113 protein-coding genes, 2 tRNA genes and 2 rRNA genes (2 of these 117 running past the window's edge) are annotated in these 111,499 nt (G+C 54.3%); 53 read left to right on the top strand and 64 right to left on the bottom strand.

Annotated features, from left to right (window positions below; genetic code table 11):
- Together E3E23_RS05680 and gcvT are read right to left on the bottom strand one after the other, a co-directional pair.
- A protein-coding gene (locus tag E3E23_RS05680) for a DMT family transporter (protein WP_167907062.1) crosses the window boundary here: on the bottom strand, nt 1-586 show its 5' portion. 242 nt of this gene lie to the left of the window's left edge; the window shows 586 of its 828 coding nt (coding positions 1-586); it begins with the start codon at nt 584-586; the stop codon falls past the left edge of the window.
- A gap of 33 nt (nt 587-619) precedes the next feature.
- A complete protein-coding gene (gcvT, locus tag E3E23_RS05675; RefSeq protein WP_167907491.1) occupies nt 620-1,816 on the bottom strand; it encodes a glycine cleavage system aminomethyltransferase GcvT in 1,197 nt (398 codons plus the stop codon).
- 73 nt (nt 1,817-1,889) lie between these two features.
- On the opposite strand from gcvT, the gene E3E23_RS05670 reads away from it, so the two are divergent.
- Nucleotides 1,890-2,756 carry a universal stress protein gene (locus tag E3E23_RS05670; RefSeq protein ID WP_240920749.1) on the top strand — a complete coding sequence of 289 codons (867 nt, stop codon included), beginning with the start codon at nt 1,890-1,892 and terminating at the stop codon, nt 2,754-2,756.
- 90 nt (nt 2,757-2,846) lie between these two features.
- On the opposite strand, the gene E3E23_RS05665 is transcribed toward E3E23_RS05670, so the two are convergent.
- Complete coding sequence (locus tag E3E23_RS05665; RefSeq protein ID WP_167907060.1) at nt 2,847-3,434, bottom strand: DUF99 family protein; 588 nt, start codon at nt 3,432-3,434, stop codon at nt 2,847-2,849.
- Nucleotides 3,431-3,742 carry a divalent-cation tolerance protein CutA gene (gene cutA, locus E3E23_RS05660; protein WP_167907058.1) on the bottom strand — a complete coding sequence of 104 codons (312 nt, stop codon included), beginning with the start codon at nt 3,740-3,742 and terminating at the stop codon, nt 3,431-3,433. Before cutA ends, E3E23_RS05665 begins: the two co-directional genes overlap by 4 nt.
- Nucleotides 3,743-3,815: 73 nt before the next feature.
- Between cutA and E3E23_RS05655 the strand changes: the two genes are divergently transcribed.
- Nucleotides 3,816-4,091 (top strand): acylphosphatase, encoded by a 276-nt coding sequence (locus E3E23_RS05655; RefSeq protein ID WP_167907056.1) that lies wholly within the window; start codon nt 3,816-3,818, stop codon nt 4,089-4,091.
- 1 nt (nt 4,092) lies between these two features.
- Here the strand turns inward: E3E23_RS05655 and E3E23_RS05650 are convergent, their stop codons facing one another.
- Nucleotides 4,093-4,674, bottom strand: coding sequence for a regulator of amino acid metabolism, contains ACT domain protein (locus E3E23_RS05650; protein WP_167907054.1), 582 nt, complete (start codon nt 4,672-4,674; stop codon nt 4,093-4,095).
- 232 nt (nt 4,675-4,906) lie between these two features.
- On the opposite strand from E3E23_RS05650, the gene E3E23_RS05645 reads away from it, so the two are divergent.
- The 4 genes from E3E23_RS05645 to E3E23_RS05630 all read left to right on the top strand — a co-directional run bounded on the left by E3E23_RS05645 (nt 4,907) and on the right by E3E23_RS05630 (nt 7,678).
- Nucleotides 4,907-5,797, top strand: a complete 891-nt coding sequence (locus tag E3E23_RS05645; protein ID WP_167907052.1) for an ADP-dependent ribose-1-phosphate kinase — start codon at nt 4,907-4,909, stop codon at nt 5,795-5,797.
- 139 nt (nt 5,798-5,936) lie between these two features.
- Entirely contained in the window at nt 5,937-6,221 is a 285-nt protein-coding gene (locus tag E3E23_RS05640) for a hypothetical protein (protein WP_167907051.1), read from the top strand.
- A gap of 142 nt (nt 6,222-6,363) precedes the next feature.
- The gene (tfe, locus tag E3E23_RS05635) at nt 6,364-6,909 is read left to right on the top strand and encodes a transcription factor E (RefSeq protein ID WP_167907050.1); all 546 of its coding nucleotides are present in this window, start codon (nt 6,364-6,366) and stop codon (nt 6,907-6,909) included.
- A 34-nt stretch (nt 6,910-6,943) separates the two neighbouring features.
- Complete coding sequence (locus E3E23_RS05630) at nt 6,944-7,678, top strand: DUF2110 family protein (RefSeq protein ID WP_167907049.1); 735 nt, start codon at nt 6,944-6,946, stop codon at nt 7,676-7,678.
- On the opposite strand, the gene E3E23_RS05625 is transcribed toward E3E23_RS05630, so the two are convergent.
- From E3E23_RS05625 to E3E23_RS05580, 10 genes are all read right to left on the bottom strand, one after another.
- Complete coding sequence (locus tag E3E23_RS05625) at nt 7,662-9,026, bottom strand: hypothetical protein (RefSeq protein WP_167907048.1); 1,365 nt, start codon at nt 9,024-9,026, stop codon at nt 7,662-7,664. The two genes, E3E23_RS05630 and E3E23_RS05625, sit on opposite strands and share 17 nt — an antisense overlap.
- 130 nt (nt 9,027-9,156) lie before the next feature.
- Nucleotides 9,157-10,068, bottom strand: coding sequence for an Mrp/NBP35 family ATP-binding protein (locus E3E23_RS05620; RefSeq protein WP_167907047.1), 912 nt, complete (start codon nt 10,066-10,068; stop codon nt 9,157-9,159).
- 331 nt (nt 10,069-10,399) lie between these two features.
- Nucleotides 10,400-12,340: an acetate--CoA ligase gene (gene acs, locus E3E23_RS05615; RefSeq protein WP_167907046.1), complete on the bottom strand. Its 1,941-nt coding sequence runs from the start codon at nt 12,338-12,340 to the stop codon at nt 10,400-10,402.
- Nucleotides 12,341-12,822: 482 nt separating this feature from the next.
- Entirely contained in the window at nt 12,823-13,818 is a 996-nt protein-coding gene (porB, locus tag E3E23_RS05610) for a pyruvate synthase subunit PorB (RefSeq protein ID WP_167907487.1), read from the bottom strand.
- Between the two features lie 10 nt (nt 13,819-13,828).
- Nucleotides 13,829-15,013, bottom strand: coding sequence for a pyruvate synthase subunit PorA (porA, locus tag E3E23_RS05605; protein WP_167907045.1), 1,185 nt, complete (start codon nt 15,011-15,013; stop codon nt 13,829-13,831).
- A 10-nt stretch (nt 15,014-15,023) separates the two neighbouring features.
- Nucleotides 15,024-15,341 (bottom strand): pyruvate synthase subunit PorD, encoded by a 318-nt coding sequence (gene porD, locus E3E23_RS05600; RefSeq protein ID WP_167907044.1) that lies wholly within the window; start codon nt 15,339-15,341, stop codon nt 15,024-15,026.
- 62 nt (nt 15,342-15,403) lie between these two features.
- Nucleotides 15,404-16,339 (bottom strand): 3-methyl-2-oxobutanoate dehydrogenase subunit beta, encoded by a 936-nt coding sequence (locus E3E23_RS05595; RefSeq protein WP_167907043.1) that lies wholly within the window; start codon nt 16,337-16,339, stop codon nt 15,404-15,406.
- Nucleotides 16,340-16,344: 5 nt separating this feature from the next.
- A complete protein-coding gene (porA, locus tag E3E23_RS05590; RefSeq protein ID WP_167907042.1) occupies nt 16,345-17,532 on the bottom strand; it encodes a pyruvate ferredoxin oxidoreductase in 1,188 nt (395 codons plus the stop codon).
- A gap of 10 nt (nt 17,533-17,542) precedes the next feature.
- Nucleotides 17,543-17,860 (bottom strand): 3-methyl-2-oxobutanoate dehydrogenase subunit delta, encoded by a 318-nt coding sequence (locus E3E23_RS05585; protein ID WP_167907041.1) that lies wholly within the window; start codon nt 17,858-17,860, stop codon nt 17,543-17,545.
- A 38-nt stretch (nt 17,861-17,898) separates the two neighbouring features.
- Complete coding sequence (locus E3E23_RS05580) at nt 17,899-18,456, bottom strand: pyruvate/ketoisovalerate ferredoxin oxidoreductase subunit gamma (RefSeq protein WP_048055181.1); 558 nt, start codon at nt 18,454-18,456, stop codon at nt 17,899-17,901.
- Nucleotides 18,457-18,668: 212 nt separating this feature from the next.
- Here E3E23_RS05580 and E3E23_RS05575 point away from each other — a divergent pair, with 212 nt between their 5' ends.
- Nucleotides 18,669-19,631: an inorganic phosphate transporter gene (locus tag E3E23_RS05575; protein WP_167907040.1), complete on the top strand. Its 963-nt coding sequence runs from the start codon at nt 18,669-18,671 to the stop codon at nt 19,629-19,631.
- On the opposite strand, the gene hflX is transcribed toward E3E23_RS05575, so the two are convergent.
- Nucleotides 19,569-20,897, bottom strand: a complete 1,329-nt coding sequence (gene hflX / locus E3E23_RS05570; RefSeq protein WP_167907039.1) for a GTPase HflX — start codon at nt 20,895-20,897, stop codon at nt 19,569-19,571. The genes E3E23_RS05575 and hflX overlap by 63 nt on opposite strands.
- A gap of 109 nt (nt 20,898-21,006) precedes the next feature.
- On the opposite strand from hflX, the gene E3E23_RS05565 reads away from it, so the two are divergent.
- A complete protein-coding gene (locus E3E23_RS05565; protein WP_167907485.1) occupies nt 21,007-21,366 on the top strand; it encodes a carboxymuconolactone decarboxylase family protein in 360 nt (119 codons plus the stop codon).
- A gap of 39 nt (nt 21,367-21,405) precedes the next feature.
- Here the strand turns inward: E3E23_RS05565 and E3E23_RS05560 are convergent, their stop codons facing one another.
- Genes E3E23_RS05560 through E3E23_RS05535 form a run of 6 tightly spaced genes read right to left on the bottom strand, consistent with a single transcriptional unit; the run spans nt 21,406 to nt 25,717 of the window.
- Complete coding sequence (locus tag E3E23_RS05560) at nt 21,406-21,738, bottom strand: nascent polypeptide-associated complex protein (RefSeq protein ID WP_206205666.1); 333 nt, start codon at nt 21,736-21,738, stop codon at nt 21,406-21,408.
- Between the two features lie 45 nt (nt 21,739-21,783).
- Entirely contained in the window at nt 21,784-22,959 is a 1,176-nt protein-coding gene (locus E3E23_RS05555; RefSeq protein WP_167907038.1) for a cation:proton antiporter, read from the bottom strand.
- Between the two features lie 6 nt (nt 22,960-22,965).
- On the bottom strand, nt 22,966-23,445 hold the full coding sequence (locus E3E23_RS05550; RefSeq protein WP_167907037.1) for an HPP family protein: 480 nt from the start codon (nt 23,443-23,445) through the stop codon (nt 22,966-22,968).
- Between the two features lie 34 nt (nt 23,446-23,479).
- Nucleotides 23,480-24,502, bottom strand: a complete 1,023-nt coding sequence (locus tag E3E23_RS05545) for a tetratricopeptide repeat protein (protein WP_167907036.1) — start codon at nt 24,500-24,502, stop codon at nt 23,480-23,482.
- Nucleotides 24,478-25,017: a methylated-DNA--protein-cysteine methyltransferase gene (otg, locus tag E3E23_RS05540; protein ID WP_167907035.1), complete on the bottom strand. Its 540-nt coding sequence runs from the start codon at nt 25,015-25,017 to the stop codon at nt 24,478-24,480. The genes E3E23_RS05545 and otg overlap by 25 nt, the downstream gene beginning before the upstream one ends.
- Nucleotides 25,004-25,717, bottom strand: coding sequence for an RNA methyltransferase (locus E3E23_RS05535; protein WP_167907034.1), 714 nt, complete (start codon nt 25,715-25,717; stop codon nt 25,004-25,006). The genes otg and E3E23_RS05535 overlap by 14 nt, the downstream gene beginning before the upstream one ends.
- A gap of 45 nt (nt 25,718-25,762) precedes the next feature.
- Between E3E23_RS05535 and E3E23_RS05530 the strand changes: the two genes are divergently transcribed.
- The 5 genes from E3E23_RS05530 (at nt 25,763) to E3E23_RS05510 (ending at nt 29,688) form a co-directional block, all read left to right on the top strand.
- The gene (locus E3E23_RS05530) at nt 25,763-26,662 is read left to right on the top strand and encodes a 2-dehydropantoate 2-reductase (protein ID WP_167907033.1); all 900 of its coding nucleotides are present in this window, start codon (nt 25,763-25,765) and stop codon (nt 26,660-26,662) included.
- A gap of 34 nt (nt 26,663-26,696) precedes the next feature.
- Nucleotides 26,697-27,344 carry a TIGR00153 family protein gene (locus E3E23_RS05525; RefSeq protein ID WP_167907032.1) on the top strand — a complete coding sequence of 216 codons (648 nt, stop codon included), beginning with the start codon at nt 26,697-26,699 and terminating at the stop codon, nt 27,342-27,344.
- A 1-nt stretch (nt 27,345) separates the two neighbouring features.
- Nucleotides 27,346-28,260 carry a hydroxyacid dehydrogenase gene (locus E3E23_RS05520; protein WP_167907031.1) on the top strand — a complete coding sequence of 305 codons (915 nt, stop codon included), beginning with the start codon at nt 27,346-27,348 and terminating at the stop codon, nt 28,258-28,260.
- Between the two features lie 65 nt (nt 28,261-28,325).
- Nucleotides 28,326-29,177: a fumarate hydratase gene (locus tag E3E23_RS05515; protein WP_167907030.1), complete on the top strand. Its 852-nt coding sequence runs from the start codon at nt 28,326-28,328 to the stop codon at nt 29,175-29,177.
- Nucleotides 29,152-29,688, top strand: coding sequence for a FumA C-terminus/TtdB family hydratase beta subunit (locus E3E23_RS05510; RefSeq protein WP_167907029.1), 537 nt, complete (start codon nt 29,152-29,154; stop codon nt 29,686-29,688). The genes E3E23_RS05515 and E3E23_RS05510 overlap by 26 nt, the downstream gene beginning before the upstream one ends.
- On the opposite strand, the gene E3E23_RS05505 is transcribed toward E3E23_RS05510, so the two are convergent.
- Together E3E23_RS05505 and E3E23_RS05500 are read right to left on the bottom strand one after the other, a co-directional pair.
- Complete coding sequence (locus E3E23_RS05505) at nt 29,679-30,974, bottom strand: NADP-dependent malic enzyme (RefSeq protein ID WP_167907482.1); 1,296 nt, start codon at nt 30,972-30,974, stop codon at nt 29,679-29,681. The genes E3E23_RS05510 and E3E23_RS05505 overlap by 10 nt on opposite strands.
- A 342-nt stretch (nt 30,975-31,316) precedes the next feature.
- Nucleotides 31,317-31,394 (bottom strand) — tRNA-Ala (locus E3E23_RS05500).
- Between the two features lie 108 nt (nt 31,395-31,502).
- Between E3E23_RS05500 and E3E23_RS05495 the strand changes: the two genes are divergently transcribed.
- Nucleotides 31,503-32,609: a M20 family metallopeptidase gene (locus tag E3E23_RS05495; protein WP_167907480.1), complete on the top strand. Its 1,107-nt coding sequence runs from the start codon at nt 31,503-31,505 to the stop codon at nt 32,607-32,609.
- A 90-nt stretch (nt 32,610-32,699) separates the two neighbouring features.
- Nucleotides 32,700-33,977 (top strand): phosphoadenosine phosphosulfate reductase family protein, encoded by a 1,278-nt coding sequence (locus E3E23_RS05490; RefSeq protein WP_167907028.1) that lies wholly within the window; start codon nt 32,700-32,702, stop codon nt 33,975-33,977.
- Here the strand turns inward: E3E23_RS05490 and E3E23_RS05485 are convergent.
- Nucleotides 33,972-35,894 (bottom strand): S16 family serine protease, encoded by a 1,923-nt coding sequence (locus tag E3E23_RS05485; RefSeq protein ID WP_167907027.1) that lies wholly within the window; start codon nt 35,892-35,894, stop codon nt 33,972-33,974. The genes E3E23_RS05490 and E3E23_RS05485 overlap by 6 nt on opposite strands.
- A 119-nt stretch (nt 35,895-36,013) precedes the next feature.
- On the opposite strand from E3E23_RS05485, the gene E3E23_RS05480 reads away from it, so the two are divergent.
- The 3 genes from E3E23_RS05480 to E3E23_RS05470 are packed head-to-tail and all read left to right on the top strand — an operon-like array spanning nt 36,014 to nt 38,300.
- The gene (locus tag E3E23_RS05480) at nt 36,014-36,559 is read left to right on the top strand and encodes a universal stress protein (RefSeq protein WP_167907026.1); all 546 of its coding nucleotides are present in this window, start codon (nt 36,014-36,016) and stop codon (nt 36,557-36,559) included.
- A 9-nt stretch (nt 36,560-36,568) separates the two neighbouring features.
- Nucleotides 36,569-37,846 carry an SLC13 family permease gene (locus E3E23_RS05475; protein ID WP_167907025.1) on the top strand — a complete coding sequence of 426 codons (1,278 nt, stop codon included), beginning with the start codon at nt 36,569-36,571 and terminating at the stop codon, nt 37,844-37,846.
- A gap of 4 nt (nt 37,847-37,850) precedes the next feature.
- Entirely contained in the window at nt 37,851-38,300 is a 450-nt protein-coding gene (locus E3E23_RS05470) for a universal stress protein (RefSeq protein ID WP_167907024.1), read from the top strand.
- Here E3E23_RS05470 and E3E23_RS05465 read toward each other — a convergent pair.
- Both E3E23_RS05465 and E3E23_RS05460 read right to left on the bottom strand, forming a co-directional pair.
- Nucleotides 38,297-38,551, bottom strand: a complete 255-nt coding sequence (locus E3E23_RS05465) for a hypothetical protein (RefSeq protein ID WP_167907023.1) — start codon at nt 38,549-38,551, stop codon at nt 38,297-38,299. The genes E3E23_RS05470 and E3E23_RS05465 overlap by 4 nt on opposite strands.
- Nucleotides 38,544-39,056, bottom strand: coding sequence for a metalloregulator ArsR/SmtB family transcription factor (locus tag E3E23_RS05460; RefSeq protein ID WP_167907022.1), 513 nt, complete (start codon nt 39,054-39,056; stop codon nt 38,544-38,546). Before E3E23_RS05460 ends, E3E23_RS05465 begins: the two co-directional genes overlap by 8 nt.
- 81 nt (nt 39,057-39,137) lie before the next feature.
- On the opposite strand from E3E23_RS05460, the gene E3E23_RS05455 reads away from it, so the two are divergent.
- The 4 genes from E3E23_RS05455 to E3E23_RS05440 all read left to right on the top strand — a co-directional run bounded on the left by E3E23_RS05455 (nt 39,138) and on the right by E3E23_RS05440 (nt 44,720).
- Nucleotides 39,138-40,499, top strand: a complete 1,362-nt coding sequence (locus tag E3E23_RS05455) for a TldD/PmbA family protein (RefSeq protein ID WP_167907021.1) — start codon at nt 39,138-39,140, stop codon at nt 40,497-40,499.
- The gene (locus E3E23_RS05450) at nt 40,496-41,791 is read left to right on the top strand and encodes a TldD/PmbA family protein (RefSeq protein ID WP_167907020.1); all 1,296 of its coding nucleotides are present in this window, start codon (nt 40,496-40,498) and stop codon (nt 41,789-41,791) included. The genes E3E23_RS05455 and E3E23_RS05450 overlap by 4 nt, the downstream gene beginning before the upstream one ends.
- Before the next feature lie 64 nt (nt 41,792-41,855).
- Nucleotides 41,856-42,518 (top strand): DUF257 family protein, encoded by a 663-nt coding sequence (locus E3E23_RS05445; protein ID WP_167907019.1) that lies wholly within the window; start codon nt 41,856-41,858, stop codon nt 42,516-42,518.
- A 42-nt stretch (nt 42,519-42,560) separates the two neighbouring features.
- On the top strand, nt 42,561-44,720 hold the full coding sequence (locus E3E23_RS05440; RefSeq protein ID WP_167907478.1) for an alpha-amylase family glycosyl hydrolase: 2,160 nt from the start codon (nt 42,561-42,563) through the stop codon (nt 44,718-44,720).
- Between the two features lie 50 nt (nt 44,721-44,770).
- Here the strand turns inward: E3E23_RS05440 and E3E23_RS05435 are convergent, their stop codons facing one another.
- From E3E23_RS05435 to E3E23_RS05410, 6 genes are read right to left on the bottom strand one after another with little or no spacing between them, the layout of a single operon-like run.
- A complete protein-coding gene (locus E3E23_RS05435; RefSeq protein ID WP_167907477.1) occupies nt 44,771-45,334 on the bottom strand; it encodes a PH domain-containing protein in 564 nt (187 codons plus the stop codon).
- Nucleotides 45,335-45,369: 35 nt separating this feature from the next.
- The gene (locus E3E23_RS05430; protein WP_167907018.1) at nt 45,370-46,221 is read right to left on the bottom strand and encodes a hypothetical protein; all 852 of its coding nucleotides are present in this window, start codon (nt 46,219-46,221) and stop codon (nt 45,370-45,372) included.
- Entirely contained in the window at nt 46,218-47,471 is a 1,254-nt protein-coding gene (locus E3E23_RS05425) for a DUF58 domain-containing protein (protein ID WP_167907017.1), read from the bottom strand. The genes E3E23_RS05430 and E3E23_RS05425 overlap by 4 nt, the downstream gene beginning before the upstream one ends.
- 1 nt (nt 47,472) lies before the next feature.
- Complete coding sequence (locus E3E23_RS05420; protein WP_167907016.1) at nt 47,473-48,447, bottom strand: MoxR family ATPase; 975 nt, start codon at nt 48,445-48,447, stop codon at nt 47,473-47,475.
- Nucleotides 48,448-48,450: 3 nt separating this feature from the next.
- On the bottom strand, nt 48,451-49,443 hold the full coding sequence (locus E3E23_RS05415; RefSeq protein ID WP_167907015.1) for a hypothetical protein: 993 nt from the start codon (nt 49,441-49,443) through the stop codon (nt 48,451-48,453).
- Nucleotides 49,436-52,648: a transglutaminase domain-containing protein gene (locus E3E23_RS05410; protein WP_167907014.1), complete on the bottom strand. Its 3,213-nt coding sequence runs from the start codon at nt 52,646-52,648 to the stop codon at nt 49,436-49,438. The genes E3E23_RS05415 and E3E23_RS05410 overlap by 8 nt, the downstream gene beginning before the upstream one ends.
- A 148-nt stretch (nt 52,649-52,796) precedes the next feature.
- Here E3E23_RS05410 and E3E23_RS05405 point away from each other — a divergent pair, with 148 nt between their 5' ends.
- The 5 genes from E3E23_RS05405 to glmM all read left to right on the top strand — a co-directional run bounded on the left by E3E23_RS05405 (nt 52,797) and on the right by glmM (nt 55,999).
- Complete coding sequence (locus E3E23_RS05405) at nt 52,797-53,582, top strand: BtpA/SgcQ family protein (protein WP_167907013.1); 786 nt, start codon at nt 52,797-52,799, stop codon at nt 53,580-53,582.
- Nucleotides 53,583-53,751: 169 nt separating this feature from the next.
- Nucleotides 53,752-53,919: a hypothetical protein gene (locus E3E23_RS05400; protein WP_167907012.1), complete on the top strand. Its 168-nt coding sequence runs from the start codon at nt 53,752-53,754 to the stop codon at nt 53,917-53,919.
- Between the two features lie 3 nt (nt 53,920-53,922).
- Complete coding sequence (locus E3E23_RS05395; RefSeq protein WP_167907011.1) at nt 53,923-54,162, top strand: hypothetical protein; 240 nt, start codon at nt 53,923-53,925, stop codon at nt 54,160-54,162.
- A 13-nt stretch (nt 54,163-54,175) separates the two neighbouring features.
- Entirely contained in the window at nt 54,176-54,556 is a 381-nt protein-coding gene (locus tag E3E23_RS05390; RefSeq protein ID WP_240920748.1) for a hypothetical protein, read from the top strand.
- 93 nt (nt 54,557-54,649) lie between these two features.
- A complete protein-coding gene (glmM, locus tag E3E23_RS05385; protein ID WP_167907476.1) occupies nt 54,650-55,999 on the top strand; it encodes a phosphoglucosamine mutase in 1,350 nt (449 codons plus the stop codon).
- Here glmM and E3E23_RS05380 read toward each other — a convergent pair.
- From E3E23_RS05380 to E3E23_RS05365, 4 genes are read right to left on the bottom strand one after another with little or no spacing between them, the layout of a single operon-like run.
- Nucleotides 55,996-56,571 (bottom strand): hypothetical protein, encoded by a 576-nt coding sequence (locus tag E3E23_RS05380; protein WP_167907010.1) that lies wholly within the window; start codon nt 56,569-56,571, stop codon nt 55,996-55,998. The two genes, glmM and E3E23_RS05380, sit on opposite strands and share 4 nt — an antisense overlap.
- Nucleotides 56,568-57,140 carry an AAA family ATPase gene (locus E3E23_RS05375; protein WP_167907475.1) on the bottom strand — a complete coding sequence of 191 codons (573 nt, stop codon included), beginning with the start codon at nt 57,138-57,140 and terminating at the stop codon, nt 56,568-56,570. The genes E3E23_RS05380 and E3E23_RS05375 overlap by 4 nt, the downstream gene beginning before the upstream one ends.
- Nucleotides 57,137-57,937 (bottom strand): hypothetical protein, encoded by an 801-nt coding sequence (locus E3E23_RS05370; protein ID WP_167907009.1) that lies wholly within the window; start codon nt 57,935-57,937, stop codon nt 57,137-57,139. The genes E3E23_RS05375 and E3E23_RS05370 overlap by 4 nt, the downstream gene beginning before the upstream one ends.
- Nucleotides 57,938-58,219, bottom strand: coding sequence for a hypothetical protein (locus E3E23_RS05365; protein WP_371807523.1), 282 nt, complete (start codon nt 58,217-58,219; stop codon nt 57,938-57,940). It lies immediately after the preceding gene.
- Between the two features lie 116 nt (nt 58,220-58,335).
- Here E3E23_RS05365 and E3E23_RS05360 point away from each other — a divergent pair, with 116 nt between their 5' ends.
- Nucleotides 58,336-58,929: a hypothetical protein gene (locus E3E23_RS05360; RefSeq protein WP_167907007.1), complete on the top strand. Its 594-nt coding sequence runs from the start codon at nt 58,336-58,338 to the stop codon at nt 58,927-58,929.
- Here the strand turns inward: E3E23_RS05360 and E3E23_RS05355 are convergent.
- From E3E23_RS05355 to pyrB, 4 genes are read right to left on the bottom strand one after another with little or no spacing between them, the layout of a single operon-like run.
- Entirely contained in the window at nt 58,906-60,468 is a 1,563-nt protein-coding gene (locus E3E23_RS05355; RefSeq protein ID WP_240920762.1) for a D-glucuronyl C5-epimerase family protein, read from the bottom strand. The two genes, E3E23_RS05360 and E3E23_RS05355, sit on opposite strands and share 24 nt — an antisense overlap.
- Nucleotides 60,469-60,515: 47 nt before the next feature.
- On the bottom strand, nt 60,516-60,971 hold the full coding sequence (pyrI, locus tag E3E23_RS05350; RefSeq protein ID WP_167907003.1) for an aspartate carbamoyltransferase regulatory subunit: 456 nt from the start codon (nt 60,969-60,971) through the stop codon (nt 60,516-60,518).
- Entirely contained in the window at nt 60,972-61,106 is a 135-nt protein-coding gene (locus tag E3E23_RS10070) for a hypothetical protein (protein ID WP_256366232.1), read from the bottom strand.
- Complete coding sequence (gene pyrB / locus E3E23_RS05345) at nt 61,107-62,033, bottom strand: aspartate carbamoyltransferase (protein ID WP_167907001.1); 927 nt, start codon at nt 62,031-62,033, stop codon at nt 61,107-61,109.
- A gap of 120 nt (nt 62,034-62,153) precedes the next feature.
- Between pyrB and E3E23_RS05340 the strand changes: the two genes are divergently transcribed.
- From E3E23_RS05340 to E3E23_RS05330, 3 genes are all read left to right on the top strand, one after another.
- The gene (locus tag E3E23_RS05340; protein WP_167906999.1) at nt 62,154-63,044 is read left to right on the top strand and encodes a thiamine-phosphate synthase family protein; all 891 of its coding nucleotides are present in this window, start codon (nt 62,154-62,156) and stop codon (nt 63,042-63,044) included.
- 92 nt (nt 63,045-63,136) lie between these two features.
- A complete protein-coding gene (locus tag E3E23_RS10065; protein ID WP_371807522.1) occupies nt 63,137-63,370 on the top strand; it encodes a VanZ family protein in 234 nt (77 codons plus the stop codon).
- Nucleotides 63,321-63,734: a secondary thiamine-phosphate synthase enzyme YjbQ gene (locus E3E23_RS05330; RefSeq protein WP_167906995.1), complete on the top strand. Its 414-nt coding sequence runs from the start codon at nt 63,321-63,323 to the stop codon at nt 63,732-63,734. The genes E3E23_RS10065 and E3E23_RS05330 overlap by 50 nt, the downstream gene beginning before the upstream one ends.
- A 166-nt stretch (nt 63,735-63,900) precedes the next feature.
- Here the strand turns inward: E3E23_RS05330 and E3E23_RS05325 are convergent, their stop codons facing one another.
- The 7 genes from E3E23_RS05325 to E3E23_RS05295 all read right to left on the bottom strand — a co-directional run bounded on the left by E3E23_RS05325 (nt 63,901) and on the right by E3E23_RS05295 (nt 70,621).
- Complete coding sequence (locus E3E23_RS05325) at nt 63,901-64,155, bottom strand: PLDc N-terminal domain-containing protein (RefSeq protein WP_167906993.1); 255 nt, start codon at nt 64,153-64,155, stop codon at nt 63,901-63,903.
- Nucleotides 64,156-64,217: 62 nt separating this feature from the next.
- Entirely contained in the window at nt 64,218-65,564 is a 1,347-nt protein-coding gene (locus E3E23_RS05320; protein WP_167906992.1) for a cyclic 2,3-diphosphoglycerate synthase, read from the bottom strand.
- A 400-nt stretch (nt 65,565-65,964) separates the two neighbouring features.
- Entirely contained in the window at nt 65,965-67,110 is a 1,146-nt protein-coding gene (gene thrC / locus E3E23_RS05315) for a threonine synthase (RefSeq protein WP_167906991.1), read from the bottom strand.
- Nucleotides 67,107-68,201, bottom strand: coding sequence for a hypothetical protein (locus tag E3E23_RS05310; protein ID WP_167906990.1), 1,095 nt, complete (start codon nt 68,199-68,201; stop codon nt 67,107-67,109). Before E3E23_RS05310 ends, thrC begins: the two co-directional genes overlap by 4 nt.
- A gap of 38 nt (nt 68,202-68,239) precedes the next feature.
- Nucleotides 68,240-68,842 carry an archaeal proteasome endopeptidase complex subunit beta gene (gene psmB, locus E3E23_RS05305; RefSeq protein WP_167906989.1) on the bottom strand — a complete coding sequence of 201 codons (603 nt, stop codon included), beginning with the start codon at nt 68,840-68,842 and terminating at the stop codon, nt 68,240-68,242.
- Between the two features lie 46 nt (nt 68,843-68,888).
- Nucleotides 68,889-69,608, bottom strand: a complete 720-nt coding sequence (locus E3E23_RS05300; RefSeq protein WP_167906987.1) for an ABC transporter ATP-binding protein — start codon at nt 69,606-69,608, stop codon at nt 68,889-68,891.
- Nucleotides 69,605-70,621: an iron ABC transporter permease gene (locus E3E23_RS05295; protein ID WP_167906985.1), complete on the bottom strand. Its 1,017-nt coding sequence runs from the start codon at nt 70,619-70,621 to the stop codon at nt 69,605-69,607. Before E3E23_RS05295 ends, E3E23_RS05300 begins: the two co-directional genes overlap by 4 nt.
- Before the next feature lie 86 nt (nt 70,622-70,707).
- Between E3E23_RS05295 and E3E23_RS05290 the strand changes: the two genes are divergently transcribed.
- Complete coding sequence (locus E3E23_RS05290; RefSeq protein ID WP_240920747.1) at nt 70,708-72,657, top strand: hypothetical protein; 1,950 nt, start codon at nt 70,708-70,710, stop codon at nt 72,655-72,657.
- Between the two features lie 16 nt (nt 72,658-72,673).
- Here the strand turns inward: E3E23_RS05290 and nurA are convergent, their stop codons facing one another.
- Genes nurA through herA form a run of 4 tightly spaced genes read right to left on the bottom strand, consistent with a single transcriptional unit; the run spans nt 72,674 to nt 79,802 of the window.
- A complete protein-coding gene (gene nurA / locus E3E23_RS05285) occupies nt 72,674-74,008 on the bottom strand; it encodes a DNA double-strand break repair nuclease NurA (protein ID WP_167906983.1) in 1,335 nt (444 codons plus the stop codon).
- 2 nt (nt 74,009-74,010) lie between these two features.
- Nucleotides 74,011-76,665 carry a DNA double-strand break repair ATPase Rad50 gene (gene rad50, locus E3E23_RS05280; protein ID WP_167906981.1) on the bottom strand — a complete coding sequence of 885 codons (2,655 nt, stop codon included), beginning with the start codon at nt 76,663-76,665 and terminating at the stop codon, nt 74,011-74,013.
- Entirely contained in the window at nt 76,662-78,032 is a 1,371-nt protein-coding gene (gene mre11 / locus E3E23_RS05275; RefSeq protein ID WP_206205641.1) for a DNA double-strand break repair protein Mre11, read from the bottom strand. The genes rad50 and mre11 overlap by 4 nt, the downstream gene beginning before the upstream one ends.
- A 9-nt stretch (nt 78,033-78,041) precedes the next feature.
- Complete coding sequence (gene herA / locus E3E23_RS05270) at nt 78,042-79,802, bottom strand: DNA double-strand break repair helicase HerA (protein WP_167906979.1); 1,761 nt, start codon at nt 79,800-79,802, stop codon at nt 78,042-78,044.
- A 200-nt stretch (nt 79,803-80,002) separates the two neighbouring features.
- On the opposite strand from herA, the gene rimI reads away from it, so the two are divergent.
- Together rimI and endA are read left to right on the top strand one after the other, a co-directional pair.
- Nucleotides 80,003-80,506, top strand: coding sequence for a ribosomal protein S18-alanine N-acetyltransferase (rimI, locus tag E3E23_RS05265; protein WP_167906977.1), 504 nt, complete (start codon nt 80,003-80,005; stop codon nt 80,504-80,506).
- Nucleotides 80,503-81,018 (top strand): tRNA-intron lyase, encoded by a 516-nt coding sequence (endA, locus tag E3E23_RS05260; RefSeq protein WP_167906976.1) that lies wholly within the window; start codon nt 80,503-80,505, stop codon nt 81,016-81,018. Before rimI ends, endA begins: the two co-directional genes overlap by 4 nt.
- A gap of 238 nt (nt 81,019-81,256) precedes the next feature.
- Here the strand turns inward: endA and E3E23_RS05255 are convergent, their stop codons facing one another.
- Nucleotides 81,257-82,444, bottom strand: coding sequence for a glycine C-acetyltransferase (locus E3E23_RS05255; RefSeq protein WP_167907472.1), 1,188 nt, complete (start codon nt 82,442-82,444; stop codon nt 81,257-81,259).
- Between E3E23_RS05255 and E3E23_RS05250 the strand changes: the two genes are divergently transcribed.
- Complete coding sequence (locus E3E23_RS05250) at nt 82,443-83,618, top strand: replication factor C small subunit (RefSeq protein WP_371807521.1); 1,176 nt, start codon at nt 82,443-82,445, stop codon at nt 83,616-83,618. The genes E3E23_RS05255 and E3E23_RS05250 overlap by 2 nt on opposite strands.
- A 6-nt stretch (nt 83,619-83,624) precedes the next feature.
- The gene (locus tag E3E23_RS05245) at nt 83,625-85,121 is read left to right on the top strand and encodes a replication factor C large subunit (RefSeq protein WP_167906974.1); all 1,497 of its coding nucleotides are present in this window, start codon (nt 83,625-83,627) and stop codon (nt 85,119-85,121) included.
- A 5-nt stretch (nt 85,122-85,126) separates the two neighbouring features.
- Here E3E23_RS05245 and E3E23_RS05240 read toward each other — a convergent pair whose 3' ends face one another.
- From E3E23_RS05240 to moaA, 3 genes are read right to left on the bottom strand one after another with little or no spacing between them, the layout of a single operon-like run.
- Entirely contained in the window at nt 85,127-86,146 is a 1,020-nt protein-coding gene (locus E3E23_RS05240) for a class I SAM-dependent methyltransferase family protein (protein ID WP_167907471.1), read from the bottom strand.
- Complete coding sequence (locus tag E3E23_RS05235) at nt 86,103-87,041, bottom strand: DUF835 domain-containing protein (RefSeq protein ID WP_167906973.1); 939 nt, start codon at nt 87,039-87,041, stop codon at nt 86,103-86,105. The genes E3E23_RS05240 and E3E23_RS05235 overlap by 44 nt, the downstream gene beginning before the upstream one ends.
- Before the next feature lie 38 nt (nt 87,042-87,079).
- Nucleotides 87,080-88,003: a GTP 3',8-cyclase MoaA gene (gene moaA / locus E3E23_RS05230; protein WP_371807527.1), complete on the bottom strand. Its 924-nt coding sequence runs from the start codon at nt 88,001-88,003 to the stop codon at nt 87,080-87,082.
- 132 nt (nt 88,004-88,135) lie between these two features.
- Here moaA and E3E23_RS05225 point away from each other — a divergent pair, with 132 nt between their 5' ends.
- Together E3E23_RS05225 and E3E23_RS05220 are read left to right on the top strand one after the other, a co-directional pair.
- On the top strand, nt 88,136-88,882 hold the full coding sequence (locus tag E3E23_RS05225; protein WP_167906969.1) for a hypothetical protein: 747 nt from the start codon (nt 88,136-88,138) through the stop codon (nt 88,880-88,882).
- On the top strand, nt 88,848-90,263 hold the full coding sequence (locus E3E23_RS05220) for a ribonuclease E/G (RefSeq protein WP_167907470.1): 1,416 nt from the start codon (nt 88,848-88,850) through the stop codon (nt 90,261-90,263). The genes E3E23_RS05225 and E3E23_RS05220 overlap by 35 nt, the downstream gene beginning before the upstream one ends.
- Nucleotides 90,264-90,349: 86 nt before the next feature.
- On the opposite strand, the gene radB is transcribed toward E3E23_RS05220, so the two are convergent.
- The gene (radB, locus tag E3E23_RS05215; protein WP_167906967.1) at nt 90,350-91,054 is read right to left on the bottom strand and encodes a DNA repair and recombination protein RadB; all 705 of its coding nucleotides are present in this window, start codon (nt 91,052-91,054) and stop codon (nt 90,350-90,352) included.
- Nucleotides 91,055-91,065: 11 nt separating this feature from the next.
- Nucleotides 91,066-91,701, bottom strand: a complete 636-nt coding sequence (locus E3E23_RS05210) for an MBL fold metallo-hydrolase (protein WP_167906965.1) — start codon at nt 91,699-91,701, stop codon at nt 91,066-91,068.
- Nucleotides 91,702-91,824: 123 nt separating this feature from the next.
- On the opposite strand from E3E23_RS05210, the gene E3E23_RS05205 reads away from it, so the two are divergent.
- The 3 genes from E3E23_RS05205 to E3E23_RS05195 all read left to right on the top strand — a co-directional run bounded on the left by E3E23_RS05205 (nt 91,825) and on the right by E3E23_RS05195 (nt 93,809).
- Entirely contained in the window at nt 91,825-92,205 is a 381-nt protein-coding gene (locus tag E3E23_RS05205; protein ID WP_240920746.1) for an ASCH domain-containing protein, read from the top strand.
- Nucleotides 92,198-92,902 carry a DUF1614 domain-containing protein gene (locus tag E3E23_RS05200; RefSeq protein ID WP_167906964.1) on the top strand — a complete coding sequence of 235 codons (705 nt, stop codon included), beginning with the start codon at nt 92,198-92,200 and terminating at the stop codon, nt 92,900-92,902. Before E3E23_RS05205 ends, E3E23_RS05200 begins: the two co-directional genes overlap by 8 nt.
- Before the next feature lie 67 nt (nt 92,903-92,969).
- Nucleotides 92,970-93,809, top strand: a complete 840-nt coding sequence (locus E3E23_RS05195) for a ribose-phosphate diphosphokinase (RefSeq protein ID WP_167906963.1) — start codon at nt 92,970-92,972, stop codon at nt 93,807-93,809.
- An 84-nt stretch (nt 93,810-93,893) separates the two neighbouring features.
- On the opposite strand, the gene E3E23_RS05190 is transcribed toward E3E23_RS05195, so the two are convergent.
- Nucleotides 93,894-94,052, bottom strand: coding sequence for a hypothetical protein (locus E3E23_RS05190; protein WP_167906961.1), 159 nt, complete (start codon nt 94,050-94,052; stop codon nt 93,894-93,896).
- Nucleotides 94,053-94,500: 448 nt separating this feature from the next.
- Between E3E23_RS05190 and E3E23_RS05185 the strand changes: the two genes are divergently transcribed.
- The 5 genes from E3E23_RS05185 (at nt 94,501) to E3E23_RS05165 (ending at nt 100,345) form a co-directional block, all read left to right on the top strand.
- Nucleotides 94,501-95,987, top strand: a 16S ribosomal RNA gene (locus E3E23_RS05185).
- Between the two features lie 52 nt (nt 95,988-96,039).
- A tRNA-Ala gene (locus E3E23_RS05180) sits at nt 96,040-96,116 on the top strand.
- 120 nt (nt 96,117-96,236) lie between these two features.
- Nucleotides 96,237-99,265, top strand: a 23S ribosomal RNA gene (locus tag E3E23_RS05175).
- Together the 16S and 23S rRNA genes with 1 tRNA gene alongside form the textbook arrangement of a ribosomal RNA operon.
- Before the next feature lie 244 nt (nt 99,266-99,509).
- Nucleotides 99,510-99,779, top strand: coding sequence for a hypothetical protein (locus E3E23_RS05170; RefSeq protein WP_240920745.1), 270 nt, complete (start codon nt 99,510-99,512; stop codon nt 99,777-99,779).
- Nucleotides 99,779-100,345 carry a DUF366 family protein gene (locus tag E3E23_RS05165; protein WP_167906959.1) on the top strand — a complete coding sequence of 189 codons (567 nt, stop codon included), beginning with the start codon at nt 99,779-99,781 and terminating at the stop codon, nt 100,343-100,345. Before E3E23_RS05170 ends, E3E23_RS05165 begins: the two co-directional genes overlap by 1 nt.
- Here E3E23_RS05165 and E3E23_RS05160 read toward each other — a convergent pair.
- Entirely contained in the window at nt 100,342-100,950 is a 609-nt protein-coding gene (locus E3E23_RS05160) for a hypothetical protein (protein ID WP_167906958.1), read from the bottom strand. The two genes, E3E23_RS05165 and E3E23_RS05160, sit on opposite strands and share 4 nt — an antisense overlap.
- A 70-nt stretch (nt 100,951-101,020) precedes the next feature.
- Complete coding sequence (locus E3E23_RS05155) at nt 101,021-101,896, bottom strand: PhoI (protein ID WP_167906957.1); 876 nt, start codon at nt 101,894-101,896, stop codon at nt 101,021-101,023.
- A 137-nt stretch (nt 101,897-102,033) separates the two neighbouring features.
- Here E3E23_RS05155 and lysS point away from each other — a divergent pair, with 137 nt between their 5' ends.
- The gene (gene lysS / locus E3E23_RS05150) at nt 102,034-103,614 is read left to right on the top strand and encodes a lysine--tRNA ligase (protein ID WP_167906956.1); all 1,581 of its coding nucleotides are present in this window, start codon (nt 102,034-102,036) and stop codon (nt 103,612-103,614) included.
- Nucleotides 103,615-103,742: 128 nt separating this feature from the next.
- A complete protein-coding gene (locus tag E3E23_RS05145; protein WP_167907468.1) occupies nt 103,743-104,324 on the top strand; it encodes an indolepyruvate oxidoreductase subunit beta in 582 nt (193 codons plus the stop codon).
- Between the two features lie 5 nt (nt 104,325-104,329).
- Here E3E23_RS05145 and E3E23_RS05140 read toward each other — a convergent pair whose 3' ends face one another.
- Complete coding sequence (locus E3E23_RS05140; RefSeq protein ID WP_167906954.1) at nt 104,330-105,499, bottom strand: MFS transporter; 1,170 nt, start codon at nt 105,497-105,499, stop codon at nt 104,330-104,332.
- A gap of 90 nt (nt 105,500-105,589) precedes the next feature.
- Here E3E23_RS05140 and E3E23_RS05135 point away from each other — a divergent pair, with 90 nt between their 5' ends.
- The 4 genes from E3E23_RS05135 to E3E23_RS05120 all read left to right on the top strand — a co-directional run bounded on the left by E3E23_RS05135 (nt 105,590) and on the right by E3E23_RS05120 (nt 109,626).
- A complete protein-coding gene (locus E3E23_RS05135; RefSeq protein WP_167906952.1) occupies nt 105,590-106,504 on the top strand; it encodes a phosphate uptake regulator PhoU in 915 nt (304 codons plus the stop codon).
- Nucleotides 106,505-106,570: 66 nt separating this feature from the next.
- Nucleotides 106,571-107,491, top strand: a complete 921-nt coding sequence (locus E3E23_RS05130) for an isoaspartyl peptidase/L-asparaginase family protein (RefSeq protein ID WP_167907466.1) — start codon at nt 106,571-106,573, stop codon at nt 107,489-107,491.
- Nucleotides 107,492-108,676, top strand: coding sequence for an MFS transporter (locus tag E3E23_RS05125; protein WP_167906950.1), 1,185 nt, complete (start codon nt 107,492-107,494; stop codon nt 108,674-108,676).
- Nucleotides 108,677-108,678: 2 nt separating this feature from the next.
- The gene (locus E3E23_RS05120; RefSeq protein ID WP_167907464.1) at nt 108,679-109,626 is read left to right on the top strand and encodes a radical SAM protein; all 948 of its coding nucleotides are present in this window, start codon (nt 108,679-108,681) and stop codon (nt 109,624-109,626) included.
- On the opposite strand, the gene E3E23_RS05115 is transcribed toward E3E23_RS05120, so the two are convergent.
- Nucleotides 109,616-110,107: a hypothetical protein gene (locus E3E23_RS05115; RefSeq protein WP_167906948.1), complete on the bottom strand. Its 492-nt coding sequence runs from the start codon at nt 110,105-110,107 to the stop codon at nt 109,616-109,618. The two genes, E3E23_RS05120 and E3E23_RS05115, sit on opposite strands and share 11 nt — an antisense overlap.
- Nucleotides 110,097-111,029, bottom strand: a complete 933-nt coding sequence (locus E3E23_RS05110; RefSeq protein ID WP_167906946.1) for a serine/threonine-protein kinase RIO2 — start codon at nt 111,027-111,029, stop codon at nt 110,097-110,099. Before E3E23_RS05110 ends, E3E23_RS05115 begins: the two co-directional genes overlap by 11 nt.
- 116 nt (nt 111,030-111,145) lie before the next feature.
- Here E3E23_RS05110 and E3E23_RS05105 point away from each other — a divergent pair, with 116 nt between their 5' ends.
- On the top strand, nt 111,146-111,499 hold the 5' portion of the coding sequence (locus tag E3E23_RS05105; RefSeq protein WP_167906944.1) for an MFS transporter. Its footprint extends 780 nt past the window's final position; only the first 354 of its 1,134 coding nucleotides appear in the window; the start codon lies at nt 111,146-111,148; the stop codon falls past the right edge of the window.

Here is a 111,499-nt window from a genome sequence, read left to right as displayed (position 1 = left end):
CAATGCTCCCGCTGAGAAAAACTATAACTGAAATGTAGGCAAATCCGAAGAGGAAGTTCCAGAACATCTTCTCCACCAAAGGTCTCTCGTCGCGGAGGTTGAGAATCCAGTAGAGAGCCCATATTATCGCGCTCCCGAAGCCGAGGAGAACGCCGAGAGGATCGGTAAAGTCCAAGTCGGCCAAGTTTCCTTTCGTAGCTACCACGAGAGCACCGAGGAAGCCGAGGAGCAGGCCGACCAGTGCCCTAAAGCTCGGCTTCTTTCCTAGGAGGGGAACCGAGAGGAGGACGAGCATTAGGGGCCAGGTGTAGTTTAAAGCCTGCGCTTCCTGAGCTGGTAGGCGTTCATATGCTGAGAAGAGGACGGTGTAGTAGAGGAACGGGTTTATCAGGCCAAGGTAAGCTGAGCGGAGGTTCTCTATCCTAAGCGAGAAATCCTTGGCGTAGAGAACCCCGAAGAGAATTAGCGACGTTAGGGAAGCGTAGAATAGCAGCTGGAGGGGGGTGAGGTATCTAAGCGAGAGCTTGAATGCAGAGGCAACCGTTGACCACAGCAGAATCGCTCCAACCGCGTGCTTCTTGGACATGGCGAGAAATGGGAAAGGGGAAATAAAAAGCTTTCACTCCTCCCTGAAGGCGCCGTACTTCTTGGGGTCATAGAACGGGGGAGCAACGGTCACAGCCTTCTTGGGCTTGCCTCTTATCTCGATCTCCAGCTCAACGCCCGGCTTGGCATATTCCGTCTTGACAAAGGCGATGCCTATTCCGATGCCGAGGAGCGGTGAGCTGGTTCCGCTGGTGACCTCTCCGATGAGCTCCCCGTCCTTGTAGACCTTGTAGCCCTCCCTGGGTATGCCCTTGTCGACCATCTTGAAGTGGACGAGCTTCCTTGGTATTCCGCGCTCTCTCTGCTTGAGGAGGGCCTCTTTTCCTATGAATTCCTTGTCCCAGAATATCGCGAAGTCGAGGTTGGCCTGGAGCGGGGTGACCTCGTCTATGTCCGTGCTGAGGAGCTGGAGCTCCTTGGTCTCGTTGCCGTAGAGGGTGTATCCTGCCTCAAGCCTGAGCGTGTCACGAGCGCCGAGGCCAGCTGGCCTTATGCCGTACTGCTCGCCGGCCTCCAGAATCGTCTTCCAGACGTGGAGGGCCTTCTCGGGCTCGCCCCTCTTTGCTGGGTCGGGGTGGTAGGGGTTGGCGTCCTCGAAGTAGAGCTCGAAGCCGTTTTCACCAGTGTAGCCGCTCCTCGAGAGGAGCATCTTTATGCCATCGAGCTCTACCTCCTTGGCCTGGAACCACCAGAGGTCGTTGATGTCTATTCCGAAGAGGTCCTTTGCCAAGTCCCTCGCCTTCGGCCCCTGGATGGAGAACATCGCCATGTCGTATGTCTTGTTCTCTATCTCGAGGTCGAGCTCGCCGAACTTCTCGATTCCCTTCTTTATCGCGTTGAACCAGGCCTCGAGCTTCTCGAAGGCGTCGCTGTCGCAGACCATCATGTAGGTGTCGTTCCCCATGTTGAAGACGAGCGTCTCGTCCTTTACAGCGCCCCTCTCGTTCAGAACGAGGGTGTAGGTTCCGCTTATGGCAGGCGGCTTGGCTATGTCGTTGGTGGTAACGTATTGGAGGAACTCCAGGGCGTCCTTGCCCCTGAATATGAACTCACCCATGTGGGAAACGTCGAAGATGCCCACGCCGTTTCTAACGGCCAGGTGCTCCTCCTTTATGCTGGAGTACCAGATGGGCATCTCCCAGCCAGCAAACTCCTCAACCTTCTTGGCGTTTTCCTTGTGCCAGTCAAAGATGTGCACCCTCTTCACCATAATCATCACCGCTCAAAATTGGCTCTGAGTGTTATAATCCTTTCCAATAGCAGGGCAACAGTAATAAACATTGATGGACAAAACAATGCTGGGGTGGTCAAGGACGTTTGAGAAGATTTTGTATCCGACCGACTTTTCCGAGATATCGCTTCACGCGCTCAGGAACTGCATTCCGAAGTTGCTCTCTTTGGGTGTGAAGGAACTTCACCTCATCCACGTCATCGATATCACCGTTGCCGAGTTCGAGGCCTTTGAACTGGAGGATATCTACAGAGAGAGGTTAGAAGAGCTCTCCAAGGAGCTGAAGACGACGGGCGTGCGGGTGAATCCCATAGTGAGAATCGGCATCCCCTCGATAGAGATTTCTGAGGCAGCTGAGGAGCACGACATTGACCTTGTGGTGATCCCGAGTGTGGGCGAAAACGTCTGGAGGGTAATGTTCGTGGGCAGCACGGCTTCGAACCTCGCGAGAGCCACCAAGAAGCCCGTCCTTCTTCTCAAGTACGTGAAGAACGATGAAGGCTTTGAACTTCCACTGGACTGCGCTGAGATCTTTAAGCAACCCCTCATTTCAATAGACTTCTCTAAGTGCTCTATAAAGGTGCTGAAAACCGTCAGGGAGTTCGAGGAGCTCGTGGAGAGAGGAGTGCTTCTTCACTCCGTCGATTACGGAAAGATCGATGAGCTGGAGCACAACATAGAGATCGCCAAGAGGAACCTCGAGAAGTCTGCAAAGGGCTTTAAGGTGCCTTTTGAGATGGAAGTGCTCGTTGGTTCGGCTTCTCAGGCAATAATAGGAACCGCTATCGCCAAGAGGGCCACGCTCATAGTTATCGGTAAGAAGGGAAGGAGCTTTATAAAGGACCTGCTCCTCGGCAGCACGGCAGAGAGGGTTATAAGGGATTCCAAACTCCCCGTCCTGCTCGTGCCGTGTGACTAACCTCAGACTGGAACGGCTTCCACATCAAATTCGGTAGCTACCCTGTTGCCATCATCGGTCGTTTTTTCCTTTGTTCCATCCCTTAAAAAGCTACTCCCTAGTGCTTTCGCCCGTCATTACTGCACTCGCTATCATGTGGGCCAGTCTTAAAGGTTCGGGAGTGAGTCCCGTTTTCGTGGTCACCCTAACTATCTCGGCCGCGGTTTCTTGGTCAAGCCCAACGGCCTGAAGGTAGAGCCTCCCAGGGACGAGCTCCACCAGGGGAGGAGCCCTCCTTAGCAGGGAAATCCTCTCGCTGGCATCTGGAAAGTGCTTTCTCAAGGCCTCCTCCATGGCCGCCAGGTTGGGCTTTTTCCTGACCACGATCACAACGGGAAGTCCCGTCTCGCGGTGGAGCCTCTCAACGTCCACGACGTTGAAGCCGGCATAGGTTATGCCTTTGAGCATGATGACCCGGAGATCCTTGAAGCGGGAGTTGAGGACGGCATCTATCATTGCCTCGGTTGCGTTGGTTCCATCCACCGTTATCCAGCGCGAGAGAACTCCGACAACCTCCTGAGAGCCCTTCATGACAACACCGATTAGGATGGTCTTATCTCGGTTCAGCTTGGAAGAAAAGGAGAAAGTCCCGTCGTCGAAGCCAACCACGCGGATCTGGGGCTTGACCTTCCTTATCACTTCAGAACCTCTTCGAGCCAACGGGCATACTCCCCGTTTACCTTGTCGATGTCTATCCTCATTATGAGCGGCACGGTGTAGGGGTGAAGCTCTATGATGACCTCCTTCAGCTCCTTCCACTTACTCACGTCGGTCTTGAGGAGCGCGCCGACCTCGTTGTCCTCTGTGATCTTCCCCTCCCACCAGTAAAAGGCCTTGTGCTCCCTCAGGTTGGCGCAGGCGATGAGCTTCTTCTCGAGCAGGGTTTTGACGGTTTTTTCGGCGCTCTCCCAGTCTGGAAAAGTGGTGTAGACGAGTATCATCTCCATTTCCCTCACCTCCAAGGAGTTTTCGATGGATAAGCTTAAATCGGTTGCGGGGTTAATAACGGTGGGATGCCATATGCAGCGGGTGCGGGCACACATTAAAATCTACGGCCGCGTTCAGGGCGTTGGCTTCCGATGGAGCATGCAGAGGGAGGCGAGAAAGCTCGGCGTGAGCGGATGGGTTAAAAACATGCCCGATGGAACCGTTGAGGCAGTCCTTGAAGGCGATTTGGAGAGGGTTGAGGCTTTGATAGGCTGGGCGCATCAGGGGCCGCCGCTGGCGAGGGTAACCCGCGTGGAGGTAAAATGGGAAGAACCGCAGGGAGAGCAGGGCTTCAGAGTTGCCGGATGAGCTATGCCCTCTCGAGGAGAACCCTCTTGGGGCAGTACTTGACCTCACAGTAGTTGCAGACGAACTTTTCCTTATCCTTCTCCGGCGTGTGGAGGATGAGCTTCTTGAAGCCCTCCATCTCCTTGATCTTCATGAAAACATCAATGGGCAGCGTTCCGTCGATGACGATGTAGAGCTTGCTCGGCTCCTCATGGAGGTTTCTGCTGAACACTTCCATCACGGGAACTTTGTTCTCCGCGAGGAGTTCCAGAACCTTCGAAAAGCCGAGGAGGTATGCCTCCTTTTCCAGCTCTATCTCAAGAACTTCCCATCCCATCAGTGGGGCTACGTCGATCAGGCTCGGGAGGGGGTTGAGCCTCTCGAATATGAGTTTAAGCGGGTACGTCTTCTCGATATATTCTATTGTGTGGTAGACTATCTTCCTGTTAACACCGATAACCCTGGATAGCTCGCTTATTGGGACCTCCACGTTCCGCAGGTATATCTTTCCATTCTTGACGCTGAGGCCGTTCTCGAAAAGGAACTCCGCCACCTTCCTCCTTGCGGGGTAGTTCTTGAAATACACCTCAAGTATGAGCATCATTTTTGTTCACCTCTTACTCATATGTGGGTAGGAATGGATATTTAAATCTTTCTCCCTGGTATTGACCCCTGGCAAGTGCTACTTTCGATAACCGCTCGAGCATCCTGATGGATGGCAGAAAAGTGTTAATTGTTCTAAAGTTGCAACTTTACCATGCAAAGCTTCCTGCGCATGAATCACCGCAAGGTTATTAACGAAAGAGCGTGTATCCTTCTTTTCAGAGGTGAGGGTGATGGGTGAGTTTGACGTAATAGGAATTGGCAATCTGAACTATGACATTATAATGCTCGTTGAACGCTTTCCTGAATTCCACGAGAAGGTGAGTGCTAAAAGTGCGTTCTTTGGTCTGGGAGGAGCGGCCGCTAACACAATCTCCTGGCTGGCGCACTTCGGGCTTAAAACTGGGTTCATAGGTGCCGTTGGGAAGGATGAGATTGGTGAGGCGCATCTGGCATATTTCAAGCGCATAGGTGTCGATACTGACGGGATAAAAGTCGTTGATGCTCCATCGGGCATAGCCGTGGCGATGATACACGGCGAGGACAAGAGGATAGTTAAGTATCCAGGTGCAAACCTGATGAAGGAAGTTGATTTTGACTACCTCGCCCGCACTAGGCACGTACACCTCTCCTCGAATCCTTCAGAGGTCATAGTTAAAGTCGTCAACTTCGCCTATGAAAATGGGATAGAAGTATCCTTGGACATAGGCGAGGCGGAGCTTCCAGTGGAGATTGAGGAAAAGATTGACTACCTCCTAATGAACGAGGATGAATTCAGGCGGAAGTTCGGTGACCTTGACCTATCCAAATCCCGTGCCAAAAACGTTATTGTAACCCTCAACGGTGGCGGGGCACTTCTGCGGGACGAGGACGGTAACGTTTATGAGGTCAGGGGCCTCAGCGCGGAGGTAGTTGACTCGACTGGAGCCGGTGATTCATTTGATGCTGGACTGATATACGGTGTTCTCAACGGATGGCATCTAAGGGATGCCGCCACTCTCGGAATGTTGCTCGCCTATCTGACCGTTCAGAAGGTAGGGGCTAGAGCGGCCATAGTGCCTCTCGAAAAGGTTATGGATATTGCGGAGGAGCTCGGCTTTAGGTTGCCCTTCGATAGGCCTTGAGAGTGATTATTATGGGCCTCCCGGTGTATCCTGCCGCTCCTAGGGCCTCCACCCACCCTAAGTTTTTTAGAAACCCTTAAAAGATTGAACCCCGAAGGGTTAAGAAGGACAGGGAACCTCGATTTCGGAGGTGACTCGGTTGGAAATCGTAGTGGACAACTTCAAACCAAAGATCACCAGACCATTCAAGAGGAAGAACGAGTACTGGGTCAAGCTTATTGACCAGAGTGGAGAGTATGTAATGAAGTTCAAGAGCCCTCTGGAGGCTGAGGATGCAATCTACGGCATGCTCGATGATCTCCAGGTATACGGGGGCAAGGTCAAGCTCAAGCTCAAGGAGGGCAACGTCATCGAGGATATCGAGGTGATAGAGCTCTACAAGCCCTCTGCCAAGGAGCTACTTGATGAGTATTTCACTGACTAATTTTCATTCAATGTTCTTTTCTGTTCATTGGCGTTGGAAATCTGACAAAAACCTATATATACTCCAGACCGCATAGTCTATTATTGGACAAATCTCAGAGGTCAAGCCCAGAATGGTCAAATATTCTCTGGAGGTCGTTATTGTGGCAAGGAGAAAGGACAAGGAGCTCTTGGAACTCGCTATGGACATGGGTGGAGAAGAGGCCGTTGAGGTAATCAAGGCTCTCGAGAAAAAGAAGGAGTCAACCGATGAAGAGCTAGCGGAGATAACGGGCATCCGAGTCAACACCGTCAGAAAGGTTCTCTACATGCTCTACGACCAGGGTTTGGCCGAGTTCAAGCGTATAAGGGATAAAGAGACCGGCTGGTATTACTACTACTGGCGCCTTGAGACCAAGAGGTTGCCGGAGATAATTCGCTCCAAAAAGATGGCCGAGCTGAAGAAGCTCAAGGAAATGCTTGAGGAAGAAACCAGCGAGATTTACTACCACTGCGGAACTCCTGGACATCCGAAGCTGACCTTTGATGAGGCCATTGAGTACGAATTCCAGTGTCCGATATGCGGCAACATGCTTATGCAGTACGACAACACTGCCGTCGTTGAGGAGCTCAAGAGGCGCATAGAGGATCTTGAAATCGAGCTCGGCCTCAGGAAGAAGCCAAAGAGGTCCGCGAAAAAGTCGGGTTGAATGGTCCCTTTAATGAACTTCGGGGATGGTGGAGATGCAGGAAGTAGTTATTCTGGAGAAGGTTTACGGGGACAGGAGCGGCTTTCTCAAGCTAGACAAGAAGCTTAAGTCGCTCCTTGGTGATTTAGAAGTTGAGTGGAAGCTTTCAGCTGTCAAAAAGCAGTGGGTTAAGGTCAGTTTAAACGGGGAAGATGAGGAAATATCGGCAAACCTCGTGCGCGAGGAATTCGGAGAAGTTCCCTACAGGCTGAGTGCGGTTAAAGAGGGTGAAGTTTACCGCGGCAGGTTCATAGACCTTGGAAAGGTCGGATACGGCGCCTACGTTGACATGGGAATTTTTTCCCCTAAGCCTAAGGACGCGCTTCTTCCTCTCTATTACCTCAAGGAAACCTTTGGTGAGATGCCCGTCAGGGAGATGATCAGAAAGTTCGGATGGGTGGACAACCTGCCCATTGAGGTCGTTGTTACTACCGTCGAGTTCGGCGCGAGGGAGGTCGAAGTGGCATTCACCGATGCTCAGCTCAAGCGCATAAAGTCCTGGCTGAGCGACGGTCATGACAAGCTTTTCGTAACGGGAACCATCAGCGAGAACGTTGAAAAGGCCCTCATAACAACGGGCCACGGCAGGGACGTGAAGCGCATAGAAGAGCTGGGCCTGATGGAGACACTCCTAATACTAAAGAAGGGAACACAAGCACCGGGAATCATCAAGGAGATTGGCCCGCACCTCAGAGGGGCGGTCATAGGCGCCATCAAGTTTGGAGTGTGAGTATGTAGATCATCCTCGCGACGAGTGAGGAAAGGATTATGAAGCAGTAAGGCAGCAACTCCGGAATAAAAAGTGCTAGCGGGATGTAAATTGCCGCCATCATCATCAGGAAGGGCGTCTGGCCCCTCATCTTTGTGCTTTTTTCTCTGTAGATCACCGCGTAAACTATGACGAGAATCGCTAGCGCCGTGTTCAGGAGGAACCTCGCCAGGTATCGCCAGCCGTTGGGGTTCACGTGCCTCGGCACACCAATTGGGAGGCCAAAGTAGACGTATAGGAGCGCTAGTCCAACGCCGGTCATGAGCAGGTATGCATAGTTTCTTAGGTGCCTCTTGGGAAATACCATGACGAAGAGGAGCGGAATCGCGGCGAGGTATGGGTTTATTGCCAGGGTCAATAGGGTGAACGTCGAGAGTATGAGGGTCTGGAGGAAGGCCTTCACTTTGTTGGGCGAGAAAGGTATGTTGCTTATTATCGCCAGCGTGATTAAGAAGAAGGCCAAGCCGAGGGTGGTTCCGTCGAGATGGTGGAGGTAGTTCCTGAACATCGGCGAGGCGAAGCTCAGGCCGAAGACTATGAATCCCAGTTCCCGAGCGCGCTTCGGTGCTATGTAAAAGGAGAAAGATATGAGCAGAAGGATGAGTACCCAGTGGGCGAAGACGAGGTTCTCCTCAATGGGTCTTACAACCATAAAGAATCCGCCGAGTATCGCTCCCAGGGGAGAATCCGGTGAGCCCCCAACTGCGAATTTAAGGCCCTGGAGGAAGTATTGGAGGAAAACTTCGCTCATTCTTGGGATCTGGGCCGTGAGGTACCACAGTACGAATAGGGACAGGGTCAGAGCGTAGAAACTGCCAGCGTAGGTTTTATCCTTTCTGAGGGCGAGCATGAAAACGATGGCTATTAGAGCGAGCAGAACTGCGAAGCTTACCTGAGATTCCACTGGTGGATTCCAGAGCTCCTCGAATGCCCTTTCTGTCATATAGATGTTCTCTTCCGTGCCGGTTATGAGAACCGTCCCGTTGAGCACGATGACGGAAGGCAGAAGGGAGGCGTTTTCCGGCAGGCCGGTCTTGGGCCAGAATGCTTTTATCATGGGATTGTTATAGACGTTCCCGACGAGAACGAGCGTTTCGTTTCCCCTTTCTTTCACTGTTGAGAGCTTTTCATCGACGTAATACGCCCATGCCTTGGCCCACGTCTCGTTTCCTCCTACCACCCTGTAAGTGGCGTTGGAGCTTAGAAAAGCCTGAAATGCCTTCTGGTCGGGATAGTAAGTCAGCTCACCCCCAGAAACGAAGGGAATGGTGAGTAGGATGATGAGCATGAGAACGAGGGCGCGCTTCATTCTATCCCTCCCAGTGAAATACCCAAGTCTGGTTAAAAAGTTAATGTAGCCAGGTCCAGCGCGGCCTCACGGCAACGGCGCCCGCCGGCCTCGGCCGCGGTGAAGAATAGGGAGAAAGGGCTTAAAGGTTTTACTCTTCCTTGGATTCCTCAGTGCTCTCTTCCTCGTCCTTCTTCATCTCCTCGAGCTTGGCTATGAGCTTGTCGACAATCTCCATGAAGGCCTTTGCAGCCATGGTGTCCTCGTAGAGGACTATCGGGATTCCTGCGTCGCTCGCTTCCCTGGCCTTGAGGTCAATGGGTATCTTACCGAGGAAGTCAACGCCCTCCTTCTGGGCGAGCTTTTCTCCACCTCCTTCCCCGAAGAGGTCGATCTTGTTGCCGCAGTGCGGGCAGATGAGGTAGCTCATGTTCTCGACGACGGCTATGTAGGGCACTTCCATCCTCTTCATCATGTTGACGGCCTTGCCAGTGTCGAGGAGAGCAACCTCCTGGGGAGTCGTGACGATTATCGCCGCGTCGAGCTGGAGGGTCTGAGTGACGGTGAGGATCTCGTCGCCGGTTCCCGGCGGGAAGTCAATTATCATAAAGTCCAGCTCGCCCCACTTGACGTCGCCGAAGAGCTGCTTTATGGCCTTCGTGACGAGGGCCCCACGCCAGATGATCGGCTGATCCTCGGGAACGAGAAAGCCCATGCTCATAACCTTTATCGGTGTAGTCTGGCCAAGGAAGTCGTTCATCGGTGGAATCATCTCGAACCTGCCGTCTTCCATCCTCTCAGCGAGGACGTCGGCCTTCTCGACACCGAGCATCTTTGCCACGTTCGGCCCGTGTATGTCCGCGTCGAGGATTCCGACGAAGTAACCCTTCTTTGCAAGGGCAGCGGCGAGGTTCACCGCGACGGTACTCTTCCCAACGCCTCCCTTACCGCTGAGGACGGCTATCTTGTACTTCCACTTTTTCTGCTTCTCGTTTATCCTCTGGGTGAGTGGGTCAGCGCCCAATCCTGCTATGTTCAGGGTGGGGGGAGTCTTGATAGTCATTTTTAACCACCTCCGAAGTTAGGTCTGCCTAAGGGCTTAAAAGTTTTGTCATAAAGAGACCCCTATTGGGCATTTTTGTGGAATAGACAGCAGTCTGAAGTGCAGGCTGACGGAGTGACGGCCAGAGAGGGAGAAAATCACTATCCCGGCTTGGGGAGGAGGGCATCAGCACCGAGAACCTTCCACATGGCCTTTATCTGCTCGTGGGCTGGTCAATAGCCTCTGGCTGCTCGAAGATTGATCTTGGTGGAGCGGCCGGGCATTGGCCTCGATGGCAAGTCAGGCTATCTAGACATCGTCTTCAGAAAAGATAAAAACTGAAGTCAAAGCTTCACCTCATTTCAAAGCCTTCTAGGGCTGCCTTTATTTCATCAACGCTCGCTTCGTCCTCCAGCGTCGAGAGGTCGCCTAGGCTCTTGTCCGTTGAAAGGGCCTTGAGGACGCGCCTCATGATCTTGCCGCTCCTCGTCTTCGGGAGCTTATTGACGAAGAAGACCTCAGCTGGGGCCGCTATCGGGCCGAGGGTTTCTCTGACATAGTTGATCAGCTCGAGCTTGAGCCTCTCGTTGGGGATATAGCCTTCTTTGAGTATGACGAAAGCAACGGGAACTTCACCTTTGACCTCGTTGGGTCTGCCTATTACGGCAGCCTCTGCCACTGCCGGATGGAGAACAAGGGCGTGCTCTATCTCAGCCGTTCCGAGTCTGTGGCCGGAGACGTTGAGCACCTCATCGGCTCTGCCGAATATCCAGAAGTAGCCGTCCTCATCCTTCATTGCGTAATCGGCCGGATAGTAGATCCACACTCCCTCCTCCGGCCTGCTGAAGCGCTTCCAGTATGTCCTGATGTACCTTTCGTCATTGCCCCATATACCTAAGAGCATTCCGGGCCAGGGCTTTTTGATGACGAGCAATCCCCTCTCGTTGGGCCCAGCCTGACTTCCGTCCTGCCTGAAAACGTCCGCGTCAACCCCAAGGCCGGGGAAGGTTGCCGAGCCCGGCTTTAGCGGAGGAAGTTGTATCCCTGCCGAGGGGTATATCATGTAGCCACCGGTCTCAGTCTGCCACCAGGTGTCTATTATCGGACACCTCCTGCCGCCAACAACTTCGTAGTACCACTTCCAGGCCCTGGGGTTTATCGGCTCACCCACGGAGCCGAGGAGGCGGAGGCTTGAAAGGTCGTGCTTCTTCACCCACTCATCCCCGTATCGCATGAGCATCCTTATGGCCGTCGGTGCTGTGTAGAATATCGTAACGCCGTGCTTCTCGATTATCTCCCACGGCCTGTCGGGTTTCGGATAGTTCAGGGCGCCCTCGTACATCATAACCGTTAATCCAAGGGTCAGAGGGCCGTAGACGAGGTAGCTGTGGCCGGTTATCCAGCCAACATCTGCAGTATTCCAGAACAGGTCGTCATTCCTAATTTTCCACGCCCATTCCATGGTCTTGGCCACGTAGACGAGGTAGCCACCGGTGGAGTGGACTATTCCCTTCGGCGTACCCGTGGTTCCGCTCGTGTAAAGTATGAATAGCGGATGATTGGACTCAACATGAACGGGCTCGACGTACCTCTCGGCGCCTTCGAGAAGGTTGTGCCAGTAGTAGTCCCTTCCCTCCACCATGTTGACACCGTTTTCGCCCCTCTTTAGGACAACAACGCTCTCCACGCTCGGCGTCTCAAGGAGGGCTTTATCGACGATCTCCTTTAGGTTTAGGGCTTTTCCGCGGCGGTAGAGGTAGTCAGCCGTGATGACGACCTTGGCTTTGGCATCGTTTATCCTCGTCGCCAGAGCCTCGGCGGAAAAGCCACTGAAGACGACGCTGTGGATGGCTCCAATTCTCGCGCTCGCTAGCATGGCTATGACTACCTCGGGAATTAGGGGCATGTAGATGACTATCCTATCTCCCTTGTTGACCCCGAGGTTCCTCAGAACCGAGGCGAAGCGGTTAACTTCCCTGTAGAGCTCGTAGTACGTCAGCGTTCTCGTTTCACCGGATTCGCTCTCCCAGATTATCGCGGCCCTGTTCCTTCTTCCGGCTTTTATGTGCCTATCGAGGGCGTTGTAGGAGGCGTTCAGCTCGCCGCCGACGAACCATCTGAAAAACGGTGCTTTGGAGTCGTCCAGGACTTTGTCCCATGTCTTGAACCAGTCGAGAACCTTCGCTTGCTCTGCCCAAAACTCCTCCAAGTTCTCTATCGACCTTCTGTGGAGCTCATTGAAATGCTGCATTGGAATGTACCTCTCCTGGAGAAACCCTTCTCCGACCTGCATAGGAATCACCGACTTTCTCGGAATTAGATTGCCTTAAATTTCTTACGGCTATTGTCAAAATGATAATCGTCAATTAACGAAAAAACCGGGAACAGGGGGTTCTGCATGTGTGGGGCCTGTGGGTGGGAAGATTCACTAATCCCGGTGGGGTCTGGAGTGTTTTTCAGAAAATCTGGCAAACTTTTAGTTATTTGGGCTGATTGTTTAACAAGAATATGTCAAACGCGAGGGGAGGGCTGAAGAATAGACAACGCTATCCGGAATGTGTTCATGATAGCATTTGGACAATCTCTGAGGCCTCCCTATCTGCTCCACTGGCTTTACTTCCCTTCAATTCAAGTCAATGAGGATCAGAACGTGCACGAGGTCGAGGCTCTCTTCGACCGCAGAACTCTTACTGATATCCTCAAAAGGCAGAAGATTGACAAAAGGACTTTGGTTCACCTTTGAATGTGGCGAAGTGGAAAAGAAAAGTAGGGGGTTCACTCCCCCGGCTTGGGCAGGGTAACCTCAACGCCGAGGACCTTCCACATAGCCTTGATCTGCTCGCGGAGCTGGTCGATTGCTTCTGGCTGCTTGAAGAGGTGCTTGAACCTGCCCTGGAGCTTGAGGTACTCCTCGATGGGCTTCTTGAACTCGATGGCAACGACCCTGCCGCCCTCGCGCTTGACCTTGGCGCCTCCACCTGGGGCCTGTATCTTGATGTTCCAGATGTCGCCGTTCTCGATCTCGAAGAGCGGCCAGACACCGGTCTCAATGGCGAGCCTGGCGATCTCGACACCCTTCTCAAGCGGGCTCTTCCAGCCGGTCGGGCAGGTACACTGGACCTGGACGAAGGCCGGGCCGTCGACCTTGGCGGCCTTCTTCATCTTCCTGATGAAGTCGAAGGGGTTGCCTATGCTTGCAGTGGCAACGTACGGAATCTGGTGGGCTGCAGCAATAAGGGCGACCCACTTCTTGGGCTTGTCCTCACCGATGGAGTACTTGCCCGGCGGTGAAGTGGTGGTCCAGGCTCCGTATGGGGTTGAACTTGACCTCTGGATTCCGGTGTTCATGTAAGCCTCGTTGTCGTACATCAGGTAGACGACGTTGTGCCAGCGCTCGAGCATTCCCGAGAGGGCCTGCATACCGATGTCTGCCGTTCCACCGTCTCCACCGATGGCGAGAATCTTGCCCTTCCTGCCGAGCTTCTTCCAAGCAGCTTCAATACCGCTGGCAACGGCAGCGGCGTTCTCGAAGGCGACGTGAATCCACGGGGCCTTCCAGGCGGTGTACGGGAAGACCGCCGAAACGACCTCCATACATCCAGTAGCGTGCGCTATCGCGAAGGCGTCCGGGTCCCCATACTTCTCCTCCATGGCCTCGCTGAAGGCCTTAGTGGCGAGCCTTAAAGCAGTCGCACATCCACATCCAGCACAGGCGGCGTGACCCGGTGCCCAGTACTCGCGAGTGGTAACGGGGGGCTTTCTAACTGCCATCTTCATCACCTCACAGAATCTCCTTCCTCAGGCCGATCCAGTTGACTTCCTCAACCTTCTCCCCGTTGAGGGCCTTCTGCGCTATAGCCAGAGCCTCGTCGAGGTCCTTGAAGGTGACGTCCCTGCCTCCAAGGCCGAGGATGAAGTCAACTATCTTCGGCTTCTCGCTCTCGTTTATCAGCGCCCTGCTGAAGTCCTGGAAGAGGGCTCCACCGACGCTGAAGGTTACGTTCTTCTCGAGCAGTGCGAGAACCTTCGCCTTCTTTGCGAGCTCCCTGACCTCCTCAACCGGGAACGGCCTGTAAACGGTGACCTTCGCAGCACCGACCTTGAGGCCCTTTTCTCTGAGGTGGTCAACGTACTCCTTGAGGGTTCCGGCGAGGGAGCCCATGGTGACGAAGATTATGTCAGCATCTTCGGTCCTGTACTCCTCAATCTTCTGGTACTTCCTTCCGAACTTCTTCTCGAACTCAGCGAAGGCCTCATCAATGACCTTCTTCGCGGCCTCGTTGGCTTCCCAGACGCCGTAGCGGGCCTCCATGTAGTGGGCCGGGAATCCGAGTGCACCCTGGGTTATCGGCTTGGCCGGGTCGAGGTAGGCGTGCTTTGGCACATACTCGCCGAGGAACTCGTCGACGAGCTCCTGGTCTGGAATCTCAACCGGCTCGACGGTGTGGGTCAGGATGAACGCGTCGAAGCCGACCATGGCTGGAAGGAGAACCCTCTCGTCCTCGGCAACCTTGAATGCTATCAGGATAAGGTCAAGGGCCTCCTGGTTGTTCTCGGCGTAGAACTGGAGCCAGCCGGTGTCGCGCTCGCTGATGGTGTCCTGCCAGTCGTTCCAGATGTTGATCGGGGCGCTCAGGGCTCTGTTACCAATAGCTATAACTATCGGGAGCCTCATTCCCGCGGCGATGAAGAGTATCTCGTGCATCAGGGCGAGACCCTGGGAAGCGGTCGCGGTGAAGGTCCTAACGCCTGCCGCTGAAGCACCGACACAGGCAGAAATCGCTGAGTGCTCGCTCTCGACCTTGATGAACTCTGCGTCAAGCTCTCCGTCCGCTACGAACTCACTTATCTTCTCGGGGACGAGAGTCGAGGGCGTAATTGGGAACGCTGCGATAACCTTCGGCTTGGCGAGTTTGGCCGCCCAGGCGGCAGCCTCGTTAGCCTTCATAACCTTCTTAATCGGCATTTCCACCACCTCACTTAGTTTCCCTAACCATAACTATAGCCTTGGTCGGGCACTCGTTAGCACAGACTCCGCAACCCTTACAATAGTCGTAGTCGAAGACCGGGTAGTTCTCCTCGTCGAGGTAGATGGCTGGCTCTGGACAGTAGGTGTAGCAGAGGTAGCACCTAACGCACTTGTCCCTGTTGAACTCTGGCATGAAAACTCTCCAGCTTCCGGTCTTGTTCACGACGCTACTTCCCGGGAGGTAAACAATTGCTCCCGGGGTCATCTTTTCGCTATACTCCTTCTGAACCCTCTCAATGTCGGCCTTAAACGGACTCTCGGCCATGTATATCACCTCGGGTGAGTTGTCAACTTGACACTTAAACCTTTAGGGTAAAGATGGAAAGCTCAGCCGAAGACCTCGGCGAGCTTCTTGAGCTTCTCCCACTCGTGGAGCACCCACTGCTGGAGGATCTCAACGTCCTCCTTGGTCATGTACTTGAATCTGCCCTGGAGCTTGAGGAACTCCTCTATCGGCTTGGGCTCCTTCTTGGTGCTCGGCATGTTGATCTTGTACTTGCCGTTCTCGTACTCGAAGAGCGGGAAGTAAGCGGTCTGAACCGCCAGCCTGGCCAGCTCGATGCTCTTGTCGGTCGGTGAGCGCCAGCCGGTTGGACACGGCGCGAAGAGCTGGATGAAGCTTGGTCCCGGTATCTTCTGAGCCTTCTTGAGCTTCCTTATGAAGTCCTCTGGGTAGGCGACGCTGGCCGTTGCCGCATAGGGTATATCATGGGCTATGACGATGTCAATGACCTTCTTCTTGTTCCTCTTTTCCAAGAAGTGCATCTTTCCGCCTGGGGTGTTGGTGGTCCAGGCTCCGTATGGGGTTGAACTTGACCTCTGGATTCCGGTGTTCATGTAAGCCTCGTTATCGTACATGATGTAGACCGCGTCGTGCCCCCTCTCGAGGAAGCCGCTCAACGCCTGAAGGCCTATGTCGGCCGTTCCACCGTCACCGGCCCAGCCGACGACCATTATTCCGTCCTCACCCTTGACCTTGTAGCCCTTGGCCTTCAGAGCGGCCTCGATACCGCCTATGACTGCACCAGTGGTCTCGAACGCGGTGTGGAACAGGTTGGCGTTGAGGGCGGAGTATGGCCAGGGGCCAGCGATGATGGTTGAACAGCATGCGGGGATCGCGAATATTGTCTTCTTTCCGTAGGCCTTGAGGACGTACCTAAGGCCGAGTGAAGCACCACAGCCCTGGCAGGCGGTGTGGCCCGCGTAGAAGTGCTCTTCCGCGGGTATGCTCAACCTCTTCTTAACGTTCTCTGGAATCTCCATCATTCTCACCTCTTAAGGTGGTACCAGTCCACCTCTACATCCAGCTCGCCCTTCTCGATGATGGCCTTCATGTTCTCCGCTATCTTCTTGACGTCGTTCACGGTGAAGTCCCTGCCTCCGAGGCCGACTATGTAGTTCTTCATGATCGGGTGGGCATCGGTGTTGTAGAGCACACCCTTGGCCTCGTTGAAGAGTATGCCCTCCTGACCGAAGGAGAAGTTCCTGTCGAGGACGGCTATTCCCTCCACGTTCTTGGCCAGCTCGTAGAGCTCGTCCTTCGGGAACGGCCTGAACCAGCGGACCTTGGCTGCTCCGACCTTGTAGCCCTCCTCGCGGAGAACGTCAACGGCCTGCTTGACGGTTCCCATGAGTGAACCCATGCCCATGAAGACGAAGTCAGCATCGTCAGTCCTGTAGAGCTCTATCATCTGGCTGTAGTCTCTTCCAAACATCTCGCCGAACTCCTTGCCGACTTCCTTGATGACCTTTCTAGCCTCATCCATAGCCTTCTCTATCTTGTAGCGGAACTCGTAGTAGTCGTTTGGCCCTCCAAGGGCACCGACGGCAATCGGGTTGTCGAAGTCGGTCAGGGTGTAGAGCGGTTTCCTCGGCGGGAGGAACTCATCGACGAGCTCCTGGGGAATCATCTCGACGATGTCGTAGGTGTGGCTCAGGATGAAGGCGCTCTCGACGACCATCGCTGGCAGATTAACGGTCTCGGCGACCTTAAATGCCATGAGAACACCGTCGTAAACTTCCTGGTTGTTTTCAGCATAGAACTGCATCCATCCCGTGTCGCGCTGGGCCAGGCTGTCCGTCTGGTCGTCCCAGACGCTCCACGGCGGGGCCATAGCCCTGTTGACATCGACCATAACTATCGGCAGCCTCGCGCCGCTCGCCCAGTGGAGCATCTCATGCATCAAAGCAAGACCCTGGGCAGAGGTTGCCGTAAAGGCCCTCGCTCCAGCCGCTGAAGCTCCTATACACGCGGCCATGGCGGAGTGCTCACTCTCAACGGGCACGTACTGAAGGTTCTCAACCTCACCGTTGGCTATAAACTCGGCTATCTTCTCGATGATGCTCGTCTGCGGGGTGATCGGGTAAGCCGCCACTACCTCAACGCGCGCGTGCTTGGCGGCGTAAGCAGCGGCGTAATTGCCGCTCACAACCTTCCTAATCGGCTTGTACTCCATGCTCAACACCTCACTTCTCTTCTTTTTCCATGGTTATGGCCTTGGTCGGGCACTCGTTGGCGCAGATTCCACAGCCCTTACAGTAGTCGTAGTCAATGCCAACGTAGCCGTCCTCGCGGATGTATATTGCTGGCTCCGGGCAGAACTTCCAGCAGATGTAGCACTTGACACACTTATCATTGTTGACAACAGGTATGAACGTCCTCCAGTCACCAGTGAAGTTGATAAGAGTCGTTCCTAAGGTTATCGGGGCCTCGGGATATTCGTCCACGGATTTGAGGACGATTTTTGTGGCCCCTTCTTTCTTTTCACCAAACAACGTGTTCAACGCGCTTCACCCCTTGTAAGGATTATAAGGAAAGAGAATCAGAGCTCGTAAATGACGGTCTTGTTGAAAGCCTCTTCTGCAGCCTTGGCGTTCTTTTCGCCGAGGGCTCCAGAGAATACGTCCTGGATGGCCTTCTGGACGTGCTCAAGGCTGACAACGCCGGTGGCCTTGGCGACGGCACCGAGAATGGCGGTGTTGGTGATTGGGAGGCCGAGTATCTCAAGGGCTATGGTGGTGGCATCGACAAGGGCGAGCTTGGCGGGCTTCTTCTTGAGCTTCTCAAGAACCTCTTCCTTGCTCTTCTCGGTGTTGACGATGACGATTCCGCCGTCCTTGAGACCGGCGGTGACATCGACGGTGTCAAGAAGCGACGGGTCGAGGACGACGACTATGTCCGGCTCGTAAATCTGGGTCTTTATCCTTATCGGCTTCTCGTCGATCCTGGTGAATGCCGTGACTGGGGCACCCCTCCTCTCAACTCCGAAGAAGGGGAACGCCTGGACGTATTTGCCCTCAAGGAAAGCGGCTGAAGCTAATATGTTGGCAGCGGTAACTGCACCCTGTCCACCCCTACCGTGAAAACGAATCTCTATCATCATTCCTGCCTCCTTAAATTTGTCAAAACTTATTCATCTATTGCATTTATTTAAGTTTCGGTATTGGGTTAAGCAGCCTTCGTCAGGTGTCTTTGGGTAAGAATGAACATATCAAATGTCCGATGTTCGATTTATGCCTCTGATATACACCTACAAATCGAAAAGCTTTAAACTAAGTATATAGACTATATACTTCTATAGAGGTGGAGTACATGGATGGCCTAGCTATAGCAGCGATTGCAGTGGCGTTCTACATCGCATGGAACATAGGCTCCAACGATTCAGCCAACGCCATGGGGACGGCAGTAGGCGCTGGAATACTCAGCTTCCGTCAGGCAACCCTCACCATAGCAATATTCGTCCTAATGGGCGCCTATCTGAAGGGCTACACGGTCATGAAGACAGTGGGGAAGGGCATCGTTCCCGAAGGCTACCTCACGATGGAGATGGCGGTTATAGCACTTCTTGCCGCTGGTATTTGGGTTACCATAGCCACCGTTAGGGGCCTTCCCGTTTCGACCACTCAGGCGATAGTTGGAGGGGTTATCGGGGTCGGTTTGGCGGTTGAAGCCCCAATAAACTGGTACACGCTCATAAAAATAGCCTCCGCCTGGGTTGTTTCGCCCATACTGTCGGGGGTTCTTGCCATATTTCTCTACAAGTTCTACTCCAGGGTTATTTCGAGCATAAAGAGCGTCTCGACGATTGAAGCCCTCTACGAGGCCCTTGCGGTACTAGGCGGCTCATACATGGCCTTCAACTTCGGCACCAACGAGGTTGCCAACGCCTCCGGGCCATTGGTTGGGGCGGGCTTTATGGAGCCCAAGGTCGCGGGCATCTTTGGAGCCATAGCTCTCTCTATCGGCGCGCTCACCTTCAGCTACGCCGTCATGCATACTGTTGGGAAGAGAATAACAGCTTTAGGCCCTGTCTCGGCTTTCGCGGCTCAATTCGGCTCCGCCATGGCGGTAAGTTTGGCCAACATCTTTGGCCTTCCAGTCAGCTCGAGCCAGTCCATCGTCGGCGGTGTCATTGGTGTTGGTCTGATAGCGGGAGAAAGGGTTGATAAGTCCGTCATAAAGGACATAGTCTTCGGCTGGGTGGCGACGCCGCTAACGGCGATATTCATCGCCCTCGGAATCTTCAAGGCTTTCTCGGTGTTTGGGCTGGTTTAATCGCCGTATCTCAACCCCAAGTTTAGTCAGCTCCTTTATCATCCCCGTCTGGATGTAGGCTTCTATTTTCGTCTCCTCGCCATACTCAACCGACAAAACCTCGCCGATAGCATTTATCAGAGCCATTACCTGAGGGACTTTCTCAGGCTCCCTCACGGTTATCTCGAAGGCCCCATACTTGGGCAGGGTTAGTACCACCTCTTCCAGCGCCCCGTAAAGCTCCTCCAGCTGACCGAACTTGGCCGAGATGGAAACGACACGGGAGACGTTTATCCCCCTCTCCTCGACTATCTCCATTATTCTCTCGGCCTTATCTTTAACGTCCTCCTCGCTCGTCAGGTCCCTCTTGTTGAGGACGACTACCATAGGCTTATCCAAGGCCTTAAGCTCCCTCAAGACGTTGAGCGATGCCAGGAACTTCCTCCGTATCTCCGGCCAGGGCTCGCTTACATCGAGAACGAGCAGGACTATGTCGGCCTTAACTATCTCCTCCAGCGTGGAGTGGAAGGCTTCAACGATAAACGGCGGGAGGCCATCGATGAAACCGACCGTGTCGGTGACTAGAACCCTTTTACCGCCGAGCTTAAAGCGCCTCGTGGTGGTATCGAGCGTTGTGAACATCTGGTTTCTGGCCTCTATCTCCTCCCTGGCGAGGGTATTGAGGAGGGTGCTCTTTCCGGCGTTGGTGTAGCCGGCTAGGGCAAGGAGGATGAAGCCAACCTCTTCCCTGCGCTTCCTTTTAACCTCCCGGTCCGCCTTTACTCTCTCCAGCTCCTTCCTTATCTTGCCCATGCGGTAGCGGATGTGCTTAAGATACTGCTGGGTCTGATACTCACCCATTCCCTTGAATCCTGCCCTATCGCCGAGCTTTATTCTCCTGATGGCCTCCTTCACGAGGGGAATCTCATACTGCAGGCTCGCCAGCTCCACCTGGAGCTTTGCCTCTTTTGAATGCGCGCGCCTCTCGAATATCTCAAGAACCAGCTGCCATTTGTCTATTATCTCAACTCTCAGCTCCTTCCAGAGGTTGTAGGCCTGACTTGGCGTGAGCTTGTTGGCGAAGATGACCTTATCCGGCCGAAGCTCCCTCACGAGCTCTTTGAGCTCCTCGAGTTTGCCCTTTCCTATGTTGTACTTCGGGTGCTCCTCGCGGTTCTGCTCGAGAATCGCCACTACCTCATAACCAGCGCTTCTCAACAGCTCCTCAAACTCTTCCCTACTTATCCTCTCACGCCTGGATTTCCTGATGACTCCTATAGCTTTCATCGTCCTCGACTAAGCTTCTTCCTTTATATCCTTTTGGAGAGGGTAGTTCTCAACCCAAAGTTTGGGATATGCCTTTAAACTTAGAATGCAATTTTATATGGTGGTTCCTATGGATTGTGAGGATGTTCAGGTTAAGCTGAAAGAAATAGAGGAGCTCCTTGACAAGCTCGGTAAGGAGCACCCGAAAGAGATTTCTGCCTTCTCTAGGTTTCTCCGCGAGGTCGTCGACAACAAGGCCCTGACCACGAGAGAGAAGGAGCTCATAGCTCTTGCCCTGGGGATAGCCCAGGGCTGTGAGTGGTGTATCTACCTCCACACCCAGAAGGCCCTCGAAGCGGGCGCTAAGAAAGAGGAGCTCATCGAGGCTGGTCTCGTCGCCGTTCTCATGGCCGGCGGTCCGGCGCTTATGCACCTTATACCGCTCATGAAGGCCATAGATGCCTTCGAAAAAGAGCATGGGAAGGAGTGATTTCCCTTTCTACTTTGTATTTAGTAAAAGGAAAATTTCTCAGCCCTCAGTGAGCTTGATGATTGCCTCTGCGAGGTCGCCTTCAGCTTCCTCGAGGGCCTTCTTTGCCGTCTCGTAGTCGACGCCTGCCTGCTCCATGACGAGCTTGATGTCGTCCTCGGAGATGCTGATTATCGGCCTGACCTCCTCGGGGCCGATTATCTGGTAGCTCTTCTCACCCTGGGCGGTTATAACCGTCACGACAGGCTCTTTGATGACTATCTCCTTGTTCTCGAGCCTGATTATGACTTCCTTGACTCCCTCAAGCTCCTCCATCCTGATGCCCATCTGGCGCATGAGCTTCTTCATCTGCCTCGGGTTCATTCCACCCATCGGAAACATCTCTATCACCATCGGAGGTTTTGTGATTGTTAAATATTAACTTTCCCCTAAGAGTTTGAGTAGTTCTTCTTCATTGTTCCCTTCTCCACCAAAGGCCATCTTAAGGAGAGGCGGCGTCACAAGCGTACTCAGGAATATCATCAGCACGATGACCACGTAGGCATCTTCACCGACTATGCCAGCGTTCATGGCTATAGCGAGCATCGCAAGTTCAACGCCCATTCTTGGGATCATGCCTATTCCGATCCTGAGCGACTGTTTGCGGTTAAGTCCAGCTAGGAGAGCTCCGAGGCCGCACCCTATCACCTTGCTGGCTATCGCTCCAAGGCTGAAGACCAATGCGAAGACCCCTACCTCAGAGATGCTCCTAAGCGGGATGCTCATGCCAACGTCAACGAAGAACAACGGGATGAACATAGAGTGGGCCAGGATCCTTGTGTGCTCAAATATCGGCTTTCTGAATTCGGTCTCGCTTAAACTGAGACCGAAGAGGTATGCTCCGAGGATAGAGGCTAGGTTCATGTGTTCCGCTAGATAGGCAAACGCGAAGAGGGTCGCCATCGATAGGGTTATTGTCGAGTCGGCAAAGCCGAGATGGACGACCTTTCTCAGCAGTCTATCTATCGCAGGCGGGACAACGTAAATCGCGGCCAGTATGAAGATGATGACCTTGGCAAAGATGAGTCCTATCCCAATTGGATTAATGCCGCCCTGGACGATCATTGAAATGACAATGCTCAGGATGACTATGCCGAGGATATCATCAACTATGGCAGCCGTCAGTATGGTGTTGCCCTCAACAGTCTTGAGCGCGTCGAGCTCCATGAGAACCCTGACCGTTAGGCTCACGCTCGTCGGGGTCATCAGGGCACCGTAGAGGAGGGCCTGCTCAAAGCCCTTGAAGGGATATACAAGGCCGAAACCAATGAGGAAGGCAATTGCAACTCCAACCACGGCCACGGAGAGCCCAGCCTTACCGGCTTCCTTCAGCTCATCAATGCTACTTTCCAGACCTGCCAGGAAGAGGAGGAGCAGGACACCGAGCATTGAAATATCCTTCACTTCTGTGGTCGGGGGGAAGAACATGCCGAGCAGTATGCCGCCGATGATCTGGCCTAGGACGACGGGTTGCTCTATCCTTGCGAAGATCCATCCAAAGGTCTCAGCAACGGCTAGCATGAGGGCTAGGTAGAGTATCAGCTCGAGTTCCATTTTGGATCACCGAGCGAATACTCTTAGAAGCCTCACGATACTTTGAGCGGAAAACGTTCCTAGGACAGTCTTTTTCTTATCAACAACTGGAAACTGCTTGATACCGGTTTCGAGCATCATCTCGAGGGCATAGCCGAGGCTGTCGTTAGGACTGAGGGTTATCGGTCTGGGGTTCATTATGTCTTTCACGGGTCTGTCCCAGTCGAAGTGTGCCTCCTTGATCGCGTCAAGTCCCACGAGAATGTAATCGGAGGGGGGAATTATGAGGTTGATTATCTCGTCGATCGAAATGAATCCGAGGAGCTTTCCATCGTCATCGGTGACGACGGCGCAGGTTTGATGCTCGAGCTTCTTTATGAGCTTCTCTATTTTATCATCGGGAGAGAGCCTGAGGAAGTTCTTCTCCATCACGAGCCTTATGGGCATCTTTGACAGCTTGAGGATATTAAGCTTTGGCCTCTCCTTTGGTGGTCTATCTCTTGACAATTTTTCACCCCCCGGAAAAAGAAGGAGTGGAGAATCACCTTTCCGCGGGGAACTTCGACGTCTCCTCGTTCGCCTTCATAATCTTTGCCCTGTACTCCTCGTATTTCTTCTTTGCCTCTTCAGCCTTCTCCTTCTCGCCCAGGTATTCGTAGGCCTCGGCGACGTGCTTCCACCACATCGGGTCTTCTTCGGCCTCCTTGAGGCAGTACTCGAGGAACTTCTGGTAGGCTTCCTTTGCTAGCTCCTCCCTTCCGAGCTTCCTTGCTATGTTTCCGACGTCCTCCCAGAAGACGCCCTCCTCCTCGGCTTCCTTGGTGTAGTACTCCAGTGCCTTCTCCCATGCCTCCCTGGCCTTCTCCTCGTTGCCGAGATCCTCGTAGAGCTTAGCGACGTCCTCCCAGAACCAGGGCTCCTCCTCGGCGTACTTCTCAAGGGCCTTAGCTGCCCTGTCCATGTTTCCTGCCTTCTTCCAGTACTCGTGGGCTTCCTTGAGGTAGTAGGTGTCCTTCTCCTTCTCATAGAGGGCCTCGTATATCTCGGCCGCCTTCTCGTACTTCTCGGCCTTCTCGTAGGCCCAGGCGGCGCTCTCCATCCAGCCGAGCTTCTCGTACATCTCGGCGGCCTTCAGGTAGTTGCCGGCCTTCTCGTACTTTCTGGCGGCGGCCTTGTACTTGCCCATCCTTTCGAGCTTCTCAGCCGAGCGGAAGCGGTCGGCCAGGCCTAAATCCGGCTCGCTGATGTACCAGATTCCGAATGCCAGAATGGCAACGAAGAAGACTATTATCCCCGCGACTATGTTGAGGTTCTGCCACGTGGCGCTGAGGTATGTTCCATAGGCACTTATCGCCGTGAATATCGCCAGGATAAAGCCGTACTTCCAGCTCTCGGCGTAGAACGTCAGCGCGGTGAAGAAGAGCAGTGCCAGGGTAACGCCAAGGAACCCGAGGGTAAGGATTATCCTTATAAGCATCGGGAATCCCCATTCGTAGACTATAGCTCCCGCTATCGCTGTGACAGCAATTAGGAATCCTATCAGATACGCTTTGAGTTTGTCCACTCTTTCACCCCCTCCAGCTTCAGCAGGAACCTTTTGTAATCGGGTTTGGGCGTGTAATTGCCAGGTCCGTTTTGAGCTATGACCCGGTGACAGGGAACGACTATCGGGTAGGGGTTTCGCTTCATGGCCCCACCGATGGCCCTCGGTGAAGTTCCAATGGTCTTTGCCAGCTCCCCATATGTTACAACGCTTCCTCTTTTAACCCTTTTTGTTAGCCATTCGTAAACCTGACGCTCAAAATCAGTTACCCCGTGGAAGCTCAGCTCGCCGAGGAGTTCGTCGTTGTCTCTCCTCCCGACCAGAACATCGTGAACCAGCTTGGGGTAAACGGATTCTTTTGGGACCAACTCAACTTCGACGCCCCTCCTCTCGAGGAAAGACCTCAGACTGGCTATCCTCTCCTTGAGGTAGTCCCTTCCGTCCAGGGAGAAGGTTATTCCATGAATCCTCTCCCCAAAGAGAACCCCTATCCAAACCTCCCTCTCGGCGACGGTAAAGCGCTCAACGCTCAGCATCTTTGCACTCCTCCAGCCTTAAGATTGCTTTCCTTAGGGGCCCGATTAGCGTGTGAACTTCTCTTCCATAAAGAAAGGCCCTGCCTACAAAGCGCCTGAAAACTTTGACAAAAACTTCTTTTCTCTCCTCATCTTTTGGATAGTCCAGGACATCGAGGAGCCTTTTCCACGTATCCACAAGGACTTCCTTCTCCTCCCGAGTTGCTGGCTCCAGCGATGGATGAACAGCTTCCCTCTTTGTCTTGCTCAGCTCGTAGAGGATAACCGCGGCCGCTTGGCTGAGGTTCATGGTTGGATAAGCTTCGCTCGTCGGTATCGTGAGGGTTAAGTCCATCCTTTCAAGCTCTTCGTTTTTCAGCCCTATGCTCTCGCGCCCGAAGAAGATACCAACCCTGCCTGGATAGCCTTTGAGCGCTTCCCTCAGCTCCCAGGGCGTGAGGGGTGCCCTTTCGGGGATGTACCGTCTTCCGGACTTTGCCGTCGTCCCAATGGCCAAATCAACGAGCCCCAACGCTTCCTCGAACGTCTCCACGATTTCGGCTCTCTCCAGAACGTCTCTCGCGTGAACCGCGTAGGCGTAGCTCTCCTCGGTGATGTTGGGATTAACCAGAACCAGCTCGGTAAAGCCGAAGTTCTTCATCACCCTTGCAACCATGCCGATGTTGGCTGGGCCCTCAGGTTCCACTAAAACGATCTTCATCGGTAAGGCTTTAAGGAAAAGGCTTTAAACGGTTGCGGTGGTGGGATGAAGATTTACGTGCTCGGTGCGGGCTCGATAGGCTCGCTCTTTGGGGCGCTTTTGTCAAGAGCAGGGAACGACGTTACGCTTATCGGCCGCGAGAATCAGGTAAGAGCGGTAAACGAGAACGGCCTCCGGATTGTTGGGATAGAAGAATTCGTTGTTCATCCAAAGGCAAGTATCTACGCTCCTGAGGAGCCGCCTGATCTGCTCATACTTGCCACGAAGTCCTACTCAACCAAGACCGCCTTGGAGTGCGCTAAAAGATGCATCGGTCCGGAAACGTGGATACTCAGCATTCAAAACGGGCTGGGGAACGAGGAACTGGCACTGAAGTTCACTCCAAATGTTCTAGGGGGAATAACCACCAACGGGGCGATGCTCGTTGAGGGGGGCGTTTTGAAATGGACAGGTAAGGGTGTTACAGTCATCGGAAAGTATCCCACGGGAAGCCATCCATTCGTAGATGAGATTGCGAAAACTTTCAACGAGGCGGGGCTGGAAACTTACACAACTGAGAACGTCGTTGGGTGGAAGTGGGCCAAGGTCATTGTTAATTCAGTCATAAACGGCCTCGGAACGGTTCTAGAGGTTAAGAACGGCTTCTTGAAGGACGACCCGTACCTTGAGAGTATCTCGATAGACATCGCCCGTGAGGGCTGCATGGTGGCCCAGCAGCTCGGGATAGAGTTTGAAGTCCATCCTCTGGAACTCCTCTGGGACACGATAGAAAAGACGAGGGAGAACTATAATTCGACCCTTCAGGACATCTGGCGCGGGAAGAAGACAGAGGTTGACTACATCCACGGGAAAATAGTGGAATACGCTAAAACAGTGGGTCTCGAGGCACCGAGGAACGAGCTTCTCTGGGCGCTTATCAAGGCCAAGGAAGGGCAAAGTAGATAAACCTCTCGGGTGAAGTACTCTTGGGGGAGAGAGAATGCCAATATTCGGTGGTAAGGAAAGCAATGTTTTTGAGACCATTGAGACGCATCTTGAGGTCGTTAATGAGTCCCTTGTTGCCTTCAGAGAGCTCATAGCCGCTTATCTGTCAGGGGATTTTGAAAGGGCGAAGGCCTTCGAGAGGGAGGTAGACCAGCTCGAGAGTAAAGCAGACAGGCTCAGGAGAAGCATAGAAACAATGCTCTACGAGGGAGCTTTTCTGCCCACCAACAGGGGTGACTATGTCAGGCTTTCTGAGCTGATCGACCAGGTGGCTGATACAGCCGAGAGCGCCGCTCACACCCTCATTCTGGCCAAGCCGAAGGTTCCGCTCGAGATTGGAGATGAGCTTATGGAACTCGTTGATTCAGCGCTTGAAACGTACAGCATTCTTGTGGATGCTGTGAAGGCCCTTAACGTTGACGTCGACAGGGCCATAGAACTTGCGAAGGTTGTTGAGGATGCCGAGGAGAAGGCCGACGATGTTGAGTACGACGTCAAAGGCAAAATTTTTGAGAGCGAGACCATCACGACGTATGCCAAGATAATATGGAATCAGATCCTGACCAAAATCGGCGACATAGCCGACCGCGCTGAGGACGCTTCAGATCAGGTCATGCTGATGGCTATTAAAAGGAGGGGATGAGATGAAGGTACTGGTTGCGGCACCGCTGCACGAGAAAGCCATCGAGGTTTTGAAGAACGCCGGTTTTGAGGTAGTTTATGAAGAGTATCCCAACGAGGAGAGGCTCATAGAGCTCGTTGGGGACGTCGAGGCGATTATAGTCAGGAGCAAGCCAAAAGTGACCAGGAAGGTCATCGAGGCGGCTCCAAAGCTCAAGGTCATCGGAAGGGCTGGTGTCGGCCTCGACAACATCGACCTTGAGGCCGCCAAGGAGAGGGGCATAAAGGTCGTCAACAGCCCGGCTGCCTCGAGCAGGAGCGTCGCCGAGCTGACGATAGCTCTAATTTTCGCGGTCGCAAGGAAGATAGCCTTCGCCGACAGAAAGATGCGCGAGGGAGTCTGGGCGAAGAAGCAGAGCATGGGCATCGAGCTTGAGGGCAAGACCATCGGTGTAGTCGGCTTTGGCAGAATAGGCTACAACGTGGCCAAGATAGCAAAGGCCCTCGGCATGAACGTCCTCCTCTACGATCCATACCCGAACGAGGAGAGGGCTAAAGAAGTCGGAGGAAAGTTCGTCAGCCTGGAGGAGCTTCTCAAGGAGAGCGATGTTGTTACCCTCCACGTCCCGCTCATCGATGCCACCTACCATCTCATAAACGAAGAGCGCTTAAAGCTCATGAAGCCAACCGCCATCCTCATCAACGCGGCCAGAGGAGCCGTTATAGACACCGAAGCCCTTGTCAAGGCCCTGCAGGAGGGCTGGATAGCTGGAGCTGGCCTCGACGTCTTCGAGGAGGAGCCCCTGCCGAAGGACCACCCGCTGACTAAGCTCGACAACGTCGTCCTAACGCCCCACATAGGCGCTTCAACGGTCGAGGCCCAGATGAGGGCCGGCGTCCAGGTGGCGGAGCAGATAGTTGAGATTCTGAAGGGCTAAGCTCTTTGCCTTTTCTCTGTTAACTTTTTAAACTAATGGTGGTATTCTTTACAGGTGGTTGGTAATTGATTGATGCCATTGTAGAAGCCATCAGACTTGCCGTCACGCGCATTCCAGAGGACACCGTTCTGGCAATTAGGCGGGCCTACGAGCTTGAGGAAAATCCAGTAGCCCGGTTCAACCTCGAGAACATCCTCAGGGCGATAGAAATTGGCAGGGAGGAGGGCATTCCCGTCTGTCAGGACACAGGGACCCTGACCTTTTTCATTGAAGCCGGGGTAAGAAGCCCTTTTCTCGGCGAAGTTGAGGCGTGGATCATCGAGGCAACTAGAAGGGCAACGAAGGATATACCGTTGAGGCCGAACGCCGTTGATTTGCTCACTAACCAAAACTCAGGCGACAATACTGGCCGCTTTGTGCCGGTGATCCACTGGGAGCTGGTTGAAGGTGACTCGCTAAGGATAGCCGTTCTTCCCAAGGGCGGTGGAAGTGAGAACTGCTCTGCTCTGGCTATGTTGACTCCTTCGCGTGGCCTGGAGGATCTTAAGGAGTTCCTCCTTCGGCACGTCAGCTCCTGCGGCGGCAAACCCTGTCCCCCGGTTGTGCTGGGAATCGGGATAGGGGGAAGCGCCGAGACGGCCTTAACCCTCGCCAAAAAAGCCCTTCTCAGGCCGGTAGGTGAGAGGCATCCCGACGGTAGAATAGCCAAGCTCGAGGAGGAACTTTTGGAAGATATAAACGCCCTTGGAATCGGCCCGATGGGGATGGGCGGTAAGACCACAGCCTTGGACGTCAAAATCGAGTATGCCCACAGACATCCTGCTTCCTTTCCGGCTGGCATTGTCGTCCAGTGCTGGGCCAACAGGAGGGCGTTTCTTGAGGTGAGCGCCGATGGGAACGTTAGAGTCTGGCAGTAAGCTGAGAACGCCCCTTAGCGAGGAAGAGGTTTTGGACCTTCGGGCTGGGGATGTAGTCTACCTCTTCGGCATCATCTACACCGCTCGTGACCTTGCCCATAAACGAATTTTGAAGCTCGCGGATAGGGGAGAGCTGCCCTTTGACCTCGAAGGAGCCGTCATCTACCACTGCGGCCCCGTCGTCAAAAAGACTGGGAAGGGATACGAGATAATCTCAGCGGGCCCAACGACGAGCGCGAGAATGAACGCTTATCTCGACGGGATTCTGGGCCTTGGGGTGAGGGGAATAATAGGCAAGGGGGGTATGGACGTCGAGCCCTTTAAGGGCAGGGCCGTCTACTTCGCCTTCACGGGCGGTGCTGGAGCCCTGGCCGCTAAAAGCATCAAACGGGTCGTTGATGTCCTTTGGCTCGAAGAGTTCGGCGTTCCGGAGGCCGTCTGGGTTCTTGAGGTGGAGGACTTTCCCCTGCTGGTGGCTATAGACGCCCATGGCAACTCTCTCTACCGCTGAGCCCACCTTTCTCTTTCCGAGTTCAGCGGGACTATCATGCCCTCGTAGAATTCCCTGAGCTTCCTTGTGTGCTCCTCGACCCACTCTCCGCTCACCTTCTTCCGAGCGGTGCCCTCTTTCATCGCCTCCTCCGCGACGGCCCTCGCCACCTTTGCGTGGACGTCTGGGTTGAGGGGGGATGGTATTATCAGTTCCTCACTGGGCTCTTCAACAATGGAAGCCATTGCCTCCGAGGCGGCTATCACCATTCCGTCGGTTATAGTCTTCGCCCTGACATCGAGTGCACCCCGGAATATGCCCGGGAATCCGAGGAGGTTGTTGATCTGGTTTGGGTAGTCGCTCCTTCCGGTTGCCACTATTCTCGCGCCGGCCCGCTTCGCCTCTTCTGGGAGTATCTCGGGCGTTGGATTGGCCAGGGGGAATACTATCGCGTCGTCGGCCATCCTGGCTATCCACTCGGGCTTTATGACCCCTGGTCCGGGCTTTGTGAACGATATAAGCACGTCTGCTCCGGTGAGGGCCTCCTCTGGGCCGCCCTCGATGCCCTCGCCGTTGGTCTTCTCCAGGAGCCAGCCCCTGTGGGGGAACAGCTCTTCCAGCGGTAAATCTGGGGTCAGAACCCTCGGCTTCTCACCTACCAGCTCGACGACCCTGACGTTCCCTGGCTTCACCCCTGCGGAAGTGAGTATCCTCAGTGTGGCGAAGCCAGCTGCACCGGCGCCGAAGAGCGCTATCGTGACTTCCTCCAGCTTCTTCCCCACTACCTTGAGGGCGTTCATCAGTCCGGCGAGAACCACGGAGGCCGTCCCCTGTTGGTCGTCGTGGAACACGGGTATATCCAGCTCCTCCCTCAGGCGCTCCAGGATGTAGAAGCACTTGGGCGAGGCTATGTCCTCAAGGTTTATTCCTCCGAAAGAGGGCGAGATAGCTTTGACAACCTCGACGAATCTCTCTGGGTCCTTCTCGGCCAGCATTATTGGGAAGGCATCGACGCCGCCAAAGACCTTGAAGAGAAGCGCTTTGCCCTCCATCACGGGCAGACCCGCGAGCGGACCAACGTCACCGAGCCCGAGCACGCGCGAGCCGTCGCTCACAACAGCCACGGTGTTTCCCCTGTTGGTGTATTCATAGACTTCATCTGGGTTCTCGGCTATTCTGAGTGACACCTCGGCAACGCCCGGTGTGTAAGCCAGGCTCAGGGTTTCCTTCGTGAGCTCGACCTTTGGAATGACCTCTATCTTCCCGTTGCCTGGGAAGTTGTTCCTGTGGAATTCGAGGGGGTTCATGCTTTCACCGACGTCCTTTGGCATGTAAAAGTTAAAAGGGCTTCGATATACTCCTACCTTTACCTTTCTTGTGTTCATTATAATCTCTTCCAAGCTGGCAAACTTTGTAGAACCTTGATCAAACTTCGCGGAGTCTTTGGGAAAGGCTCGCGAAAAGCGGAGACTGTAACGAGAGCATTTTTAATGTGTATTCACTTGTCGAGTGCCTATTTGAGAAGGATTCCAACCAAAAAGGCAATCCACTGCAAGATACAGTTTTGCCATCTTATTGAATGCGACTTTAACATCTGCCCGTTAGAACAGTCAGAAACTTTTGATGAAACTTTGCGCCAGCAAAATTTGTGGTGGACCGGGCGGGATTTGAACCCGCGGCCTCCGCCTTGCGAGGGCGGCGCTCGTACCAGGCTGAGCTACCGGCCCACACCCGGTTATAGTGAACCTTGCGGGACTTTAAAAGTTTTTGGTGTGCAGGGCTCACAGCTGGGAAAACGCTTTAACACCTTTGCCGTTCTTCATATGGTGGTGTTCATGGAGCTCGAACTCCTCCGCAGTCTCGTTTCGATACCTTCTCCCTTTGGAGAAGAGAACGAAATCTCACGGTTCATAGCGTCTTTTCTCGAGGAGCACGGCTTTGAAGTTGAGCTCCTCCCAGTTGAGGGCTTCGGCGATGACGTCATAGCTTACCTTCCAGGAATGGGCTACACTGTTGTCCTGAACGGACACATGGATACAGTGAACCTCTCGAGGGACTGGACGAGGAACCCGTGGGGAGAGCTCGAAGGCGACCGCTTCTACGGCCTCGGCAGTGCAGACATGAAGGCTGGTCTAGCTGCGCTTATGGCGGCTTTCCTTGAGATAGCCGAGCTCCCAAAAAGCGAGAGGCCTAACGTAATCTTCACGGCCGTCTCCGACGAGGAGGGCTACTCGAGGGGAACTTGGAGACTCATAGAGAGCGGCAAGCTCGGCGATGTCGATCTCGTTCTAATCGCCGAGCCCACCAACGAGAAGCTGATGCTAGGCGCGAGGGGCAGGTTCGTCATCCAGGTTGAGGCCTTTGGAAGAAAGGCCCACGCCGCCCGACCCGAGCTTGGAATCAACGCCGTTGAGGAGCTTGGAAAACTCGTGGGGAACCTCTCGAGGATACGCATGAAGAACCACCGCAAGCTCGGCGAGGGTTCCTACTGCACGCTGCACTTCGAGGGCAACGCCGACGGCCTGAGCGTTCCCGATTACGCGAAGGCCATAATAGACAGGCACATCGTCATTGGTGAGGACTGGGAGGACGTTAAGGGACAGCTCCTACGGCTCGCCGAGAAGCTTAGGGTAAAGGCAGAGCTCAGGGTGGAGAGGTTCCCGAGACCGACCCCGGAGATGCTTCCCTACACCGTGAGGGAGAACGGTCGCTTCGTGAACCTCTTCAGGCAAGTTCATGCTTCGCTCTTCGGTACGGAGCCTAAGATAACCTACGGGAAAAGCGTTGGGGACTTCAATTACTTCGGTGCCTACCTGCGCAGGCCGACACTCGTCTATGGTCCCATTGGGGGCAACTGGCACTCAAGCGATGAGTGGGTGAGCCTGGAGTCGGTAAAGAGGGTGAAGAAGCTCTACGTCGAGTTCCTGAAGGCCTTAGCGTAGCCTCGGTTAGCCGGTCCTCATCACGGCTCAGTCCAGGGAGTTGTCGTCATCGGCGGCAAAGGTTTTAAGGTTCCCTTTAAACCCTTTTTCATGTTCCAAGTTATTGCTAGGGCAAGGAAGGACGCGAAGGCACTGCAGTACATAAACGAGCGCAACTACGCTGGCTTTCTGGAGGTTTCCAGCCTTGGGGGAGGTAGAACTGTTGAAGAAGTCGGGGGGACCCTCGAGGAGCTCCTGAGGAATCCCTACATCCCGATCCTCCTCTTCGGCGAGAAGGAGAAGGATTTGATGGAGGATGTTCTTCCGATCCTGAGGGAGTCGGGAAAACCGTTCTACGTCCGGACTCTGAGGACGAAACGGGTTAGGAACATGCGCGTCGATGAGCTTTACGGTCACCTCGAAGAGATTAAGGCTCGCTTCAGGCTCGGAATCGAGTGGAGCGGTGGTTACAAGCTCAACCCCGAGAACCCCTTTGGGGTTGAGATTCACCCGGATTACGACATCTACCTGGCCATCGGCGAGGGCTTTAGGGAGGCGATGGGCGGTATTCTCGACGTCGAGCTTGGCGAGAACTCACTCGTCCTGAGGAAGCTCATGAACCAGGAGGTCTACTTCTCCGGCCCCAACAAAGTCGCCGAGGTGAGCAAGAGGCTCGGTGTTCCGACGGAGGTGCTCTGGAAGTGCCCCTGCAGTGAAGACGTCTCCCTCGAGAGCCTAATCGAGCTCAACGGGGACTACATCGAGGCCTTTGCTCAGGCTTCAAAGGCGTTTCTTCGGCAGTTTGCGGACTACGACATTATTGTCCCGTGGAGTGGGGGCAAGGACTCCACCGCAGTTCTAATCCTCGCGAAGGAAACGTTCGGAAAGGTCACGGCCATATACATCCGCATGGAATACGAAATGCCCCTGACGGACGAATATGTGGAAAAGACCGCCAGGAAGCTCGGCGTTGAGCTGATCCGCGTTGATGTTCCAATGCCGCTCGACGAGTTCGGCATGCCGGCCCATAACAACCGCTGGTGCACAAGGAAGAAGGTGGAGGCTCTCTATAAAGCGGCGAGCGAGTTCGAAAGACCTCTTTTAGTTGTCGGCGACCGCGACGGCGAGAGCGCAAGGAGAAGGCTGAAGCCGCCAGTGGTTGAGAGAAGAAACGAGCTCCTCGGCGAGTTCCTGGAAGTAATGCCCATAAAGTTCTGGAGCGGCATGATGGTTCAGCTCTTCATACTCATGAGGGGCCTTCAGCTGCATCCGCTGTATTACGAGGGCTTTTACAGACTTGGCTGTACGGTTTGTCCGAGCTTGGCAGAATGGGAGGTCGAGCTTTTGAAGAAAAGGGGAGTGGAGAAGCTCCCCGCGGGCTACTCATAGCTTTTTGCCAACGGCCGCACCTATCAGGAACGTACCCACGAGGAGGGCTATTATTAACCCGTCGCTCAGGCTCTTTGATGCTCCACTCGGTGTGGTCGTTGGGGTGTTTGTCTCCGTCCCGGTAGGGATGACTATCTGTGGGATGTCCGTAGTCGTGTTGTCTTCTCCCACGTTGACCGGGGCTGGCATTGATGTGAGGAAAAGCTGCGCAGTTTCTCTCGCGTACTGGTAGAATATCATCGCAGTCTCGATGTCCGCGGAACTTCCGTTCTCCTCATAGCTCTCGGCGAACTCGTAGTAGGCTATCGCGAGTATTGGAGTTATTCCCTGGCTCTGGGCGATGCCTATGGCGATTTTGGCGTCCTCTTTCATGGTCTGGAGCTTGTCCAGGAGTATCGTCTGGTTGTCTATGCCGAGCGTGTCGAGGAACACCTCGGCCCTTACGCGAGCTTCCATCGCCGTGAAGAGAGCCGCCGAGTATTTTCCGTCCTCGTAGTACTGCTCCGCCTGGAGGATGCTCTGGGTGAGGTCGTTTCCTATGACCTCGCCATACATAGATTCGATGTAGGTAACTATGAGGTTCGAGCTGTCGATGTAGTCCCTCGCTGTTGTCTTAACGACGTCCTTGCTTATGACGTCATTGCCCGCGAACCTCTCCCCGAGCTGGGCCCAGAACACGGCTGTCTTTGCCCTCTCATACGCAAAGGCGGCATCCCCAACGGCGTTCCAGTAGTCGTCGCTGTAGTAGTACTTCCACGCCTCTTGGAGAAGGCTCTTGGCCTGCTCGACCCTCTCCTCGGCCGCCGCCACGGCCTGCAGCATGGTGATGCCCCTAATCGTGAGGTTTGACACAATCCTCTCGGAGCTGTTTATCTGGGAATCTACCGTTTTCAGAATTCTTTCAATATCATTGGGGCTGTTCACGTCTAAATACCAGTCCACGTGGCGGATTATTATCCTGGCCTGGAAGTCCTTGCTCAGGGCGGTGTAATAGCGGCCGTCGTCGAGGGCTTCCTTCGACTGGTTGAGTATTCCGGCTGCCTCGTTGAGGGCCTCCATAAGGGTGGTGTAGGCTGCGTAGCTCACGTCGCTCTTCTTCAGCTTCTCGAGGGTCTGCTGGTAGTAGGCGGTTGTGTTCTCGTAGTCCTTCATGGCATCGTCCCTGAGGAACGATGTGTCTATCTTGACGTAGGCAGGTGCTTGGGGCCTCGGTATCCTGTGGCCCGTGAAGTAGTAAACGGCGTCGTAGATGTCTTTTATCTCAATTACTTGGAGTCCCCAGCGCTCCTTCGCGTACTCGACGACGTCCACTTTCTTAGTTTGGGTGTTTATTTCAACTATTCCTCCTATCTCGTTTCGCTGGGTCTCCTGCACGTACTGAATCCTCTGTCCCTGTGGGATGAGGAATATCTCCGCCCCGACGTCGTGCGCCGCTGAGGCCTTCTCAAGGATTCCGCCGACGGGCCCTATGGTTCCGTCGGGATTTATCATTCCAGTCATCATGACCTTTGGATTAACCTTCCATCCTTCAAGAGCCGCTATGATTCCGACGGTCATTGTTCCGCCAGCTGACGGTCCGCCTATGATTGGAGAATCGGCCTTTATCTGTATGAAAACGTCGTACTTGCTCATATCAACGCCGAGAACCTTTCCAGCTATCTGCGCCGCGAGCCTCGCGCTGGCCTGCATGTCCACCTCTGCTAAGGGCCAGGTCTCGACGTAAACGTGTCCACTTCCGGGAGCCACCGTTATGACGAAGTCGGTGGCGACACCGACGAGCTCGCCGGTTGCGGTCTTTGAAACCGCTGGCGCCTTGAGCACTACCGTGTGTCCCTCGCTGGGGCACTGGGCCGCTGTGAGGGGAACGAAAGGCAGAAGAAGCATGAGTATCAGCAGTGGTACTAAGGCCTTTCTCATTTTCTCACCCCGATTTTAGCTCGATAAGGCATAATAAAGCGTTTGTGGTTCAACTCTCTAAAACTCGAGGGCAAAAAGCTTAAATTTCCTCTTTATCCGATGAAACCCTGGGGATAATGATGGGCGTCTTCAACAAACTGGTTACGAGGAAGTTCAGGAACATCGCCGGTGATAGGTACGACGAGATACTGAAGCGCTACCGGGAGTTCCTTCTTCTCCCAGAAGAGTTCGTTCTTCCTGAGATACAATCGATTTTGATTCCGATAGACCGCTTCGCCCACGAGATTCCTTCCGAGCTTTACGAGACGCTGGAGGCTTACTCTGGAGCTTCTGTTATGCTCGTCTACGTCTCCGAGAGCATGGCATTCAGAATGATAGAGCAGACCCTCGGAAGGGACGAGGCGGAGAGGCTGAAGGCCGCCGAGAGGGAGCTGGGAGAAAGGGTCCTTTCCGAGATAGCGTCCAGCTTGGAGGACATCGGCCTGAGGGTTACCAAAAGGCACCTCTTTGGGAACAAGAGTGACGACGTGATTAAGCTCGCCGAGAATTTTGACCTCCTCGTGATTTCGAGGGGCTACGGCTCGGAGATAACCAAGATGTCCCCCATGAGTCCCCTCGTCCTTAGGATAGTCCAGCACGTGGTTAAGCCGACGATAGTCTATTAGGTGGTGCCCATGGAGCAGGTAGTCATAGCGGTTGCAGTGTTCCTCGTTACCTACGCCCTCATAATCAGTGAAAGGGTTCACAGAACGGTCGCGGCCCTCTTTGGAGCATCGGTAGTCCTCTTCCTTGGCATCGTTCCATGGGAGAAGATGCCGGAGTACCTCGACCTTGGAACGCTCCTCCTTCTTGTAGGCATGATGATAATAGTCAACACTGCCAAGGAGAGCGGCCTCTTCGAGTACATAGCGATAAAAACGGCCAAGTTCGCAAAGGGCAGCCCCATGAAGGTTCTAATTCTGTTCTCGATTGTTACGGCCCTCGTCAGCTCCGTTCTTGATAACGTCACGACTGTTCTCCTCTTAACTCCGATGCTGCTCTACATAACCCGCCTCATGGATGTTAATCCCGTTCCTTTTCTCTTGGCGGAGATATTTGCATCGAACATCGGCGGAACGGCGACCCTGATAGGTGACCCGCCCAACATAATGATAGGCTCGGCAGCGGGGCTCAGCTTTACAGAGTTCCTCATCAACATGGGCGTCATAGCGGCCATTGACCTAGTCGCGGCCCTAGGAATAATCTATCTAGCCTACAGGAGGACCATGAAGACTAGCAAAGCTAAAAGGGAGAGAATCCTCTTGACGATTGAGAGGCTCAGGGAGGACGAGGCAATTAAAGACTACTCCCTCTTCAGGAAGTCATTGATCATTATAATCGGCGTTGTCCTGCTCTTCTTCGTCCACGACAGGCTGGAGATTCCGCCGGCGGTGGTTGCCCTCTCCGGGGCCTCGGTTCTTCTCATGTGGAGCAGGATAGAGCCGACGGGGATACTCGAAAAAATCGAGTGGACGGCGATATTCTTCTTCATGGGGCTCTTCATCATAGTGGGCTCCCTCGTCGAGACTGGCGTCATAGACGACGTCGCCAAGTGGCTCTTGGGATACGTCCATACCACTGGCCAGGCGCTGGTGATGATAACGTGGTTTTCGGCCATAGCTTCCGCCGTAGTGGACAACATTCCCTTGACGGCGGCAATGATACCGCTTATAAAGTCGATGGGCTCCTCAATGAACGTCTACCCCCTCTGGTGGGCCCTAAGCCTGGGAGCCTGCCTCGGCGGCAATGGAACGGCCATTGGAGCATCTGCCAACATAGTCGTCCTGGGAATAGCCTCCCGCGAGGGGGTGGAGATAACCTTCATGGACTTCCTCAAGATAGGCCTCGTCATAATGTTCACGACGGTCGCCTTGGGTATGGGAATTCTCTGGATAAGGTACGTTGGGGTGTGAGATAATGAAGATCCTCGTGCTCGTCGACGGCTCGAAGTGGAGCCAAAAAGCGGCGCTCCACGCCATAGCGATAGCCAAAAAGAAAAAGGGCAAGGTTACGCTCTTCTCCGTCCTCGACAGGAGAGAGGCCAGGGCCCTCGCCTTCAACATGGGTATGATAAGCCAGGACTTGAGGAACGTTCAGAAGTTCGAGGAGGAAATCTGGGGGGAGATGAAGAGGAGCATAAGGGACATAATGACCAATCTCCTCGAGCTCTGCCAGCAGGAGGGCGTTAACTGCTCCATAAGAATAGTCGAGGGCGAAGCTAAGAGCAAGATACTGGAGGAGGCCAACAGCGGGAAGTACAGCCTTGTGGTCATGGGCGCCTATGGAAGGAGCGGAAAAACGAGGATAGGAAGCCTTTTGGAGGAGGTGACTGGCTCTATAAATCCCCCCGTCATGATAGTCCGCTAGCGCCTCCAGAGGGCCAGCACGAAGAGGAAGAGCACCGCCACCTCCAGTATCCCCACTATCACGCTCACGTCCCTCTCCACCCAGGCGGCTAAGTGAAGGGTTTCAAGGGTCTTCTTCATCGCCAGCAGGAGGAAGGCGATTATAAGGTATAGAGCAGCGTGCAAATGGCTCTTTTTGTAGGCTATGAGCGACACTCCCGCCAGTGCAAGGGCAAGGGCTATCCCGATAACGGCAAGGGCCATCTCAATCATTTTTATCACCCACGCTCGTGAGCAGGTCTATCAGGTTGTCGGCGAGCTTCTCCCACAGGCTCGGGCGGTAGTCTCTTATCACCCTCGCCATCACGGATGGGTCGTATGAGAGCGTGTATGTCACGTTTTTTCCCTCTTTTCGAGCGCTCACTATTCCAAGCTTTACCAGCTCGCCCATGTGGTAGCTCACCGTCGGCTGGCTGAGCTTCAGCCTCTTCGCTATCTCGCTCTGCCCCTTCGGTCCCTCCATGAGGAGCAGCAGGATTTTCCTTCGCGTTTCCGTTGAGATGGCTATGATTAGCTTCTCGTACTCCTTCTCGAACCCTTTGGGGAATATATAGCGCTTCTTGCCTATCTTCCTTGAAAACACCTTGCCTTCCTTCTCCAGCCTGTGGAGGTGGTATTGAAGGTCGCCTATGCCAATCCCCAGCTCCCTCGCCAGCTCCCTGAAGGTTACGCCGGGCCTGTTCTCGATGTAGTGGAGGATTTCATTACGACGCTCCATACCCAACACTTAAACCGTTGTGGTTCATCCGTCTATGGGAAGGGATATAAAGGCAACCCTTTTATGTCCTGCGGTGAGAACATGGAGAGGCTGGTGAGAGTAGCGGAGGAACTGGCGAGACGTTACCGTATATCATATTATGAAATTAGGATAACCAAGGTGAGCGCCTCCCACTTAACCATGCAGAACGGTCAGCTTGAGGAGCTTTCTGTTAACACAGAGATTGGGATAGGTGTGAGAGCATTCAACGGTGCGTGGGGCTTCTCCTCGGCCAACGACATGGAGAGGGCTGAAAAGGCCATCGAGACGGCAATGAAGATAGCCAAGCTCTCCAAAGGTGACTCCAGGATTTACCTCGATGATCCGACAAAGGATAGGGCCGAGCTTCCAATGAAGCGCTCGTTCCTTGACATGGACATAGAGGACAAGCTCGCCCTCGTTAAGGAGGTTGATTCACTCCTCAGGGGCGATTCCATCTCCAACAGGAGCGTCTCCTACGGCGATGGGGTTAAGGAGCAGCTCTACTTCAACTCGCTCGGGAGCGAGATAGAGACGGTCGTTCCGAGAATAAGGCTGAGCTTTTCAGTCACCGCCAAAGGTGGCGGCGACATGCAGACCTACTGGAAGAGCTTTGGGGGAACTGCTGGCTGGGAGCTCATGGAGGGAATTGATTTAACCCACTGGACGGCATTCGTCCGCGAGAAGGCCATCTCACTGCTCGAGGCGAAGTCCCCTCCCTCGGGCGGGTTCGACGTGATAATGGACCCCGAGCTCACTGGGGTTTTCATCCACGAGGCCCTCGGTCATGCCGCCGAGGCCGATTCAGTGAAGACGGGTGAGAGCATACTCGCTGGAAAGCTCGGCGAGAGGATAGCCGTTGAAGAACTGACAGTTGTAGATGACCCCACTCTGCCGGGCAAGTTCGGCTCCTACATCTATGACGACGAGGGAATAAAGGCGAGGCGCGTTGAGATAATAAAAGACGGCGTTCTGATCAATTACCTAACCGACAGGGAGACAGCTGCGCTTCTGAATTTGAAGCCGAACGGCCACGGAAGAGCTCAAAGTTACAACTACCAGCCCCTCGTGAGGATGGGCAACACCTACGTCGAGCCTGGAGACTGGTCTTTTGAGGAGATGCTCGCGGAGGTTAAAAGGGGCCTTTACATGATAGGCGACAAGGGCGGAGAGGTTGACACGGCCAACGGCACATTCACCTTCGGGGCGAAGGAGGGCTACATCATCGAGAACGGCGAGATAAAGGAGCAGGTGAGGGACGTTGCGCTGTCAGGCAAAATCCTCGATGTGCTGAGGAGCATCAGGGCCATCGGAAAAGACCTCGCCATCGAGTTCCCAGGGTACTGCGGAAAGGGCCAGTGGGTTCCCGTCGATGATGGCGGGCCTCACGTCCTCACAAGAGCCGTAGTGGGGGGATTGCTGTGATTGAGAGCCTCATCAGAATCCTTGAGAGGGAAAACGTCGAGTGGGAGCTCTACTGGGAGAAGGGCAGGGGTGGCTCCTTCCGGATAGAGAACGAGAGGCTGGAGCGTTCCCAGAGGAAGTTCCACTCTGGAATAGGTCTCAGGGTTGGCTACAGAGGGAAGCTCGGCTTTTCCTACATAACGGGCCTCAACCACGATAAAGAGACGCTGGAGGAGTTCGTGAAGAGGACGATAAAGCTGGCCAAAGTCAGTGAAGTTCCCTTTAGGGGGTTCCCATCGGAGAAATCTCCCGCCAAGGTTAAGGGTCTCTACGACAAACGTATAGATGATATTCCTTTCGAGGATGCCCATGCGATTGCGAGGGATTTTGCGGAGAAGATGGCCGAGCTCAAGGCTGGACGGGAGGAGTACACGCTCTCCGGCAGCCTCGCGTTTGGTGTGAACTTCTACGGGATAGCGAACTCAAACGGGATTTTTCTCGAGGACAGGAGCACGGGAATGAGCGTGAGCACCTACGCCGTGAAGAAGGGGACAAAAACTGGAAGCGGCTCCTACTACCAGTCCTACAGGTCTCTCCAGCCCTTTGAGGAGCTTGAAGTGGCGGTTGAGAAGGCAGTCGAGGAGGCGCACCTGAATTATATGGCGGAAAAGCTACTTCCCTACAAGGGTGAACTTCTCCTTGAACCCCAGGCTTTTAGAGCCATTGTGGGGATTTTCCTGGAGAACCTCTTTGGCGACAACGTCTACTACGGCCGCTCCCGCTTTACCAAGCTTGGGGAGAAAGTTTCAAGTGAAGAATTGACCCTAATCGATGACGCGACCGTCGATGGGGGTGTCGGTAGCTACCCCTTTGACGGTGAGGGAAACCCTGGAAAGAAAACCGTCCTCGTGGAGAGGGGCACGTTGAAGGGCTTCCTGCTGGACGAGACGTATGCCAGACTTCTGGGAATTGAGAGCACGGGCAACGCGGTGAGGGACTTCAGGACGGTGCCCCACGTCGGGACGAGCAACGTCGTGGTTGAACCTGGAGAGGAGAGCCTCGACGACTTCGAGGGAGTTGTCGTCAAGAAGGTCTTTGGCGAGCACACGGCGAACCCGATAAGCGGCGATTTTTCCCTCACGGTTGAGCTGGGTTACGTGGTAAAGGATGGCGAGGTCAGGCCCTTCAAGGACAACATGCTCGTGGGCAACGTCTTCGAGCTGTTCAACTCGGTGGTGGCCGTCGGAAAGGAATTTGAGAGAGTTGGCTCGTTCTACTCCCCGAGAATTCTGGGAATTGGTAAAATAGTGTAAAAATTCTCATATCACGGTAAGCTTTTATACCTCGATGTCGAATGTCATACTAAGGTGGTAGGTCATGGGGGGATATGGAATCGATACAATCTTCTCCAAGCTAAAAGCTGGTGAGACTGTGCTCGTCGAATACAGCTCTGTCTCCTCTCCTGAGCTCCTTCTGTACATGGCCTGCAGATATTATACGAAAAAGGGCGTTCCTATTCTCATAGATGATATTTCCGACACGTTGAGTGAATATGTCGCCAGGTTGGAGCTTACGGGCCTCTCAACGGAGGCCGTTCTTGAGTTTCCCATAATAAAAATCGGTGGAACCAGGCAGATTGGAAATATACGGGGAAGGGTTGAGGTGGACAAGTACTCCTTGGATTTCAAGTATTACGGTAAGGTGTATGAGGGAGTCATCTCAGGGGATGTCGTATGCAATCCAGTCTTGGGTCTGTACAAGCTTTTCCTGACCCTTGAAAGAAAGGAGGCTATCAGGCTTATCCGCAATGTCTCAACGTTCGTAGGAAAAAAGAGCCGTATTGCCCTGTACTTCATGAACAGGGATGTGATGGAGGAGTACGTTCCAGAGCTTTTGAGCCTTCTCGAGGAGGTGTCGAGTACCGTCCTCCGCTGGGATGTGGAAGAGGACAAGTATTGGCTCAGGGTTGTCAAGTCGGCCAGTAGTGATATCCTGGGTTCAAACGCCTCATTGCGCTTCCGGGACGTAGCGGGGATGTGAACCTTTTTAAGTGCCTCTCTTCTTATCACTTCTGGTGATATGATGAAGCAAGCTATTGCGCTGGTCTTCGTTATCCTGCTCTTCTCATCCTCGGTTGCGGCATATCAGGTTCCAGAACGAGGCGTCATTTATCAGGTCATGGTCGACCGCTTTTACGATGGAAACCAGAGCAACAACGGGCCTTTCTACGACCCAACACACACGAACTACCGCCTCTACTGGGGCGGTGACCTGGAGGGCCTCATCGAGAAGCTCGACTACATCCAGAGCCTCGGCGTCTCCATGATATGGCTCTCGCCGGTGAACGACAACATCAACAGGATGGCCTCTGGCAGCGCCCCCTACCACGGCTACTGGACGCGCGATTACAAGCGCATAGAAGAGCACTTCGGGACCTGGGAGACCTTTAAGCGCCTCGTGGAAGAGGCCAGAAAGAGGGGAATCTGCATCGTCGTTGACTATGTCCCCAACCACTCGAATCCCGCAACGGACGGTGAATTTGGCTCCCTCTACGACAACGGCACCTTCGTGACGAACTACTATTATGACGGCAAGAACGCAACAGTGAATCCTTACACCGGGAGCAGGGAGCTCATCTACCGCCACAACGGCGACATAAATGAGTGGTTTGGCTTTCAGCTCAAGTACGCCAATCTGTTCGGCTTGGCTGACTTCAATCAGCTCAACCCCTGGGTCGATTCCTACCTGAAGGAGGGTGCAAGGCTCTTCGTTGAAGCCGGCGCCTGCGGCTTCAGAATAGACGCCGTCAAGCACATGGAGCTGGGCTGGTTGGAGGACTTTTACCTTGACCTGTATTCGAGCTCGGAGGAGCCGCTCTTCATCTACGGCGAATACTACTCCCTCAGCCCCCAGAAAACCGACGATATGTACTACTTCTACCAGTACTCCAACGTGACTCCGCTGCTCAGCATCCCGATAAGGAATGATGTCGTGAGAACCTTCGCCTACGGCGGGAGCATGAAGAACCTCGCTAATGAGCTGGAGGACTACTACTCCCTTTTTGTCTATCCGAACAAAGCTGTCAACTTCCTCGACAGCCATGACCTCGTGAGGTTCCTCAACGAGAACTATCGTTTGGATCGCTACCACATGGCCCTCGCACTGACGATGACCCTTCCCGGCATTCCGGTCATCTACTACGGTGACGAGAGCTATCTGGTTAGCAGGGACGGAAAGGGCGACCCCTACAACAGGCCCATGATGGTCTTCAACAACACCACGGAGGCGGCCCGGATAATAAGAACCCTCGCCGCCCTTAGAAAGACCAACGACGCTTTAGCCTTCGGCGATTTTAGAACCATCTACGCCGACTACAACGTCTGGGCCTTTGAGAGAGCCTTCGGCTCCCACAGGCTCCTCGTGGTCTTGAACAAGGGGCCAGAGAAGAACCTTACGCTCTCCCTTAACTGGAGCGACGGGACCTATCGCGACGCACTCTACGGGGTCGATATGGTCGTGAATAGCGGAAAGGCCCTCTTAACTCTCCCGAGGAACTCCTTCTACGTGTTCCACGTTGAGGGCGATCAGGACGAACCCCTCATCGGCTCGGTTACGCCCTACATAGCCCAGCCCGGCCAGAAGATTCTCATAGCTGGCGCCGGTTTTGGGAAGAGCGGAGCCGTCTTCATTGGCGGCGAGAAGGCTAAGATAATCTCATGGAACTGGAGTCAGATACTTGTAGAAGTCCCGAGGCTGAAGACCAGCGATGCTTGGGTTCCCGTTTACGTTGAGGTGGACGGAAAGGATAGCAATAGGGTTAAGCTCCGCTATTACTCCGGAAACGAGATTCCTGCGCTGGTGGTGGTGAACGGGAGCAACCTGACGGGCGGGCTCTGGCTCGATGGAGACCTTCCGGAGTTGGCGGAACCGAGGTATCTCATCAAATCGAGCACGGGCTATTACTTCACCGTTGTCCCACTTCCAAACGGCACGGTCTTTTCAGTCGAGCTCTACCGCGGTCTTCCATGGGGCGAACTCGAGCCCCTTAACGTTACCCTCTACGGAAAAGCTGGCCTGACGACCCTCCTCAATTCGGAGCCGCCAGTGAGCACTCCCACGGAAACACCTATTTCAACGTCCCCCGAACCACCATGCGAATCTTCAAGTTGGATTTCTTATGCGGGGATTCTCGCGGTTGGGCTTACCCTGGCATTCTTGATTTTGAGGAAGGGCCGATTTTGATTTTTCTTCCACTGTTATGCATTAATAAAAGGAAGTGTTGGGATCGGCCCCTAAATCTGTTCCAAGAGCTTTCTCCTTTTCTCCTCGTATTCCTCCTGTGTTATGACGCCCATATCGTAAAGCTCCTTTAACTTCTTGAGCTTCTCCAGCGGATCCTCTTTTGCTGCCGTGCCCTGGGTGGCTATCCTGAGGGATCTGCTCACGGTCTCCTTTGGTTTGTGTATCCACAACTCCTTGCTCATCAGGTGCTTCTTCTTCTCTATGCTGACGGGCTCAACGGCTATCGCATTGAGGGCGTCCCTTATAGCCTCTACTGCTTTCTTGCTCTTCTCTTTGTCCATCTTGTCCAGTTTTATGACGTCACCGCTCTCATCCTTTATGACGAACTCGGCATACATCTTTCCTATCTTGACGTAGACCTCCTCGAGCTTCTCGTAGGGGATGGCTTTCATCTCGTACCTCCCGAGTATCTTTTCGTCGAAGTAGATTATCCTGTGGGTCGTCACAACGAGCCACTTTGGCTTTTCGATGCCGAGCTTCTTTTTAACTGCGTAGAGAACTTCCTCGTTGGGATGCAGATGCTCTGTTAAGTCCTTGGGAAGCTTCTCACTCATGACTCTCACCGTTAGCATCTCCGCGTTTGATTATATTAACCTTCCTCGCGGTAGAGGAGGAAGAGGGTCTCTCCATCGACGTTCTCTATCAGCGGAGCCAGACGCTTCCTTCTCTCTTCCCTCTTCAGAAAAACACCGAGTGGTCTCTCCATCAGCTCGGTCTCAAACCTTACCATTTCCCACTCGAAAGCGGCCGATGGGCTTATGGGGAACCTCTTCTCCCCTTCCCTCGTCTGAACTATCACCTCTCCCCCGCCTTGGGGCTTGACCTCCACGGCGAGCACGATTTTCTTGTACTTTCCGCTTACGATGGAGCCGTAGGCAACTGCCATTCCAACGGCAAACAGGATTACCGGCAGGACGATTCCCCCCATCCTGAGCGGGAGTCTTTCTCCGAGGCTCAGGAGTCCCCAAGAAAGGATGAAGGCCATAGAAAGAACGGTGAGACTGTAGGCGAGGGTTTTAAGACCCACCCTCTTTTTTCCCAGTCCTGCCAAAACTTTCTCCCACTCCTCCGCGCCCTCTACGTAGTCCGTCATCAGGCTGAGCCCCATAAGGAGGAACAGGGAGGAGAGCCCGAAGTTTGAGAAGTATGGGCTGGTGAGTATCCTCTCCCCGACCTGCCTGTAGGTCTCTGGGAACGCTATGGGGATGAACTGGGAGGCGCCTATGGCGTAGGGAACTGTGTAGAGAACCATCGCCAGCGAGATGACCCTGCCAGCCGAGCCAGTGGAGAGCAGCATTCCAAGGAGTATTAAGATTATCGAGGCGAAGACGACGTACCAGTTCCCGGCTGGAAACAGGCTCGAGTAGGCCAACGCGAGAAGGACTATCACGGGCAGTGCTATGATCAGCTTGAGGAGGATAAAGATGGTTCCGGGTTTCATCTTATCTCACCCAGCAGTTTGCTCAGAATCACGCTCACGTCCTCTTCACCGGGCAGCCACCTCACCACGTAGGCTCCGATACCCTCTAGCTCCCTTACTATCGCCCTCTTCTCCATCTCGAGCAGAACTCCCGTCTGGGGGTCAAGGATTGGGTAGACGGAGACATCGATTATCACAGGTCGAATCCGGCCCTTGTGGAGGTTCCTCAGCATCACAGCCCCCTTCTTAACGCCGGCCTTGTTGTTCTCCAGGATGTTGGAGACGTGGATCACCAGCGGTGTGTACTGGAGGAGTATCCTCTTGAGCCTCTCCACGGCATCGCAGAAGTTCTCCTCCCCAGTGTGAACCCTCTCGAAGTCCATCATTGTTTTCACAATTTTGTGAAGCTGTTTCGGCCCCGTTGCTGGTGGTAGGAACTTCCGCGCTCCCAGGAGGTAGAGGCCGACGTGGTAGTCTTTCTTGAGGAAGCGGTACGCCATGGACGCGACGAGGCTCATGGCGTGCTCGTAGGGGCTCTCGCTCTCCGTGCCAACCTTCATTAAGTCGCTCGCGTCCACGATGAAGAGTATCGCCTTCTTGCCCTCCCTTTCGAACTCGTTCACGAGCACCTGATTAGTCCTCGCGGTGGCCTTCCAGTTTATCAGCTTCATCGGATCCCCCGTTTGGTATTTTCTTATCTCCTTGAAGTCCGTCGAAATCGGCCCCCTGATGGAGAAGCTCGTCTCCGGGACGCTTATCTTGACGCTCCGCCTTGTTTCAGATATGGGTATGTTCCCGAGGACCTTTGGAACGGCCCTAAGGCGAAGCTCCTCACCGTAAACGCCCCATAGGTAGCGCACCCCGAGGGGGTTCCTCGTCGTTACCTCACTCTTTGGGAGGTTGTAGAAGCCCCTCAGTATGGGCTTTATCCTGTAGGAGTAGCTCACCTTCAGCGGCTTGAGCCCCTTGAAGAAGACTCCCACGTTGCTCCCATCGGTCAAGGCGACGTTTTTGGGGAGCGGGTCCCTGACGACTACTATGCCCACCCCTCTCTCGACCATCACCTCGACGCTTATCTCGACCTCTTCTCCAGTTCTTACCTCCCGCTTCGAGATTCTCCTCCTGACCGAGACGCCGCTCGGGGGGTCTATGAGCATTGCAATGGCCAAAACTGTGAGCGGAATCACAGCTAAGCTAACCATCCCTGGGGCGAGGAAGAGTGTTCCCATGAGGATTGCCCAGAGGAGGTAGCCCAGCAGGTTCTTCCGCATATCACTCACGTCCGCTCTCTTTGGGCACTGGCGTCTTTTCGAGGGCTTCCTTGACTATCTCTTCCCCAGTAGCGCCCTCGAATGCGTATTCAGGCTTGATCATAATCCTGTGGGCGAGGGCATCAACCGCGAAGATCTTGATGTCATCTGGAAGCACGTAGTCCCTATTGTTTAGGAGTGCGTTCGCCTTAGCAACCTTCATGAGTGCGATTCCACCCCTTGGACTCGGTCCAGCCTCCACGCGCTCGTCGGAGCGGACGTTCCTCACGAGCTGGGCTATGTACTTCAGCAGGTCCCTGCTAATGAAGATGTCCCGTTCTACGATCTCCTGCATCTTGAGGAAGGTTTCTCTATCGATCAAAGGCTCCATTTCCACCGTAGGGTCGTCTTTGGCCCAGCTCAGGCGCGCTTCCAGAATGGCGATCTCATCGTTCAGGCTCTTCGGGTAACCCACGCGAAGTCTGAGGAGGAACCTGTCGAGCTGGGCCTCTGGGAGTGGATAGGTTCCCTCGAACTCTATTGGATTCTGGGTGGCAATCACGAAGAAGGGCAGCTCCAGCGGGAAGGTCTCGCCTTCTATAGTTACCTGCTTCTCCTCCATTGCCTCGAGGAGAGCGCTCTGGGTCTTCGGTGGTGCGCGGTTGATCTCGTCTGCGAGGAGAACGTGCGTGAATATCGGGCCTTTTATGAGCTCGAAGGTGCCCTTATTCTGACGCCAGACTTTCGTTCCCAGAATGTCGGCTGGCAGAAGGTCTGGAGTGAACTGAACGCGCGTGTACTTCAGGCCGAGAACTTTCCCGAAGGCTTTGGCCAAGAGGGTCTTTCCAAGACCTGGATAATCCTCAAAGAGCACGTTGCCGTTCACCAGCGCAGCCGCTAAAGTCTTTCTAATGACCACCTCATTGCCGAGGTAAACGCTCCCTATTTTCTCAACAATTTCTTTTGAGATCTCAAAGGCATCTTTAATCTCCATCATAGATCACCCCATCATCCTCTTGAGCTCATCAAAAACTTCCTCAACGATTTTGAGCCTGTTTTCAAGCTCTCTCCTCTCGTAGGCTTTCCTTATCCAGAGGGGGGTGAGGGGGGATGTTTTCTTCTCCTCGTAGTCGGCTATCCTCGAGACGAGCTCCTCCACTTTGCCCCTGTCCCCGAAGAGCTGGGCACCGTAGTAGGCTATGAACGTCACGAGCGGGCCCTTCTTACCTCTCACCACGAAGTCCTCGACGGCTTTCCTCGCCTTCGCCATCTCTGGCCCGAACCTCTCGACGGTTTTGGCCTCATGGCGCCTCCACTGGGATAGAAGGTACTTCTCGGGGTCACTCTTCGAGACGAAGGAGTAGACCATCGAGCCCGCCACGACAACGCCGAGAACAAGCGCGATCCACTCGCCGTAGAAGACCAGTCCTGGATAGCTGGTGCTTAGTTCTCCCCTGACGCTGGTGTAGAGGCCGAGGATTCCCCCGAGGATGCCGATTCCAATGAGATTGCGCTCCACCATTTCGGCCCAGAGGTGTCCCCTATGGCCGAGCTCTGCTACGGCGTAGCCTGCAAGGAGAAACGCACCGGCGTAGAGGAAGACGCTCCTCACGGGCTGGAGGACATTGACCCCCGATAGGCCGTAGAGAAGGATGAAGACACCCGTTCCCCTGACGAGCCGGGAGTTTCTCTTTAATGAAGGGGCCACTAGGGCAGTTCCGGCGCCGAGAACTACCATTGCCATCTGGGTTCTCCAGGGGAATACCTCCGCCGGAAGAACGGTGAGGGCTGCGGCTGCCCCGGCGATGCGCATTAGGGGAGACTCGACTTTCCTTCCTGAGTATTCGAGGATGTCCGCTGCGAACATAAAGGGAGCGAGAACCAGGGCCGGAGTTACCAATGCCGCCAGCCACTCAATCTGGGCGGCCATGGCATATATCAGCGTAACCGAGCCGATGTAAAGAGCAAGCCTTCCCCAGTTCGGCTTAAACAACACAACCACCTCCAATGACGGTTAACAGGGCGCGGTAGAACCGTATGAACTCCTCCCTTGAGACCTCGCGGTGGCTGTACTTGGCTTTCTCGAAGATTTCGGTGAGCACATCGAGGGGCTCCCATGGATACATCATGTCCGTTAGCACAGCCTCTATCTCCCTCGGCGTCAGCTCGTCGACGTCCACTCCGATTTCCTTGACCCACGGCAGGAAGCACCTCTCGTAGTGCTCCACGACGGCGTCGTTGTAGCTCTTCACTATTCTCGCGGTTGCTCTCTCCACCAGCCCCCCGCAGCGGGCCTCGATGGTGTGTTCGCCAAGAGGAAGCTTCAGTCTGAAGTCCTTCCCTTTCTCGACGGGCTTCCCGTCCACGTAAAGCTCCGGTTCGTTCTCGCACTCGACGCTTATCTCCATTACCTCGCCCTCTTTGAAAAGCGGGATTCCGTTGTTGAAGATTATCTTCAGTACTGGCTCCCTTTCGACTTTTGGGGCCTTTTTCCTTACCAGCCCGTATCTAGCTATCACCACGGCGAGAAGCAGTGCAATGCCCAAGTAGAGCCAGGGTATCTCCCTCTTCTTCACGATCAGAACATGAAAGGTTTCCTCGGCCGGAAGGTAGTAGGAGGAGCCTCTGAAGAACACCCTAACGGTCACGTTCTTCTCATCGTCGGGCACCGGCACTTCCAGTGTCGCTATCCCTGAGGCGTTCGTCATCACCTGTCTAATTTCGTCCTCTATCTCGACTGTGAGAAAGACATTTGGAACGGGGCCGTTTAGGGCGTCCAGAGCTTTAAACTTGATTACTGCCGTTTCTTCACCCTCACTTCTGTTCGTGAGGAGCTCTATCTTGATGGGTGAGACGATGACGACGGTTGTCCTAGCGAGGAGGTTGTCGCCGTGATAGAAGTCCATGCTCCTCTCGCCGATGAAGTTGAAAGGCTCGAGGGTAAGCGTGAAGCTCCCGTTGCTGACCGGCACTTTGTAGAGTTTTCCTGGATAGATGCGGGCGGATATCTGGCCTTTTTCAAGTCCGATTATCCTTCCCGTAATTTTAACGGGCTTCCCGAGCTCAGCTTCAACCTTCTCAGGAAGCTCCATCTCGACGATGGCTATCTCAACACTTACCTCCGCTGGGGAATAGCTCGCGTCTCCTGGATAGTACAGGCTTAAGTTGTGGCTTCCGAGTTGGGTCAGGAGTACGCGGAGGGAAAACTCGCCGTTTTCAGAGGTGTTGACTGTCCCCATATAGTTTCCGTCGAGGGAATACTCGATGCTCGCGTTGGCTATCGCCTTTCCATCCCCGCCCACGAGGTGCCCCTTGATGGTCACGTTCCCCTGAAGGGAAACCACCTGCTTGGGAACATCGAACTCGGCGAGAGCCTTCACTGCAATCTCTATCCAGGTCTCTCTGGGGACGTATGGGGCACCCCAGCTTGGAAGGTAGTGGAACGTGATGTTGTAGACACCCGGGGCCAGATATCTCGGCAGGGTGAAGTTCACCTGCAAGAGCTTTCTCGTGAAATTCTCAAAACCGAGCAGAATGGAGCGGTTCCCGTAGTCCAGTGTGGTGTATATCGTTCCCTCATCCCAGACAACGCCAGTGGAATCAGCGACAGTGCCACTGATGGTAATCGTGTCCCCAGCGGTCGCGTTCTGGGGCCAGTCAAAGAGAGTCACCTTTGCCCAATCGATTACTTTCACGGGGATGTATAAAAAGGAAGGGTTTTCTCCGGCAGTTCTAACGCCCAAGAAGTGCCACCCGGGCTCAGATGGTGCATAAAAGAGCAGGTTAAATGTCCCTTTGCGGTCAGGGAGGAGAACTGAGGGGAGGGGGGAATCCATAGGAAGGAGTATAAGTTCAGTGACGTTGTCTTCGGTGTATATCCGCACCGTCCCGAGACTTCCTCTTTTAATTACGAGGTAAGCGGGCTCCGCTCTGAGCTTGACACCTCCGCTGACGTTGACAATCACGACGGCGTCTTCCTTCATGACCTTTCCGTGGTGCTCTACCATGGCCTTCAGGACTATTCCGTAGCTGCCTGGGCTCTGGAGTGTCCTCAGCGTTATCTCCGAGGTTCCTGGATTCAGGGGAAACATCAGGGTAGGCTTCTCTGGAACATACGCGTAGAGATACACCTTTGAGTTATTCACGACGTTCATCAGGGTTATGTTCAGCTTTATCTCCTCACCGGGCTGGAGCTCAAGGCTCTTTGGAGATACCTCAAGCTCGAAGGGCCTGAAGAGGTTCGGGTCTTTCCTAAGGGGATCGAAGGTCAGCCAGCCAGCTTTGTCGAAGTACAGCTCCGCCCAGAACCAGCGGTCTTTATTGCTAACGATCTGCGTTCCAGGAACGGCCCTGATGTAGAAGCCCTCCACGAGCCTCGCTGGAATGCCGTTCAGCCTTGCCAAGATGACGAACGCTGAGGCAAAGTCCTTGGAGGTGCCTTCCTTAGACTCGAAGAGGAACCACGTGAGAGGGTCCGTACCGTTCGGCCTCTCGGGGTTCTCTAAGTAGGTGTAGTGCTTCCTGAGGAATTCGGCGATGAGCTGGGCCTTCTCGTAGTCATCGGTCGCGTTCCTCGTTATGGCCCTAGCGAGGGAGACGAGCCGGGTATCGTTGGGGGCGCTCAGGTAGTCGGTGAGGTTGCCTGCACTCAGGTTGTGAAGGAGGTAGGGCTGAAAGGTGTAGCTCACGGCCGAAAAGGAGTATGTGCTCACGTTAACTGCCGTCCTGAAGAGGTTGTATTCGGGGAGGGCCTCAACGCCGCTCGCGTTAACCATCGTCGTGTAGAGCGAGGTGTAGAGGTTGCCGCTTAGGGGGGCGAAGGAGATGACACCGATGGTGTCCATCTCGGCGTGGTGCGGGACTTCGGGCATGGGCGGGGCAACCGTGTTTGCCGGGAGAACAGAGGCGTTCTTCGTGACCCAGCTCCCGTTGATGTAGTCCGTGTAAACGTTAGCACGGAGGTAGTGGGCATGGGAAGCGCCGGTTACAAGAAGCATAAACTGCCCGTTCTCGGGAACCTCGATCGGCGGACCCGTTTCGTTTGTCTCGTTCCTGGCGGGTTCCCACGGAAGGAGGAACCTCTCGAGGCTCTTTGTTTGGGGAGGAGCTTTTATTAGAACTGGGCCCAGCACGGAGGAGACTATCAGGATGGAGAGGAGGATGAGGATGAAGAACGTAACGTACTTTCGTCCCACCATGATGTTTTGTCTTTCTCCGTTGATTTATATAAAGTTTTGCTATAGTGTAAAAGTTAGGGGAAAGATGATCGGAACTGCTGACCCGTGAACCTCTAGGTTCTGTGGGTAAGGTTTAATATCTCGCGGACAAATCCTCTCTGGTGGTATCATGGACTTCGGAAGGAAGGTTCTCATCGGCATGGTTCACCTGAAGCCACTCCCTGGTGCGTACCTTTACGACGGTGACCTTGATTCGGTCATCGAGCGGGCTCTCTCTGATGCGAGAACTCTGGAAGAAGCGGGCTTCGACGCGATTATGGTGGAAAACTTCGGCGACGTGCCCTTTTCAAAGTACGTCGATAAGACTACGGTTGCCGCTTTCACGGCCGTGGCAAAGGCAGTAAGGGATGAAGTTTCCATCCCCGTGGGCATAAACGTCCTCAGGAACGACGGGATAGCTGCTTACTCCATAGCCTACGCCGTAAAGGCGGACTTCATAAGGGTGAACGTCCTGAGCGGTGTTGCCTACACCGACCAAGGGGTAATAGAGGGAATCGCCCACGAGCTGGCCAGGCTCAGAAAGCTTCTCCCGGCCAGGATAAAGGTCTTCGCAGACGTCCACGTCAAGCACGCCGTCCACTTCGGGGACTTCGAGGATTCCATAAGGGACACCGTCGAGAGGGGCTTAGCCGATGCCGTAGTGATAAGTGGAAGGGCAACTGGAAGTCCCGTTGATATGGAGCGGCTGAGGCTCGCGAAAAAAATCTCCCCGGTTCCGGTCATAGTCGGCTCGGGCACGAGCTACGACAACCTGCCCATGCTTTGGAACTATGCAGATGGCTTCATAGTGGGCACGTGGATAAAGAGATGCGGAAAAGTCAAGAACGAGATAGACCCCGAAAGGGCCGAGAGACTCGTTAGGCTGGCGAAAGAACTTCGGGAAAGGAGCCTCTGACCGCCACAGTTCCGAATATTTTTCTCCGAAAGGTATATTATCCAGTAATGTGTAGAGTGTAAAAACAAAACCTGTCCCCTTTTCTTTTCTGCGAGATGGTTTTGATTCAATGGCGATAGAAATGAGAAAAGCAGTGTTATCCAGTCCTGTCCTTCTGCAGGCCCCCTTAGTGACAGCTCTAGAGGATGGGGGCTATTCCGCGAGTTTGCATGTATTCGGCCTGCTCATCGGCACGTTAATGGCCTTTGGCCTTCTGCTCCTCCTGATCTTTGGGGCACGATGGGTCTGGGAGCTAATCATGGACAAGAAGAGTGCTGATTCTTCGGAGGGACGCTGAACGATGGTTGGTGAGCTTGCCCCGTTTTTGGTCTTCGTGCTGCTCACCGTGAGCGTTTTCCTGGGGTCTGCTTGGGTTCCAGAGGGATTTCCGAGCGAGCTTCCCTACCTTACAGAGGAGGAGTATTCCAAACTGGGCCTCCAGCAGGTCAACTCCACCCAGGAGGAGCTTGAGGAGGCCTATGCAAAATATCTGGCCGCAAAGGAGTGCTACGACTCCTTCGGCAACTCGACAGAAGGGTAAGGAGGTGAGAAAGATGGGGTTTATCAAAAAGCTCGTCATCGGGTTTTTCGTTCTGCTGTTCCTTGGCATAGCAGGGGCCTTTGGCATTTACTACTACGTGCTCTCCCACTACGACCAAGAACTTATCGTCAGCAACAATGCGACCGTTACGGGACCTGTGTACTACACTTCAGATGTACTCCAGGCAGGGAAATACAGAATCGTGGCCGAGAGCGATGGGGTGGTTGAGAAGATACAGATACTCGACCCCAATACGGGTGATGTCATTACGGAATACGAGGGCGACGACTTCATCTACGGCTCTTCCAACTCATTCCAGGTCAGAATCGACTACAACGGGCCTAAACCCGAACGCAGAGTACTTTGTCTCTGTGAAGATATACCGTTTGGTTGAGAGGGACTGACCTCTTTTTCATCTTTGGTCTTTCCATCATGGAAAAAATTATATCTCATGGAGTAGGTTCAGTTACTTGCAGGGGGCATGGAGATGGGGAAGTACTTCGGAACCAGTGGTATCAGAGAGGTAGTGAACGAAAAGCTGACGCCAGATTTGGCGCTGAAGGTCGGGAAGGCCCTTGGTACTTACCTTGGCGAGGGAACGGTTGTAGTTGGCATGGACACGAGGACGAGCGGAGAGATGCTTAAGCGGGCCCTCATAAGCGGCCTTTTGAGCGCTGGTATTGACGTCATCGACATAGGACTCGCTCCGACACCTCTGACTGGCTTTGCAATAAAGCTCTACTCTGCCGATGCAGGGGTTACCATTACCGCCTCACACAACCCGCCCGAATACAACGGCATAAAGGTGTGGCAGGCCAACGGGATGGCCTACACACCGGAGATGGAGGCGGAGCTTGAAACTATAATTGACTCCGGGAACTTCAAAGAGGCTCCTTGGAACGAGATTGGAACGCTCAGAAAGGCCGACCCGAAGGAGGAATACATCAAAGCGGCCCTTGAGATGGTTGAGCTTGAGGGAAGCTACACCGTTGTAATCGATTCTGGAAACGGTGCGGGTTCTATTCTTAGCCCTTACCTCCAGCGCGAGCTTGGGAACAAAGTTATCAGCCTCAACTCCCACCCCAGCGGCTTCTTTGTGCGAGAGCTTGAGCCGAACGCGAAGAGCCTCTCTGCCCTTGCCAAGACCGTTAGGGCCATGAAGGCCGACGTTGGAATCGCCCACGACGGTGATGCGGATAGAATAGGCGTCGTCGATGAGAACGGGAAGTTCGTCGAGTACGAGGTGATGCTTTCCTTGATAAGCGGCTACATGCTCAGAAAGTTCGGAAAGGGGAAAATAGTAACGACGGTCGATGCCGGCTTTGCCCTGGACGACTACATCAAGCCCCTCGGCGGTGAGGTCTTGAGGACGCGCGTTGGGGATGTTGCGGTGGCAGACGAGCTGGCAAAGCACGGCGGAATCTTCGGTGGCGAGCCGAGCGGAACCTGGATCATTCCCCAGTGGAACCTGACGCCGGACGGAATCTTCGCCGGGGCACTCGTTCTGGAGATGATTGACAGGCTCGGCCCGATAAGCGAGCTCACTAAGGAAGTCCCACGCTACGTGACGCTCAGGGCAAAGATACCCTGCCCCAACGAGAAGAAAGCGAAGGCCATGGAGATAATAGCGCGCGAGGCTCTCAACAGCTTCGACTATGAGCGGCTCATCGGCATTGACGGCGTCAGGATTGAGAACGGTGACTGGTGGATACTCTTCCGCCCGAGCGGAACCGAGCCGATAATGCGCATAACCCTCGAGGCCCATACGGAAGAAAAGGCCGGGGCATTGATGGAGAAAGCTAAGAGGTTGGTAAAAGACGCAATAGCGAGGGCTTAGTTCCTGAGGGCTTCTTTTACCCTTTCCACGCTTCTCTCAATGTCATCTTTGTCGAACTCCAGGTAAACCGCCTCCGGAAACCTCGCCTTCAGCACCTCGAAGAGTATCCCCTCCCCGGGGACGAGCTTAAATCCCGCCTTCTCCATTACCTCCTTAGAGCGCTCGAGTCTCTCCCCTTTGGACAGGTAGAAGAACTCCTGCATTGCCTTAAAGTCGAAATCGTCTGGGTTGCTCTTAGTGGTGTGGAAGACACCGCAGGTGGGTGAGCCCTTCACCCCGAGAAAGACGACTTTCTCAGGCTTCTCCTCTGTCAGGACCCGACCTATGAAGTCGGCTATTGTCTTGGCCTTCTCCACCATTCCGAGGTGCATGTAAACTTCCCTGCTCATGGGTGGCCTTGGCCAGCCTATCAGCTCGTATTCGGGGCATGGATAGGCCAGAACTTGCCATTCATCGCCGAGCTCGGCGAGGAGTTCTCTCAAACCTTCAGCGGTCTTGAACTCCTTCTCCTTCGGCCCACGATAGACATAGAAGGGGCTTAAAAGGCACGGAGCTATGATAAGGAGCTTCATTCGACCACCTTCCTTATTATCTCCTCAACCCTTCGACGGAGCTCCTCTAGGGTTCCATCGTTAACTATCACATAGTCTGCCATGTCTTTCAGCTTTGAGGTATGGTAAAGCTCTTCCTCGGCGTCGTCCATCCTCTTAAAGTCTTCGAAACGTTTAATGCCCCTGTCTTTCCCTGCTTTTCTGTCCATGAGGCGCTTGAAGCGTGTCTCTGGGTCGGCGTCAACGTAGATCACGACGCCGCCGGCACGTTTTATGGCCTCTATCTCCTCCTTGGAGCGGACTCCGTCAATGACGATGTTCCTGCAGTGCCTCTTCTTGTCAATGGCGAGCCTTATGAGCACGTCCCCGCCGTACCTGTCCTTCAGGTACTTCCCGAACTCTATGAGCCTCTCCCTCGTGGGTTCCCCTTTCTCAGGCAGCTCCGGAATCCACGAGTAGTCCTTGACGTTGTGGGTGAGGAGGTCGATCAGCGGCTCGCTGCAGCTCACGCGGCAGAAGCCCTTCTCCTCGAAGAACTTTGCAATGGTTGTCTTTCCCGCCGCTATCTTACCGACGACACCTACTATCATCTCTTCCACATCCTCCATATCAGGTTTGCACCGTCCGTCGATTCCATCAGGCCTTCGTAGGTCAGGCCGATAATGAACTCTACAAGGGCTTTCTTATCGTAGATCACCGGTTTCTCAAAGCCGAACAGATATTTCAGCTCGAAAAACCCTATGTGGAGGAATCTGAATGGATTCAAGAGCGCAACTCCATCTTTGAATTTTACTTCAAAGGGGAAGTCTGCAAGGACAAGTTTTGCGTCCCTATCCTTGGCAAGACCCAGGAGCCTTTCCTCGTTGGGGAACAAAATTTCCCTTGGCTCTCCTTCGATGGCCTCGTATTCGAGCTTGGGGAACGCGTAGCGTATTCCAACTGTATCGTATTCGAGGTTCAGCCTCCTCGCAAAGCCAATCAGGGCTTTTGCGTTGAAGCTCAGGAAGACGAGTGTTTTTACGTTCCCTTTAACTTCCGGCCATTTCCTCGGTGGGAATTTCATTTCGGCATCTATTATTGGGAGCAGAAACTCAAGAACCGTTCCCCTCACGAGCTCAGCGTTTTTCCTCAGCTTCCTCCGCTTTATCTCGAGGTCGAGGTTCGAGTAGACTGTCACCTGCTTGACGCCGAGTGCGTTCCTGAGCTTTCCTATGACGAAGCTGTTACCGATCACAACACTTTTATCTGTCCTGTCATGGGCTATTATGAAGAGCTTGTCGCCCTCCGGGTCATAGCGGACCTCGTCTATCCTGAACGGAGTATCTGGAAAGCCGTTTTCCCTTCTGATTTTTTTCACGAGCGCCTCTATTTCTGGGACACTTCTCATTCAACCACCTGGGTCCTCTATGCATTCGTAGATTTCCCTGGCTATTTTTAAGGCTTCTTTCTCGTCGGAAGTGTCCCGGACTATGATTCTGCCGCTGGGAAAGATGCTCACCTCAAACTCCCTGCTCACGATGGCAAGGAATGGGGTGACCTTTTTTACTCTGTATTCTCTCTTTTTGAGGCATTCGCATAGTTCTCTGAGGTCAATGCGGTACTTCTTTTCTGGAACTATCGTTACTGCTTTCATGCTTGTGCATGGTCTTGTGGTAATCACCTGCACCACCGGAGAAAAGTGTGGAAGATTCTTCATAAAACTTGCACCTTAAGATGCCCACGTATGTTCCATATATGGAACAAATATTTATAAATCTTGGAACAAATCTCCCTGCGGTGGGGAACATGAGGAAGCTTACGCCAAGGGAAATAGCGGTAATCGGAATGATGCTCGGTCTTTCGCTGATGCTTGAGGTCATGCCAATAGAGATGCCCACCATGTGGGGCATGAAGATAGACCTCGTCGCGGTTCCAGTAGTGATGGCCTACTTCCTCACGGGGTTCATGGGCGGTCTCGTTGCGGTTTTCCTGCTCTTCGTTGGGCTGAGCATAGTCTCCCCCTCAAGCTGGCTCGGAGCCAGCATGAAGGCCACCGCGACTTTGGCCGTTCTCATAGGCCTTGAAATCTCCAGGAGAATAACGCGCTTCGACTTTGAGAATGCCTCCACGGAGAAGGTCATCCTCTTTGCCATCCTTGGCTTTCTCGCTGGAATAGCCATCAGGATACCCCTCATGCTCGCGCTCAACTACTACTACGCCCTCCCGATATGGCTCGGCGTCCCCAGGGAGCTCGTGGTTCAGACCGTCGAGGAGTGGACCCACGTGCCCTTCTGGGTTGCTATCGGCCTGCCGAACGCCGTACAGAGCGCCATAGACGTCTTCGTGGGCCTGGCGGCAACGCTGCCCGTGTTGAGGTCACTTCCCCATATCCTTGAGTAGCCGGGGGATGTTCTCTGGCTTTAGCCCTCTTTCTTTTAGGTATTCGTTCCACTTCTCCGCATACTCCAGGAAGATCTCGGCACCTGTTTTCACGTAGAGCCAGACGAGGAGCTTTATGTGTAGCCTGTGGTAGAACTCGCTCGAGGAGTCGTAGATGCTCGCGTACCTGCTCCAGTCCCCGGTGTCAAAATCGGGCAGGGCTTTTTTGACGCTCATCGCGCCCTTCCAGAAGAGGTCGTAAGCCCTCTCGTCGCCTGTGACTTTCCAGTAGTGGTACAGCCCCTGGAGAGCTATTATGTGGCCGTTCAGAACGAGTTCACTGGGGTAGTAGTTGTACTCCAGGTACCAGGGGCCGTATTTCGTCTGGACAACGAAGCCGTTCTGACCGAGCGGGAGGTCGAATGAGTTCAGGAAGAGCCTCGCGGTTTCGAGATAAGTTTCGTTTTCAGTGAGGTTGTATGCCAGTGCGTAAAGCCCTGCTGCCATGCCCTGGGCGTAGCCTGAAACCCACGGGACGCTCGCGTTCTGGAAGTGGAAATAGATGTGGAAGACCGCGTATTCAGTGTCGTTGTAGGTGCCGTGGGTGGCGAACGGAAGAAGCTCGTCCAGGATTTCGAGCATGGCATCGTAATCGCCTCTCTCGTAGTATATCTGGGCCCAGTGGAGTGCCGAGACCGGGTATAAGTTGAAGCCCCTCGCGGTGTAGTAGATGAACGGCAGCCTGCTCCACATCGGGCCGTCAGGGACTTTGAGTGCCCCGTAATACGGGGAGTCATTGAAGAAGACAATGGTCATGTCTTTCCTTCCCGGCTCGCTCCAGTGGGCGTAGTAATAATCTGTGGCCCTGAGGCCTAGGACTAGAGTCCTGACTGCGGGCCCATGGAGGCTGCCAAGCTTGGCCATCAGGCCGAGTGTTTTGATGTGGTAGCTTAAATCTCTGTATGCCTGGAGGTAGCTCAGGTTCCCGGTTTCCTTCCATAAGTTAAAGTACTTCTCCCTCAGCTCTTTGTTGACCGTGAGCTCGGTGGGAAAGCCTGCCCGCGCGAGGATATCCCCTACGGCTGTGGAATCATCGAGAAATATGGTGGTCGGTACGTCCCAGCCGATGACGCCGCTGAACTTTTCGTCGAGCCTCATAACAAAGATGCCCGGCTCGTGGACGGGCTCCAGCGTTATCAGGTAGGTCTTTCCGGCCTCTGTGCTTACGGTTACTTTTCCACTGACGTCGAATTCAACGCCGTTCCAGTTGATTGCCCAGCCTTTAATCTTGAACACAACCCTCCCGGGCGCTCCGATGTAAGCCAGCATCGGAACGTTGGTCTTGTTTATCTTTGCATCACCAATCTCGATATTAAAAAGAGCCATCTCAAAGGCGGCGTTTTCGTTTTCGATCATTGCGTATATCCTAACGTCCTCCTCGTTTTTTGTGATCCGGATTCCGATGGGGCCTGTCTTTGATGGGCTCCCCCTGTAAACGAATCCGGCTATGCTCACGATGAGAATGAACGCAATTACTAACGCAGCGATGGCTCTTTTCATACCACTCACAATTAAAAAATAAAGGGGGCAGAGATTATAAGCATTTCTCAGAGGTTGCTCAGAATCTCACTTTCCTCCATCGTCCTCTCGCAGTAGTGGCAGCGCACTTTCAGAGGTTCCCTTGAGACGACGTAGAACTTCGAAGTAACGTATTCGTGGTTGCTGACGCAGTTGGGATTGGCGCAGCGGAGGATTCCGCTTATCTCCTCAGGAATTTCGACCTTGAACTTCTCAGCCACCTTGTAGTCCCTCACTATGTTTACGGTGGCCGTTGGGGCTATCAGAGCTATCTTGTTGACCTCCTCCTCGCTCAGGAAGCGGCCTTCAACCTTGACGATGTCCTTCTTGCCGAGTTTTTTGCTGTGGACGTTTGAGGCAAGGAGCAAAACTCCCCCGTTAGGCATGTTTAGGCGGAGTATCTCGATGACCTTGAGGCCCTTTCCGGCCGGAATATGGTCTATAACGGTTCCTTCCTTAATCGCGGTAACCTTGAGCTCGGCCATTCACAGCACCCCCAGGACTTCAGCCCTTGCCTTCGCAAGCGCTGGCGGAAGTTCGGGGGTCTCCACTACGGGCTCCCCCTCAAACGCATCCCCACTCCATATGTTCTGAGGGGGATGCTTGGTTAACGAGGCCATTCATAACACCCCCAACGTTAATCCGAGCAAAGCCATCCTCACCGGAACGCCCGAGAAGACCTGGCGGAAGTAGAGCGCGTAGGGAGTCTTGTCCACCTCTGGGTGAATCTCGTCCACCCTCGGGAGCGGGTGCATGACCTTCAGGCCTTCCTTGGCGTTCTTGAGAAGGGAGCAGTTCACCTGGTAGCTTCCCTTGACCTTGAGGTACTCCTGCTCGTCTGGGAAGCGCTCCTTCTGAATCCTTGTTACGTAGAGCAAATCGAGCTCTCCGATGGTTCCCTCCAAATCGGTCGTCTCGTGAACCCTTACACCCCTCTCTTTGAGCTCCTCGACGATGTGCTTGGGCATCCTCAGAAGCTCCGGCGAGATGAGGTAGAGCTCCACATCGTAGAATGCTAAAGCTTCAGCCAGGCTGTGGACGGTTCTCCCGTACTTCAAGTCTCCGAGGAGGCCTATTTTGAGGCCGTCGATTTTTCCGAAGGTGCGCTTTATAGTGTAAAGGTCGAGGAGCGTTTGAGTGGGATGCTGGTTGCTTCCATCCCCGGCGTTTATGACGGGAATATCCGCCACTTCGGCCGCTAATCGTGCGGCTCCTTCCATTGGATGCCTTATCACTATGACGTCGCTGTACTGCTCAACGGTTTTTATTGTGTCAGCTAAGCTTTCTCCCTTCTTCACTGAAGTACTCGATGCAGAGGAGAAGCCTATGACCGAGCCTCCGAGGCGGTGCATGGCGCTCTCAAAGCTCAGTCTCGTTCTGGTCGAGGGCTCGAAGAAGAGGGTGGCCAAAATTTTGCCCCTCGCGTACTCCAGCGAGCCCTTCTCGTTGAGCTCTTCCTCGAGCCTCTCGGCAACCTTCAAAACAAACTCGATGTCCTCCTTGGAGAAGTCCCTAACGCTTATCACGTCGCGTCCTTTCCATTCCATAAGTGCCCTTCCAATGTAAAAATCGATGGGTTTTTAAACATTTTTTTGACATAAACTTGTTGACAGTAACGCTTTAAACCCCAGTTCGAATCTTCAATAACTAGGTTTTAGGGTGATGCTATGAGGACGCCGAGCCTCTACGTTGCCGAGGAGCTCATGCCTTTCATCAGGGCCAAGATAGCTGAGAACCTTTATAAGAGTGGCATGAAGCAGGCCCAGATAGCTGGGTATCTCGGCATAACCCAGGCTATGGTGAGCAAGTATCTTGCAGGGAAATACAAGGTTCCCCCAAAGGAGGTCGCCGATGAGCTCGAAAAGCTCGCCTCCGAAGTGTCGAAGCTAATCCTCTTCGGTGGAACTAAAGAGGACGCCATAGTTTTGACCTCCCGCAGGCTCTTCGAACTCTTCCAGAGCGGTTTTCTGTGCAGGTTTTATTCAGAATACGCCGGGATAAGTGAGAAAGCTTGCAGGTCGCTGTTTTCAGCTCAACCCACGAGGGGTGAGATACTGGAGAGACTTAACTTGGCCCTTAACGAGCTTCTCAGAAACGAGGCTTTCCCCTCGCTTATTCCAGAGGTCAGGAGCAACTTCGCGTATTCCCTTCCAAACCCTGGAGGCTCTGAGGACGTCGCGGCCATTCCGGGGAGAATCACGGCAGTTAAGGGGAAGGCCTTCGCTTTGCCACCCGAGTTCGGCGCGAGCAGCTTCACCGCTGGCATACTCGTGGAACTTGGAAAGGTTCGGCCAGAGGTCAGGAGCGTCCTGAACATACGTTATGGTAGTGACATTGAATTAGCCCTGGAAAGGGCGGGTTTCAACGTTGCGAGGGTTAAGACCGGGGGGCTGGGGGAAGACGAGGCCGTCAAGATAATCGCAGATGCATTCAGGGATGGAACCCACGATGCCGTGGTGGACGAGGGTGGCTTTGGAGTTGAGCCTGTGGTTTATCTCTTTGGGAGGGATCCCTTCGAGGTCGTGGAGAAGCTCAAGAGGCTGGTGAATGGCCTTTGAGGCGGAAGCTACTCGTCCTTTATATCCTTCTGCTTTTCATTCTCAATCTCTCCCCTAGAACACCCTCTGCCCCCGTTGCCCACGGTGATAAGGTGGTCCATTTCTTGGAGTTCGTCATTTTGGGTTTCCTCGGATGGTCTGCTTTCCTTTACCTCCTCCCCCTGCCTTTCCTTCTCGAGTTTCTCCAGCTATTCGTCCCGGGCAGGACTTTCTCGCCCTACGACATGGCCGCAAATCTAATAGGATTTGGCTTTGGAGTTCTCCTTGGGTGGTGGTATGAAGGTCGTCACGAAGGAGCTTCACTTCCCAACGAAGGGCGAGATTGACCTCGTGGACATAACTCATGAGGTCGAGAGAATTGTCGAGGAGTCGGGAATAAAGAACGGCCAGGTCCTCGTCTTCGTTCCCGGCGCTACTGGGGCGATAGTTACGATAGAGCACGAGTCAGGTCTCTTGGAGGACTTCAAGAGGGCCCTGAGAGAGCTCATACCCAAAGGCAAGGGCTACCTTCACGACAGAATCGACGACAACGCCCACTCCCATATAAGGGCCACGCTCCTCGGGGCGAGCGAGTGCTTTCCTGTGGTTGATGGAAAGCTCGTCCGGGGGATATGGCAGCAGATATTTTTCGTCGAGCTGGACGTGAGGCCGAGGAGGAGAAGGGTGATAGTTCAGGTCTTGGGTGAGTGATTTATACAGGCTGGGAACTCCCGCTTTTCAACCATTTATGAATCTTAAGAAGAACCGTTTTCACAATTTATAAAGGGGGTAATAACCCGCCCAAGTTCATTGACTCCGCCTTCGGCGGTGCTCCCCGGGCAGGGATAGTTAGGCGTCATGCCTAAAAGGTTTTGGGTTAATATACCTTGAGCTCATCGGGCGTTTCCTCTTCTGGTGGCCTCTCGTACTTGCCGCTCGCTTTGACGACGAAGTAATAGATTATCGCGCCGATCCAGCCGAGGAACAGCGCCACAAGAACCCAGACCACCTTCTCGATGTCAGGCATCGCCTTCTGGTTGACGAAGACGTCGTAGATAACCCATATCGTAGCCGCCAGTGCTATCAGAGCCAATATCCAGAAGAATCCTGCAAAGAAAATCATCTCCTCCATATCATCACCGGAGCTTATACGACCTTAATAAATAAAAAAGTTCCGGAAATGAATTGAGAAGCTCACTTCTTGAGCTTCTCGCACTTCTCGACGAACTCCTTGAGGATGTCCTTGAGCTTCGGCTCGCCGATCTCCTCGAGCTCGTACCTGACGCGGACGGCCGGCTTGTTGAGCTTCATGACGCGCCTGAGGTCGATCGGGGTTCCTATGACGACCACATCGGCATCGGCCCTGTTGATGGTCTCCTCGAGCTCCTTGATCTGCTTCTTGCCGTAGCCCATGGCCGGGAGGATGACGTCGAGGTGCGGGTATTTCTTGTAGGTCTCGATGATTGAGCCGACGGCGTAGGGCCTCGGGTCGATTATTTCCTTAGCTCCGTACTTCTTGGCGGCGATGTAACCGGCACCGTACTTCATGCCGCCGTGGGTGAGGGTCGGACCGTCCTCGACGACGAGAACGCGCTTGCCCTTGATGAGCTCGGGCTTGTCGACGTAGAGCGGTGAGGCGCCGTCGATGACGATGGCGTTCGGGTTAACCTTCTCGATGCTCTCCCTGACCTTCTGGATGTCATCCCTGTTGGCGGTGTCTATCTTGTTGATGATTATGACATCAGCAGCCCTGAAGTTGGTCTCACCTGGGTGGTACTTGAGCTCGTGGCCAGGCCTGTGCGGGTCGGTAACGACTATCCAGAGGTCCGGCTCGTAGAACGGGAAGTCGTTGTTTCCGCCGTCCCAGAGGATTATGTCGGCCTCCTTCTCGGCCTCGCGGAGGATCTTCTCATAGTCAACTCCGGCGTAAACGATCATGCCCCTGTCGATGTAGGGCTCGTACTCTTCCCTCTCCTCGATGGTGCACTCGTGCTTGTCGAGGTCCTCGTAGCTGGCGAAGCGCTGGACGATCTGCTTCCTAAGGTCGCCGTAGGGCATCGGGTGTCTTATGGCGACGACCTTGTAGCCCATCTCCTGGAGGAGCTGAGCAACCTTTCTCGAGGTCTGGCTCTTTCCACAGCCAGTTCTGACGGCGGTAACCGCTATAACCGGCTTGCTGGACTTGAGCATGGTGCTCTTTGGACCGAGGAGCCAGAAGTCAGCGCCAGCGGAGTGAGCGCGAGAGGCGAGGTGCATAACGTGCTCGTGGGAGACGTCTGAGTAGGCGAAGACAACGATATCAATGTTGTGCTCCTTGATTATCTTCTCAAGGTCGTCCTCACTCCATATCGGTATTCCGTTCGGGTAGAGCTCGCCGGCAAGCTCGGGTGGGTAGAGTCTGCCCTCTATGTCGGGAATCTGGGTTGCGGTGAAGGCAACGACCTCGTACTCGGGGTTGTCCCTGAAGAAGACGTTGAAGTTGTGGAAGTCCCTTCCGGCGGCACCGAGAATGAGTACCCTCTTTCTTTTCTTTTCGGCCATGTTGACCACCTCAAAAGTTTTTAATTTGGCACTAATGTCTTGTTTTTGGCATTTATAACAGTTTTTGTTTAATGATGCAAGCTCCTTGCGGTTATTATTCGAGCGGGGCGTTAGTGCACTGAAAAACTTTCAAGCTCCGCTGGATAATCCCCGTTTCAGTTTACCTGCAGCTTTAATAAACATACATTCCAACCTGTTAGGGTGCCTTATGAAGCCAGTTGAGGTTAGAACTCACACCACCCTCCACGTGGTCAAGAGTGCGTCGTTAAGGTTCTCGGCGAGGGCGCTAAGTGGACGGCGAGCGTTCACGCCCTCTACCGCTTCCTCTTAGGCGAAGACCCGGGGAATATCGGAGACTCCGTCGGGGGAAGCAGGGAGAACTGGAGGAAATGGTTCATGTCTAGGTTTTGAGACACTCGTCGAGCTTTTCGAGCGGGCACTCTCTAACGTCCCGGATGTCAAGCTGGCCGAGGGTCTTAAGCCCCGCCCCGCTAAGTATTGAGACCACTTTTGCCCCTTCCTCGATTCTTCTGCTTTCCCTGAGTTTCCTCAGCGCGGCTATCCCAGTGGCACTCGCGGGCTGGACGAAGAGGCCTTCTCTTGCAAGCTCTGCTTGGGCTTTCATGATTTCCTCGTCGCTCACCGTAACGCAAAGGCCGCCCATTTCACGGAGGAGCTTCAAGACAGCGTTCCCGCTCGGTGGGTGGGGGTTCTCTATGGCGTGGGCTATCGTTTTTGGACTTTCAAAGCGCTCGATCCTTTCCTTCCCCTCCTCGAAGGCCCTGCATATCGGCGAGCAGCCTTCAGCCTGAACGGCAACGAGTGTGGGGATTCTATCTATCAGCCCGCTCGCGAAGAGCTCGGTGAAGCCTTTGGCAACTCCCCTGAAAAGGCCGCCGGAAGAAGTGGGTATGAGAACGTAGTCGGGCGTGATCTCTTCAGCTATCTCGAAGCTTATTCCCTTGTAGCCCTCCACCCTGAAGGGGTTGTCCGAGTTCATGAAATAGACGCCGAGCCTCTCTCCGAGCTTCAGGCTCTCGAAGTAGAGCCTCCCGTAGTCGCCTTTTACCCTTATCACGTCAGCTCCGTAAACAGAAACGGCCTTCAGCTTCTCCTTGCTGGCCTTCTCTGAGACGAGGATTTTGGCCTTCAAGCCGGCCCTGGCAGCATAGGCAGCAACGCTCGCGGCCATGTTCCCGGTTGAGACGGTTCCAACAGCCTTATAACCTTCCCTGACAGCGTGGCTTATGGCCAAAAACGTCCCCCTGTCCTTGAAGCTCCAGGTCGGATTGACGGTCTCGTTCTTGAGGTATAACCTAATCCCCAGCTCTTTCCCGAGCTTTGACTTTACAAGGGGCGTATCCCCTTCGCCGAGGCTCAGCTCGGGATCCGGTTCGACCGGCCAGAAGTCGTAAAAGCGCTCCCACACGGTCTTTCCTATGTAGGGTTCCCCATGAAAGAGCTCAAACTCTACCGGCTCGCCGCACTCACACCTCTGCACGGGCTTATCGTACTCCCTGCCGCAGATTGTACACCTGAGCTTCAACGACCTTCCCTCCTTTCCGCTATCAGAAGAACCGAGTTTCCGTCTATCCTTATCGTGTAGTTCGCGTAGGTGTTATACTTGGCCATCTTCTCGAGCGCCTCCCCGAAAGCCATGGCACTCGCGTTGTTTGAGAAAACGACCTCCCACTGGAGAGTGTAGCCGCTCGCGTTCTGGGTCAGGAGCAGTCTATCACCGCGCCACGCGGACGAGATGTTCCACGCGGTCTCGTTGTCATAGCCGTGGCTCCTCAGGAGGATGTAAACGTAGAACTCTCCCATCCTGTCGTCGCGGAGAACGCGCGAGTTTTCTGGGGCGCTCAGGCTCACGTTAACGGGTGTCACGTTCTCGAGGTATAGCTCGGGATGCATAACCTGCTGGGTTGAAACTGGGGGATTCCTGTAGGCCTCGTTCACCAGCTTCCAGCCGCCCTTCTCATAGAGGTACCTCACGAAGCGGTCTCCAAAGACGTAGGAGAAGATGTTGAGGTCTGTGAGAGGGTCGCCGCTTAGCGAGCGTATCTTGTAGATGGGAATGCCCCTCCGCTCGCAGTAGATGTCGGCTACGAGGTCGGCGTCGCCCTCCACGAGGGCCCTTATCGCGAGTGTTCCGTCGAGCGTGTATGCACCGTACTTCGCGTCGAACCACTGCTTTTGGAGGACGTGAATTGACTCGTGGGCTATTGTTCTTTCGGCCACGTCGAGGTTCGACAGGAAGTTCTCCTGGATGACGTATATCTTATCCCCTACCGTTGCCGCTATCCAGTTGGTGGAGCGCTCGGTTTCCTCCTTGACGTACTGGTAGTCTGGTTGTAGGAGAAGGGTCATCTTGTAGGTCAGCTCCTCTACTCTCATCCTCTCCACGTCTGTCTTGGACGGCTTCCACATCGCGAGGGCCTCACTCTTCGTGATTACGATTATCTGGGGCTTTTCTTTGAAGGTCAGGTTCCTTATCTCCTGAACCTGGGTGAGAATCTCGCTTACCTGCTCGAGAACAACGTTGGGAGTAACTGTAACCTTCTCGGCCGCGTAAAAGGCGGGAATGAGAAGCAGCACGAGGGCCAGGGCGATTAACCTTTGGGTTCTCTCCTGCATGAGACTGACTTGGGAAGGAAGTTAAAAAGGGATTTGGTTCAATCCTTGAACTCGACGAACTCCTCCTCCATGCCGTCCTTCGTGATAACGACGACCTGGACCTTCTTGCTTCCGGTGTAGACGTCCCTCTTTCCTGCCGTCCTGATGGCCCTCACTGCGAGTTCCTTGGCCTCTTCGATGCTCATGTCTTCCTTATAACCGTCCTCAAGAACGGCTATCGCGAATGGACTGCCAGAGCCTGTCGCGGTGTAGTTGTCGAATATCAAGCCGCCGAGTGGATCCAGGTTCGCCAGCTCTGGCTCATTGACGTAGCCGCCGATGACGATCTGGACAAGATATGGGAACCACTTGTTCTCGTTCAGTATGTTGCTGAGCAGGTTGGCCATGGCCTTGGTGCTCATCGGCCTGCCCCAGGTGAACTGGTAATAGCGAGCCTCCGCCTCGAGCATTCTCGCTAAAGCCTGCACGTCTCCAACGCTTCCGGCGGTTGTGATGGCTATCCTATCGGTGATTGGGACTATCTTCCTGATATTGAGGGTTTCAACCATGTGGTCGAGGGAAGCCTGAGTATCGGCCGCTAGGACGACACCGTCCTTGACCTTTATTCCCACGGTGGTAGTTCCAGTCTTCTTCGTTTCCATTCTCTCACCCCTGAGACTGATTCTCACGGCAGGTTTTAAACCTTTGCTAGAGGCTTGCGAGCAGGAGCCTCTCTCCGTCAACCTCAACTATCTTTGCGTTGATTCCATAGACCTCCTCAATAACGGCCGGACTCAGCTCATCTGGCGCTCCGTCCCAGCGTTTCCTGCCCTCGTGGAGAAGTATGAGCCTTTCGGCGTAGCGGAGTGCCAGGTTTAAGTCGTGGAGAACCGTTATGACTATCCTCTCCTCCCTCAGCTCACGGAGGAGCTCCATTATCCTGAGCGCGTGGTTAATGTCGAGGTGTGAAGTCGGCTCGTCAAGGAGAATAACCTCGCTCCCCTGGGCGAGGGCCCTCGCTATCAGAGCCAGCTGGTACTCGCCGCCGCTTAAGTTCGTTATCTGCTCCTTCCGTTTCTCCCAGAGACCCACCCTCTTGAGGGCGCTCCTCATGTCCCCGCGCGTGGCGTAGGTTCCGAGCTCGACGAACTCCTCTATTGTGAAGGCGAACTCAGGGTAGGAGCTCTGGGGGACGTAGGTTATCAGCTTCGCCCTCTCCTTTGGCTTCAGCGAGAGCAGGTCGGTCCCGTTGAGCTTCACGTAGCCTGTTGGCCTCAAGATTCCCACCATCGACTTGAGAAGTGTGCTCTTTCCGGCGCCGTTCGGTCCGATTATCGCCAGAAGCTCACCCTTCTCTGTGGTGAACTCGACGTTCTTGAGGACCTCCTTCCCGCTGTAGGAGAAGGAGAGCTTAACCTCAAGGATCATGAGTACAGCTCCCCCCTCTTGTGCTTCGTCAGGAGGTAGAGGAAGAAGGGAGCGCCCATGAGGGCCGTTATGATTCCGACGGGCAATTCAGTCGGCCTAGCAACGGTTCTAGCGAGCAAATCCGCCACCACAAGGAGAACGCCACCGAAGAGGGCTGAAGCGGGAGTGAGCTCTTTGTGGTTCGGACCGAGAAGGAGGCGCATTATGTGCGGACTGACAAGACCAACGAATCCGATTATTCCCGCGGTTGAGACAGCGAAGGCCGTGAGGAGCGCTATTACTCCAATAAAGAGCTTCCGATAGAGGTTCACGTCGAGGCCTAGGGCTATACTCTCCTCACCGAAGAGGAGCAGGTTCAGCTCGCGCCATTTCAGGATGAGAAACCCGACTCCGAAGAGTGCGACGACGAACATCTCCCCGACATCCTTCCAGCCCGTGCCGTTGAACGTCCCCATGAGCCACATCCAGGTGACGTGGGCCTTTTCTCCCTGGCTTATGACGAGGTACCACGTGATAGCGCTGGCGAGGAAGCCGTAGGCTATCCCTGCCAGGAGGAGGGTATCAATGGGGACGTGACCATTGACGCGGGAAACGGAGTAAACGACAAAAACAGAGAGAAGCGCGAAGGCGAGGGCGAATGTGCCCATATGGGTGGGCGCGTATATGGCAGCAAGCGCCGCCCCTATGCCCGCTCCAGCGCTCACTCCAATTATGTATGGGTCAGCCAGGGGGTTCTTGAAGAGGGCCTGGGAGGCAACTCCAGCGGATGCCAGACCTATCCCTACGAGGTAAGCCAGGAGAACGCGAGGGAGGCGGAGCTCCCAGATGATGATGAAGTACTTTGGCTTTTCCCCGAGCTCTATCGAGGGGAAAAAACGCGCTAGGATTGATTTTATCCCATAGGCCACGCTCTCCGTGACGTCGGAGGGGGAGATGCTAACTGATCCGATGTAAATGCCGAGGAATCCGGCGATAAGGGAGAGGGCTATCAGCCCCGGAAGCCACTTCCTCATGAGCCTGGATTATTTGTCCACTCGTTTAAAGCTTTCGGGTTAGGTATAAATAGATTGGAAGCGATAATTATATCATGGTGAGACCTATGATTAGAACATCCCTAGCAGTTCTCGTGTTGGTGCTGCTTCTTGGTTCGTTTTTGCCGTATGCATCACCGCTAATAATAGTCACACACCCGCATCCTCCCTTGATAATCGTGGGGAACGTTCCGGAGGGCTTCGTCATAGAACCCTCCGAGACATACACCGTCTACTTCTACATCGCCGAGGACTTTGGCATCAAGAACATCACGGCATACTACAGGATCAACGGGGGTGGATGGAAACCCGCCTATGTAAAGACAGCAGCAGCCGGAGAGAACTGGACGATTTATCAGTCCATAATAGACCGTTTCTACGGTGAGAGCCAGAACTTCTATGTCTTCTACCGCAAGTTCAACCTTCCGGCTGGCGCACCGGGCACTAAGATTGAGTTCAAGATAGAGGTCACCGACGTTGAGGGCCACGTATCCGTCAGCCCTGTCTATGCCTACTACGTAGTCAATCCCTTCGGGCCAAAGATTCTCATCGTTGATCCATCCGTCGAGACCATGGCTTTCGAGCGCTCTCTATCCTCGCTCATTGAGCAGTTCAACAGCTCCCGCGAGTTCTACCACTACAACCTCTCCGACTACGAGGCCATAGCCGAGCCGCTGACAAAAATAAGCCCTTGGATGCTGAGCGAGCACCACTGGGAGATGCTCTCTGAGGATTACAACATCCGGATCGTCTCTCCCGGGGAGCTCATTGAAGCCCTCGGCGAGTTCAAGCCCGAGGTGATAATCCTCTCCAACCTATGGCTTCCCGAGTGGGGCCTCTCAGCTGACGAGATGGTTGCTCTCGAGGGCTACCTCAAAGCCAACCACGCGGGCCTTATAGTTACCCACGGAAGCCTCCTCGATGCCTCGAACCCCCAGCACATCGGAAGCCTCGAGAGCTGGGAAGAGCCGAGCCTTGCAAAGATGGTTGGCCTTGAGCTTCTTCCCATAGCGGAGAGCGCCAGGAAGGTCTTTAACCTGACTGATGTTCCAGCTGTAATTCCCTACATCAGTACGGGCTATTTCCTCGTCCTTTCGAGGGACGGCCCGTTCGCTGGAGGCAAGCTCGAGACCAACGTCTATTCTGCCGCCGGCTGGCAGTACGTCCTCCCATCCCTCCAGTTCGGAGTAGCGAAGAGGAGCGTGATGCGCTTTGCCAATGAGAACGGCTTGAGGATGCGCGAGATGGGACAGAGCATGGCCAACCTGACCGGGCTGACGTTCAACTTCTCCTTCGCGGCTTCTATGCCCCTAGCCGAAATCCTCACCGGGATGAGCCTCTCGGACGACGGCATTTCCCTGGGCTTTGGGGACTCGTCCGTCAATCTGACTCTTGAGAGGCCGGTCTTGGAGCGCATAAGGCTCCTCCACGCGGTGAGGAAGTACCTGCCAGCGCTCCTTGCCTACACCGAGGATTACAGCGGCGGTATACTGGTGAGAGAGGGCGAATACAGGGCCGTCTACACTTCCCTCGAGCTTGAAGCTGGAGGAGATGCAGAATTCTCCGTCCTCAAGGAGCTTATCAACTGGACGATGGACTACCAGCCGCTTCTGACCCCTGAGGTCGTCGTGCTCGCCAACGATATAGACTGGGACATAAGAGGGGACCTGCTCGCTTCCCAGCTTGAGACCCTTGGCCTCTCTGTGAAGCGCGTCACCGCCAACGAGTTCGAGGCCTACAAAGAAAGCCCGATAGTTGTAATCCTCGGCGGCCCGGAGGCCTACGACGGCGTTGGTTCCTACGTGCAGCAGGCTCTAAGCTTGGAGGAGCAGAATGCGATAATCGACGGCGAGGCCGGGATGTTCATCAAGACCGACGTCTGGGTCGAGGGACAGGTCGTCATCGTCTTGGCCGGGCAGGACAGGTGGGGAACGAGTAGAAAAATAAAAGCCTACCTGGAGGGTCTGGACCCGGCTTACGCTGAGCTGCTCGCGGAGTTCAGCGCGGCGGTTTCCTGACGCCTTTTTTCTGCTTTTACTCCAGCGGACTTCTTCCGTATTTGAGAAAGACCCTAAGCTCCGGTGATTCCCTCTTGATTATGTTCAGCAGGGCAGCAAGCTCAGCCTCGAAGGCCCTCTTCTCGATCTTCACTCCCTCGTGCGCCCTCTGGAGGGGTCTGAAGTAGCCGTTGCTCTCGTGCCAGAGGATTCTGCTCAGGAGCTCGTCGTTTATCTCGCGGTTGCTCTGGAGGAGGTATATAACGCCGCCCTTCATGGTTCTGATGTAGGCCATTGCCACGCCGTTTTCGATATAGCTCTCCACCTTTGGGAAGTACTTCTGCAGAACCTTCGGCATGCGGTGGCTTATTGGATTCCCTCCCTGGGTTATTATGTAGTAGCCAGCAATCTCTTCCCCGAACCTTTTCCGTAGATAGGCATCAAGATACGGAACGTCGACGATATCTATGCCGAGCTTCCCGGTTATCTTTCTGTTGTAGAAGCTCTTGGCGATGTAAACAAGGTTCCTTTGAAGGAGCTTCTCGAGGGAGTAGAGGTACTCGAGGTAGCCTAGGACGACGTGGACGGCGTTGCGGGCATCTTCGAGGGTTAGCTCCTTCTCCTCACCGTACTCGCTCAGGAGTTCCCTCATAATCTCGTCTGCGCTCTTCTTGCCCTCCAGATAAGCTTCTAACGTACCCTTGGAGATGCTGACCTTCCGGGGAAGAGTTCCCGCGAAGTCTCTGACTGGATAGCCCTCCATCGCTTTGTAGAACTCCTCAAACTCGGAGAGCTTTTCGTCGGCCAGGATAACTCCGCCGTTTACCTTTTCTCCACTCCCCAACCTCTCTATAAGTATAGAGTAATGTTCGTCGAGCATTCCCAAAAAGCGCTCCACGAGCTTTTCCAGACCTTCTTCGCCGAGGGCGTTCCTTATCGTCGTTATTCCCTTGACGCTCTCCGGATAAACCGGCGGCCTCGTGAGCGAGCCGGTCAGCGTTCCGTCCATCATAATGTAGTCAACCTTCCCAAGCTCCCCTGCCAAATAGCCGAGCTTGTTCTCAAGCGTTTCCATCTGAAGGCGGATAATCTGATCTGAAATTCCCTGGTTGTAGAGCATCGCGTTGGTATAAACGAGCCTGTAGGCAGGACCATTGCCAAAGGCATAGGATGAGACGGCGTAGAATATAGTCCCGCTGAGCCTTTGCTTTCCCTGGCTCCCATCAACGGCGTAAACCCTACTTCTGACCTTCTCTTTGGGAAGCTCACGCCACTCTATATCTTTTAGCTTGTTCTGTGCCTCCGCGTAGCCCCTCTGGAGCATCGCCTTGATCCTGTCCACGCTGGCCCTGTCTATCAGCCTGTAGCTCATCCTCACACCCCCAGCTCTACTTCCCTTGCCACGGAAACGCCGTTCTCAAGGCTTACCCGTATCACCCTGTCGGCGGCATCTTTCAGCTCCTCGTCGTGCGAGACCACGATCACCTGCGGAATCTTCCTCAGGTAGCGCTGCATTATGTCGACCAGCCTTCTGCGTCTCTCGTCGTCGAGGTAGGGGGTAGGTTCATCGAGAATAAGGAGGGAAATCTCTCCTGCGAGGTAGAGAGACAACGCCAGGCGGAAGGCCAGGCCTAGGGCAATCCTTTCGCCGCCGCTGAGAAAACCGAGGCCGTATTCCTTTCCGTCGTAGATGACACCGAGCTTGACCTTATTTTCCTCGGCCTTTACCGTTACGCCCGAGTACTTCTCCTCTGTCAGCTCCTCGAATATCTCACTCGCCAGCTCTCCAACCTTGGACAGGGCGTCCTCCTTCAGCATCGCCTTGTAATGCCTCACTTTCTCCCTGAGGTTCTGCACCCGCTCTTTAGCTTTCTTCAGCCTTTCTAGCTCCCTGGCCTTTTCCTCCCGTCTTTTCTTCTCTTCCTTGAGCTTCTTCAGGTTCTCCATGGTCTCGTTTCGTTTGTTCTCCAGTGCTTCGAGCTGGGCCCTCTTTTCTGCGAGCCTTTCCCTCAGCTTTGTGAAGTCTTCCCTTAGCCTGGTATGCTCCTCGGCGCTGTAGAGCTTTTCTTTCTCCTCGAGTTTATTTTTGGCATCTTTCAATGCCTGTGCCTCTTCCCCGAGTGTTTTCTTAGTCATCTCAAGCTCCCTAAGACTTCTCTCGAGCCTTTCCCTTTCCCTCGTCAGTTCACTTGCGGCAGATTTCAGCTCGAAATATCTCCTGTAGGCGGGCTCGAGCTCTTTGATCCTGCCGTCGAGCTTCTCTAGGCTTGAAAAGCCAAGTGTCCCGAGTTCTTCCTCGAGGTTCCTGAGTCTGTCTTCTACCTCCTCCAGCTTCTTTTCAAGGATCCCCCTCTTCTTTTCGAGGGCCCTTGCCTTTGCCAGCTCTTCCCTGAGCCCCTTGAGCTCGCCTTCAATTCTGTCCAGCTCGCTCTTCAGCTTCTCGTATTCTTCCGCCCCTTTCTCAAGCTTTTCGAGGTCGTATTCTTTGATCCTCTCCTCAAGCTCCTTAATCTGCTCCAAGAGCTCTTTCTGGGAGAAGAGCTCGCGCTCCCTCTTGAGGATGCCCTCAATCTCGACCAGCTCACGCCTGAGCTTCCGTTCCTCCTCGTCGAGGGCCTTGAGCTCCTTCGAGAACTCCCTAAGCTCGAGGGTGTATTTTTCCATAAGCTCCTTCCTGTGCTCCTCTGTTAATTCCCTCCCGCAGACAGGGCACTTTCCGCGGGCCCTTTTAAGCTCCAGAATGGCATTATTGCGCTCCTTGACTTGGCTCTTTATCTCGCCTCTCCTCGAGCTTATCCCCTCGAGCTCCTTCGCTATCCCCTCCTTTCTCGCTCTGGCACGCTCTATCTCTTCGGCGAGCTTTTCAATCTCCTCTGGCTTTAGCTTGAGCCTCTTTCTCAGCCTTTCAAGGTTGGTCGTTAGGCTTTTGACCTCTTCATAGGCTTTGGCACTCTTTTCAAGGCTCTTGAGTTTCTCTTCGAGATTCCCCCTCTTCTCTTCGAGCTCTTTGAGCTTCTCCTTAAGAGCCCCAAGCTCTTTCAGGCGCTCGTCTATGCCCGAAATCTGGGCCTTATAGCTCTCCGCCAGCTTCTCGCTCTTGGCTTTCTCCTCGGCGTATCTCCTCCTGAAGTCCACAAGTCTGAGGTATTCCTCTGCCTTCTCCTTCAGCCCTTCGAGTTCCTTGACCTTCTCTTCGAGTTCCTTAACGCGCTCTTCGCTCTCCTTTATCCTTCTCTCCAGCTCCCGGAGCTTCGCTTCGAGGGCTTTTACGTTTCCTTCCTTTCTTCTGACTTCCAGCCTGAAGGAGTTGATTTCCTCTGCAAGGGCGTCGAGCTCCTTAAGTTTCTTTTCAACCTTCTCGAGCTCTTTGTTCAGCTTTGGAATCTCCGGCGAGAGCTCATTTATGGCATTAAGGGTTTCGGCTAGCTCCTTCTCCATACCTCTAATTAGCTCGTCTATGTTCTCGGTGCTCTTGAGGTAGCCCTCTATGGATCTTATCCGCCCTTCTATTTCCTTTCTGACCTCGAGGAGGTTTTTGTATGCGTTCTCGTACTTGTCAAGGCCGAGCACTTGCCTCACAACTTTATCACGGCTCTCGTCGCTCTCCAGGATGGCGTCTATCTCACCCTGGCGAATGTAAATAGCGTTGACGAAGACATCGTAGGGGATGGCCTTCTCCATCCATTCCCTGACCTGCTTCTGACCGCTCTCAAGGGGCTTCCAGGAGCTTCCGTCGTGGTACTTGACGAAGGCTATGCCCCTGGTGATGTTGCGGTGCACCTGATACCTAACCCCGTCCTTCTCGAAGAAGACGGTTATCTCCGTTCCAGTTCCGCCTATCCGGAGGAGGTCGTCCTTCTTGAGGTCCTTGGGCTTGGCGGGCCAGTAGAGGCCCACCAGCAGGGCATCGAGTAGCGAGCTTTTTCCGGAGCCGTTCTGGCCCACGATGAGGTTTATCCCGCTCGTGAAGGTCACCTTTGTAATCTTGTGCGAGCGGAAGTCCTTGATTAGAATCTTCTCAACCTTCATTTTTCACCACCGAGCCACACGAGAAGGTCGGCCCCTTTCTTTGGCTTTTTGACGGGTTTATCCTTCTTTTCGACTTTCTTTGGCGGTGCGTCTTGTCCCTCTTCCACCTTTCTATCAACTTTCCCGGTTCTTTCCTCGGCTTTTTCCTCCCTGCTATCTTTTGGCTTCTCAACTGCCCTTTCCTTTGGCCTCTCCTCCCAGCCCTCACCGAGGAAAAGCTCAACAACGGCATCAACCGCTTCGAACTTCTTCTCTCTAGTTAGCTCTATCGCCTTAAGCTCCACTGGAAGGAAGTATTCCTCTGGCTTCGGGAGCTCTCCAGGCTTTCCAGCCCTGAGCTTCCTCTCGAAGCGCGTCCTGATGTAGACGTAGCGAACCTTCAGGAGCTCGTGGAACGCCGAGACATCGAAGGGTCTTTCCCACTTTAGGTCAAGTCTCACGAAGGCCTCGCCCGGTATCTTGGCGCCCAGCCTCTTGATTTCCCTCTTGGCAGTTTCCTCATCCGCCTCTATCTTGATGTCTATAAAGGGCCTTACCTCCAGGGGGATGAACCTCGGCTCGAAGTCCTCGACGATGTAGAACCCCTTCTCGCTTCCGGCCTTTGCCCTGAATGCCCTTCCGTCCCAGCGGTATCTTATCTCGTAGTCGCCGAAGTCCCAGCGCTGGAGTGAGCCCGGATAAACGAGCTTTCCAATGTCATAATTCGTTTCGAAGTTCTTGTGGATGTGGCCGAGGGCGTAGTAGATGTAGCCCTTCGGTAAGTCCTCCATCTTCAGCTCGAAGTAGTCGCGCTGGCTCTCCGGGATTAAACCCACCATCCTCTCGATGAGCTCTTTGATGCCCTGGTGGAGCATGAGGATTGCATCTCCCTTTGGCTTGAATATGTCGCTCAGCTTATTCCTTTCGAGCCAGGCCGCGCTCATGTACTTTATCCCGTGGATTTCAATGCTCTGATGGCCTTTATCAAAGATGCCCTTGACGAGGAACTTATTTCCAAGGCGCTCGCTGGTTAGGTATTCATTCTCGACCTTCTCCTCGCGCAGGCCGACGAGATGGAGCAGACCAAGGCTTTCGAGAAGGTGGTAAGCGGAGATCCTCCTCTGGGTTCTGTCGTGGTTGCCCTCTATCGCGAAGACTGGGATACTCATTTCCCTTGGCAGGTTCAGGATTTCTATGGCCTCCTTTATCGTCTCCGGACTGGGTCTGCTCTGGTGGAAAAGATCGCCAGCGATGAGTATGAAATCCACCCTCTCTTCAACGGCCTTTTCTATTGCCTCCCTGAAGGAGCTGGTGAACTCCTCGGCCCTGTAAGGAAGGCGGTACTGCTCAAAGCCCAGGTGCGCGTCCGCTATGTGGGCGAACTTCATTCCCATCCCTCAGAAGTCTATCTCAATCTCCTCTTCTTCGTACAGCTTTTCTTTCTCCCTCTCGAGCCTCTCACGCTCTGCCCTTTCTTTCCAGCGGCTTACGACGCCTATGTCTTCCCCACCATAGTCACCGCCGAGGGCCTTGAAGTTGTGTATCTTGACGAGCGCCGGGAGGCTTATGGCTTGGCCTACTATAACGGCCTCACCCTTGCCGAGGGAAGCTATATCTCCGAGCAAATCGGAACTCAGCTGCTCGCTCGCCCTCAGGACGTAGTCCTGATCCTTGGGATTGACGATGCGGAGGATTATCTTTGTGTTGGTCTGGCTGAGGACATCCTCGTTGAGCTTGTTGGGTCTCTGGCTTACTATCCCAAGGCCCACCCCGAACTTCCTGCCCTCTCTCGCTATTCTGCTCAGTATCCTCACCGCGTCGTTGTGTTCACCATGAGGCGCGAAGATATGCGCTTCCTCCACTATGATGAGTATGGGCTCAGCCAAAGCCGGGCTCTTGTTCTCTATCGCCCTCATCGTGCTCTCGAACTTCTTAATTTCCTCCGCCGTCTTTGAGTTGGGGTTCTCTTTCAGGTCTTCTCTCAGGCGGAGGATGTTCTTTCTGGCCTGTTCGTAGTCGACCCTTGCTTCGAATATCTTCTCGAGGAGTTTACCAACTACGACCTTCATCTGGCCCTCGTCCAGCGGGCCGAGGTCAATCACGTTGGCCTTTCCTGGCTCTATCTGGGCTATCAAATCCTCACTCGTTAGTAGAGAGCCGTAGTTTCTCAGGAAGCGCCTTATCCTGTAAACGACGCCCCTTAGCGTTTCGATCCTCTCGCTCTTGAGTTCCTCGGTTATGTAGCTCTCCTTCCCCTCGTCCCAGAAATAAGCAGCGCGGTTCATTATCCACTCGGTTATCGTGCTCATAAGGGCCTCTATTAGCTCCCTTCCGCCGAGAGTTGGGTTTTCGTGCTTGACGGTCTCCCAGGCTTTAGCTAAAAACTCCCTCTGTATTGTCGCGTTGCTCGCTATCTCGATTAGGTCAGCCAGCTCCTCGCTGTCCATCTCCTCGGGCATTATTTTGGCTTCTATTAGCTTGACGTATTTCCTGCCCGTTTCAGGAAGCCTTAGCTTTACGTAGTCGCCGTGGGGGTCAAGAACCACGACCGTTCCGCGGAGCCTGTTGGTTATCTCCCCTATGAGAACCGCCACAGTGTTTGATTTGCCCGCACCAGTAACCGCTAAAACCGCGAAGTGCCTCGAGACGAGCTCGTCGGCGTTGAGGTATATGGGAACGTCCTCGCGCAGGAGAAGGTTCCCGACCTCGATGAACCCAGGGCCGCCGTAGTAGATTGCCTTAAGGAGCTCGGAGCTGGCCCTGTAGACGGTGTTGCCGTTCGGTATCGGCACGCGGTTGGGGACTATCTCCGCCCGCTCACCGTTTATGATGACCCTTCCAAGCACGCGGACGTTCACTATCAGAGCCTCGTTCTCGCCTATGCTCTCACCGTACTCCCTTATGTCCAGCTGGAGGGAGTGGTAGGTGCTCTTCCCTTCGCTGAGGAGCCAGTTTATGTTCTTCAGTCCCCTTATCGTTCCAATGACCCACTCAACATCATCGCTCCAGCGGCAGTTTCTTTCCTTCGCTTCTTTACAGAGCTTGGCAACGACGAAGTCTCCGAACTTCAAATCGGCATCGGGCTGAGCATAAAACTGGAATGAGCTGACGGTCGCTTCACCGGTCACTATTCCAACGGCCTCTTCTTTAATCCGCATAACACCACCTGTCGAGTATGTTGGTTTTTCCGGGCTATAAGTTTTACTCAACGGGATAGTGGAAGTGAGGAGAATGGCGGCAATCAGCCAGGAATCCGGTCATCATCCCTGGGTCAGGTTCGAGAGTGCTCATCACGCCGGGGTGGCCACCCGCTTAGAGTTCCCTCAAGCCTTAAAAGCTTTGACTCGTAGATTCTAACATGAGCGTCTCCACAATGGAGCTGGGCGGTAGGATCCCCCTATCAATGGTGGTCATAAGGCCCGCCAAGCTCTTCGACATGCCCGACATAGTGAGGATAGAGCGGGTCTCCTTCCGTGAGCAGTACCCGAGGGGTGTCTTTTTAGTATTCCTCGAGAACAACCCCGACACCTTTCTCGTCGCGGAGTACCACGGAAAGGTTATAGGTTACGTGATGGCCTATCTCAGGCCCGATTTGGAGGGCCACATAATGAGCATAGCGGTTGACCCAGCGTATAGGGGCAACGGCATAGGTTCCGCCCTTCTGAGCGAGGCGATAGAAAGGCTAATAAAGAAGGGCGCGCGCTACATAGGGCTTGAAGTCCGCGTGAGCAACGAAAAGGCGATAAAGCTCTACGAGCGCTTCGGCTTCAGGAGGATTAAGAGGATAATAGGCTACTACGCCGACGGTGAGGATGCCTACTACATGCTCATGCCGGCCGACGAGTGGGGTGGGAGGAATTGAAGGAGCCGATAGAGTTCAAGCTCAGCGGTGACAGGGTCTTCAGCGAGAGGGAGAAGGCGATAAACCAGTTCTACAACAAGCGCTACTTTGGAGAGGTAGTCAATGGAAAGCTCTTCCTGTCTCTCATCGAGGCGGCCTACCTGATGGAGAGGGGCAAGATAAAGGTTCTCGACGGCGAGCGCGAGCTTTCGCTAAGCGAGCTCTTCGAGCTCGGAAGGAAGAAGGACGACCAGTTCGACATCAAATACCTCGTCTACAAGGACTTGCGCGACAGGGGCTATATCGTCAAGTCGGCCCTTAAGTTCGGCTCCCACTTCAGGGTTTACAGGCGCGGAATGGACGAGCACTCCCAGTGGCTCATCTGGGTCGTCCCGGAGAACCTCCGCTTCAGTCCAAACGATATAACCGCCCGCGTCAGGGTGGCCCACGGTGTCAGGAAGAATATGGTCATGGCGGTCGTTGATGAGGACAACGACGTTGTGTACTATAAGATTGAGTGGGTGAAGTTCTGAATGGACGTTTACTTCATAATTGGCATTTCTGATAATCTGGGCCATCACGGGATGCCGTGGTTTATCGTTAGGCTGTTAGCCGAGAGGTTATCTTCCCTGAGAAAGAGGAATATGCAGGTACTATTGCGCTTTGGTCTGGAGGTGTGGGCATGAGCATAGCTTTTGTGATTACGGGCACTTTAACCTGTGGCTTTAGTTGTTGTGGTGTTTAATTGAGAAAAGAATGGGAGAAAAGCCCTCACTTCAGGAACCCGGTCTTCTTTCCGAGGTCCTCGAAGGCGTCGATGACGTACTGGAGATCTTCCTTGCTGTGCGCCGCTGAGGGCTCGAGCCTTATTCTGGCGGTTCCGAGCGGGACGGTCGGATAGACGATGGCCTGCGCGAAGATGTTGTACTCCTCGTAGAGCCTCCTTGAGAACTCCTGGGCGAGCTTCTCGTCGTAGAGCATGACCGGGGTAATCGGGTGCTTGGTGTTGCCGAGGTCGTAGCCGAGGTCTCTCAACCCGTTCTGGAGGAAGTGGGTGTTGTCCCAGAGCTGTCTGACAAGTTCGTCGCTCTTCTGGAGTATCTCAACGGCCGCTATTGCGGCGGCAACGTCAGGCGGGTTCGGAGCGCTCGAGAAGAGGAACGGCCTGGCCCTCTGGCGTAGGTACTCGATGGCCTCCTCAGGACCAGCAACGTAGCCACCTATGACACCGAATGCTTTACTGAGAGTACCCATCTCGAAGTCAACCCTGTCGTGGAGCTTGAAGTGGTCCACTATACCCCTTCCGCTGTCTCCGAGAACACCCTCACCGTGGGCGTCGTCGATGTAGAGTATAGCATCGTACTGCTCAGCCAGCTCGGCCATCTCCGGGAGCGGGGCAAGGTCTCCGTCCATAGAGAAGACACCGTCACTGACGATGATTTTCTTTTTCTTGTCCTTGTTCTCCTCCAGCCTTCTCTTGAGGTCTTCCATGTCGAGGTGCTTGTAAATGACCTTTGGAGCGCCGCTGAGGCGCATTCCGTCGATTATGCTTGCGTGGTTGAGCTCCTCGCTGATGAATACTCCATCCTCACCCTTCTTGAGGAGCGCACTTATAGCTCCCAGGTTGGCGTTGTAGCCGCTCTGGAAGAGAATTGCGGCTTCTCTCTTCTTGAACTTGGCCAGCTTCTCTTCGAGCTCCACGTGAAGCTCCATAGTTCCGGCTATGGTCCTAACCGCTCCGGCACCAACACCGTAGTCGAGGATGGCCCTTATAGCGGCCTCCTTAATCTTCGGATGGGCGGCCAAGCCGAGATAGTTGTTTGAACACATGTTGAGAACGCGCTTTCCGTCAACCACAACCCAGGGCCCCTGGGCGCTTTCGAGCTTTCTAATAGTTACATAAAGGCCCTTCTCCTTTAGCTCCTTGAGTTCTTCCCTAATCCAGTCGAGCTTCGCCATGAGAACCACCGCTAGAAGTTGGACATTGAGGTATAAAAGCTTTGCACTAACCAGTTCAGTACATTGGCCCAGCGGGAAGTTGACTTCCTCCAGCAGAGGGGTAAATCAGCCTCGTGCTTGGCACGCTCAAGCAATCATGGCAAAAGGCTTAATACCCTCGTTGCCCATTAAGCCTTTAGGTAAGGTGGTAACCATGCCAGAGGAAGTTCAGGAAGTTAAAATCCTCGAAAAGCCGTGGGTTGAGAAATACAGGCCCGTTAAGCTCGATGATATAGTCGGTCAGGGGCATATAGTCAAGCGCTTAAAGCACTACGTTAGAACCGGCTCAATGCCGCATCTGCTCTTCGCTGGCCCTCCTGGCGTTGGAAAAACAACCGCAGCACTATGTCTTGCTAGAGAACTCTTCGGGGAGCACTGGAGGCACAACTTCCTCGAGCTCAACGCGTCGGATGAAAGGGGCATCAACGTCATCCGCGAGAAGGTGAAGGAGTTCGCGAGAACTAAGCCGATAGGCGGTGCAAGCTTTAAGATAATCTTCCTCGACGAGGCGGACGCTTTAACCCAGGACGCCCAGCAGGCGCTTAGGAGAACAATGGAGATGTTCTCAACCAACGTGAGGTTCATACTCAGCTGTAATTACAGCAGCAAGATAATCGAGCCAATACAGTCGAGGTGTGCCATATTCCGCTTCAGGCCGCTCAACGACGATGACATAGCAAAGCGCATCAGGTACATAGCCGAGAACGAGGGGCTTGAGCTCACTGAGGACGGCCTTCAGGCGCTCCTTTATGTCGCTGAAGGCGACCTCAGGAGGGCAATAAACGTCCTTCAGGCGGCAGCAGCTTTAGACAGAAAGATAACCGACGAGAACGTCTTCCTCGTTGCGAGCAGGGCGAGACCAGAGGATGTACGTGAGATGATGAACCTGGCTCTGGAGGGCAACTTCCTTAAGGCGAGGGAAAAGCTGAGGGAGATACTCCTCAAGCAGGGCCTCAGCGGCGAGGACGTTTTAATTCAGATGCACAGGGAGGTCTTTAATCTGACGATCCCAGAGGACAAGAAGGTCGCTTTGGCGGACAAGATAGGCGAGTACAACTTCAGGCTCGTCGAAGGTGCGAACGAGATGATACAGCTCGAGGCTCTGCTCGCTCAGTTCACCCTGATGGGTAAGTGATGCCCAATGCCGTCCTTCGACGTTCCCTGGGTTGAGAAGTACCGTCCGAGAAGGCTGAGCGAGATAGTGAACCAGGACAAGGCTTTGGAGCAGGTAAGGGCTTGGATAGAGGCCTGGCTGCACGGTAATGCACCGAAGAAGAAGGCTCTCATCCTCGCTGGGCCTCCGGGGACGGGCAAGACCACCACTATCTACGCCTTGGCCAGAGAGTACGGCTTTGAGGTCATCGAGCTCAACGCGAGCGACGAGAGGACCTACGAGAAGATAGAGCGCTACGTCCAGGCAGCCTACACGATGGACATCCTCGGAAAGAGGAGGAAACTGATATTCCTCGACGAGGCCGACAACATAGAGCCGAGCGGGGCCAGGGAGATAGCCAAGCTCATCGATAAAGCCAGGAACCCCATAGTCATGTCGGCCAACCACTACTGGGAGGTTCCGAGGGAAATAAGGAACAAGGCTCAAATCGTTGAATACAAGCGCCTGACCCAGAGGGACATAATGAAGGCCCTCATAAGGATTCTAAAGGCCGAGGGCGTAACCGTTCCAAAGGAAATCCTCCAGGAAATAGCCAAACACGCCAACGGCGACTTGAGGGCGGCAATAAACGACCTCCAGACGGTTGTCTCTGGTGGAATCGAGGATGCCGAGGAGGTCTTAGCTTATCGCGACGTGGAGAAGAGCGTCTTCCAGGCTTTAGCCCAGCTGTTCGCAACCGACAACGCCAAACGCGCCAAGCTGGCCGTTCTGGGCGTTGATATGTACCCCCACGAGCTCCTCCAGTGGATAGACGAGAACTTGCCCTACGTCTACTACAAGCCCGAAGATATCGCGAGGGCCTATGAAGCGCTCAGCAGAGCTGATATATACCTTGGCAGGGCCCAGAGAACGGGCAACTACTCGCTATGGAAGTACGCCACAGACATGATGACGGCTGGAGTCGCCGTTGCTGGGGTCAAGAAGAAGGGCTTCGTCAGGATTTATCCCCCAAAGACGATAAAGCTTCTCACGGAGAGCAAGGAAGAACGCTCGCTCAGGGACTCGATAGTGAAAAAAATCATGAAAGAGATGCACATGGCCAGGATGGAGGCCCTGGAGACGCTCGAGATCATCAAGTCGATATTCCAGAGCAACCCAGAGATGGCTGCGCACTTCACTGTTTTCCTCGAGCTGAGCGAGAAGGAGGTCGAGTTCCTGACCGGAGACAAGGAACTGGCCAGGACAATATGGGGCAAGAGCCTCAACATCCACAAGAAGCTGAAGGAGGCGCGGAGCGAGCTGGAGGAACACGTCAAAGCTGCCGTGGAAACCATGGAGGAAGCCGGAGGGGAGGTAACGGAGGAGCCAGGGGAGGCCGAAGAAGCCGAGGAGCTCAGCGAGGAGGAGCTTGAGAAGGCCGAGGAGGAGATAGAGCCCCTCGAGAAGGAGAAGAAATCTGACAAGATAGACAAGCCCAAGAAGAAGGGCAAGCAGGCGACTCTGTTCGACTTCCTGAAGAAGTGAACTTTTTATCCTTTTTCCAAGATTTTTACATCCGCACAGACCTTGAAGACGTGGGGCTTGAAGTCGCTGACCTTCTTTATCCTTACCTCGCATTCTTTTCCCAGTTTCTCGCATTCCCTTAGGATTCTTTCCTTGAAGGCGCTGATTTCGTCCTCGTGGACAAAGTCGTAGTAGTGGAGCCATCTCTCGGCCCTGCTCAGGGTTAGAGCTAGGGCATCCACTCCTTTCGGCGTTGGGCTTATAACGCGGTCGAACGTTGTCAGTTTTGGAAGTATTTCAAAGGCATCGCCGTGGATGAACTCTATCTCTCCCTTGAGCTTTTTCCTGTTGAGTTCGAGGTTCTCAATGCCGAGCTTGTAGGCCTCTTTATTCAGCTCGATGGCCGTTATCTTCACCGCCTTATAGCGGGCTATAACCAATGCGTAGGGAAGGACACCGGCGAAGGGTATCAGAATCCTCTCGCCGTCCTCGACGAGCTGGGCCAGTCTGTATCTCTCCCCCTTCATCCGCGGGTTGAAGAAGGCCTTGCTTAAATCTACCCTCAGCCTTACCCCGTTCTCCTTGTGAACCGTGGCTAAGCGGTGCTCGCCCCAGATTATCGAGTAGTCGCGAATTCTAAAGGCCCCCTCGTGGAAGCCTTTCCGGGCTATAACCTTCAGGAAGGGGTGGACTTTTCTCAGGCCCCAGACGATGTCGTCAACACGGTGCTCCAGCTCGGGAGGGATTTGGATTACGGCTATATCACCCACAACGTCGTAGCGCCTCAAGTGGGCGAGCTCCTCTGGAGTCAGGCGCTCTGCCAAAACGCTCTCCAGGTTCTTGTAAATCTGCCTCTCGGGCCTAAGTGGAAGGTCAACATCGAGAACCTCGTAGCCGAGCTTCCTCACTTCTTCCGGATTCAAAACCGGTAGAAGAACGAGCTCTCCTTCCCTCTTGGGACGTCTTTTCCCATCATAGAGGCCGAGCCGTTTAAGCTTACGTTTAACCGGATCTGCTTCCCTCTTTGGAACCGCTATCGCTGGCATTCCCCTCTCCCGTTTGCTCCTCACTTTTTCTGCTTTTAACCTTTGTTTTTCCAATTAACTTGTCCAGGTCCTCTCGTGTTATGCCCCCAAAGAACGCCTTACTGAATAGTATTTCCTCAACTTCCTCTATGTCGGGCTTTTTGAATTCCTTGGCAAGGATGGTGAACTGTTTTTTGTCCAGGATCGAGGGTGAGGCGAGGACTATCATGTAAGCACCGTTAACGAGTGCGTAGTCTCTAAGTGTGAAGAGAAACTTTGCTATGGCATTGAACTCCACGTAGAACATTAGGTATTCTATGCCCTCTATGTAAATTGCACTCCTGTCGTGATTCCTCATGAATTTCACGGCTTCCTCCCTGAGGATGTGCAAACTGCTTGGGTTAACGGCATGCTTATGAGGTACTCCGCTGAGCCATAGGAATTTTTCGGGATTTATCCCGAATTTGCGCGTCCAGTCGTCCTTTGGTCGTCTGCTGATGACAAAGATTGGCACGTTCTCACGCTCAAGGGCCTTCAGGAGAAGTTTGGCTTCTTCAGTAGTTTCGACGAGAAAAACGTCTGACTTCTTTATTCCAGTCTCTCCAGTGAGTTTTTTGCCATATATGCCCTGGGTTTCTTCCTCTAGGTATCTAATGGACAGAGCTACCAAGAACAAAAATCCCGTGATGAGTACAAGTTCAACCAGCAGAAATAGCCCTTCCCCGAGAAAAGCCATTAGGATCATCATGGTCCCGCCGGCAAACCCAAAGAGCACCAATGCCACTTCAAGCCCGGTAATAAATCGTCTAGTGGGACTGTCTGCGAGGCCATAGTAACGCCTGGCTCTGAGTATCCCATAGGCTGTTACAAGCAGGAGCAAAAGCCCCACTGTGAGGGGCAGGGGATTGACTTCCATCGAGTCACCATTATAGTTTGGGATGAAATAGTATTAAACTATTTCCAGTATGGTTCCCTCAATCTTATCGCTTTCTTGAAAATCTCAATGAGCTCCTCGTCGCTGGCCCCGTTTCTGAGGGCGGTAGCGAAGTCGATAAGGTCGTTCTTCCTAAGTAGGCACGTCTTGAACTTTCCGTTGGAGGTTACTCTAAGCCTCGTGCAGTTGGCGCAGAACATTGTGTTGTGCATCGAGCGAACTACTTCCACCTCCGCGATGCCGTGGTCCGTTGGTATGAAGTATTTCTTCCTCCTGTGCATCCGCCGTTCCTTTGTCTCAACGGCCATCTCCTCCAGCTTTTGCTCCACTGGTTTTAGTGGGAAGAAATACTTCCTGAAAAAGCTCGTCTGGGTCATCTCCTTTGGAGCTTCCAGCTCTATCAGTTGGAGTATTACCCCTGTTTTGGCGGCGAACTCTATCATATCCCATATCTCGCCGTCGTTGAGGCCTTTCATCACTGTCATGTTAAGCTTAACCGGGCTTAGGTACTTTACAGCCTCGTCTATACCCTCGAGAACCGTATCGAGCATATCAACGCCCGTTATGCGCTTGTAAACCTCTGGCCTTAGACTGTGAAGGGAGACATTGACCCTGTCCAGTCCTGCCTCTGCTAAGGGCTTCGAGAGCTCCTTAAGCCGGCTTCCGTTGGTTGTCATGGAGAGGTCGGCCACATAGGGCTTTATGCGCCGTACTATTTCCAGGATGTCGTCCCTAACCGTTGGCTCGCCTCCGGTGAGTTTCACCTTCTTTATCCCCAGGCGGGAGGCTATTCTAACCAATCTCTCGATTTCAGCTGGAGTGAGCTCTAACCTCGCGTTGAAGTGCTGGCCCTCTCTATGGCAGAAGAAGCACCGGAAGTTGCAGTCTCTCGTGAGGGAAATCCTGAGGTTAGTCACTGGCCTGCCGAAACGGTCGAAGAGCACCATCTTTAAGCACCCGGGATAATTAACCACCGGGCTTAAAAAAAGATTTTGGGTAAGTACTTTCGTTTAACAGACTCTCATCGAAAACTACAAGTAGGTGAAATGGGAAGATAATCCCAGGGGGTTTTCCGCATGAACGTTGAGGAACTTAGGGATAAGCTGTCCCGTCTTGAAGCCCTTCACGCCGAATTTGAGCGTCAGTTTCCTTCCATCTATGAGGAGAAGGATTATGCGGCTCTTCTCGAGAGGATCAAGGGGCTCTACGCACTGTCCAGGGAGAAGCTGGAGATAGCCTCGGCACTCTACCGTGAGCTTGCATACATTGGTGGAAATGCCGAGGAGCTGGCAAAGGAGATTCACAGGAACGAGCACCAGATGAAGTTTCGCCTCGAGGAGGTTCTGTCTCTGCTGGCGAAAACGACCGATTATGACGCCAGGCTTAGATTGAACACTGCTCTGGACAGGCTGGTTCACTTTCACAGGATTTATGACTACGCGGTGAGCAAAGCGCTCCAGGAACTTGCTACCGAGGTTGAGGGACTGGCCCTTCTAACCGAAGGCGAAAAAGAGAAAAAGGTGCCGATGAGTATAATGGACAAGCTTAGGAAAATTGAGGAGCTTGAGGTTGAGCTCGGAGTCATGAGGCGCTTCATATTCCGGCTTTACTATCATCCCGGTGACGTCCATAAGGTTGAAGAGGCCCTGAAGGACTGGCATTCGAGGGGCCTGCTCTGGGTTGAGGCGAGAAACGTTGAGAAGCTCAGCGGCGTCGTGAACGCTGGAGAGATACTCGAGGGACTCACGCTCATAGGGGTAGTGGAAAAGAAGATGAGGGGTGGTGAAAGTGTCTACAGACACAGGAGTTTCAGTTCGGATTAGGGGCATCTACAGCACGGCCCTGACCAAAGTGCTCCTTGACAGGGGCTTTGGTATCTCCCAGCCGAGCCAGAAGATCGTCGAGCGCTTCAACCTCGACAGAACCTACGACGAGTTTGATGTTGACATATACGACAAGAAGGATCACCATGGTGTTATTCTCGTCGGAACAAAGGTTGAGGAAGTTAGGAAAGTTCTGGAAGAGGAACTAATAGACGTTTTCTTTAGAAGGCTTCCCTACCAGCTCTACGGCATCTACAAGGGCATGGTGGTTAAACGGGATGAGCGCTACGTCTATATCGACATAGGGAGCGCCATCGGAACCGTCGTTGCAGAGGAACTTCCGAACGTTATGGAGGGCGATGAGGTTCTCGTTCAAGTGAAGAAGCACAACCTCCTGCCGCACCTGAGCGTTACCTTGACCATCCCCGGCGACTACGCCGTGCTGATTCCGAAGCCGATAGGGGCACAGAGGCACGTCAAGATTTCAAGGAAAATACGCGACCAGGGTGAGAGGGAGAGGCTGAGGATCCTCGGGCTGAGCATAGACCTCGGTGAGTGGGGTATCCTCTGGAGGACGGCCGCTGCCTACAAAGACTGGAACACCCTCAGGGACGAGATAATAAGGCTCTCAAAGCTCGCGGACAGGCTCAAGAAGGCCGATTCATACACAGCCCCGTCCGTTATAATCGAGGGAAGGAACATCTACGAGGTCGAGTTCGGTGGAGGAGCCAAGAAAAAGCTGGACGAGATAAGGAACAAGGTCGTTCCGACGGTCGAGGGCCACCACCAGCTCAAGGCATACGATCCCGAGCTGAGCTTCGCCGTCGAGATAGCCGAGGGTATTCTGAGCAAAGTCCCGTCCCAGAGGGAGAGGGTGAAGCAGGGCTTCTGGGAGGCGCTGATAGCCAACAAGGGTCCGAAGAAGGGCTGGCTCTTCAGCCTTGAACACTACAAACCCGACGGCCAGAGGATAAGAATCGGACCGGGCGAGATACTGGAGGTCTCAATGAACCCCCTGAAAGTGACCATGAAGCGCCATCTAAAGCCGGGTAAGGTCTACGACGGCCTAGACCTGCCGATAGAGTTCGGCGACTACGTGATCACCGAGATAGAGGCCGGAAAGTGGTGGTTCGTCCACAGGTACTACGACAGGAACGGCAACCTGAAGGGCGAGTACTACAACATCAACACTCCAGTTGAGATTTACCCGGACAGGGCGCGCTACGTGGACCTCGAGGTGGACATCGTCAAGTGGCCCGACGGCAAGAAGGAGATAATAGACAAGGAGAAGCTCACGGAGCACTACGAGGAGGGCATCATCACGGAGAAGCTCTATCGGGCCGTTCTGAGGATAACGCAGGAGGTCTTTGAGAAGGTCTGAGCGTGAGCTTTTGATGTCTCTCTTTTTATTATAAACCGCAGTGCAAGTAATAATCCCCAGAAATGGCGACGGAAGGGTTCATGAAGTCAGAATGGAGTGATGTTGTCCTCTTTCTTGACCTCCCCAGTTTCAAGCGCGTCCTCTATGCCCTTCTCCGTTATCCTGAAGTAGACTATCCCGCCCTCTGGCTTAAAGCGGTGCCTCTCAAGGATTGCAACCCTTAGCCCCGGCGTGTTCAGCTTGTCCAACCTCAGTATGTCCTTGCAGCGGTAACCGAGGGTGTGCTCGGCCACCGGCTTGAGCCTCTCGGCGCGGGAGTCGAAGTGCACCTGGTTTATGACGATGACTGGAATTCTGTTCTTCCTCGCGAGCCAGAGGAGAACCTGTAACTGCTTCCCTAATTCAGCTGTCAGGTTCCTCCTCTGCTCCTCTACGCGGTAGTGGGCGGTTATGGAATCAACGACGATGAGGGAAAACGTTTTGTCAATAATCCTCTTCAGGCTGCCTATCGTTCGTCTCTGCTCCTTGAAGTCACTCGGTGTGAATAGGATGAATCTATGAAGAGTCTCGTCGGGATCAAGACCCCACGCTGAGGCCATTTGAGCGAGCCGCTCTGGAGAAAAACCTCCCTCTGTATCAATGTATGCGACCTTCCCTCCACTCAGAAGTCCGACCTGGAGCGCCAGCGTAGTTTTGCCAGTTGCAAAGCTACCATAAACCTGGGTTAGAACCTCGGAGGCTATGCCGCCTCCTAATAGCTCGTCGAGTGATTTGACCCCCGTGGTCAGCATCAGGGTCACCGCTAAAGTGAGAGCTCCTCGTAGAGCTGGAGGGGTTTTACTACAGCCCAAACACGCCTCTTTCTCAGCTCGTCCTGAAGCTTCTCGACGCTGCCCCCGCCGTAAACCCCGTAGTGCATTGGAATAACTATCTTTGGCCTGATGTCCTCGATGATTTGTGCGGCTTCTCGCTCATTTGCCGTTGAACGGCCGCTTATGGGCACCATCAGCACATCGATATTTCCTCGGAGTCTCTGAAGGGCTGGAGCTGAGTAGGTATCTCCAGTGTGGAATACCGTCTTGTCGCCCTCTATCAGGTATCCAAGCGGGTACTGGCTCGAGGGGTGCTCCATGTAGATCGCCGTAACTTTAACCCCGTTGTCAAGTTCGAGGGTTTGACCCTCTTCAATCTCCTTTACCCTGGTTACGCCATCGCTGATGGCCATAAGGTAGACTGGCTTTGGCCCTATGACCGTCGCATTGCGGAGCCTTGAGAGCAGCTCGACCTTTCCGTAGTGGTCACTGTGCTCGTGGGTTATGAGGATGTAGTCAACCTCACCAATTCGGTCATCGTCAACCTCAGGGTAGGGGTCGATGAGCAGTCTCACGCCGTTGGTCTCGACCCAAAAGCACGCGTGTCCGTACCAGATGATCCTCATCGGTAATACCTCCAGAGAGTGGGTTCGGTAAGGTAAACTTAAAGTTTTTCATTGTTCACTTTTCTTTGGGGATTTCAAGGGCTGACGTTGGTTTTATAAACTGCCGCTTCGCTATTCCTTTGGATGCCTATGGGTGAGCCGAACCTCAAGAAAGGTCTCATAGTACGGGAGCCCTTCGCGAGCTTAATCGTTGAAGGGAAGAAGACATGGGAGATACGGAAGTCCCGAACCAAAGTGAGGGGTGAGATTCTCATTCTCAACGGAGGAAGGGCTTTGGGAAAGGCTGAACTCGTCGAGGTTCTCGGGCCTTTCACACCCGAAGAGCTCGCTGAGCACAGGGACAAGCACCTCGTTGATTTGGATTTCCTGGTGGATTACTCAAACGGAAAAGCCCTCTACGCGTGGGTTCTCCGCAATGCGGAGAAGTTTGAGAAGCCCATTAAGGTAGACATTGCCAAAGGGGCCCAGGTCTGGGCCAACGTGAGGGTGGATGAAGATGAATAGCCGCCGCCTTATAGTTCCGCCTGTCTCGATTCCCATACTTATCGTGATGTTCCTCCTCTTTGTGATTCTCTTCGTGTTCTTCTCGAGCATCGTTACGGCCGCCTTTGAGAGGCTGGGAATCCCACCACAGGTGGCCTATGCTCTCTTTCTCTTCGCCCTCTTTGGCAGCTTCATCAACATCCCCATAGCTGAAGAGACCTCCTACGAGCCCGTCTTGAGGGTGAGGGAGGTCAGGTTCTTTGGGATACCCTACCCAGTTCCGTACTTCGATTGGGAGGAGCGAAAGGTTATAATAGCGGTAAACGTCGGCGGCGCCTTGGTTCCTCTAAGCGTCGTCATATACGGGCTGCTAAGGACCATCTACCTTGGCCAGTTCGGGCTACTCTTCAACACATTAGTCGCCATAGCAATCGCCTCGCTGTTCAGCAACGCCGTTGCAAAACCGGTTAAGGGCCTTGGAATAGCGATGCCGATGTTGCTCCCACCACTAATGGCAGTGATTCTGGCACTTTTCTTGGGAGACGGCAATCCCCCGCTGGTGGCCTACGCGAGTGGAACGATGGGAGTTTTAATCGGCGCTGATTTGATGAACTGGAATAAAATCAAGAACCTCGGCGCACCGATGGTGAGCATCGGCGGTGCTGGAACCTTCGACGGCATCTTCCTGGCAGGAATAATTGCCGTTCTTTTAGCATGACGGTGGATTTATAAAGCAGAGATTAAACATGGAAACGGCAAGATTTCACGGTTACGGGGTGATTGATATGATCGTCGTTGGAAGCGGTGCGAGGCACCTTGAGGAAGAGGTTAGAGCTCTCGGCGGGGAACTCGTTGAGGTTGAGATAAAGAAGTTCCCAGATGGGGAAAAATACGTCAGAGTCCTTGGCTCTGGTGATGAGGCTTTGGTGGTGCAGTCCACTTTTAAGCCCCAAGACGAGAACCTCATCGAGCTCCTTCTTATCGGTGATGCCCTCCGCGAGAGGGGGTTCACCAAGCTTAGGGCCGTTGTTCCTTACTTGGCATACTCGAGGCAGGACAGGGTCACCAAGGAGGGCGAGCCGATAAGCGTTAGGGCAATAATGAGGGCGATAGGTCTCTACTACGACGAGCTCTACGTCTTCGACCTACACAATCCCGAAACCCTGAGGTTCTTCCCTGGAAAGGCCGTTAACCTCTCTCCGGCGAGGGCAATAGCCGAGTACTTCAAGGATAAGCTCGGCGACGGTGTAGTCCTTGCCCCCGATAAGGGCGCGCGCGAGAGGGCCAGAGCTGTGGCGGAAAAGCTCGGCCTTGAGTACAGCCACTTTGAGAAGAAGCGCGTTTCGCCGACGGAAGTGAAGATGTGGCCCGTAGATATAGACGTGGCCGGGAAGAACGTCCTCATAGTTGATGACATCATCAGCACGGGCGGGACGATGGTTAAGGCAGCCAACCTGCTCAGGGAGATGGGGGCCGAAAAGATATTCGTTGCGGCAACCCACGGTGTCTTTGCCGAGGGTGCTATTGAGCGCGTCAGCAGAGCCGTTGACGAGCTTGCGGTTACGAACACCATACCGACGCCGGTTTCGAGGATAAGCATCGTGCCTGATATACTGGCGCTTTAACTCTTCCCCACAACCCTTTCAACTTTCTCTTTGCATTTTCCCTCGAAAACCTTCGGTATGCAACGGTAGCCTGTGAGATACTCCTCAACGTAAACGCACGTCGTTCAGTTTGTCAGGAGGATACTTTTTGATGGTCAGTGAGACGAGTGCCAGAAAGTTCAGTATCCGGTGGCCGAGGCTCCCGTAGGTAAGCAACAGCAGGACTACCAACTCGGCCATCAGGATGAGTATGAGTGATGCCATAAGTGCTGGCTTCCCCCTCACTCCATGATGCTTCACCACATAACTTTGGGAGTTGAGGGAATGGATGGGGCTTTCCAAGGGTTTATCATTTTTATGTTAAAATTTCCAAATTTTTGAAGCGCTCTTTAACATCTTCTTTTTCAAAAATCTGCCCCCTCAAAGGTTTTGCAAAAATTTTTCACTGCTGGGGTTCACCCCTATTGGGTGGAGCGCCCGAACAGGGCGCGACGAAGCCCAGGCGCCAAGACGGCGGCGTCGGGGGGAACGGGTGCAAAGCACCCAAGATGAACCCCGCCCTCCAGCCATGGGCACAGCAATGTGCGCTCCCGAGGAAACGCCGAAAGGCGGACCCCTCGGGGGTAAGGCAGGCCCGACATCCCGACTAAACCCCGGACGGAATTTGGTACTTCCCGCCATGGGAAGTCCCACCGGCCGTACTCCTTGCTCAATTCCGGTTGATCCTGCCGGAGGCCACTGCTATGGGGGTCCGACTAAGCCATGCGAGTCATGGGGCGCCTTGCGCGCACCGGCGGACGGCTCAGTAACACGTCGGTAACCTACCCTCGGGAGGGGGATAACCCCGGGAAACTGGGGCTAATCCCCCATAGGCCTGAGGTACTGGAAGGTCCTCAGGCCGAAAGGGGCTTCGGCCCGCCCGAGGATGGGCCGGCGGCCGATTAGGTAGTTGGTGGGGTAACGGCCCACCAAGCCGAAGATCGGTACGGGCCATGAGAGTGGGAGCCCGGAGATGGACACTGAGACACGGGTCCAGGCCCTACGGGGCGCAGCAGGCGCGAAACCTCCGCAATGCGGGAAACCGCGACGGGGGGACCCCCAGTGCCGTGGCATCGCCACGGCTTTTCCGGAGTGTAAAGAGCTCCGGGAATAAGGGCTGGGCAAGGCCGGTGGCAGCCGCCGCGGTAATACCGGCGGCCCGAGTGGTGGCCGCTATTATTGGGCCTAAAGCGTCCGTAGCCGGGCCCGTAAGTCCCTGGCGAAATCCCACGGCTCAACCGTGGGGCTTGCTGGGGATACTGCGGGCCTTGGGACCGGGAGAGGCCGGGGGTACCCCTGGGGTAGGGGTGAAATCCTATAATCCCAGGGGGACCGCCAGTGGCGAAGGCGCCCGGCTGGAACGGGTCCGACGGTGAGGGACGAAGGCCAGGGGAGCGAACCGGATTAGATACCCGGGTAGTCCTGGCTGTAAAGGATGCGGGCTAGGTGTCGGGCGAGCTTCGAGCTCGCCCGGTGCCGAAGGGAAGCCGTTAAGCCCGCCGCCTGGGGAGTACGGCCGCAAGGCTGAAACTTAAAGGAATTGGCGGGGGAGCACTACAAGGGGTGGAGCGTGCGGTTTAATTGGATTCAACGCCGGGAACCTCACCGGGGGCGACGGCAGGATGAAGGCCAGGCTGAAGGTCTTGCCGGACACGCCGAGAGGAGGTGCATGGCCGCCGTCAGCTCGTACCGTGAGGCGTCCACTTAAGTGTGGTAACGAGCGAGACCCGCGCCCCCAGTTGCCAGTCCTCCCCGCTGGGGAGGAGGCACTCTGGGGGGACCGCCGGCGATAAGCCGGAGGAAGGAGCGGGCGACGGTAGGTCAGTATGCCCCGAAACCCCCGGGCTACACGCGCGCTACAATGGGCGGGACAATGGGATCCGACCCCGAAAGGGGAAGGGAATCCCCTAAACCCGCCCCCAGTTCGGATCGCGGGCTGCAACTCGCCCGCGTGAAGCTGGAATCCCTAGTACCCGCGTGTCATCATCGCGCGGCGAATACGTCCCTGCTCCTTGCACACACCGCCCGTCACTCCACCCGAGCGGGGTCCGGGTGAGGCCTGATCTCCCTTCGGGGAGGTCGGGTCGAGCCTGGGCTCCGTGAGGGGGGAGAAGTCGTAACAAGGTAGCCGTAGGGGAACCTACGGCTCGATCACCTCCTATCGCCGGAAATCCGTCCGGGGGGTTTAAGGGATGTCGGGCCTGCCATCCGTGGGCCGGTAGCTTAGCCTGGGAGAGCGTCGGCTTTGCAAGCCGAAGGCCCCGGGTTCGAATCCCGGCCGGTCCACCACGAAGAGGTGCACATCCCGAGCACAGCTCGGGGTGGAAGGGTCCTAGGCCCCGAACAGGGGTCACGATGAGGACCGTGCATAGGCGGATTGACCCAAAAAATGCCCAGCCCTCTAAGTAGAGGGCAGAAAACCTAAGCCGCCTGGTGGATGGCTCGGCTCGGGGCGCCGACGAAGGGCGTGGCAAGCTGCGATAAGCCCCGGCGAGGCGCAGGCAGCCGTCGAACCGGGGATTCCCGAATGGGACCTCCCGCGGCTCTTGCCGCACTCCCAGTCGGGAGGGGGAACGCGGGGAATTGAAACATCTTAGTACCCGCAGGAAAAGAAAGCAAAAGCGATGCCGTGAGTAGGGGCGACCGAAAGCGGCACAGGGCAAACTGAACCCTTCGGGGAAACCCGGAGGGGATGTGGTGTTGTAGGGCCCTGCGTCGGAGCCTCGAGGGTGAAGCCGAAGTCCGCTGGAACGCGGCGCCGTAGAGGGTGAAAGCCCCGTAGGCGTAAGCCCTCAGGCTCCTGCAGGGTTCCTGAGTACCGTCGGTCGGATATCCGGCGGGAAGCTGGGAGGCATCGGCTCCCAACCCTAAATACGTCCCGAGACCGATAGCGAACTAGTACCGTGAGGGAAAGCTGAAAAGCACCCCTGGCAGGGGGTGAAAAGAGCCTGAAACCAGGCGGCGATAGGTGGGTGCGGCCCGAAAGGGTTGAGTCTCCCCGAAGGAAACCGCGGCGACGCGGGAGTACGAGGGGAGAGGACCGGGGTTGCACCGTCCGTCTTGGATCACGGGGCAGGGAGTTCACGGCCGTGGCGAGGTTAAGGGGGTTAAGCCCCGAAGCCACAGGGAAACCGACAGGTCCGCAGGCGCTTGCCGAGGGACGGGGTGTGAAAGCGCCCGGAGTCACGGCCGTGAGACCCGAAGCCGGTCGATCTAGCCCGGGGTAGGGTGAAGTCCCTCAACAGAGGGATGGAGGCCCGCTAGGGATGCTGACGTGCAATTCGCTCCCGTGACCTCGGGCTAGGGGTGAAAGGCCAATCGAGGCCGGCGATAGCTGGTTCCCGCCGAATTATCCCTCAGGATAGCCCGGCCGGAGGTAGGTGGTGGGGTAGAGCACTGATTGGGGGTTTAGGGGGAGAAATCCCCCGGCTCCCTGTCAAACTCCGAACCCACCACCGCCGTAGATGGCCGGAGTAGGGGGGCGGTGTAAGCCGTCACCCGAGAGGGGAACAACCCAGACCGGGGTTAAGGCCCCTAAGTGCCGGCTAAGTGTTACTCCAAAGGGTGTCCCTGGCCTTAGACAGCGGGGAGGTAGGCTTAGAAGCAGCCATCCTTTAAAGAGTGCGTAACAGCTCACCCGTCGAGGTCAGGGGCCCCGAAAATGGACGGGGCTTAAGCCGGCCGCCGAGACCCCGGCGCACGGACCGATTGGTCCGTGATCGGGTAGGCGGGCGTGCCGATGGGGTGGAAGCTGGGCCGTAAGGTCCAGTGGACCCGTCGGTATTGTGGATCCTGCCGGGAGTAGCAGCATAGCCGGGTGAGAATCCCGGCCGCCGAAGGGGCCAGGGTTCCACGGCAATGATCGTCAGCCGTGGGTTAGTCGGTCCTAAGCCAGCCCGTAACTCGGAGCTGGCGAAAGGGAAACGGGTTTATATTCCCGTACCGCGGTGGTAGGTGCGGCAACGCAAGCCCAGAGGGTGACGCCTCGGGGTAGGCGGACCGGTCCACAAGGCCGGCTAAGCGTATAAGCCCGGGGAGTACCGTAATGGTGAGAACCGGGTGAAAGCGCGAATGGCCTCCCGTAAGGGGGGTTCCGCCGATCCCTGGGGCCCGTGAAAAGCCCTCTGGGAACGATCCACCGCGACCGTACCGAGAACCGACACTGGTGCCCCTGGGTGAGAAGCCTAAGGCGTGTCGGGGGAAACCCAGCCGAGGGAACTCGGCAAATTGGCCCCGTAACTTCGGGAGAAGGGGTGCCTGCGGGTGCGTAACCCGCAGGTCGCAGTGACTAGGGGGGCCCGACTGTTTAGTAAAAACACAGGTCCCAGCTAGCCCGAAAGGGTTTGTACTGGGGCCGACGCCTGCCCAGTGCCGGTATGTGAAGCCCGGGTCCAACCGGGTGAAGCACCGGTAAACGGCGGGGGTAACTATAACCCTCTTAAGGTAGCGAAATTCCTTGTCGGTTAAATGCCGACCTGCATGAATGGCGTAACGAGGTCCCCACTGTCCCCGGCTGGGGCCCGGCGAAACCACTGCCAGGCGCATATGCCTGGGACCTCCGGTGGGAAGCGAAGACCCCATGGAGCTTTACTGCAGCCTGCCGTTGCCGTACGGCGGGGGGTGCGCAGCGTAGGCGGGAGGCGTCGAAGCCCGTCCTCCGGGGCGGGTGGAGCCGTCCATGAGACACCGCCCACCCTCTGCCGTACGGCTAACCCCCGATGGGGGGACAGCGGTAGGTGGGCAGTTTGGCTGGGGCGGCACACCCTCGAAAAGGTATCGAGGGTGCCCTAAGGTCGGCTCAGGCGGGTCAGGAATCCGCCGTAGAGTGCAAGGGCAAAAGCCGGCCTGACTGGACCCGTAACAGAGGCGGGTCCAGCCGCGAAAGCGTGGCCTAGCGAACCCCTGTGCCTCCCCGGTGGGGGCCAGGGATGACAGAAAAGCTACCCTGGGGATAACAGAGTCGTCTCGGGCGAGAGCCCATATCGACCCCGAGGCTTGCTACCTCGCTGTCGGCTCTTCCCATCCTGGCCCTGCAGCAGGGGCCAAGGGTGGGGGTGTTCACCCATTAAAGGGGAACGTGAGCTGGGTTTAGACCGTCGTGAGACAGGTCGGATGCTATCTACCGGAGGTGTTGGCCGCCTGAGGGGAAGGCTCCCCCAGTACGAGAGGAACAGGGAGCCGCGGCCTCTGGTCTACCGGTTGTCCTACAGGGCATAGCCGGGCAGCTACGCCGCGTCCGATAAGGCCTGAAAGCATCTAAGGCCGAAGCGGTCCCCGAAAATAGGCGGCCACTCCCAGGCGCAGGGGGTCGGGCGACCGGTCCTTTGCCTGGGACGAGGGCTCGGGAAGAAGACCCGTTTGATGGGGCGGGGGTGTAAGCGGGAAGGGAAACCGACCCGTTCAGCCTGCCGCTCCCAACAGCCCGAGGTTTCTGCCCTCGAAAGGAGGGCTGGGCATTTGATAGGTCAATCCGCCTATGCACGGTCCTCAAAGCCCTTAACTTCTCGTGCTTCTGTGCACTTCAGTTGCAATCATTAAAACTTGCCTGTGGATTCTAACCTCGGCTACAGGATCGTGGGGATGCCTCCCTTCTGACTCCGCCCTGCGAGTTCTATGGTGATTATCTCATTGATGCCCATGTGAAGAACTCCACCTTTTTCCTGGTATCCGTGATTTTCTCGAATGAGCGAGCGCTTTATTCTGAGTATAGCCAGCTGGAACCTCGAAGAAAAAGTCCTGCCTGTTCTCGAGGGCCTCGGGTTGTGGGGCTACTTTCTTTTCCCAAAAGAGCTCCCATCGATTGGCCACGAAATCGAGGGAGTGATCTGCATAGACGACAGAACACTCTATGCCGATAAAATCCTTTTAAAGGTTCATAACGTTGATTTCATCCATATGTGGGTGGATGTTGAGGGTTTTGACGAGCTGAAAAAACTGCTGGAGGGTTCGTGATGGAGCTGCTCATAGTTAAGGACAAGCGTATTGACTACGACGGCTCTGCAATCCAGAGCCACTGGGCCTACAGGAACTTTGGAATACTTGGCAACTCACTCGTCGTCTTCAGGGGGAAGTGCGACGTCAAGGTCGAGGAGATGATAGACATTGAAGATTTAAGGGCAAAGAAAGAGATCAGGAGCGACGACATGGTGCACTACATCATTGAGGTTTTTGACTTTCCCAACGTCCTCTTGGCCTCAACACTTCAGAAGCTCTTCATAGCCAAGCTATGCGAGGTTCTTGGTGATTACGGCATCAAAACCGTTAGGAAAGGTGATGACATCTACGTGAACGGTAAGAAGCTCAGCATCTCTATAGCCACGGTTTCACCTGTCAGCATCAAGATTCACATCGGCATCAACGTCGAGGCGAAGGGGATCCCCAAGGGCGTCGATGCCATCGGCCTAAAGGAGATTGGAATCAACGATGTCGATGGCTTCATGGATAGAACCGGAAAGGCCCTCGTCGAGGAGTTCAAAAAGGTAAAGAAGGACAGTCTGAAGGTCAGGTGGGCGAGCTAAAACGCTAAAAAGAGGACGCTTCCCACGAGTGGAACGGCCAAGTTGTCATCCACGTAGGGCTGGTACTCTGCAAGCATCAGAATTCCCGCCCACGCTATTTTCATTATTGTTCCCGCATCGAGCAGTGCGAAGGCTATTATCGCGGCAGTTACTACGTAGCCGAGGCTTCCGGTCCAGTGCTTCTTGAGTTTAACGTTGAAACCATGCCGTTTGAAATAGTAATGCCTGATGATTCCTGTAACCCCATCACTTACTGCCATGGCCAAAAGCAGGGCCGTTGCATACTCTTTGGGCAGGAAAAACGCAACAGCTGAAGCGGAGAATGCGAAGAAGACCTCCCCGTAGTTGTGCTTGATTTGGTACCACGAAAACTCACTGTTCTTCAGGTGCGGCCAGAGCTGAAAGGCGCCGAAGATAAAGGCTGCGGCGCTAAAGACTTCCTTCGGGATCAAGCCCTGGTAGTACATCAGAACAGCTGGAACGATGCTGAAGTGGATGATTTTCCTATTTATCCATGCGTAGTCTTCTCCGAGATGCCGTGTTAGCCATATCGCGGCGAGTATAAACGTCGCGGCGATTATTGTGTAGATGGGCCACGAGGCCATTTGATTCCACCTGAAGTTAAAAATGAAAGAATGTTAATATGCTTTTCGCTCAATGCCTTAGTGTTTTTAGCTAGCTGCCGAAAGCCGAGCGGACTCTCCTGAGACCCCAATATAGGTCGCTCGCGTGCACCACAAAGTACCACTCATCAGTTTTAACAAGCTCTCCTCTAGATTTTCCTACCAGCTCGCCGTAGAGTCCCTGAATCCTGACTCGGGGCGCGGTCGTCGAGAGTTTCATCGTTATCTCCACGGGCTTCCCGTCCTCCCAGACTATTCCGACTTTCAGACCTGCCCTCGTTTCCTTCCTCTTTCTGAGGCCAAGCTTCAGATAACGCAGTCTCTCGGAATCCACGCCGTTTTCTTCTGCCTTCTCTCGGAGATACTCCTCCGCCAGGGTTAGCCCGTGGAGGCCGAGGGCGTAGCCGAAGACGGGAATTCCGATGTCTTTTCGGCTTCTCCCCTTGTAGGCGTAGACTTCTATTCTCCTTCCTGAACCCTTTGACGCCAGGTAGAACCCTTTCGGCTCCTCACCCTTGAGCTCCCCCAGAAACTCCATGAGCTCCTCGTAGGCTGAGAACGGCATTGAAAAGCTTGCCCACGTTCCCCATACTCTAGGGGGCACTGAGACGAAGCCCATGTCCTCCAGATGGTATTCGAGCGGCTTTACCGTCATCCTGACAAAGCCCTTTTCGTTGACGTCCGCCCCTAAGATACTCCTCTCGGGCGGAAGCTCCACGAACTTTCCACTCCCAGGAAACTCCTTCGCCATGAGGAGCCTAGACTTCCTGATCTTTCTTCCCATGGAAAAAGCCGACGCAACAGGAAGGGGCGTTCTTATGCCGCTCTCTTTATCGTAGGGCACCTTGAATCCTGCTTTGAGCAGTTCTTCCTGTATCTCCAGCGAGGCCGGAAAGAAAACCTGCATTCGTTCCAGCTCAAACTCCATCTAAAGACCCCTCCATTATTTTTACGTCCCAAAGTTGTTTACCACCAAAGCTTTTAAATTTTTCCGTCTAGAAGTTGTTATTATCTGGCGAGCTTAAACTTAAAAGCCCCTCCACCAAGCTACCTCGGGTGAAGAAAATGGTGCACTGGGCTGACTACATGGCTGAAAAGATTATCCAAGAGATGGGAGATAAGGAGGAGTACGTGGTAGAGAGCGGCATAACCCCGAGCGGTTACGTTCACATAGGCAACTTCAGGGAGTTTTTCACCGCCTACATTGTCGGTCATGCCCTCAGGGACAGGGGGAAGAAGGTCAGACACATTCACATGTGGGACGACTACGACCGCTTTAGGAAGGTTCCCAAGAACGTTCCGAGCGAGTGGAAGGAATACCTCACCATGCCTGTCCGTGAGGTTCCAGACCCCTGGGGCTGCCACGACAGCTACGCCGAGCACTTCATGAGCCTCTTCGAGGAAGAGGTGGCCAGGCTGGGCATCGAGGTGGATTTCCTATACGCCAGCGACCTCTACAAGTCCGGCGAGTACGCCGAGGACATACGCCTGGCCCTTGAAAAGCGCGGCGAGATAAAGGCCATACTCGACAAGTACCGCGAGAGGGCCAAGCAGCCGCCCCTCGAAGAGGACTGGCAGCCCGTTATGGTCTACTGCCCGAAGTGCAGGCGCGAGGCGGAGTTCATCTCCTGGGACGGCGAGTGGAAGGTAGCCTACAGGTGTTCCCACTGCGGAAGCGAGGGAGAAACGGACATCCGCGAGGGCAACGTCAAGCTCCGCTGGCGCGTTGACTGGCCGATGCGCTGGGCCCACTTTGGCGTTGATTTCGAGCCCGCTGGGAAGGATCACCTTGCGGCTGGGAGCTCCTACGACACGGGCAGCGAAATAGTGGAGAAGGTCTTCGGAAAGCCTGCCCCCCTAACGCTCATGTACGAGTTCGTGGGCATAAAGGGTCAGAAGGGCAAGATGAGTGGAAGCAAGGGCAACGTTATCCTCCTTAGCGACCTCTACGAGGTGCTCGAGCCAGGAATAATTCGCTTCATCTACGCCAAGCACAGACCCAACAAGGAGCTCAAGATAGACCTTGGCCTCGGTCTGCTCAACCTCTACGACGAGTTCGACAAGGTTGAGCGCATCTACTTCGGCCTTGAGAAGGCCAAGAATCCTGAGGAAGAAGAGGAGCTAAAGAGAACTTACGAGCTTTCGATGCCGAAGGTTCCCGAGAGGCTGGTCGCGCAGGCACCGTTCAGGTTCCTCGTTAACCTCGTTCAAATGCCACATCTCGACGAAAACGGCATCATCGAGGTCCTCAAGAAGCAGGGCCACCTCCCAGATAGGCTCACCGAGGAAGATCTCGAGAGAATTAGACTCAGAATCCGCTTGGCCAAGAACTGGGTCGAGAAGTACGCGCCGGAGAACGTTAAGTTCTCAATCCTCAAAAAAGTCCCCGAGCTTGAGCTTAACCAGGATATCCTTGAAGCGATGGAGGAAGTCGCGGCATGGCTCGAAGCCCACGAGGAGTTCACCGTCGACGAGCTTAACAACGTCATCTTCGATGTAGCTAAGAAGAGGAACATAAACAGCAAGGAGTGGTTCAAGGCGCTCTACAACGTTTTCATCGGTAAGGATCGCGGTCCCAGACTTGCCAGCTTCCTGGCTTCACTCGACAGACAATTCGTGATTAGGCGCCTCCGCATGGAGGCCTGATTTTTTCTCCCCTTTTGTTGAGTCCCGCCACTTTTCTACTGCTTTCCTGCGCTGGGACTGTTTGACCGTCAACATTGCCAGGCTTAATCTTTAAAAACGTCAAGATAGTACAGCATTAGGTGATCCAAATGGAGTTCAACCTTATCATCACTGGCGTGGGCGGTCAGGGGGGATTGACCCTCTCGCGCATAATTGGAAACGCCGCGATGAAAGAAGGCTATAACGTTAGAATTGGAGAAACCCTTGGAATGAGCCAGCGTTATGGTAGCGTTCTCTCATACCTGCGTTTTGGTGAGGAAGTTTATTCCCCCCTAATTGAGGAAGGGAATGCCAACCTCATGCTCGCCCTTGAGCCGGCCGAAGCTTTGAGGAACGCCCGCTTCCTCGGTAAAGAGAGCTACGCGATAATCAACGCCTACCCGATTCACACCGCGACAACCCTCGTAGGCAAGGAGGAGTATCCCTCCCTTGAGGAGATAGAGGCTGCCCTAAGAAGGGTATGCCCAGTAGACGTGAGGAACTTTCAGGAGGAAGCTGACAAAATCAACCCGAGAACCCTTGGCGTCCTAATGCTCGGCTATGCTTACGGAAAGGGCCTGATTCCCCTCAAGAAGGAGAGCATCATGGACGGAATAAGGGAGACCCTCAGGGAGAAGCTCTGGGAGATAAACTTCAAGGCCCTCGAAAGGGGTATAGAACTCTCCCGCTGAGCTTTCTACTTATTGTGCTTGATGAAGAATGAGTAGAAGATTGCCGTTGCAACGATGTACAGGAAAGCTGTAGCGTAGAACGGATAGCTTAACGACATGCCGAATAAAATGCCTCCTAAGTAATTCCCACCTCCTCTCATGAACGTGGAGAAAGCCCTCCTTATGCCCGCAGCGGTGGCTTTTTCTTCGGTGTTGAAAAAGCCCATCATGAAGGAGTCGTTTATCGGCCAGACTATGTTCATCAGTATAGAACGGAGGATGTAGAGTGACGCCGCCAGGAGGAACGTCTCTATTGAAGGGAATATAACGAACAGAAAGGCTGCCGTGCTTTGAAAGAGGCTTATGACCTTTACCGGACCTATCCTTTCAACGAGTTTCGGCAGTCCGAAGGAGCCAAGGCTCATGGTGAGCTGCTGGATGAAGAACACCCCACTTATTGATGCGAGTGTTGTCCCGAAGCGGAGCTTGAAGTACAGGCTCATATATGGAATTGTTATTCCCGCGCCAAGGCCTATCAGGGCGCTGGGCAGGGAAAACTTGAGTATTTTGACGACCAGCTCGCGGTTCCAGTTTATCTTGGGGTTCCTCACGGGAACGTCGTGAATAATAACGAGTGCTGGTATGACGAGTACGAACTGCAGGAGCGCGAGGGAAACCACAAGCCTGTAGGCGATGTCCTCAGTTATGCCAAGGCTGTTAATGAGAAAATCTGGAGCAAATCCCGCTATCAAAACTCCCACTGCGTTGAAGAGGGTTCCCAGGCCAAAGCTTATGGAGAATGCGTGGTGCCTCTGTTCATCGCTTACCTCCTCGCTTAGGAGTGCCGAGAAGTTGGGCTGTCTGAGACCCATGTTGGCGCCAACCAAGAAAAAGCCGAGGGCGAGGACGTAATCGTTAATTGCAAGCACCTGGAGAAGCCGCCCCACTAATCCAAGGATGGCGCTCAATATGAGGGTTTTCTTGTAGCCCAATCTTAATGAAATCTGGCCGGCAGTGAGGAAGAAAAGCCCCCCGACCAGCGTTTGGATCGAAAAGAACGTTCCCATCTGTGCCATGTCATACCCGAGTGCCGCTAAGTAAAAGGGCATTATGAAAATCGAGAACTGTAGGAACAGCTGTCCAGCCGCGTTGGCTCCTATGAGTATCTTTGCGTCCCTGCTGTATCCCTTGAGCATGGTCGAAATGTGAATCTTAGCGTTTATAAGATTATCGAAGTGAAGCGTTTTATACATATCCAGCCGACTATATATTGGCAGGTGATCTCTATGGAGTTCAGAAAGATTCAATTTACCGGCAGGAGCTCATACATAATCTCGCTGCCAAAGAAGTGGGTTAAAGAACACAGTCTAAAGCAGGGCGATGTCGTTCCCCTTACCCTGAATCCTGACGGCAGCATAACCATCTTTCCAAAGGAGCCAAAGGAGGTAAGCGAGAAGAAAATCTTGTACATGTCCAAAGAATACTCCCCTGACATGGCCGTTCGTTTGGTCATCTCTGCCTACATTCAAGGCTATGATGTCCTTGAAATTCACTTCGCCGAGGAGATGCCCATCTACAAGGTCAAGATAAGGAAAGTGCTCCAGAGCCTTCCAGGGGTTGAGATAATCCTTGACGAGCCCCAGAGGATGGTCGCCAAGAGCCTGCTCGATGAGGAAGAGGTTAACCTTGCGGAACTGCTTAGCAGGATTCGTTCGTTGATAATCTCAATGCTTGGAGACCTCGAGCTTCTAATATCTTCCCCCAGCGAGGAAGAGATCCTGAGGGACATAAACGATTTGGAGAACGAGCTGGATCGCTTTTACTTCCTCATAATACGCGCAGTGAACAGGCTCCTCACGAAGCGCGGCGTCACTGAGGAGAGCGGCATAATCAAGCGCACCTTCGATTTGCTTGGCATACTCTTCATAGTTCGCAACATCGAGCGCATAGGCGACCACATAATGCGCATAGCGGAGAACCCCAGTGAAATCAACGTTCCTTACCTGAAAGAGAAGTTCAGTCAGATGATGGCACAGATCGAGGAGAGGGACCTAGGCAAGATAGACAAGCTGATGCTTGAGCTGAAGGAGGAAATAAGCTCCATCGACTACCGTCAGTCCATAGCCCTCGAGAGCTACCGCAGGATCCTCGAATATCTTGAGAACATAGGGGAAACGATAATCAACATGGCCCTGAGCTGAGGTTTCAATCTTTTCGTTTCCATAACCCTTTTAACCGTTCGAGGCCCATTACCTACGGTGGTTTTCATGGTCGCAATAATAGTTCACGGCGGTGCCGGTACGATTAAGAAGGAGGATCGTATCCCAAAGGTCATCGAGGGTGTTAGAGAGGCTGTTCTTGCTGGCTGGCGCGAGCTCAAGCGCGGCTCTGCCCTCGATGCCGTTGAGGAAGCGGTTAAGGTCCTCGAAGACAACCCGATTTTCAACGCCGGAACTGGCTCCGTTCTGACCCTCGATGGAAAGGTCGAGATGGACGCTGCAATAATGCGTGGGAAGACTCTCGAAGCCGGTGCCGTCGCTGGAATTTGGGGAGTCAAGAACCCGATAAGCGTCGCGAGGAAGGTCATGGAGAAGACTGACCACGTCATCCTCAGTGGGGAGGGGGCAGTCAAATTTGCCCGCCTTATGGGCTTCGAGGAGTACGACCCAAGAACCGACGAGAGGCTGAAGCAGTGGGAGGAGCTGAAGAAGAAGCTCCTCGAGACTGGGGAAGTTAAGCACTGGAAGAAGCTGGGCGAGCTCATCAAGGAATATCCTGAGGTGCTGAGGAGCACCGTTGGTGCCGTCGCTTTCGACGGAGATGAGGTAGTTGCGGGGACTTCAACGGGTGGGGTCTTCCTCAAGATGTTTGGCCGCGTTGGGGACACTCCTATAATCGGCGGTGGAACCTACGCCAACGAGGTCGCTGGGGCTTCGTGCACCGGCCTCGGGGAGGTGGCAATAAAGCTCGCCCTGGCCAAAAGCGCCACCGACTTCGTCCGTCTCGGCATGAACGCTCAGGCCGCCAGCGATGCCGCTATAAGCCTCGCCACGAAATATTTCGGCGCTGATACTATGGGCATCATAATGGTTGATTCCCGCGGAAACATTGGCTTCGCCAAGAACACCCGGCACATGAGCTACGCCTACATGAAAGACGGCATGAACGAGCCTCAAGCGGGTGTCTGAATGGGCAAGTGGGACATATGGTTCCTCCACGCTTCGACGTTTTTCTTCTTCCTCGGCATGGCGGTAGTGAACCCTCTAATCTCGCCCCTCGCCATGAACCTCGGTGCGGATCCTTTCATCGTCGGAACCCTAGCGGCAATTTCATCGATAGTGGCGCTCGTCTTCAAGCCCTTCGGGGGAGTTTTGGGCGATAGGGGACTGCGCTTCCAGGTTATGGCGCTCGGATCATTCTTTGGGGCGCTCGCTGGCGGTTTTTACGTCGCTTCCATTTTCTTGGGCAGCCTAACGATCTTCGCCCTCGGTAGGGCTCTTCACGGCTTTGCAATGGCCCTCTTCTTCCCCTCTTCCCTATCCACCGCCATAGACATGGCTCCAGAGGGCAGGGTCGGCGAGACCCTTGGTTGGCGTGGAATGATGTTCTCCTTTGGCAACCTCATGGGGCCGGCATTGGGCGGTTTTGTCGCTGATTTACTTGGATTCCAGGCGGCTTTCGTATTGACCGTAATCCTCTCGCTCCTTGCTATTGGGTTTGTTCTCATCGCCCACTCTCGGATCAAGGGAGAGGTAAGTCTAAGGTCCCACGAGAGGCATGAAAAGCCGAGCTACAGAGCTCTCCTAAGGCCTTTCTTCGTGGCGGCTTCGCTTGCCCTGTTCTTCATGTCCCTCGCCTACGGCGGGCTGAACACATTCCTTCCAGCCCTCTACAAGTCCCTCGGCTTTGGAACTCGCGTCTTTGGCATTTACGCCAGCATAATGGGTGGCGCTAGCCTTCTGACGAGAGTCATTGGGGGCAAAGAGGCCGACAGACGCGGTCCTCTTCCCGTGACGACCGTTGGCCTCGGCGGTGTTCTTGTTGCGTACGTCATCCTCACTTTCTACACTAGCCCTCCCGTTTCTTACGTCAGCGCTGCCCTTCTCGGCGCGGGGTTTGGCCTGGCGGTCCCCTCACTCCAGATGATGGCTCTCGCGAACCTGCCGAGGAGGATAAGGACCTTTGGCTCTGGCATCTACACGATGTTCTTTGACCTCGGCTACCTTACCGGCCCGATAGTCCTCGGCTACATCGCCCAGCTCAAAGGGTACGCCGCGATCTTCCCGCTGTTGCCGCCCATAATGTTGCTGTCCCTCCTCATAGCCCAGCTGCCAAGGTTTTTAAGGACTGATGGAGAGGCCAGTGGGGGATGAGCATGCTGATAAGGGTCTCGTACGGCACGGCTGTAGCTATGGGTTTAATCAAGGCTAAAATGCTCGCAAGGCCCCATACTGCTTATCTGATGACGTATCACGAGGGCCGTTGCAGAAACAACTGCGCCTTCTGCCCCCAGGCGAGGGAAAGTAATGCAGATTTAAACAGGCTCTCCCGCGTAACCTGGCCGGCCTTTGAGCTGGAAACCATTGTGGAAAAACTTCGCGATGGAAACTTCGCTCGAATATGCCTCCAGACCATTGACTATCCCGGTTTGGTCGATGACGTTTTCACAATCCTCGAAGGTCTCCAGCCCCTCGGCCTTCCAATTTCCCTCTCGATAACCCCCGTTGATAAAGAAACCCTTGAGAAGTTTAGGGAGCTTGGAGTGGATTACATCGGCGTCGGCCTCGACGTCGCGAGCGAGAGGCTTTATCCTGAGATAAAGGACTCCGTCTATTCCTGGGACGATATGTGGCGCTTCACCGAGGATGTCATAAGTATCTTCGGCGAGGGCAAGGCCTTTGTGCACATCATTGTAGGCCTCGGTGAGACGGATAGGGAAGCCCTTGAAACGATAGCAAGGGCTTATTCGATGGACGCGGAGGTTTCCCTTTTTGCATTCACGCCCATCAGGGGAACACGCCTTGAAAACGTTGAACCGCCGAACTTCAAGCGTTACAGACGCATTCAAGTGGCCCACTACCTTCTGAAGGAGGGAATAGTCAAGTTTCATGACCTTGAATTTGATCGAGATGGTGGCCTCATAGGTTTCGGAATCTCAAAGGATGAACTGGCTGAGATCCTTCCGGTGGAAGTTTTCACTACTCACGGTTGCCCCGGCTGCAACAGGCCCTACTACAACGAGAGGCCGAAAAAAGAGCCCTACAACTTCCCGTTCCTTCCGGAAAGAGAGTACGTGAAGAGATCCCTGGACCTTATTCTTTGAGGGCCTCAATTATCTCTCTGAACTCCTTCAGCTTGAAGTCTTCCTCCACTTCTTCGCCCCTCGCGAGCCTCACGAGGGCACTCACGAAGGAGTGGAGCTCTTCATCGTCTTTCACGAGGCTGAGGGTAATGTCCATATTCTCGGTGAGTTCTCCCAGGCGGTTCTGCCTTTTCATAATGAAGAGGATATCCCCAAGCCTTTTGATACCGAAGAGATAGAGGTCCCTATTTGGGGCGTTGTATATTCCCCTTATCGCGCACTTAACGGCTCCACGGTAGTTATCCTCCTGGACGAATATGTCTGCCATCCTGAAGCAGGCCTCGAAGTAGAACTCCGGCTCGGTCTTGCGAGCCAGCTCCATTATCTCATCCAGCTTTCTTTTGGCGGTCTTCAAATCCCTAGCGTTCTCGGCTTCTATGGCCTCTCGGAAGAGTTTAACTATCTTCTCCCGCCGGTTCAGCGGTTCGAATTTAATTACCATTTTTATCACCTCTGCTCATGAGCCATGCCTCATAAAATTCCCTCCATATCTCGTCAAAATCTCTCTCAACCCGCCATCTCCTTCTGAAGGCGTTGAGCAGTACGGTTATGTCTCTTTTTAGGTATTCGAGGCTCTCTGGATAGGCTGTCGGCAGGTACTGTGGCCAGTCTATGATTAGGATGTCGTCATCGTCGGTTAAAACTATGTTGAACTCGCTCATGTCTGAATGCACCATGCCGAAGCGGACTATCTTGAGGTATTCCTCTAGAACCCGGTCAAGTATGCGTGAGGCTTCCTCGGTGGTCAGGTCAGTGTCTCTCAGCTCGGCCAGCTCGGTTCCCTCGATGAACTCCATCACTATGGCATGTCTATTCCAGCTTATGGGCCGTGGAACCCTTGCGATTGGCGAGAGGAGCTGCAAAGCTTCATACTCCCTCTGCGCAACGAGGCGCGAAACGTAGAGCCAGCTTATGTGGTGCTTGTCTATGAAGTCCCTCCGGTAGAGCTTTACTCTCGTGAAGCTCGTTCTTCCAATCCTGTTGAACTTTACGGCAACCTTCTCGCCGCTCGGGGTTAGGGCCACGTAAACGTCGGCCTCCTTTCCAACGCCTATCTGCGTTGTGCTGATGGCCTCGATAACTCCCCTCTTTGAAAAAGTTCTGATGGCTAGGGCATCGTAGCCGTGGATCGTGAGCTGGTAGCCGATGTAACCTATGTCGCTCCTTCTCCTCACCAGCCCCCAGTTGTCGAGCTTTCCGAGGCGGAAGGATGCAGTTTCGACATCAACCCTAGCGAACCTTGCCACGTCCTCGAGCGGCACCCACTTGTGGTGGCGCATGTTTAGCTCTACCCCTCTGAGTATGCGGAAGTCCAGGTCTCGCAGGTTCGGATAAGCCTCAAGTGCCAACAGTTTGCTTACCATCTCTTCTCCCTAAAATCGCTCGGGAACAGGACTTTATAAACGTTAGTCGGCATTTCCGTCCATTGAGTGGGCAATCTGCCGACAATCTTTTAAGCGCTCAGTTCTTTATCGAAACCATGCGCCGAAGGCTCCTGCTCCTTCTATCCCTTGGCTGGATATTCAACTACGCGCACAGAATGGCGATTCCACCCCTCATACCAATGATAAAAGGAGAATTAGGGATAAACAACGCCGAGGCTGGCCTTCTGATGACCTCCCTGCTCCTTCCCTATGCCCTCATCCAAGTTCCGGCCGGTTACATAGGTGACAGAATCGGGAGGAAACGCCTCCTCGTGATAAGCATAATCGGCTACTCGGTCTCGTCCGCACTCATAATCTTTGCCAGGCATTACTGGGAACTTCTCGCGGTTAGGGCGGTCTACGGTCTCTTCTCAGGCCTCTACTACGCCCCAGCTACAGCTTTGATAAGT

The organism is Thermococcus sp. CX2 (assembly GCF_012027555.1).
In the GTDB taxonomy this organism is placed as follows: Archaea; Methanobacteriota_B; Thermococci; order Thermococcales; family Thermococcaceae; genus Thermococcus.
This window is presented reverse-complemented; position numbering and strand designations above follow the sequence as displayed.

Bases quoted from the DNA above. Each gene is read 5' to 3' on its own strand.
- gcvT (WP_167907491.1), bottom strand. From the start codon at position 1,816: ATGGTGAAGAGGGTGCACATCTTTGACTGGCACAAGGAAAACGCCAAG.
- E3E23_RS05670 (WP_240920749.1), top strand. From the start codon at position 1,890: ATGGACAAAACAATGCTGGGGTGGTCAAGGACGTTTGAGAAGATTTTG.
- cutA (WP_167907058.1), bottom strand. From the start codon at position 3,742: ATGGAGATGATACTCGTCTACACCACTTTTCCAGACTGGGAGAGCGCC.
- E3E23_RS05655 (WP_167907056.1), top strand. From the start codon at position 3,816: ATGCAGCGGGTGCGGGCACACATTAAAATCTACGGCCGCGTTCAGGGC.
- E3E23_RS05650 (WP_167907054.1), bottom strand. From the start codon at position 4,674: ATGATGCTCATACTTGAGGTGTATTTCAAGAACTACCCCGCAAGGAGG.
- E3E23_RS05645 (WP_167907052.1), top strand. From the start codon at position 4,907: ATGGGTGAGTTTGACGTAATAGGAATTGGCAATCTGAACTATGACATT.
- E3E23_RS05630 (WP_167907049.1), top strand. From the start codon at position 6,944: ATGCAGGAAGTAGTTATTCTGGAGAAGGTTTACGGGGACAGGAGCGGC.
- E3E23_RS05625 (WP_167907048.1), bottom strand. From the start codon at position 9,026: ATGAAGCGCGCCCTCGTTCTCATGCTCATCATCCTACTCACCATTCCC.
- E3E23_RS05620 (WP_167907047.1), bottom strand. From the start codon at position 10,068: ATGACTATCAAGACTCCCCCCACCCTGAACATAGCAGGATTGGGCGCT.
- acs (WP_167907046.1), bottom strand. From the start codon at position 12,340: ATGCAGGTCGGAGAAGGGTTTCTCCAGGAGAGGTACATTCCAATGCAG.
- porB (WP_167907487.1), bottom strand. From the start codon at position 13,818: ATGGCAGTTAGAAAGCCCCCCGTTACCACTCGCGAGTACTGGGCACCG.
- porA (WP_167907045.1), bottom strand. From the start codon at position 15,013: ATGCCGATTAAGAAGGTTATGAAGGCTAACGAGGCTGCCGCCTGGGCG.
- porD (WP_167907044.1), bottom strand. From the start codon at position 15,341: ATGGCCGAGAGTCCGTTTAAGGCCGACATTGAGAGGGTTCAGAAGGAG.
- E3E23_RS05595 (WP_167907043.1), bottom strand. From the start codon at position 16,339: ATGGAGATTCCAGAGAACGTTAAGAAGAGGTTGAGCATACCCGCGGAA.
- porA (WP_167907042.1), bottom strand. From the start codon at position 17,532: ATGGAGTACAAGCCGATTAGGAAGGTTGTGAGCGGCAATTACGCCGCT.
- E3E23_RS05580 (WP_048055181.1), bottom strand. From the start codon at position 18,456: ATGATAGAGATTCGTTTTCACGGTAGGGGTGGACAGGGTGCAGTTACC.
- E3E23_RS05575 (WP_167907040.1), top strand. From the start codon at position 18,669: ATGGATGGCCTAGCTATAGCAGCGATTGCAGTGGCGTTCTACATCGCA.
- hflX (WP_167907039.1), bottom strand. From the start codon at position 20,897: ATGAAAGCTATAGGAGTCATCAGGAAATCCAGGCGTGAGAGGATAAGT.
- E3E23_RS05565 (WP_167907485.1), top strand. From the start codon at position 21,007: ATGGATTGTGAGGATGTTCAGGTTAAGCTGAAAGAAATAGAGGAGCTC.
- E3E23_RS05560 (WP_206205666.1), bottom strand. From the start codon at position 21,738: ATGGGTGGAATGAACCCGAGGCAGATGAAGAAGCTCATGCGCCAGATG.
- E3E23_RS05555 (WP_167907038.1), bottom strand. From the start codon at position 22,959: ATGGAACTCGAGCTGATACTCTACCTAGCCCTCATGCTAGCCGTTGCT.
- otg (WP_167907035.1), bottom strand. From the start codon at position 25,017: ATGCTGAGCGTTGAGCGCTTTACCGTCGCCGAGAGGGAGGTTTGGATA.
- E3E23_RS05535 (WP_167907034.1), bottom strand. From the start codon at position 25,717: ATGAAGATCGTTTTAGTGGAACCTGAGGGCCCAGCCAACATCGGCATG.
- E3E23_RS05530 (WP_167907033.1), top strand. From the start codon at position 25,763: ATGAAGATTTACGTGCTCGGTGCGGGCTCGATAGGCTCGCTCTTTGGG.
- E3E23_RS05525 (WP_167907032.1), top strand. From the start codon at position 26,697: ATGCCAATATTCGGTGGTAAGGAAAGCAATGTTTTTGAGACCATTGAG.
- E3E23_RS05520 (WP_167907031.1), top strand. From the start codon at position 27,346: ATGAAGGTACTGGTTGCGGCACCGCTGCACGAGAAAGCCATCGAGGTT.
- E3E23_RS05510 (WP_167907029.1), top strand. From the start codon at position 29,152: ATGGGAACGTTAGAGTCTGGCAGTAAGCTGAGAACGCCCCTTAGCGAG.
- E3E23_RS05505 (WP_167907482.1), bottom strand. From the start codon at position 30,974: ATGAACCCCCTCGAATTCCACAGGAACAACTTCCCAGGCAACGGGAAG.
- E3E23_RS05495 (WP_167907480.1), top strand. From the start codon at position 31,503: ATGGAGCTCGAACTCCTCCGCAGTCTCGTTTCGATACCTTCTCCCTTT.
- E3E23_RS05490 (WP_167907028.1), top strand. From the start codon at position 32,700: ATGTTCCAAGTTATTGCTAGGGCAAGGAAGGACGCGAAGGCACTGCAG.
- E3E23_RS05485 (WP_167907027.1), bottom strand. From the start codon at position 35,894: ATGAGAAAGGCCTTAGTACCACTGCTGATACTCATGCTTCTTCTGCCT.
- E3E23_RS05480 (WP_167907026.1), top strand. From the start codon at position 36,014: ATGGGCGTCTTCAACAAACTGGTTACGAGGAAGTTCAGGAACATCGCC.
- E3E23_RS05475 (WP_167907025.1), top strand. From the start codon at position 36,569: ATGGAGCAGGTAGTCATAGCGGTTGCAGTGTTCCTCGTTACCTACGCC.
- E3E23_RS05470 (WP_167907024.1), top strand. From the start codon at position 37,851: ATGAAGATCCTCGTGCTCGTCGACGGCTCGAAGTGGAGCCAAAAAGCG.
- E3E23_RS05465 (WP_167907023.1), bottom strand. From the start codon at position 38,551: ATGATTGAGATGGCCCTTGCCGTTATCGGGATAGCCCTTGCCCTTGCA.
- E3E23_RS05460 (WP_167907022.1), bottom strand. From the start codon at position 39,056: ATGGAGCGTCGTAATGAAATCCTCCACTACATCGAGAACAGGCCCGGC.
- E3E23_RS05455 (WP_167907021.1), top strand. From the start codon at position 39,138: ATGGAGAGGCTGGTGAGAGTAGCGGAGGAACTGGCGAGACGTTACCGT.
- E3E23_RS05445 (WP_167907019.1), top strand. From the start codon at position 41,856: ATGGGGGGATATGGAATCGATACAATCTTCTCCAAGCTAAAAGCTGGT.
- E3E23_RS05440 (WP_167907478.1), top strand. From the start codon at position 42,561: ATGAAGCAAGCTATTGCGCTGGTCTTCGTTATCCTGCTCTTCTCATCC.
- E3E23_RS05435 (WP_167907477.1), bottom strand. From the start codon at position 45,334: ATGAGTGAGAAGCTTCCCAAGGACTTAACAGAGCATCTGCATCCCAAC.
- E3E23_RS05430 (WP_167907018.1), bottom strand. From the start codon at position 46,221: ATGAAACCCGGAACCATCTTTATCCTCCTCAAGCTGATCATAGCACTG.
- E3E23_RS05425 (WP_167907017.1), bottom strand. From the start codon at position 47,471: ATGCGGAAGAACCTGCTGGGCTACCTCCTCTGGGCAATCCTCATGGGA.
- E3E23_RS05420 (WP_167907016.1), bottom strand. From the start codon at position 48,447: ATGATGGAGATTAAAGATGCCTTTGAGATCTCAAAAGAAATTGTTGAG.
- E3E23_RS05410 (WP_167907014.1), bottom strand. From the start codon at position 52,648: ATGGTGGGACGAAAGTACGTTACGTTCTTCATCCTCATCCTCCTCTCC.
- E3E23_RS05405 (WP_167907013.1), top strand. From the start codon at position 52,797: ATGGACTTCGGAAGGAAGGTTCTCATCGGCATGGTTCACCTGAAGCCA.
- E3E23_RS05395 (WP_167907011.1), top strand. From the start codon at position 53,923: ATGGTTGGTGAGCTTGCCCCGTTTTTGGTCTTCGTGCTGCTCACCGTG.
- E3E23_RS05390 (WP_240920748.1), top strand. From the start codon at position 54,176: ATGGGGTTTATCAAAAAGCTCGTCATCGGGTTTTTCGTTCTGCTGTTC.
- glmM (WP_167907476.1), top strand. From the start codon at position 54,650: ATGGGGAAGTACTTCGGAACCAGTGGTATCAGAGAGGTAGTGAACGAA.
- E3E23_RS05380 (WP_167907010.1), bottom strand. From the start codon at position 56,571: ATGAAGCTCCTTATCATAGCTCCGTGCCTTTTAAGCCCCTTCTATGTC.
- E3E23_RS05375 (WP_167907475.1), bottom strand. From the start codon at position 57,140: ATGATAGTAGGTGTCGTCGGTAAGATAGCGGCGGGAAAGACAACCATT.
- E3E23_RS05370 (WP_167907009.1), bottom strand. From the start codon at position 57,937: ATGAGAAGTGTCCCAGAAATAGAGGCGCTCGTGAAAAAAATCAGAAGG.
- E3E23_RS05360 (WP_167907007.1), top strand. From the start codon at position 58,336: ATGAGGAAGCTTACGCCAAGGGAAATAGCGGTAATCGGAATGATGCTC.
- E3E23_RS05355 (WP_240920762.1), bottom strand. From the start codon at position 60,468: ATGAAAAGAGCCATCGCTGCGTTAGTAATTGCGTTCATTCTCATCGTG.
- pyrI (WP_167907003.1), bottom strand. From the start codon at position 60,971: ATGGCCGAGCTCAAGGTTACCGCGATTAAGGAAGGAACCGTTATAGAC.
- E3E23_RS10070 (WP_256366232.1), bottom strand. From the start codon at position 61,106: ATGGCCTCGTTAACCAAGCATCCCCCTCAGAACATATGGAGTGGGGAT.
- pyrB (WP_167907001.1), bottom strand. From the start codon at position 62,033: ATGGAATGGAAAGGACGCGACGTGATAAGCGTTAGGGACTTCTCCAAG.
- E3E23_RS05340 (WP_167906999.1), top strand. From the start codon at position 62,154: ATGAGGACGCCGAGCCTCTACGTTGCCGAGGAGCTCATGCCTTTCATC.
- E3E23_RS05330 (WP_167906995.1), top strand. From the start codon at position 63,321: ATGAAGGTCGTCACGAAGGAGCTTCACTTCCCAACGAAGGGCGAGATT.
- E3E23_RS05325 (WP_167906993.1), bottom strand. From the start codon at position 64,155: ATGGAGGAGATGATTTTCTTTGCAGGATTCTTCTGGATATTGGCTCTG.
- E3E23_RS05320 (WP_167906992.1), bottom strand. From the start codon at position 65,564: ATGGCCGAAAAGAAAAGAAAGAGGGTACTCATTCTCGGTGCCGCCGGA.
- E3E23_RS05310 (WP_167906990.1), bottom strand. From the start codon at position 68,201: ATGCAGGAGAGAACCCAAAGGTTAATCGCCCTGGCCCTCGTGCTGCTT.
- psmB (WP_167906989.1), bottom strand. From the start codon at position 68,842: ATGGAAACGAAGAAGACTGGAACTACCACCGTGGGAATAAAGGTCAAG.
- E3E23_RS05300 (WP_167906987.1), bottom strand. From the start codon at position 69,608: ATGATCCTTGAGGTTAAGCTCTCCTTCTCCTACAGCGGGAAGGAGGTC.
- E3E23_RS05295 (WP_167906985.1), bottom strand. From the start codon at position 70,621: ATGAGGAAGTGGCTTCCGGGGCTGATAGCCCTCTCCCTTATCGCCGGA.
- E3E23_RS05290 (WP_240920747.1), top strand. From the start codon at position 70,708: ATGATTAGAACATCCCTAGCAGTTCTCGTGTTGGTGCTGCTTCTTGGT.
- nurA (WP_167906983.1), bottom strand. From the start codon at position 74,008: ATGAGCTACAGGCTGATAGACAGGGCCAGCGTGGACAGGATCAAGGCG.
- rad50 (WP_167906981.1), bottom strand. From the start codon at position 76,665: ATGAAGGTTGAGAAGATTCTAATCAAGGACTTCCGCTCGCACAAGATT.
- mre11 (WP_206205641.1), bottom strand. From the start codon at position 78,032: ATGAAGTTCGCCCACATAGCGGACGCGCACCTGGGCTTTGAGCAGTAC.
- herA (WP_167906979.1), bottom strand. From the start codon at position 79,802: ATGCGGATTAAAGAAGAGGCCGTTGGAATAGTGACCGGTGAAGCGACC.
- rimI (WP_167906977.1), top strand. From the start codon at position 80,003: ATGAGCGTCTCCACAATGGAGCTGGGCGGTAGGATCCCCCTATCAATG.
- E3E23_RS05250 (WP_371807521.1), top strand. From the start codon at position 82,443: ATGAGAACCACCGCTAGAAGTTGGACATTGAGGTATAAAAGCTTTGCA.
- E3E23_RS05255 (WP_167907472.1), bottom strand. From the start codon at position 82,444: ATGGCGAAGCTCGACTGGATTAGGGAAGAACTCAAGGAGCTAAAGGAG.
- E3E23_RS05245 (WP_167906974.1), top strand. From the start codon at position 83,625: ATGCCGTCCTTCGACGTTCCCTGGGTTGAGAAGTACCGTCCGAGAAGG.
- E3E23_RS05240 (WP_167907471.1), bottom strand. From the start codon at position 86,146: ATGCCAGCGATAGCGGTTCCAAAGAGGGAAGCAGATCCGGTTAAACGT.
- E3E23_RS05235 (WP_167906973.1), bottom strand. From the start codon at position 87,041: ATGGAAGTCAATCCCCTGCCCCTCACAGTGGGGCTTTTGCTCCTGCTT.
- E3E23_RS05225 (WP_167906969.1), top strand. From the start codon at position 88,136: ATGAACGTTGAGGAACTTAGGGATAAGCTGTCCCGTCTTGAAGCCCTT.
- radB (WP_167906967.1), bottom strand. From the start codon at position 91,054: ATGCTGACCACGGGGGTCAAATCACTCGACGAGCTATTAGGAGGCGGC.
- E3E23_RS05210 (WP_167906965.1), bottom strand. From the start codon at position 91,701: ATGAGGATCATCTGGTACGGACACGCGTGCTTTTGGGTCGAGACCAAC.
- E3E23_RS05205 (WP_240920746.1), top strand. From the start codon at position 91,825: ATGCCTATGGGTGAGCCGAACCTCAAGAAAGGTCTCATAGTACGGGAG.
- E3E23_RS05200 (WP_167906964.1), top strand. From the start codon at position 92,198: ATGAATAGCCGCCGCCTTATAGTTCCGCCTGTCTCGATTCCCATACTT.
- E3E23_RS05195 (WP_167906963.1), top strand. From the start codon at position 92,970: ATGATCGTCGTTGGAAGCGGTGCGAGGCACCTTGAGGAAGAGGTTAGA.
- E3E23_RS05190 (WP_167906961.1), bottom strand. From the start codon at position 94,052: ATGGCATCACTCATACTCATCCTGATGGCCGAGTTGGTAGTCCTGCTG.
- E3E23_RS05170 (WP_240920745.1), top strand. From the start codon at position 99,510: ATGAGCGAGCGCTTTATTCTGAGTATAGCCAGCTGGAACCTCGAAGAA.
- E3E23_RS05165 (WP_167906959.1), top strand. From the start codon at position 99,779: ATGGAGCTGCTCATAGTTAAGGACAAGCGTATTGACTACGACGGCTCT.
- E3E23_RS05160 (WP_167906958.1), bottom strand. From the start codon at position 100,950: ATGGCCTCGTGGCCCATCTACACAATAATCGCCGCGACGTTTATACTC.
- E3E23_RS05155 (WP_167906957.1), bottom strand. From the start codon at position 101,896: ATGGAGTTTGAGCTGGAACGAATGCAGGTTTTCTTTCCGGCCTCGCTG.
- lysS (WP_167906956.1), top strand. From the start codon at position 102,034: ATGGTGCACTGGGCTGACTACATGGCTGAAAAGATTATCCAAGAGATG.
- E3E23_RS05145 (WP_167907468.1), top strand. From the start codon at position 103,743: ATGGAGTTCAACCTTATCATCACTGGCGTGGGCGGTCAGGGGGGATTG.
- E3E23_RS05140 (WP_167906954.1), bottom strand. From the start codon at position 105,499: ATGCTCAAGGGATACAGCAGGGACGCAAAGATACTCATAGGAGCCAAC.
- E3E23_RS05135 (WP_167906952.1), top strand. From the start codon at position 105,590: ATGGAGTTCAGAAAGATTCAATTTACCGGCAGGAGCTCATACATAATC.
- E3E23_RS05130 (WP_167907466.1), top strand. From the start codon at position 106,571: ATGGTCGCAATAATAGTTCACGGCGGTGCCGGTACGATTAAGAAGGAG.
- E3E23_RS05125 (WP_167906950.1), top strand. From the start codon at position 107,492: ATGGGCAAGTGGGACATATGGTTCCTCCACGCTTCGACGTTTTTCTTC.
- E3E23_RS05120 (WP_167907464.1), top strand. From the start codon at position 108,679: ATGCTGATAAGGGTCTCGTACGGCACGGCTGTAGCTATGGGTTTAATC.
- E3E23_RS05115 (WP_167906948.1), bottom strand. From the start codon at position 110,107: ATGGTAATTAAATTCGAACCGCTGAACCGGCGGGAGAAGATAGTTAAA.
- E3E23_RS05110 (WP_167906946.1), bottom strand. From the start codon at position 111,029: ATGGTAAGCAAACTGTTGGCACTTGAGGCTTATCCGAACCTGCGAGAC.